The sequence below is a fragment of the Paraburkholderia megapolitana genome (genome assembly GCF_007556815.1).
In the GTDB taxonomy this organism is placed as follows: domain Bacteria; phylum Pseudomonadota; class Gammaproteobacteria; order Burkholderiales; family Burkholderiaceae; genus Paraburkholderia; species Paraburkholderia megapolitana.
The window spans coordinates 3,474,046-3,587,030 of sequence record NZ_CP041745.1 but is presented as its reverse complement, the minus strand read 5'-3'; the positions used below and the strand labels follow the sequence as shown (position 1 = coordinate 3,587,030).

Annotated in this window: 109 protein-coding genes, 1 tRNA gene and 1 pseudogene (2 of these 111 only partly in view); 65 read left to right on the top strand and 46 right to left on the bottom strand. The window is 62.0% G+C overall.

Annotated features, from left to right (window positions below):
* The 4 genes from nadB to radC all read right to left on the bottom strand — a co-directional run.
* Positions 1-428, bottom strand: partial view of an L-aspartate oxidase gene (gene nadB / locus FNZ07_RS29330; RefSeq protein WP_091011257.1) — the 5' portion only. It extends 1,171 nt beyond the left edge of the window; 428 of the gene's 1,599 nt are visible here — the first part of the coding sequence; it begins with the start codon at positions 426-428; the stop codon falls past the left edge of the window.
* A gap of 220 nt (positions 429-648) precedes the next feature.
* A complete protein-coding gene (gene rpmG, locus FNZ07_RS29325) occupies positions 649-816 on the bottom strand; it encodes a 50S ribosomal protein L33 (RefSeq protein ID WP_091011258.1) in 168 nt (55 codons plus the stop codon).
* 10 nt (positions 817-826) lie between these two features.
* Positions 827-1,060: a 50S ribosomal protein L28 gene (gene rpmB / locus FNZ07_RS29320; protein ID WP_091011259.1), complete on the bottom strand. Its 234-nt coding sequence runs from the start codon at positions 1,058-1,060 to the stop codon at positions 827-829.
* A 214-nt stretch (positions 1,061-1,274) separates the two neighbouring features.
* The gene (radC, locus tag FNZ07_RS29315; RefSeq protein WP_091011260.1) at positions 1,275-2,009 is read right to left on the bottom strand and encodes a RadC family protein; all 735 of its coding nucleotides are present in this window, start codon (positions 2,007-2,009) and stop codon (positions 1,275-1,277) included.
* A 161-nt stretch (positions 2,010-2,170) separates the two neighbouring features.
* Here radC and FNZ07_RS29310 point away from each other — a divergent pair, with 161 nt between their 5' ends.
* From FNZ07_RS29310 to FNZ07_RS29280, 7 genes are all read left to right on the top strand, one after another.
* Positions 2,171-2,626: an FKBP-type peptidyl-prolyl cis-trans isomerase gene (locus tag FNZ07_RS29310; RefSeq protein ID WP_091011261.1), complete on the top strand. Its 456-nt coding sequence runs from the start codon at positions 2,171-2,173 to the stop codon at positions 2,624-2,626.
* A 2-nt stretch (positions 2,627-2,628) separates the two neighbouring features.
* Positions 2,629-3,588 carry a 4-hydroxy-3-methylbut-2-enyl diphosphate reductase gene (gene ispH, locus FNZ07_RS29305; RefSeq protein ID WP_091011262.1) on the top strand — a complete coding sequence of 320 codons (960 nt, stop codon included), beginning with the start codon at positions 2,629-2,631 and terminating at the stop codon, positions 3,586-3,588.
* A 555-nt stretch (positions 3,589-4,143) separates the two neighbouring features.
* Entirely contained in the window at positions 4,144-4,713 is a 570-nt protein-coding gene (locus FNZ07_RS29300; protein WP_091011263.1) for a type 1 periplasmic-binding domain-containing protein, read from the top strand.
* Between the two features lie 227 nt (positions 4,714-4,940).
* Positions 4,941-5,891 (top strand): branched-chain amino acid ABC transporter permease, encoded by a 951-nt coding sequence (locus FNZ07_RS29295; protein ID WP_091011264.1) that lies wholly within the window; start codon positions 4,941-4,943, stop codon positions 5,889-5,891.
* 26 nt (positions 5,892-5,917) lie between these two features.
* Complete coding sequence (locus FNZ07_RS29290) at positions 5,918-7,087, top strand: ABC transporter permease subunit (protein ID WP_091011265.1); 1,170 nt, start codon at positions 5,918-5,920, stop codon at positions 7,085-7,087.
* Positions 7,088-7,103: 16 nt separating this feature from the next.
* The gene (locus tag FNZ07_RS29285) at positions 7,104-7,877 is read left to right on the top strand and encodes an ABC transporter ATP-binding protein (RefSeq protein ID WP_091011266.1); all 774 of its coding nucleotides are present in this window, start codon (positions 7,104-7,106) and stop codon (positions 7,875-7,877) included.
* Complete coding sequence (locus FNZ07_RS29280) at positions 7,877-8,593, top strand: ABC transporter ATP-binding protein (RefSeq protein ID WP_091011267.1); 717 nt, start codon at positions 7,877-7,879, stop codon at positions 8,591-8,593. The genes FNZ07_RS29285 and FNZ07_RS29280 overlap by 1 nt, the downstream gene beginning before the upstream one ends.
* Positions 8,594-8,687: 94 nt before the next feature.
* Here FNZ07_RS29280 and FNZ07_RS29275 read toward each other — a convergent pair whose 3' ends face one another.
* From FNZ07_RS29275 to FNZ07_RS29265, 3 genes are all read right to left on the bottom strand, one after another.
* Positions 8,688-9,149: a GNAT family acetyltransferase gene (locus FNZ07_RS29275; protein WP_091011268.1), complete on the bottom strand. Its 462-nt coding sequence runs from the start codon at positions 9,147-9,149 to the stop codon at positions 8,688-8,690.
* Between the two features lie 19 nt (positions 9,150-9,168).
* A complete protein-coding gene (locus FNZ07_RS29270) occupies positions 9,169-10,353 on the bottom strand; it encodes an acetylornithine transaminase (RefSeq protein ID WP_091011269.1) in 1,185 nt (394 codons plus the stop codon).
* A 264-nt stretch (positions 10,354-10,617) separates the two neighbouring features.
* Positions 10,618-11,649 (bottom strand): CDP-6-deoxy-delta-3,4-glucoseen reductase, encoded by a 1,032-nt coding sequence (locus tag FNZ07_RS29265; protein WP_091011270.1) that lies wholly within the window; start codon positions 11,647-11,649, stop codon positions 10,618-10,620.
* 78 nt (positions 11,650-11,727) lie between these two features.
* Between FNZ07_RS29265 and FNZ07_RS29260 the strand changes: the two genes are divergently transcribed.
* Positions 11,728-12,750 (top strand): NAD-dependent epimerase/dehydratase family protein, encoded by a 1,023-nt coding sequence (locus FNZ07_RS29260; RefSeq protein ID WP_091011271.1) that lies wholly within the window; start codon positions 11,728-11,730, stop codon positions 12,748-12,750.
* Between the two features lie 73 nt (positions 12,751-12,823).
* On the opposite strand, the gene FNZ07_RS29255 is transcribed toward FNZ07_RS29260, so the two are convergent.
* The 6 genes from FNZ07_RS29255 to FNZ07_RS29230 all read right to left on the bottom strand — a co-directional run bounded on the left by FNZ07_RS29255 (position 12,824) and on the right by FNZ07_RS29230 (position 18,245).
* On the bottom strand, positions 12,824-13,012 hold the full coding sequence (locus tag FNZ07_RS29255) for a hypothetical protein (protein WP_091011272.1): 189 nt from the start codon (positions 13,010-13,012) through the stop codon (positions 12,824-12,826).
* A gap of 227 nt (positions 13,013-13,239) precedes the next feature.
* Positions 13,240-13,944, bottom strand: coding sequence for a pseudouridine synthase (locus FNZ07_RS29250; RefSeq protein WP_091011628.1), 705 nt, complete (start codon positions 13,942-13,944; stop codon positions 13,240-13,242).
* Positions 13,945-14,121: 177 nt separating this feature from the next.
* On the bottom strand, positions 14,122-14,943 hold the full coding sequence (locus FNZ07_RS29245) for a quaternary amine ABC transporter ATP-binding protein (RefSeq protein WP_091011273.1): 822 nt from the start codon (positions 14,941-14,943) through the stop codon (positions 14,122-14,124).
* A 13-nt stretch (positions 14,944-14,956) separates the two neighbouring features.
* Complete coding sequence (locus FNZ07_RS29240) at positions 14,957-15,964, bottom strand: ABC transporter permease (RefSeq protein ID WP_091011274.1); 1,008 nt, start codon at positions 15,962-15,964, stop codon at positions 14,957-14,959.
* A gap of 34 nt (positions 15,965-15,998) precedes the next feature.
* On the bottom strand, positions 15,999-17,039 hold the full coding sequence (locus FNZ07_RS29235) for an ABC transporter substrate-binding protein (RefSeq protein WP_091011275.1): 1,041 nt from the start codon (positions 17,037-17,039) through the stop codon (positions 15,999-16,001).
* A 57-nt stretch (positions 17,040-17,096) separates the two neighbouring features.
* Positions 17,097-18,245, bottom strand: a complete 1,149-nt coding sequence (locus FNZ07_RS29230; RefSeq protein ID WP_091011276.1) for a mandelate racemase/muconate lactonizing enzyme family protein — start codon at positions 18,243-18,245, stop codon at positions 17,097-17,099.
* A gap of 208 nt (positions 18,246-18,453) precedes the next feature.
* Between FNZ07_RS29230 and FNZ07_RS29225 the strand changes: the two genes are divergently transcribed.
* The 3 genes from FNZ07_RS29225 to poxB all read left to right on the top strand — a co-directional run bounded on the left by FNZ07_RS29225 (position 18,454) and on the right by poxB (position 23,076).
* A complete protein-coding gene (locus FNZ07_RS29225; RefSeq protein ID WP_091011277.1) occupies positions 18,454-19,884 on the top strand; it encodes an aminotransferase-like domain-containing protein in 1,431 nt (476 codons plus the stop codon).
* A 104-nt stretch (positions 19,885-19,988) separates the two neighbouring features.
* On the top strand, positions 19,989-21,227 hold the full coding sequence (locus FNZ07_RS29220; protein ID WP_091011278.1) for an MFS transporter: 1,239 nt from the start codon (positions 19,989-19,991) through the stop codon (positions 21,225-21,227).
* 124 nt (positions 21,228-21,351) lie between these two features.
* Positions 21,352-23,076, top strand: coding sequence for a ubiquinone-dependent pyruvate dehydrogenase (poxB, locus tag FNZ07_RS29215; protein WP_091011279.1), 1,725 nt, complete (start codon positions 21,352-21,354; stop codon positions 23,074-23,076).
* 65 nt (positions 23,077-23,141) lie between these two features.
* Here poxB and FNZ07_RS29210 read toward each other — a convergent pair whose 3' ends face one another.
* Both FNZ07_RS29210 and FNZ07_RS29205 read right to left on the bottom strand, forming a co-directional pair.
* Positions 23,142-24,005, bottom strand: a complete 864-nt coding sequence (locus tag FNZ07_RS29210; RefSeq protein WP_091011280.1) for an alpha/beta fold hydrolase — start codon at positions 24,003-24,005, stop codon at positions 23,142-23,144.
* A 156-nt stretch (positions 24,006-24,161) separates the two neighbouring features.
* Positions 24,162-25,625: a mechanosensitive ion channel gene (locus FNZ07_RS29205; protein WP_091011281.1), complete on the bottom strand. Its 1,464-nt coding sequence runs from the start codon at positions 25,623-25,625 to the stop codon at positions 24,162-24,164.
* 375 nt (positions 25,626-26,000) lie between these two features.
* On the opposite strand from FNZ07_RS29205, the gene FNZ07_RS29200 reads away from it, so the two are divergent.
* A complete protein-coding gene (locus FNZ07_RS29200) occupies positions 26,001-27,368 on the top strand; it encodes an amino acid permease (protein WP_091011282.1) in 1,368 nt (455 codons plus the stop codon).
* Between the two features lie 64 nt (positions 27,369-27,432).
* On the opposite strand, the gene FNZ07_RS29195 is transcribed toward FNZ07_RS29200, so the two are convergent.
* Entirely contained in the window at positions 27,433-27,969 is a 537-nt protein-coding gene (locus tag FNZ07_RS29195) for a GNAT family N-acetyltransferase (protein ID WP_091011283.1), read from the bottom strand.
* Positions 27,970-27,975: 6 nt separating this feature from the next.
* Positions 27,976-28,560 carry a helix-turn-helix domain-containing protein gene (locus FNZ07_RS29190; RefSeq protein ID WP_091011284.1) on the bottom strand — a complete coding sequence of 195 codons (585 nt, stop codon included), beginning with the start codon at positions 28,558-28,560 and terminating at the stop codon, positions 27,976-27,978.
* A gap of 223 nt (positions 28,561-28,783) precedes the next feature.
* Here FNZ07_RS29190 and FNZ07_RS29185 point away from each other — a divergent pair, with 223 nt between their 5' ends.
* From FNZ07_RS29185 to FNZ07_RS29170, 4 genes are all read left to right on the top strand, one after another.
* Positions 28,784-29,263 carry a carboxymuconolactone decarboxylase family protein gene (locus tag FNZ07_RS29185; RefSeq protein ID WP_091011285.1) on the top strand — a complete coding sequence of 160 codons (480 nt, stop codon included), beginning with the start codon at positions 28,784-28,786 and terminating at the stop codon, positions 29,261-29,263.
* A gap of 46 nt (positions 29,264-29,309) precedes the next feature.
* Entirely contained in the window at positions 29,310-29,717 is a 408-nt protein-coding gene (locus FNZ07_RS29180) for a cupin domain-containing protein (protein ID WP_091011286.1), read from the top strand.
* A 96-nt stretch (positions 29,718-29,813) separates the two neighbouring features.
* Positions 29,814-30,806: a LysR family transcriptional regulator gene (locus tag FNZ07_RS29175; protein ID WP_091011287.1), complete on the top strand. Its 993-nt coding sequence runs from the start codon at positions 29,814-29,816 to the stop codon at positions 30,804-30,806.
* Positions 30,807-31,151: 345 nt separating this feature from the next.
* Complete coding sequence (locus FNZ07_RS29170; protein WP_091011288.1) at positions 31,152-32,018, top strand: RNA polymerase sigma-70 factor; 867 nt, start codon at positions 31,152-31,154, stop codon at positions 32,016-32,018.
* Position 32,019: 1 nt separating this feature from the next.
* Here FNZ07_RS29170 and FNZ07_RS29165 read toward each other — a convergent pair whose 3' ends face one another.
* Positions 32,020-32,289, bottom strand: a complete 270-nt coding sequence (locus FNZ07_RS29165) for a 3-phosphoglycerate dehydrogenase (RefSeq protein ID WP_091011289.1) — start codon at positions 32,287-32,289, stop codon at positions 32,020-32,022.
* Positions 32,290-32,338: 49 nt separating this feature from the next.
* Complete coding sequence (locus FNZ07_RS29160) at positions 32,339-33,310, bottom strand: D-2-hydroxyacid dehydrogenase family protein (protein ID WP_091011290.1); 972 nt, start codon at positions 33,308-33,310, stop codon at positions 32,339-32,341.
* 116 nt (positions 33,311-33,426) lie between these two features.
* Between FNZ07_RS29160 and FNZ07_RS29155 the strand changes: the two genes are divergently transcribed.
* Complete coding sequence (locus FNZ07_RS29155) at positions 33,427-34,323, top strand: LysR family transcriptional regulator (protein WP_091011291.1); 897 nt, start codon at positions 33,427-33,429, stop codon at positions 34,321-34,323.
* A 17-nt stretch (positions 34,324-34,340) separates the two neighbouring features.
* Here the strand turns inward: FNZ07_RS29155 and FNZ07_RS29150 are convergent, their stop codons facing one another.
* The gene (locus FNZ07_RS29150) at positions 34,341-34,793 is read right to left on the bottom strand and encodes a MarR family winged helix-turn-helix transcriptional regulator (protein WP_245811450.1); all 453 of its coding nucleotides are present in this window, start codon (positions 34,791-34,793) and stop codon (positions 34,341-34,343) included.
* 105 nt (positions 34,794-34,898) lie between these two features.
* On the opposite strand from FNZ07_RS29150, the gene FNZ07_RS29145 reads away from it, so the two are divergent.
* The 4 genes from FNZ07_RS29145 to FNZ07_RS29130 all read left to right on the top strand — a co-directional run bounded on the left by FNZ07_RS29145 (position 34,899) and on the right by FNZ07_RS29130 (position 41,288).
* Entirely contained in the window at positions 34,899-35,870 is a 972-nt protein-coding gene (locus tag FNZ07_RS29145) for a quinone oxidoreductase family protein (protein WP_091011293.1), read from the top strand.
* A gap of 169 nt (positions 35,871-36,039) precedes the next feature.
* Positions 36,040-38,163 (top strand): hydantoinase/oxoprolinase family protein, encoded by a 2,124-nt coding sequence (locus tag FNZ07_RS29140; protein ID WP_091011294.1) that lies wholly within the window; start codon positions 36,040-36,042, stop codon positions 38,161-38,163.
* Position 38,164: 1 nt separating this feature from the next.
* On the top strand, positions 38,165-39,847 hold the full coding sequence (locus tag FNZ07_RS29135) for a hydantoinase B/oxoprolinase family protein (protein ID WP_091011295.1): 1,683 nt from the start codon (positions 38,165-38,167) through the stop codon (positions 39,845-39,847).
* Between the two features lie 58 nt (positions 39,848-39,905).
* Positions 39,906-41,288 (top strand): MFS transporter, encoded by a 1,383-nt coding sequence (locus FNZ07_RS29130; protein WP_091011296.1) that lies wholly within the window; start codon positions 39,906-39,908, stop codon positions 41,286-41,288.
* A 35-nt stretch (positions 41,289-41,323) separates the two neighbouring features.
* On the opposite strand, the gene FNZ07_RS29125 is transcribed toward FNZ07_RS29130, so the two are convergent.
* From FNZ07_RS29125 to leuS, 5 genes are all read right to left on the bottom strand, one after another.
* A complete protein-coding gene (locus FNZ07_RS29125; protein ID WP_091011297.1) occupies positions 41,324-42,259 on the bottom strand; it encodes a LysR substrate-binding domain-containing protein in 936 nt (311 codons plus the stop codon).
* Between the two features lie 193 nt (positions 42,260-42,452).
* The gene (locus FNZ07_RS29120) at positions 42,453-42,899 is read right to left on the bottom strand and encodes an NlpC/P60 family protein (protein WP_245811451.1); all 447 of its coding nucleotides are present in this window, start codon (positions 42,897-42,899) and stop codon (positions 42,453-42,455) included.
* 136 nt (positions 42,900-43,035) lie between these two features.
* On the bottom strand, positions 43,036-43,422 hold the full coding sequence (locus FNZ07_RS29115) for a RidA family protein (RefSeq protein ID WP_170275857.1): 387 nt from the start codon (positions 43,420-43,422) through the stop codon (positions 43,036-43,038).
* A 131-nt stretch (positions 43,423-43,553) separates the two neighbouring features.
* Positions 43,554-44,255: a YwqG family protein gene (locus FNZ07_RS29110; RefSeq protein WP_091011299.1), complete on the bottom strand. Its 702-nt coding sequence runs from the start codon at positions 44,253-44,255 to the stop codon at positions 43,554-43,556.
* 155 nt (positions 44,256-44,410) lie between these two features.
* Positions 44,411-46,936, bottom strand: coding sequence for a leucine--tRNA ligase (gene leuS / locus FNZ07_RS29105; protein ID WP_091011300.1), 2,526 nt, complete (start codon positions 46,934-46,936; stop codon positions 44,411-44,413).
* A 596-nt stretch (positions 46,937-47,532) separates the two neighbouring features.
* Here leuS and FNZ07_RS29100 point away from each other — a divergent pair.
* Positions 47,533-48,450, top strand: coding sequence for a LysR family transcriptional regulator (locus FNZ07_RS29100; protein WP_091011301.1), 918 nt, complete (start codon positions 47,533-47,535; stop codon positions 48,448-48,450).
* A gap of 262 nt (positions 48,451-48,712) precedes the next feature.
* Positions 48,713-48,955, top strand: coding sequence for a helix-turn-helix domain-containing protein (locus FNZ07_RS29095; RefSeq protein WP_091011302.1), 243 nt, complete (start codon positions 48,713-48,715; stop codon positions 48,953-48,955).
* Positions 48,956-49,256: 301 nt separating this feature from the next.
* On the opposite strand, the gene FNZ07_RS29090 is transcribed toward FNZ07_RS29095, so the two are convergent.
* A complete protein-coding gene (locus FNZ07_RS29090) occupies positions 49,257-49,673 on the bottom strand; it encodes an acyl-CoA thioesterase (protein WP_091011303.1) in 417 nt (138 codons plus the stop codon).
* Between the two features lie 249 nt (positions 49,674-49,922).
* Between FNZ07_RS29090 and FNZ07_RS29085 the strand changes: the two genes are divergently transcribed.
* Genes FNZ07_RS29085 through FNZ07_RS29055 form a run of 7 tightly spaced genes read left to right on the top strand, consistent with a single transcriptional unit; the run spans position 49,923 to position 55,090 of the window.
* Positions 49,923-51,074, top strand: a complete 1,152-nt coding sequence (locus tag FNZ07_RS29085; protein ID WP_091011630.1) for a 3-deoxy-7-phosphoheptulonate synthase — start codon at positions 49,923-49,925, stop codon at positions 51,072-51,074.
* Between the two features lie 13 nt (positions 51,075-51,087).
* Positions 51,088-52,347 (top strand): Rieske 2Fe-2S domain-containing protein, encoded by a 1,260-nt coding sequence (locus FNZ07_RS29080; RefSeq protein WP_091011304.1) that lies wholly within the window; start codon positions 51,088-51,090, stop codon positions 52,345-52,347.
* Positions 52,348-52,884, top strand: a complete 537-nt coding sequence (locus FNZ07_RS29075; RefSeq protein ID WP_091011305.1) for an aromatic-ring-hydroxylating dioxygenase subunit beta — start codon at positions 52,348-52,350, stop codon at positions 52,882-52,884.
* Positions 52,885-52,895: 11 nt separating this feature from the next.
* Positions 52,896-53,255 carry a non-heme iron oxygenase ferredoxin subunit gene (locus tag FNZ07_RS29070; RefSeq protein WP_091011306.1) on the top strand — a complete coding sequence of 120 codons (360 nt, stop codon included), beginning with the start codon at positions 52,896-52,898 and terminating at the stop codon, positions 53,253-53,255.
* Positions 53,252-53,548 carry a DUF1330 domain-containing protein gene (locus FNZ07_RS29065; RefSeq protein ID WP_091011307.1) on the top strand — a complete coding sequence of 99 codons (297 nt, stop codon included), beginning with the start codon at positions 53,252-53,254 and terminating at the stop codon, positions 53,546-53,548. Before FNZ07_RS29070 ends, FNZ07_RS29065 begins: the two co-directional genes overlap by 4 nt.
* 16 nt (positions 53,549-53,564) lie before the next feature.
* Positions 53,565-53,852, top strand: a complete 288-nt coding sequence (locus FNZ07_RS29060; RefSeq protein WP_091011308.1) for a DUF1330 domain-containing protein — start codon at positions 53,565-53,567, stop codon at positions 53,850-53,852.
* A 29-nt stretch (positions 53,853-53,881) separates the two neighbouring features.
* Positions 53,882-55,090, top strand: a complete 1,209-nt coding sequence (locus FNZ07_RS29055; protein WP_091011309.1) for an FAD-dependent monooxygenase — start codon at positions 53,882-53,884, stop codon at positions 55,088-55,090.
* 46 nt (positions 55,091-55,136) lie between these two features.
* Here FNZ07_RS29055 and FNZ07_RS29050 read toward each other — a convergent pair whose 3' ends face one another.
* The 8 genes from FNZ07_RS29050 to FNZ07_RS29015 form a co-directional block, all read right to left on the bottom strand.
* Positions 55,137-56,675: a DHA2 family efflux MFS transporter permease subunit gene (locus tag FNZ07_RS29050; RefSeq protein WP_091011310.1), complete on the bottom strand. Its 1,539-nt coding sequence runs from the start codon at positions 56,673-56,675 to the stop codon at positions 55,137-55,139.
* 2 nt (positions 56,676-56,677) lie between these two features.
* Positions 56,678-57,985 (bottom strand): HlyD family secretion protein, encoded by a 1,308-nt coding sequence (locus tag FNZ07_RS29045; RefSeq protein WP_091011311.1) that lies wholly within the window; start codon positions 57,983-57,985, stop codon positions 56,678-56,680.
* Positions 57,982-59,442, bottom strand: coding sequence for an efflux transporter outer membrane subunit (locus FNZ07_RS29040; RefSeq protein ID WP_091011312.1), 1,461 nt, complete (start codon positions 59,440-59,442; stop codon positions 57,982-57,984). Before FNZ07_RS29040 ends, FNZ07_RS29045 begins: the two co-directional genes overlap by 4 nt.
* A gap of 184 nt (positions 59,443-59,626) precedes the next feature.
* Positions 59,627-60,394 carry a hypothetical protein gene (locus tag FNZ07_RS29035; protein ID WP_091011313.1) on the bottom strand — a complete coding sequence of 256 codons (768 nt, stop codon included), beginning with the start codon at positions 60,392-60,394 and terminating at the stop codon, positions 59,627-59,629.
* An 11-nt stretch (positions 60,395-60,405) separates the two neighbouring features.
* On the bottom strand, positions 60,406-61,542 hold the full coding sequence (gene pheA / locus FNZ07_RS29030; RefSeq protein ID WP_091011314.1) for a prephenate dehydratase: 1,137 nt from the start codon (positions 61,540-61,542) through the stop codon (positions 60,406-60,408).
* 41 nt (positions 61,543-61,583) lie between these two features.
* The gene (locus FNZ07_RS29025) at positions 61,584-62,591 is read right to left on the bottom strand and encodes an NAD(P)H-dependent flavin oxidoreductase (RefSeq protein ID WP_170275855.1); all 1,008 of its coding nucleotides are present in this window, start codon (positions 62,589-62,591) and stop codon (positions 61,584-61,586) included.
* A 23-nt stretch (positions 62,592-62,614) separates the two neighbouring features.
* A complete protein-coding gene (locus FNZ07_RS29020) occupies positions 62,615-63,019 on the bottom strand; it encodes a thioesterase family protein (protein ID WP_091011315.1) in 405 nt (134 codons plus the stop codon).
* A 33-nt stretch (positions 63,020-63,052) separates the two neighbouring features.
* Positions 63,053-64,261 carry an acyl-CoA dehydrogenase family protein gene (locus FNZ07_RS29015; RefSeq protein WP_091011316.1) on the bottom strand — a complete coding sequence of 403 codons (1,209 nt, stop codon included), beginning with the start codon at positions 64,259-64,261 and terminating at the stop codon, positions 63,053-63,055.
* Between the two features lie 275 nt (positions 64,262-64,536).
* Here FNZ07_RS29015 and FNZ07_RS29010 point away from each other — a divergent pair, with 275 nt between their 5' ends.
* Entirely contained in the window at positions 64,537-65,712 is a 1,176-nt protein-coding gene (locus tag FNZ07_RS29010; protein WP_091011317.1) for a serine hydrolase domain-containing protein, read from the top strand.
* 75 nt (positions 65,713-65,787) lie between these two features.
* Complete coding sequence (locus FNZ07_RS29005; RefSeq protein WP_407670660.1) at positions 65,788-66,297, top strand: hypothetical protein; 510 nt, start codon at positions 65,788-65,790, stop codon at positions 66,295-66,297.
* Positions 66,298-66,300: 3 nt separating this feature from the next.
* Here FNZ07_RS29005 and FNZ07_RS29000 read toward each other — a convergent pair whose 3' ends face one another.
* Positions 66,301-67,161, bottom strand: coding sequence for a LysR family transcriptional regulator (locus FNZ07_RS29000; protein WP_091011319.1), 861 nt, complete (start codon positions 67,159-67,161; stop codon positions 66,301-66,303).
* A 142-nt stretch (positions 67,162-67,303) separates the two neighbouring features.
* On the opposite strand from FNZ07_RS29000, the gene mdtD reads away from it, so the two are divergent.
* From mdtD to FNZ07_RS28965, 7 genes are all read left to right on the top strand, one after another.
* Complete coding sequence (gene mdtD / locus FNZ07_RS28995; protein ID WP_091011320.1) at positions 67,304-68,701, top strand: multidrug transporter subunit MdtD; 1,398 nt, start codon at positions 67,304-67,306, stop codon at positions 68,699-68,701.
* A 225-nt stretch (positions 68,702-68,926) separates the two neighbouring features.
* Complete coding sequence (locus tag FNZ07_RS28990) at positions 68,927-69,544, top strand: head GIN domain-containing protein (RefSeq protein ID WP_170275854.1); 618 nt, start codon at positions 68,927-68,929, stop codon at positions 69,542-69,544.
* Positions 69,545-69,615: 71 nt separating this feature from the next.
* Positions 69,616-70,494 carry an AraC family transcriptional regulator gene (locus FNZ07_RS28985; RefSeq protein WP_091011322.1) on the top strand — a complete coding sequence of 293 codons (879 nt, stop codon included), beginning with the start codon at positions 69,616-69,618 and terminating at the stop codon, positions 70,492-70,494.
* A 29-nt stretch (positions 70,495-70,523) separates the two neighbouring features.
* Positions 70,524-71,618 (top strand): alpha/beta hydrolase family protein, encoded by a 1,095-nt coding sequence (locus FNZ07_RS28980; protein ID WP_245811452.1) that lies wholly within the window; start codon positions 70,524-70,526, stop codon positions 71,616-71,618.
* A 230-nt stretch (positions 71,619-71,848) separates the two neighbouring features.
* Positions 71,849-72,940 (top strand): glycosyltransferase, encoded by a 1,092-nt coding sequence (locus tag FNZ07_RS28975; RefSeq protein WP_091011324.1) that lies wholly within the window; start codon positions 71,849-71,851, stop codon positions 72,938-72,940.
* A 77-nt stretch (positions 72,941-73,017) separates the two neighbouring features.
* A complete protein-coding gene (locus FNZ07_RS28970) occupies positions 73,018-73,377 on the top strand; it encodes a hypothetical protein (protein ID WP_143098053.1) in 360 nt (119 codons plus the stop codon).
* 186 nt (positions 73,378-73,563) lie between these two features.
* Positions 73,564-74,001 (top strand): GNAT family N-acetyltransferase, encoded by a 438-nt coding sequence (locus tag FNZ07_RS28965; RefSeq protein ID WP_170275853.1) that lies wholly within the window; start codon positions 73,564-73,566, stop codon positions 73,999-74,001.
* Positions 74,002-74,010: 9 nt separating this feature from the next.
* On the opposite strand, the pseudogene FNZ07_RS28960 reads toward FNZ07_RS28965, so the two are convergent.
* Positions 74,011-74,987 (bottom strand): annotated as a pseudogene (locus FNZ07_RS28960) (SDR family NAD(P)-dependent oxidoreductase).
* 121 nt (positions 74,988-75,108) lie between these two features.
* Here FNZ07_RS28960 and FNZ07_RS28955 point away from each other — a divergent pair.
* The gene (locus FNZ07_RS28955) at positions 75,109-75,687 is read left to right on the top strand and encodes a TetR/AcrR family transcriptional regulator (RefSeq protein ID WP_091011328.1); all 579 of its coding nucleotides are present in this window, start codon (positions 75,109-75,111) and stop codon (positions 75,685-75,687) included.
* Between the two features lie 65 nt (positions 75,688-75,752).
* On the opposite strand, the gene FNZ07_RS28950 is transcribed toward FNZ07_RS28955, so the two are convergent.
* On the bottom strand, positions 75,753-79,289 hold the full coding sequence (locus tag FNZ07_RS28950; protein ID WP_091011329.1) for an ABC transporter ATP-binding protein: 3,537 nt from the start codon (positions 79,287-79,289) through the stop codon (positions 75,753-75,755).
* 118 nt (positions 79,290-79,407) lie between these two features.
* Here FNZ07_RS28950 and FNZ07_RS28945 point away from each other — a divergent pair, with 118 nt between their 5' ends.
* The 4 genes from FNZ07_RS28945 to FNZ07_RS28930 all read left to right on the top strand — a co-directional run bounded on the left by FNZ07_RS28945 (position 79,408) and on the right by FNZ07_RS28930 (position 82,739).
* Positions 79,408-80,298, top strand: a complete 891-nt coding sequence (locus FNZ07_RS28945) for a LysR family transcriptional regulator (RefSeq protein WP_091011330.1) — start codon at positions 79,408-79,410, stop codon at positions 80,296-80,298.
* Between the two features lie 23 nt (positions 80,299-80,321).
* Positions 80,322-80,906 carry a GNAT family N-acetyltransferase gene (locus FNZ07_RS28940; RefSeq protein WP_170275852.1) on the top strand — a complete coding sequence of 195 codons (585 nt, stop codon included), beginning with the start codon at positions 80,322-80,324 and terminating at the stop codon, positions 80,904-80,906.
* A gap of 40 nt (positions 80,907-80,946) precedes the next feature.
* Complete coding sequence (locus tag FNZ07_RS28935; protein ID WP_091011332.1) at positions 80,947-81,456, top strand: GNAT family N-acetyltransferase; 510 nt, start codon at positions 80,947-80,949, stop codon at positions 81,454-81,456.
* A 131-nt stretch (positions 81,457-81,587) separates the two neighbouring features.
* Positions 81,588-82,739: a serine hydrolase domain-containing protein gene (locus tag FNZ07_RS28930; protein WP_091011333.1), complete on the top strand. Its 1,152-nt coding sequence runs from the start codon at positions 81,588-81,590 to the stop codon at positions 82,737-82,739.
* 32 nt (positions 82,740-82,771) lie between these two features.
* Here FNZ07_RS28930 and FNZ07_RS28925 read toward each other — a convergent pair whose 3' ends face one another.
* On the bottom strand, positions 82,772-83,680 hold the full coding sequence (locus tag FNZ07_RS28925) for a LysR family transcriptional regulator (protein WP_091011334.1): 909 nt from the start codon (positions 83,678-83,680) through the stop codon (positions 82,772-82,774).
* A 106-nt stretch (positions 83,681-83,786) separates the two neighbouring features.
* On the opposite strand from FNZ07_RS28925, the gene metE (FNZ07_RS28920) reads away from it, so the two are divergent.
* On the top strand, positions 83,787-86,066 hold the full coding sequence (gene metE, locus FNZ07_RS28920; protein WP_091011335.1) for a 5-methyltetrahydropteroyltriglutamate--homocysteine S-methyltransferase: 2,280 nt from the start codon (positions 83,787-83,789) through the stop codon (positions 86,064-86,066).
* A 97-nt stretch (positions 86,067-86,163) separates the two neighbouring features.
* Here the strand turns inward: metE (FNZ07_RS28920) and cobF are convergent, their stop codons facing one another.
* The gene (cobF, locus tag FNZ07_RS28915; protein WP_249040673.1) at positions 86,164-86,973 is read right to left on the bottom strand and encodes a precorrin-6A synthase (deacetylating); all 810 of its coding nucleotides are present in this window, start codon (positions 86,971-86,973) and stop codon (positions 86,164-86,166) included.
* 120 nt (positions 86,974-87,093) lie between these two features.
* Here cobF and metE (FNZ07_RS28910) point away from each other — a divergent pair, with 120 nt between their 5' ends.
* Positions 87,094-89,391, top strand: a complete 2,298-nt coding sequence (metE, locus tag FNZ07_RS28910) for a 5-methyltetrahydropteroyltriglutamate--homocysteine S-methyltransferase (RefSeq protein WP_091011337.1) — start codon at positions 87,094-87,096, stop codon at positions 89,389-89,391.
* 60 nt (positions 89,392-89,451) lie between these two features.
* Here metE (FNZ07_RS28910) and FNZ07_RS28905 read toward each other — a convergent pair whose 3' ends face one another.
* The 3 genes from FNZ07_RS28905 to FNZ07_RS28895 all read right to left on the bottom strand — a co-directional run bounded on the left by FNZ07_RS28905 (position 89,452) and on the right by FNZ07_RS28895 (position 90,876).
* Positions 89,452-90,030: a hypothetical protein gene (locus FNZ07_RS28905; RefSeq protein WP_091011338.1), complete on the bottom strand. Its 579-nt coding sequence runs from the start codon at positions 90,028-90,030 to the stop codon at positions 89,452-89,454.
* An 87-nt stretch (positions 90,031-90,117) separates the two neighbouring features.
* The gene (locus FNZ07_RS28900) at positions 90,118-90,414 is read right to left on the bottom strand and encodes a winged helix-turn-helix domain-containing protein (RefSeq protein ID WP_091011339.1); all 297 of its coding nucleotides are present in this window, start codon (positions 90,412-90,414) and stop codon (positions 90,118-90,120) included.
* Positions 90,415-90,876 (bottom strand): hypothetical protein, encoded by a 462-nt coding sequence (locus tag FNZ07_RS28895; RefSeq protein WP_091011340.1) that lies wholly within the window; start codon positions 90,874-90,876, stop codon positions 90,415-90,417.
* A gap of 257 nt (positions 90,877-91,133) precedes the next feature.
* Here FNZ07_RS28895 and FNZ07_RS28890 point away from each other — a divergent pair, with 257 nt between their 5' ends.
* The 7 genes from FNZ07_RS28890 (at position 91,134) to FNZ07_RS28860 (ending at position 99,104) form a co-directional block, all read left to right on the top strand.
* The gene (locus FNZ07_RS28890) at positions 91,134-91,949 is read left to right on the top strand and encodes a DeoR/GlpR family DNA-binding transcription regulator (protein WP_091011341.1); all 816 of its coding nucleotides are present in this window, start codon (positions 91,134-91,136) and stop codon (positions 91,947-91,949) included.
* 28 nt (positions 91,950-91,977) lie between these two features.
* A complete protein-coding gene (locus FNZ07_RS28885) occupies positions 91,978-92,880 on the top strand; it encodes a substrate-binding domain-containing protein (RefSeq protein ID WP_091011342.1) in 903 nt (300 codons plus the stop codon).
* Positions 92,877-94,439: a sugar ABC transporter ATP-binding protein gene (locus FNZ07_RS28880; RefSeq protein ID WP_245811453.1), complete on the top strand. Its 1,563-nt coding sequence runs from the start codon at positions 92,877-92,879 to the stop codon at positions 94,437-94,439. The genes FNZ07_RS28885 and FNZ07_RS28880 overlap by 4 nt, the downstream gene beginning before the upstream one ends.
* 41 nt (positions 94,440-94,480) lie before the next feature.
* Entirely contained in the window at positions 94,481-95,431 is a 951-nt protein-coding gene (locus FNZ07_RS28875; RefSeq protein ID WP_245811454.1) for an ABC transporter permease, read from the top strand.
* A complete protein-coding gene (locus tag FNZ07_RS28870) occupies positions 95,424-96,410 on the top strand; it encodes a tagatose kinase (protein WP_091011344.1) in 987 nt (328 codons plus the stop codon). The genes FNZ07_RS28875 and FNZ07_RS28870 overlap by 8 nt, the downstream gene beginning before the upstream one ends.
* The gene (locus tag FNZ07_RS28865) at positions 96,403-97,710 is read left to right on the top strand and encodes a D-tagatose-bisphosphate aldolase, class II, non-catalytic subunit (RefSeq protein WP_091011345.1); all 1,308 of its coding nucleotides are present in this window, start codon (positions 96,403-96,405) and stop codon (positions 97,708-97,710) included. Before FNZ07_RS28870 ends, FNZ07_RS28865 begins: the two co-directional genes overlap by 8 nt.
* A gap of 137 nt (positions 97,711-97,847) precedes the next feature.
* Entirely contained in the window at positions 97,848-99,104 is a 1,257-nt protein-coding gene (locus tag FNZ07_RS28860; RefSeq protein ID WP_245811468.1) for an ABC transporter substrate-binding protein, read from the top strand.
* Positions 99,105-99,147: 43 nt separating this feature from the next.
* Here the strand turns inward: FNZ07_RS28860 and FNZ07_RS28855 are convergent, their stop codons facing one another.
* Together FNZ07_RS28855 and FNZ07_RS28850 are read right to left on the bottom strand one after the other, a co-directional pair.
* On the bottom strand, positions 99,148-99,852 hold the full coding sequence (locus tag FNZ07_RS28855) for a TetR family transcriptional regulator (protein WP_091011347.1): 705 nt from the start codon (positions 99,850-99,852) through the stop codon (positions 99,148-99,150).
* A 124-nt stretch (positions 99,853-99,976) separates the two neighbouring features.
* Positions 99,977-101,149 (bottom strand): acyl-CoA dehydrogenase family protein, encoded by a 1,173-nt coding sequence (locus FNZ07_RS28850; RefSeq protein ID WP_091011348.1) that lies wholly within the window; start codon positions 101,147-101,149, stop codon positions 99,977-99,979.
* 146 nt (positions 101,150-101,295) lie between these two features.
* Between FNZ07_RS28850 and FNZ07_RS28845 the strand changes: the two genes are divergently transcribed.
* The 10 genes from FNZ07_RS28845 (at position 101,296) to FNZ07_RS28800 (ending at position 111,220) form a co-directional block, all read left to right on the top strand.
* A complete protein-coding gene (locus FNZ07_RS28845; RefSeq protein ID WP_091011349.1) occupies positions 101,296-102,132 on the top strand; it encodes an SDR family oxidoreductase in 837 nt (278 codons plus the stop codon).
* A gap of 4 nt (positions 102,133-102,136) precedes the next feature.
* The gene (locus FNZ07_RS28840; protein WP_091011350.1) at positions 102,137-102,997 is read left to right on the top strand and encodes an SDR family oxidoreductase; all 861 of its coding nucleotides are present in this window, start codon (positions 102,137-102,139) and stop codon (positions 102,995-102,997) included.
* A gap of 1 nt (position 102,998) precedes the next feature.
* A complete protein-coding gene (locus FNZ07_RS28835) occupies positions 102,999-104,615 on the top strand; it encodes an acyl-CoA carboxylase subunit beta (protein WP_091011351.1) in 1,617 nt (538 codons plus the stop codon).
* A 12-nt stretch (positions 104,616-104,627) separates the two neighbouring features.
* The gene (locus tag FNZ07_RS28830) at positions 104,628-105,779 is read left to right on the top strand and encodes an acyl-CoA dehydrogenase family protein (RefSeq protein WP_091011352.1); all 1,152 of its coding nucleotides are present in this window, start codon (positions 104,628-104,630) and stop codon (positions 105,777-105,779) included.
* 8 nt (positions 105,780-105,787) lie between these two features.
* Positions 105,788-106,636, top strand: a complete 849-nt coding sequence (locus tag FNZ07_RS28825; protein WP_091011353.1) for an enoyl-CoA hydratase/isomerase family protein — start codon at positions 105,788-105,790, stop codon at positions 106,634-106,636.
* The gene (locus tag FNZ07_RS28820) at positions 106,633-108,630 is read left to right on the top strand and encodes an acetyl-CoA carboxylase biotin carboxylase subunit (protein WP_091011354.1); all 1,998 of its coding nucleotides are present in this window, start codon (positions 106,633-106,635) and stop codon (positions 108,628-108,630) included. The genes FNZ07_RS28825 and FNZ07_RS28820 overlap by 4 nt, the downstream gene beginning before the upstream one ends.
* A gap of 35 nt (positions 108,631-108,665) precedes the next feature.
* The gene (locus tag FNZ07_RS28815) at positions 108,666-109,550 is read left to right on the top strand and encodes a beta-keto acid cleavage family enzyme (RefSeq protein WP_091011355.1); all 885 of its coding nucleotides are present in this window, start codon (positions 108,666-108,668) and stop codon (positions 109,548-109,550) included.
* A 119-nt stretch (positions 109,551-109,669) separates the two neighbouring features.
* Entirely contained in the window at positions 109,670-110,056 is a 387-nt protein-coding gene (locus tag FNZ07_RS28810; protein ID WP_091011356.1) for a hypothetical protein, read from the top strand.
* A 256-nt stretch (positions 110,057-110,312) separates the two neighbouring features.
* Positions 110,313-110,672, top strand: coding sequence for a DUF4148 domain-containing protein (locus FNZ07_RS28805; RefSeq protein WP_091011357.1), 360 nt, complete (start codon positions 110,313-110,315; stop codon positions 110,670-110,672).
* A gap of 149 nt (positions 110,673-110,821) precedes the next feature.
* A complete protein-coding gene (locus FNZ07_RS28800) occupies positions 110,822-111,220 on the top strand; it encodes a DUF4148 domain-containing protein (RefSeq protein ID WP_091011358.1) in 399 nt (132 codons plus the stop codon).
* Between the two features lie 169 nt (positions 111,221-111,389).
* Here FNZ07_RS28800 and FNZ07_RS28795 read toward each other — a convergent pair.
* A tRNA-Leu gene (locus FNZ07_RS28795) sits at positions 111,390-111,474 on the bottom strand.
* A 130-nt stretch (positions 111,475-111,604) separates the two neighbouring features.
* Positions 111,605-112,261 (bottom strand): TolB family protein, encoded by a 657-nt coding sequence (locus FNZ07_RS28790; protein ID WP_170275850.1) that lies wholly within the window; start codon positions 112,259-112,261, stop codon positions 111,605-111,607.
* Positions 112,262-112,462: 201 nt separating this feature from the next.
* Between FNZ07_RS28790 and FNZ07_RS28785 the strand changes: the two genes are divergently transcribed.
* The gene (locus tag FNZ07_RS28785) at positions 112,463-112,774 is read left to right on the top strand and encodes a YkgJ family cysteine cluster protein (RefSeq protein ID WP_091011360.1); all 312 of its coding nucleotides are present in this window, start codon (positions 112,463-112,465) and stop codon (positions 112,772-112,774) included.
* 13 nt (positions 112,775-112,787) lie between these two features.
* Positions 112,788-112,985 carry the beginning of a DUF1439 domain-containing protein gene (locus FNZ07_RS28780; protein ID WP_091011361.1) on the top strand. The gene runs 387 nt beyond the window's last position, so 198 of the gene's 585 nt are visible here — the first part of the coding sequence; it begins with the start codon at positions 112,788-112,790; its stop codon lies off the right edge, out of view.

Below are 112,985 nucleotides of genomic sequence, written 5' to 3'. Positions count from 1 at the left end.
TGCTGGCGCACGCGTTCGCTGAGCGTGGCGACGACCGCATGGCCGGTCGCATCGGCGGCGTGAATGATCCGGCGATGACTGTGGCCACCTTCGCGCGTCAGGTGAAAGCCTAGTTCGGCGGCATCGTCTTTCGTGAAGGGGACGCCCTGATCGATCAGCCATTCGATGGCGGCTCGACCGTTTTCGACGATGAAGCGCGTTGCAGCTTCGTCGCATAGCCCGCCGCCGGCGACCAGCGTGTCGCGCACATGATTCTCGACGCTATCCGCGGAATCCAGCACGGCGGCGATGCCGCCCTGGGCCCAGTCGCTGGCGCCCTCGGTCATCGAGCGTTTGGCCACGATCGCGACTCGTCGCGTTTCCGCCAGATTCAGCGCGACGCTCAGACCTGCCAGACCGCTGCCGACAATTGCCACATCGAAATTCATTCGCTGCCTCTCCGTGTCTTGCTTTGCTGTTGCGGCGCGCCTTCAGGCGCTTCCGGCCAAACGAGAGAGGATACGCGCCGCAGCCCGCAAGGAAAAGCTGGCTAGTCAGCCGATGGGCATGAAATGCGGCGACAGAAAGAGGTGCGCTGGAGCGAACAGGAGGGGAGAAAAACAAAAACCCCGCAGAGGCGGGGTTTTTTTGACAAGCTCGGAAACCAGCTTACTTGATCTTGGTTTCTTTGTACTCAACGTGCTTGCGGACGACGGGATCGAACTTCGAGATCGTCATCTTTTCCGGCATGTTGCGTTTGTTTTTCGTCGTGGTGTAGAAGTGACCCGTACCTGCGGTCGATTCCAGCTTGATCTTGTCGCGTGCGCCTTTTGCCATGATTTACTCCTTAGGCTTCACCGCGTGCGCGCAAATCTGCGAGCACGGTGTCGATACCGTTCTTGTCGATCAGGCGCAGACCGGCGTTCGAAACGCGCAGACGCACCCAGCGATTTTCGCTTTCGACCCAGAAACGGCGGTTTTGCAGATTCGGGAGAAAACGACGCTTGGTTCGGTTGTTCGCGTGGGAAACGTTGTTGCCGCTCATCGGCGCTTTCCCAGTTACTTGGCATACGCGTGCCATGAGAGCACTCCTAATACGCTTAAATTCTGAGTTCGAACGCCGGAAAGTTTCCTGAAAGCGGAAGGACCGGGTGGTCGCGGCTTCCAGAAAGGCCATTGGCGGCTTCAGAACAGGGTTGGAAAGAAGCAAACCGCGATTTTAGCAGGAAAAAAGCCGAAAAATCAAACCTTATTTGCGGATCGAGGAGCAGGCCCGATGCGCGTTCGGGCTGCCGTCACAACAGGCCGGCACGGGCGAACGAGAACGTTTCCTGCGCACCAACGATCAGGTGATCGATCAGTTGCACGTCGATCAGCGTTAGCGTGTCGCGCAGCATGCGTGTCAGCCGGCGGTCGCTGGCGCTCGGTTTGACGGCACCGGAGGGGTGATTATGCGCCACGATCAGGCTGGCCGCATTCAGCGCGAGCGTGCGCCGGACGATTTCCCGCGGATAGACCGCCATCCGGGTCAGCGAGCCGCGCGAGCTTTCCTCCGAGCGGATCAGACGGTGCCGCGCATCGAGAAACAGGCTGACGAAGACCTCATAGGGCCGGGTGCCGATCAGCAGCCGCAGGTAGTCTTCTACCGCTTCCGGTGAATCGATGACCGAGCGTTCGCGGATTTTTTCCGCGAGCGCGCGCCGCGCTATCTCCAGAATGGCGAGCAGTTGGGCCGTTTTGGCGGGGCCGATACCGCGAATTCCGCTGAAATCGGCGGGTGTTGCGTCGAGCATCGCCCGCAGGGAGCCGAAGCGCACCAACAACGACCGCGCGAGCTCGAAGACGTTCTGGCCCGGCAGTCCGGAGCCGAGCACGAGCGCGATCAGCTCGATATCGCTGAGCGTGCCAGGTCCCGAATCGAGCAGGCGTTCGCGCGGCATGTCCCGGGGGCGCTGCCGGGCGGGGCGCAAAACCGCAGCGGAAGGGGCTTCGCCCAGGGTGCCGGGCAAGGCAATGGGGGTGACGTCCATGCTAGGTCTCCAGAAGGGCGGTCCTGTGCCGCGCGCAGCCGCGGCGGGATATGTGGCTTACAATGGAGCCTTTGCGCAAGGCGTCGCGCATACGCGCCCTGTGCTGTAAATGGGTGAATGCGCCTCCGGCGCGTCCCGACTGAAGACTGAATGAGTACCGCATGAGCATCATCGATATTTCCGAAGTGAAACCCGGTTCGCACGTCACGCTTCACTACCGGCTTTCGCTCGCCGATGGCGCCGATGTCATCAACACCTTCACCGAGAAGCCCGCTACGCTGCTGCTGGGCGCCGGCCAGCTGGCGCCGCCGCTCGAAGACATTCTGCTGGGGTTGAAGGTGGGTCACCACTCCACCTTTCAGCTAACGCCAGGAGCGGCGTTCGGCCCGCGCAATCCGGAACTGATCCAGCGGGTGTCGCTGGCCACCTTGCGCGAAAACAGCATGATCGGTGAGGATTTTTCTCCGGGCGATCTCGTCGAATTCAACGCACCGGGCGGCGGACGCTACGCGGGCGTGCTGAAGGAAGTCGGCGAAACGTCCGCCCTGTTCGATTTCAATCACCCGCTTGCCGGCCAGGCGCTGGCGTTCGAAGTGAAAATCATCGGGATTCTGTAAACATGAGCACCACGGACACGACCCTCGCCGAAACTGAAATCCTGCTGGCCCAGCCGCGGGGATTTTGCGCCGGCGTCGACCGGGCCATCGAGATCGTCGAGCGCGCGATCAAGCTGCACGGCTCACCGATCTACGTGCGTCACGAGATCGTGCATAACGCTTACGTCGTCGAAGACCTGCGCAAGAAAGGCGCGATCTTCATCGAGCAGCTCGAGGAAGTGCCGGCCGGTAATACGGTTATTTTCAGCGCGCACGGCGTGTCGAAAGCGGTGCGCACGGAAGCCGAATCGCGCGGTCTGCGCGTGTACGACGCGACCTGCCCGCTCGTGACCAAGGTGCATATCGAAGTCGCGAAGATGCGCCAGGACGGCTTCGATATCGTCATGATCGGCCACAAGGGGCACCCCGAAGTGGAAGGCACAATGGGGCAGACGGGCGAGGGCATGCATCTCGTCGAAGATATCGAGGACGTGCAGGCGCTCGTGCTCGCGGACCCGGAACGGATTGCGTTCGTCACGCAGACCACGCTGTCCGTCGACGACGCCGCCGAGATCATCGCCGCGCTGAAGGCCAAATTCCCGGCGATCCGTGAACCGAAGAAGCAGGACATCTGCTACGCGACGCAGAACCGCCAGGACGCCGTGAAGTTCATGGCGCCGCAATGCGATGTGGTGATCGTGGTCGGTAGCCCGAACAGCTCGAATTCGAACCGGCTGCGCGAAGTGGCCGAGAAGCGCGGCATCCCGGCCTATATGGTGGACTCGCCGGATCAGATCGATCCGCAGTGGATTGTCGGCAAGCGGCGCATCGGTGTCACAGCGGGCGCGTCGGCCCCGGAAGTGCTGGCGCAGGCGGTGATCGCCCGGCTGCACGAACTCGGTGTGCGCAACGTGCGTGCGCTCGAAGGCATCGAGGAAAACATCGCTTTTCCGCTGCCGCGCGGGCTTGGATTGCCCGCCTGATCCAGCAACACCTCTAGATGAAAAAAAGCGCGCTTCGGCGCGTTTTTTATTGCCGTCTGCGTTTCTAGCGTGTCCCTGACTGGCCCAATACGGTCCGAAAATTTAGGGGGCGCATCAGGCGAAAGATCGGTTCGGCCCATCTGAAATCGACAGATTTTTCATCTCCCGACGATTATTTTTGGCACAGATTTCACGGTCATTCCCTATTTCCGGCCTATTCGGTCTATTCGGCGGATTTTTGACGCTTCAGACTGGCGCCGTGCGATCGGCTGACCTGCCAATCTCGCCGAACCCGATGAAAACGGGCTCCCGAAAGGGTCGTGCGCAACACTTGGTGCAGGTCGGGTTCGATGTGGTGCAACTGATGCGCTTCAAAGATGTGCAACCCGGTTGCGCCACACGCCGATTATTGGTCCTGAAATCAGGTTGCAATGCAGGAAAACCCTGCCGGTTCAATATATTGGCCGCCGCATAATTGGAGTTACAATGCGCGCGTTTCTGAAGCCCTGTGGGCCTTGGGACAGCGGATTTTGCAAGGCGCGGGAGACCTGTTTAATGCAAGCCAAGTTTGCTGACGCGGTGCCCGATGCGGCCGCGGTTGCGATGGTGACCGCGAGCAGCAGGAAGAGTGAGTGCAACGACAACGAAAATGGGGCGCGGTTGGCTGTAGAGGACATCAACACACAGGGTTTGACCATCGACGGCCATCGGATCGAGCTGCAGTTCGACGCCCGCGCCGCCGCAACCAGCCCGGAAACCGGCACGCAGGTGGCGAACGCCACGGCCTGCGGCATCCTCACGAAGATCAAACGTGTTCGGCCGGACGCCATCATGTCCGGCGGTGTGAACGCAACGGGCGAACTGTCTGCGAAGCGGGCAGTGCCTGGCAGCAGGGCAAAAATCCTTGGCGGCGACGGTGTGTGTACCGACAAGGTGGGCAAACTGGCGGGTAACGCCAGTTCGGCCGAGCCGCTCCTGCTGAGGGGTGCGATGCCGCCCACCGGATACCACCCGGTGATCGGCGAGATCGCATCCAGTGGCAAGGGCGATTTGCAAGAAGGCGCCATTACGTTTTACGACTTCAGGGACGGCAATCGTGCGGTCCTCGACGTCGTGAATATGTAACGACGGGACGTACAACGTGACGGCACCGAACCATCCGACGGTGCCGTTTTTGCATCCGCTTGCGGCAGCTCGACGACCGTATCACGGTCGAACGGGACATCGAAGGCGGATAACCCTGACCGGTTCTTAATATCAGTACCCGCAGTGCCGTTGCGATTCTCCGACCCATCGCCGCCCACCGGCCGATGAAGAACGTGAATCCAGTCGCACGCGCTAAGGAGCTTTAAATGGATATCTTCGTCCAGCAGATCCTCAACGGTCTGGTGCTTGGTAGCGTCTACGCCATCATTGCACTCGGCTATACGATGGTTTACGGGATTCTCGGCATCATCAACTTCGCACACGGCGATGTGTTGATGGTCGGTGCGATGGTTGCGCTGTCCGCGATCGGGGTCCTGCATAACCACTTCCCCGGGCTCGGCAATGTGCCGACGCTCATCATCGCGCTGATCATTGCGGCCGTAGTGTGCTCGCTGGTCGGTTATACGATCGAGCGGGTCGCCTACCGGCCGTTGCGCAAGGCACCGCGTCTCGCCCCGCTGATCACCGCGATCGGCGTGTCGATCCTGCTGCAAACGCTCGCGATGATGATCTGGTCGCGTAACCCGCTGCCGTTCCCGCAACTGCTGCCCACCGATCCGATCAACGTGATCAAGGCCACTGAATCGACGCCAGGTGCGGTGATCTCGATGACCGAAATCGTGATCATCGTGGTGGCGTTCCTCGTGATGGGCGGCCTGCTGCTGCTGGTCCACAAGACGAAGCTCGGCCGTGCGATGCGCGCGATCGCCGAGAACCCCGGCGTCGCGAGCCTGATGGGCGTGAACCCGAACTTCGTGATCTCGGCCACCTTCATGATCGGCTCGGCGCTCGCTGCGCTGGCCGGCGTGATGATCGCCTCCGAGTACGGCAATGCGCACTTCTATATGGGCTTCATTCCTGGCCTGAAAGCGTTTACCGCGGCGGTGCTCGGCGGGATCGGGAACCTGGGTGGCGCAATGGTGGGCGGGGTACTGCTCGGCCTGATCGAGCAGCTCGGTGCGGGCTATATCGGCAATCTCACAGGCGGTGTGTTCGGCAGTAACTATCAGGACGTGTTTGCGTTTGTCGTGCTGATCATCGTGCTCGTGTTCCGTCCGTCGGGGCTGCTGGGCGAACGTGTTGCGGATCGCGCCTGATCCCGGGCCATAAGGAGCAAACAGACATGACCTCAATTCAACCGATCGAGCCGTCCACGACGCTCGTCCCCGAGAAGAACGCGACTAAAACGCTGATCGTCGGTGTCGTTACCGCCGTGCTGGTGCTTGCCGCACCGATGCTGATCGGTGTCGTAGGCGGTAACTACTGGGTCCGCGTACTCGACTTCGCGATGCTGTACGTGATGCTCGCGCTGGGCCTCAACGTCGTGGTCGGCTTCGCTGGCCTGCTCGACCTGGGCTACATCGCGTTCTATGCGATTGGCGCGTACGTCGCGGCACTGCTGTCGTCGCCCCACCTGACCACGCAGTTCGCGTGGATCGCCGCAGTGTTCCCTGGCGGCCTGCATGCGCCGATCTGGCTCATCGTACCGGTCGCCATGGGGCTTGCCGCGCTGTTCGGCATCCTGCTCGGTGCGCCGACGCTGCGTCTGCGCGGCGACTACCTGGCCATCGTGACCCTGGGCTTCGGGGAAATCGTCCGGATTTTCATGAACAACCTCGACCGTCCGGTGAATATCACCAACGGGCCGCAGGGGATCACCGGTATCGATCCGATCCGCGTCGCGGGCTTCAACCTGTCGCAGACTCACACGCTGTTCGGCTTCCAGTTCACGACCGTGTACATGTACTACTACCTGTTCGTGCTGTGTGCGCTGCTGGTGATCTGGGTCTGTACGCGCCTGCAGCACTCGCGCATTGGCCGTGCATGGGCCGCGATCCGCGAAGACGAAGTCGCCGCCAAGGCGATGGGCATCAACACCCGTAACGTCAAGCTGCTGGCCTTCGCGATGGGCGCGTCGTTCGGCGGTCTGTCGGGTGCGATGTTCGCAGGCTTCCAGGGCTTCGTGTCGCCGGAATCGTTCACGTTCTGGGAATCGGTCGTGGTGCTCGCGTGCGTGGTGCTGGGCGGCATGGGCCACATCCCCGGTGTGATTCTCGGCGCGGTGCTGCTCTCCGTGTTCCCCGAATTCCTGCGCTCGACGATGGGTCCGCTGCAAAACTGGATCTTCGGTCACCAGATCGTGGATACCGAAGTGATCCGTCAGCTGCTGTACGGTCTCGCGATGGTGCTGATCATGCTGTACCGGTCCGAAGGCCTGTGGCCGTCGCCGAAGCACGAAGACAAGATCGCGAAATTTGCGAAGCGCAGCGGCAAGAAGCCGGTGCGCGCGTAAGGACAGGAGAAAACGCATGAGCAATGACATTCGACTGTCCGTCAAGGGCGTCAACAAGCGCTTCGGCGGCCTGCAGGCTCTGTCCGACGTCGGCATCGAGATCAAGGCAGGGCAGATCTACGGCCTGATCGGACCGAACGGCGCGGGCAAGACGACGTTCTTCAACGTGATCACGGGTCTGTACACGCCGGATTCCGGCGAGTTCAAGCTCGACGGCACGAACTACACGCCGACCGCGGTGTATCAGGTCGCGAAGGCCGGCATTGCGCGGACGTTCCAGAACATCCGTCTGTTCGGCGGCATGACCGCGCTGGAAAACGTGATGGTGGGGCGCCACGTGCGCACGCGCCACGGTCTGATCGGCGCGGTGTTCCAGACACCGTCCGAGCGCAAGGAAGAGCGCGAGATCAAGGAGCGTGCGATCGAGCTGCTCGACTACGTCGGCATCGCGCAGTACGCGGACTACACGTCGCGCAATCTGTCGTATGGGCACCAGCGGCGTCTTGAGATCGCGCGCGCACTTGCCACCGATCCGAAGCTGCTTGCCCTCGACGAGCCGGCTGCCGGTATGAACGCGACGGAGAAGGTCGAGCTGACCAAGCTACTCGACAAGATCCGCTCCGACGGCAAGACGATCCTGCTGATCGAGCACGACGTCAAACTGGTGATGGGCCTGTGCAATCAGATGACAGTGCTCGATTACGGCAAGGTGATCGCTCAGGGACTGCCGCAGGACGTGCAGAAAGACCCGAAGGTGATCGAGGCATATCTGGGCGCGGGAGTTCACTGATGGCTACGGCAATGTTGAAAATCAAGGGCCTGCAGGTCAACTACGGCGGCATCCAGGCGGTGAAGGGTGTGGACCTCGAAGTCGCGCAGGGCGAACTCGTTACGCTGATTGGCGCGAACGGTGCGGGCAAGACGACGACGATGAAGGCCATCACGGGGCTGAAGCCTTACTCAGCCGGCGACATCGAGTACATGGGCGAGTCGATCCGCGGTGTGCCCGCGCATGAACTGCTGCGTCGCGGACTCGCGATGGTGCCGGAAGGCCGCGGCATCTTCGCGCGTATGTCGATCGTCGAGAACATGCAGATGGGCGCGTATCTGCGCAACGACACGGACGGCATCAAGAAGGACGTCGAGCGCATGTTCGGCTTCTTTCCGCGTCTGAAGGAACGCGCTTCGCAATACGCGGGCACGTTGTCGGGCGGCGAACAGCAGATGCTGGCGATGGCGCGCGCGATCATCAGCAAGCCGAAGCTGCTGTTGCTCGACGAACCGTCGATGGGCCTGTCGCCGATCATGGTCGAGAAGATATTCGAAGTGGTGCGCGAGATCTCGAAGGAAGGCATCACGGTGCTGCTGGTCGAGCAGAACGCGCGGCTCGCATTGCAGGCTGCGAATCGCGCTTACGTGATGGACTCGGGTCTTGTCACGATGTCCGGCGACGCGAAGCAGATGCTTGATGATCCGAAGGTTCGGGCTGCTTATCTGGGTGAATAAGCGTTGTAGAAGCACAAAAAAGCCGCATGCCTCAGTTCAAAGAGGCATGCGGCTTTTTCTTTGCAGAACCCACCGGCCCAGGCTAAAAAAGACCTCAGCCAGCAACCGCTGCCGTAGCGCCGAGTCGTTTGCCCATGCTGATCACTTCGTCGGCGCGATAACCGAGCGCTTCGTAGAACGCCTGCACATCGCTACGCGTCGACAGCACCTGCAGGTTCACCTTCGGACAACCGCGCGCGGTGAGTGCAGCTTCCGCGTGCTCGACGAGCTGTGTGCCGATACCTAGCCTGCGATGCGTCGGGTCGACTGCGAGCGAGTAAATCCAGCCGCGGTGGCCGTCGTAGCCGGTCATCACGGTGCCGACCAGGCGGCCCGCACGTTCGGCAACGAAGAACAGCTCAGGCTGCGTCGCGAGCTTGTTCGCGATCGACAGGCGCGGGTCGCGCTGCGGCTTGTCCGGGTTCCGGTATTCGGGGAACACGTCCTGCCACAGCGCAATGACCGTGTCGGTGTCGCGCGCATCGAAGCAGCGGATCGAGAGCGTAGCGGATGTCATCGGCGTGGTCTCCCGTTGCTTACAGCGAGTCGAGCACCGTGCGCAGCATCGCGAGCATCTGGTCGATCTCGTCGTGCGTGACGTTCAGTGCGGGCATGAAGCGCAGCAGGTTGGGGCGCGCGGCATTCAGCAGCAGACCGTCCGGTTGCATCAGACGCGCTTTTTCAACGATCTGTGGGCCGATGTCCTTGCCGAGCAGCAGTGCGCGCAACAGACCCTCGCCGCGTTCACCCGCAAAGCCACGCTCTTCCGAAAGCTCGAGCAGCTTCGTGCGCAGATACTCGCTGCGCTCGCGCACGCCTTCGAGAAAACCGGGCGCGGTGAGCTGCGAAATCACCGAGTAACCGACGGCGGTCATCAACGGATTGCCGTTGTAGGTGCCGCCCTGGTCGCCCGCTTCGAACACTTCCACTTCCTTTTTCGCGAGCAATGCCGCGAGCGGCACACCGCCGCCGATGCCCTTGCCAAGCGTCATGATGTCCGGCTCGACTCCAGACAGCTCGTACGCGAACAGCGTACCCGCACGGCCGCAACCGCTTTGCACTTCATCGACGATCAGCAGGATGCCGTGCCGCTTCGTCAGGTCGCGCAGTTGCTGCATGAATTCGCGCGTAGCCGGAATCACGCCGCCTTCGCCCTGGATCGGTTCGAGCATCACCGCAACGGTCTTGCCGGTGATCAGTTTTTCCACCGACGCGATGTCGTTCAGATCGGCCTTCGGAAAACCCGGCACCTGCGGCGCGTAGATCGTGTCCCAGCCCGGTTTGCCGCTTGCCGACATGGTCGCGAGCGTGCGGCCGTGGAAGCTGTGATCGAACGTGATGATCTCGTACGCGCCGTCGCGGAATTTCTTGCCCCACTTGCGCGCGAGCTTGATCGCGCCTTCGTTTGCTTCCGCGCCGCTGTTCGCGAAGAACACCTTGTCGAAGCAGCTGTGCTGCGTGAGCAGGCTGGCCAGCTGCGCCATCGGTTGGTTGTAGAACGCGGGCGACGGGTTGATCAGCAGACGCGCCTGTTTTTCCAGCGCTTCGATCATGCCGTCGTTGCAGTGACCGAGGCTGTTCACGGCCCAGCCCTGGATGAAGTCGAGATAACGCTTGCCTTCGTTGTCGTAGATCCACGAGCCCTTGCCGTGCGTGAACACGATCTCGGGCCGGTTCGTGATGTACATCAACGACTCGATGGGATACTCATTGAAATTCATGGCAGCAGGCTCCAGGCGAAGCGGATAGAAGAAGGACCGAAAAAACAAAAAAGCCACGGCAGGCCGTGGCTTTCATGATTCGAACAACATGCGCCTGACGGCGCGAATCCGTGACGAAGCCAGCGGCGCCCCTAAGGGAGCGGCGAGCGGCGACGTCGAAGTTCGGACTGGATGCGGTTCATGGGCGAAAGAATACGACACCGCGCGCGTTCGTGTAAACCATCAATTTCGCCCATTTTGCCGCTGATCTGCCGCTCATCGTCGTCAGACCGGGTTCGCCAGATCGGCGGCACTGGTGAACGAATCCGCGTAGAACTCGCCTTCCGGCAGCCCGTGATGCTGGGTGAAATCGCGCTGTGCCGACTCGACCATGACCGGTGCGCCGCACGCATACACCTGATAAGCGGACAAGTCTGGCAGATCTTCGATGACGGCCCGATGAACGAAGCCGATGCGGCCGGTCCAGGCATCGCTCGCGTCGGGTTCGGACAGAACCGGCACGAAGCGGAAGTTCGGCAGGTCCTTCGCCCATTGTTCGGCGAGCTCGAGCAGGTACAGGTCTTTCTTGCGACGCGCGCCCCAGTAGAGCGTCATCGGGCGTTCGATATTCTGGAACGCCGCATGTTCGATGATCGCCTTCAGCGGCGCAAAACCGGTACCCGAACCGAGCAGCACGATCGGCCGCTCCGAGTCTTCGCGCAGGAAGAACGTGCCGAGCGGTGCTTCAAAGCGCAGGATGTCGCGCTCTTTCATCGTGTTGAACACGTGGTCGGTGAACGCGCCGCCGGGCATGTGGCGAATGTGCAGTTCGATCGGGCCTTCCTCGTGCGGTGCCGTCGCCATCGAATAACTGCGGCGCTTGCCGTCCTTCAGGATGAATTCGAGGTACTGGCCCGCGAGATACTGCAGGCGTTCGTTGGCCGGCAACTGCAGCTTCAGCACGACGACATCGTCGGCCTTGCGCTCGATCGCATTCACGCGGCACGGCAGCTTCTTCACCTGCACATCGCCGACGCCTGCTACTTCGCGGATATCGATCTCGAGATCGCTCTGCGGCGTGGCGCAGCAAAAGAGCGCCATGCCGCGGGTCTTTTCGTCGTTCGACAGTGCCGACGACGAATGCACGCGTTGTTCGACCTGGCCGCTCAGCACCGTGCCTTTGCACGAGCCGCATGCGCCGTTCTTGCAACCGTACGGCAGGCCGATGCCCTGGCGCAGGGCCGCGGTGAGGACGGGTTCGTCGGGTTCTACCTGAAACTGCCGGCCGCTTTGCCGGAGCGTTACGTTAAATGCCATAAAGTGATCGAAATCGAAGAGTCGGTAATCGGTGCGAGCCGCTTCTAGCAGCTACATCGCGGCTACAATGCGTCCACTATGAAAGCGACACGAAATCTGCGCCGCCCGCGCGTACTGATTGTGGGCTGCGGCGACGTCGGCATGCGCTGCATCGGACATCTGCTGCCGCACCTGCACGTCGTTGCATTGACGAGCCAGCCGGCCCGTTGCGCCGAGCTACGCGCTGCTGGCGCGACGCCACTGGTCGGGGACCTCGACGTGCGCCGCAGCCTCAGGCGGCTCGCGGGACTGGCGCCGACCGTGCTGCATCTGGCGCCGCCGCAGAAAACCGGCGACGACGATCGCCGCACGCGCGCGCTGCTTGCCGCGTTGAGCGCTCGCCGGGGCGGCCCGGCACGCAATGCAACCGTACCTGTGGCGCGCTTGCGCCGTCTGCGCCGTGGTTTGGCGGTGGAACGCGAAACAGGCGCTATTGTACCCGACGGGGTTGCGCGAACCGGCCGCTCGCGGGCCGTGCCGAAGATCGTCTACGCGAGCACGACCGGCGTATATGGCGATTGCGGCGGGGCGCTGATCGACGAGACACGCACACCCCGACCAGCGAATGCGCGTGCAAAGCGCCGTGTTTCCGCCGAGCAGCAGTTGCGGCGCGCGACCGCACGCGGCACGGTCAGCGCATCGATTGCGCGCATTCCCGGCATCTATGCGGCGAATCGCCTGCCGCTGGCACGGCTCGAGAAGCGCACCCCCGCGCTCGTCGATTCACACGACGTGTACACGAGCCACATCCACGCCGACGATCTCGCGGCGATTCTCGTACGGATGACGACGCATGGCCGGCCGGCTCGCGTGATCCACGCGTCGGACGACAGCGAAATGAAGATGGGGGAATACTTCGACCGTGTCGCGGATGCGTACGGCCTTGAGCGCGCGCCGCGCGTGACGCGCGAGGTCGCGGAACAGCAACTCGATCCGATGCTGCTGTCGTTCATGCGCGAATCGCGTCGACTCGATAATGCACGATTGAAGCGCGAGCTAAAGGTACGTCTGCGCTACCCGAGCGTCGACGATTTCCTGCGCACTACTCACGAGACAAACTGAAACGGCGTGGACCCCGGTCCACGCCTGTCGGCAATCTGTCACGGCGCGTCGATGGTTGTCGATGGCGTGAGCGTCAGGTCAGCGCCGGCAGTGCTTCGAGTACCAGGAAGCACAGTAGCGCGCCGATCAGCGCACCGATCAGATTCGGATGATATTGATGCCTCAGATGCATCGCGGTCAGCAATCCGCCGACCAGAACCGCGCCTAGACACGTGACCGCAATCATCACGTAGGTAACCCCAAAAGTTTCATTGATGACCATGGCGCTTCTCCCTGAATCCTTTGTAATGGTTGTTTAATCGAGTATAGGGCGGCCTGTCAGGAAGGGCATGCTGCGGCGCAACGCAAAAAGCCGGTGCGAATCGGGTCGACGGGCAGCCATTCACGCTCTGGCGGGGGTTTGCGGGGCAATGAGGGCGACGCTACCGGTTTACCCGCCTGGTAATCTTCCTGAAGGAAGATGTACCGGTTGAGCGGGTGGTTAGCCGGTCAGCGGCCTTGCAGGGAGGCGAGATCGGTGGCGTTGAGCCACTGCCATTTTCCTTCGACAAGCGTCTCCGGCAGAGTCAGTCCGCCGATCCGCTCGCGATGCAGCGCCTCCACCCGATTGCCCGCCGCGGCCACCATCCGTTTGACCTGGTGATACTTGCCTTCGAGCACTGTCAGCTCGAGCACGTTGGCACTGCGCGCGCGGGCATCGACGGCGACTACTGGCTGCGCTTCGCCGTGCAGCAGCACGCCGTCGCGCAACGCCGCGAGCTGCGTATCGTCGAGCGGATGGCGAGTGGTCGCGACATACGTCTTCGGCACCTTGCGGCGCGGTGCTGTCAGCGCGTGCACGAACTGGCCGTCGTCGGAGAGCAGCAGCAGGCCGGTCGTGTCCTGGTCGAGCCGGCCGACGCATTGCACGCCGCGTGCCGTGAACGGCGCCGGCAGCAGGCTGAATACGCTCAGGTGATGTTGCGGTTCGCGCGAGCACTCGTAGCCGGCCGGCTTGTTGAGCAGCAGGTACGCGCGCTCGTGATAGGCCCAGGGCGTACCGTCGACATAGAACGTGAGCGCATCGGTGGAGAACTCCGCGTTGGGCTCGTCGCATATGGCGCCGTCGATCTCGACGCGGCCTTCCGCGATCGTCGCGCGGCACTGGCGTCGGGAACCGAAACCCTGGGTGAAGAGAATGCTTTCGAGATTCATGGGCGAGGGTGAAGGGGAGCGGCGCACGCTGCTTGTCGCGGCAGCAACGCCGTGCGAGCGCATTTTACCCGCCGGCCGTCGTTGCGCAGAATGACCACGCCAGGCGGCCGCTTCGAACGACCATGCGGGACGGACCGCACGCATCCCTTCAACATCAATCTCGCTACAGCGTCGCTGCTACTGCACTCTCGCGCGTCGCTCGACAAACCGTCGCACGTATTCATCGGCGGGCCGGGTGAGAATTTCGTCCGGTGTGCCTTCCTGCACCAGCGTGCCGTCGCGCAGGATCGCGATGCGGTTGCCGATACGCAGCGCCTCGTCGAGATCGTGCGTGATGAAGACGATGGTCTTGTTCAACGTCGCCTGCAATTGCAGCAACTGGTCCTGCATCTCGGTGCGGATCAGCGGGTCGAGCGCGGAGAACGCTTCGTCCATCAGCAGCACGTCGGTGTCCGCTGCGAGCGCGCGAGCGAGTCCCACACGTTGCCGCATGCCACCCGACAACTCGTCGGGATAGTGATCCGCATAGCCGTCGAGCCCGACCTTGCCGAGCCACATACGTGCTTTCTCATGGGCCTGCTGCCGGCTCTCGCCGCGCGTACGCAACGCGTAGGCGGTGTTGTCGAGCACGCTCTGATGCGGCAGCAGTCCGAAATTCTGAAACACCATGCTGACCTTGAAGCGGCGCAACTCGCGCAGACCGCGCGCGTCGAGCCGGATCACATCCGATCCGTCGATCACGATCTCGCCCGCGGTCGGTTCGATCAGCCGGTTGAAGTGCCGCACGAGCGTCGACTTGCCCGAGCCCGACAATCCCATGATCACGTAGATTTCGCCCGAGCCGATATGCAGACTCACGTCGTTCAGACCGACGTTGCAGCCGGTCTGCGCGAGCACGTCGGCTTTCGACTTGCCGCCTTTGAGCAAATCGAGCACGCGCGTGTGGCTCGCTTCGGGGCCGAAGAGTTTGTAGACATGTCTGACTTCGATCGCTGCCATCGGAGGCTCCTGATTACTTCGCCGTGCGGGCTTCGAGGTTGGCGTCTTGCGCATCGGTTGTGGCGGGCGCGTTGTCGGTGGTTGCGCTGGCGGTGCCATTCGTGCCGTTCATGCCGTTCATACGATAAGGCACACGCGAAGCCGTGCGCGCCCGACGACGCAACGCGAGCAGACGTCGCTGGCGACGATCCTGGCCATAACCCTGGCTGATCCGGTCGATGACAATCGCCAGAATCACGATCGCGATACCGGCCTGCATGCCCTTGCCGACATCGAGCGTCTGGATGCCGGCGAGCACGTCTTCGCCAAGTCCGCGCGAGCCGATCATCGAAGCGATCACGACCATCGAGAGCGCCATCATCGTCGTCTGGTTGATACCGGCCATGATGCTCGGTCGCGCGAGCGGCAACTGCACATTGATCAGCAACTGCCAGCGCGTGGTGCCGAATGCGCGCGCTGCTTCGACGACATCGCTATCGACGTGACGGATGCCGAGATCGGTCAGGCGGATGAGCGGCGGCAGCGCATAGATGATAGTCGCGAAAATGGCCGGCACCTTGCCGAGCCCGAACAGCATCAGCACGGGGATCAGATACACGAAGCTCGGCAGCGTCTGCATGATGTCGAGCACCGGCAACAGAATGCGGCGCAGCCACGCACTGCGCGACGTGAGAATGCCGATCGGCACACCGAACGCCACCGACAACACCGTCGCAACGAGCATCAGCGCGAGCGTCTGCATCAGCTTGTCCCACAGCCCGAAGCAACCGATCGCGTAGAGCAGCAGGACGAAGAAGGCAGCTGCGCCGAGACGCCGTGTCGCATGCCACGCGAGCACGCCGACCGCGAGCAGGATCAGCCAAGGCGGCAGCGCGCGCAGCGCGCCTTCGAGCGGCACGAGCACGTAGCGCAGCACTGCGATGCTGAAGGTATGGAAGCTGTCGCCGTACGCGGCGACGAAAGTTTGCACGCGGTCGTTCACCCAGTCGGCGATCGACAGATGCAGGAAAATCGAACTCATGACGAATCCTCCACGTCATTCCACCTGACACTACTCAGCTACCCGCAAGCGCGGTCTGCATTTTCTGCGCGACGTCGGCCGGTACCCAGGCCTTCCACATCTCCGGATGCTCGCGCAGGAACTGCTTCGCCATCGTTTCGCCATCGATCTTCTTGCTGGTCATCTCCAGAATGGTCTTGTTCAGGAAGTCCATCGGAAAACTGACCTTCGAATACGCGGCCATCAGATCGGGCTCGGCCTGATAGAACGGCGTCGACACACCGACCTTCAGATGCGAAACCAGATACGACGATGCGCACTGCGACGCGCTGTTATCGGCGCGCAGCGTTTCCCAGCATTTCTGGTCGAACGGCGGCATCTTCAGCTGGACGAAGCGGTACTTCGCCATCAACGCAGCTGGCTGCCAGTAGTAGAAGAGGATAGGTTTGCCGCGCTCGTAGGCCGAGGTGATCGCTGCATCGAGCGCAGCGCCCGTGCCCGGACGGAAGTCGGTATACGAATCTTCGAGGTTGAGCACTTTCAGCAGGCGCCGGTTCACGCGCTCGCAATCCCAGCCGGCCGGGCAGTTCAGGAAGCGGCCCTTGCCAGGTTCTTCGTCGTCTTCGAAGAGGTCCTTGTATTTCGGCAGATCGGCCACCGATACGAGGTTCGGCGCGAGCGGTTTGATGTTGCGCTTCGCGTCGCCCTTTACGACGTACTCCGGCACGTACCAGCCTTCGTTGGTGCCGCCCGGCAGCGTATCGCCGATCAGCTTGACCTGACCGTCCTTCACCGCCTTGGCGATGATTTCCGAGCGGCCGGTCCATTGCTCGGACCAGACCTGCAGATCGTTGCGCGACATCGCGGTTTCGGTGGCTGCGGTGCTGCCCGGTACCGTGTCGGTCTTGCAGCCGTAACCCTTCTCGGCGATGAAGCGCAGCACTTCGGAGCTAAACGATCCGCTCTCCCACGTGACGCCCGCAAAGCGCACGGTCTTGCCCGCCGAACACCAGCTGCCCGCCTGTGCGGCAGCAGGCCAGCACACGGCGGCCGCGAATGCGACGCAGGTGGCGCGCATCCAGGGTTTGATCTGCATAACTGTCTCCTTCCTGTTGATATCGGGGGCTGGGCCGGCTGCGTGACACATCACTCGTCACGCGTACGTGCTGCGAGCGCTTTGCGTGGCATTCAATACGGCTTCGTCGAGCGTAAGACCGAGACCCGGCGCATCGGACAGCGTGAGCCAGCCTTGCGCGTCGATGTCGATCGGTTGCTGCAACATGAAATCGCGCCGCGCGATCGACCACTCCGGCGGGTCGTACGGAAACTCGATGAACGGTGCGGATGCGGCGCCGGCGGTCAGATGCAGGTTTGCTGCGAGACCGATGCCGTTGCCCCACGTGTGCGGCGTAAATACCTTGCCGTGCGCTTCGACGGCCTGCGCGAGCTGTCGCATCCCTTCCATGCCGAGCGTGCAGGCGACGTCGGGTTGAAAAACATCGAGGCATTCGCGCGCGAGCAGTTGATCGAACTCGTAACGCTCGCGTGTCAACTCGCCGCCCGCGACGCGCAGCGGCGTCATCCGGCGCAGCTGCGCATAGCCGTCGTAATCGCCGCGGTGCAGCGGCTCTTCGATCCAGTAGACGTTGTGCTTCTCGAGTTCGCGCGCGACTTCGAGCGCTTTGGCGACGGTCCATGGCGCGGCCGTGTCCCACGGCATACGCCAGCCTTGATTGCAATCCACCATCAATTCGAGTTGCGAGCCGACGGCGTCGCGTACGGCGGCGAGCGCGTCGAGATCGTCCGCGAGACGCGGTCTGCCGAAGCGGATTTTCAAGGCGGGGAAACCGCGCGTCACGATGTGCCGCGCCATCTCGGCCATCTCGTCGGGCCGCCGGTGCACACCGCTCGACGCATACGCGCGAACCCGCTGGCCACGGCCGCCTGCCATCTTCCAGCACGGCTCGCCACGAATCTTGCCGGCGAGGTCCCACAGCGCGATATCGAGCGGCCAGGGGCGGCCCGCGTGAAAGCCGATGTTGTCGAGCACCGCGCTGTGCCGCGCGAGATCGAGCGGATCGGTGCCGATAAACAGATGCTGGTAGTCGGCGAAACCGTACATCGCGTCGCCGGAACCGATGCCGACATGTCCCGCGTCGTCGTGGACGCGCACGATCGTCGCGGGAAACTTGCGGCGCGGCTGGCTATCCCACGACGCCGGAAACGGCGGATCGAGATCGAGCTGATGGTGCGTGATCTCGATGCGAACGATGCGCGTCGAGGCCGTTGCTGCGTGGCTCATCGGGTCTCCTCCCGGGGGCGCCGCGTTATTTCTTGTGGTGGCGGCAGAATCGATTGAATCAGGATGGGTGTCATGCTATGAAGTCAAATCATGCAATTCAATCGCTTCAATTAAAGTAAATGACTGCATGCAATCGGGTGCAATCCGGCCCGATTGTCTGCGTATCATTTAAATGACACCCTGACCCGACAATGGAGACGGTCGCATCATGGCGACGAATGCGTGGTTGCCGCGAATCGAGGCGGGTAGCGATCCGAAGTACCAGGTCATCGCGCGCGCGTTTGCGCAGGCGATCCTTAACGGCCAGTTGCCGGCCGGCGAAAAGCTGCCGCCGCATCGCTCGCTCGCAAACGAACTGCATGTGACGACGGGTACGATCAGTCGCGCTTATGCGGAGCTCGAACGCCAGGGGCTCGCCAACGCGCGTGTGGGCGACGGCACCTATGTGGCGCAAGCGCGCGCACGCGATGTACCGGGCGGCGGTGCACCGCCGCTCGAGACGCGCCCCGGCATGCCGGCGGCGCCGGCGCTGATCGATCTCGGCCAGAACGTGCCGCAATCCACGGCAGAAGCAGCGGCGTTGTCGACGACACTGCGCGAGATCGCAGCCGACGAACGCCTTGCCGCCGATCTGTTGCAGTACGCGCCCGAAGCGGGCTCGATGCGCCATCGCCAGGCCGGCGCTGCGTGGCTTGGACGTTCGGGCAGCCCGGCGAGCGCCGCACGCGTGCTCGTCACACAAGGCGCACAGCATGCGCTTGCATCAGTACTGCGCGCCGTCGCGCGGCCTGGCGATACGGTGCTCGCCGAAGTGGTCAGCTATCCGGGCATCATCGCGCTCGCGCGGCAACTGCGGTTGCATCTGGTCGGCGTCGAGATCGATCACGAAGGGCTCGTGCCGGCCGCACTCGAGCTTGCGTGCAAATCGCTGCATCCGCGCGCCATCTTCTGCGTGCCGACCATCCACAATCCGACCACCGCGACGATGTCCGTCGAGCGGCGCGAAGCCGTCGCGGACATCCTGCGCCGGCACGCCGTGCTGCTGATCGAAGATATCGTGCCGGCGATGCTGCTCGAGAATCCGCCCGCTCCGCTGTCGGTGTGGTTGCCCGAGCAGGCGTTCCTGATTGCAGGGTTGTCGAAATCCGTCGCGCCAGGGTTGCGCGTCGGTTATCTGCAGGCGCCGCAGGCGTGGTGCTCGAAGATTGCCGCGGTGATCCGCAGCGACTGCTGGATGACCGCGCCGCTGATGGCGGAGATCGTCGCGCGCTGGGTCGAGAACGGCGAGATGGAGCGACTGTACGGCTTGCAGCGCGCGCACATCGAGACGCAACACGTAGTGGCGCGCGAGGTGCTCGCGGGCATCGCGTACCGGCACGCGGCGACGAGTTCGCATCTGTGGCTGCCGCTGCCGGAGCCGTGGCGCGCGGCTGAATTCGCAGCGGCGCTGCGTCACGAAGGCGTGCTCGTAAAGACCGCCGATAGCTTCGTGATCGGCCGCAATGCCGCGCCGCACGCGGTGCGCATCTGCATGACCGGCGCGAGCTCGCGCGAGACGTTGACGCGTGGACTGTCGATCGTGCGCGCGACGCTCGAACATGGGCTCGAAAGCGGTGTAGCGTCGTCATACGCGCCCTGAGGCGTAGCGCGGCCGCGGTCCCATAGTCGAATAACAGAGCAAGAACCGGAGCGCCTCCGATAAGCACTCCGGTGACGATGGCGTCATCGTCACCGGAGATCACTATGGCTTCCTTGCATCCACACCTGCCGGTCGCGTTCCAGCGGCTCGCGTGGTCGAATCTCGTCGCACAGTCCGCAGAGCAGGTCAGTCTCGCCGCCGCGCCGCTCGTCGCCGTGTTCATGCTGGGCGCGTCCGCGCGTGAAACGGGTTTGCTGCAAACCGCGCAGACGCTGCCGTTTCTGTTGCTGTCGATACCACTCGGCGTATGGGCCGATCGTCGCTCGCGCCGCACGCTGATGACGGTTGCCGAAGCGGTGCGCGCTGTCGCGATGCTAGGCGTGTTGCTGCTGATCGGCATGCACACCTTGTCGTTGCCGCTGCTCGCCGCGCTCGGTTTTCTCGGCGCGACTGGCACAGTCGCGTACAGCGTCGCGGCACCCGCTCTCGTGCCTTCGCTCGTATCGCGCGCCGCGCTTGCAGCAGCGAACGGCCGTATGGAGCTGGCGCGCAGTGTTGCCTATTCGGCGGGGCCGGCGCTGGGCGGGTTGCTGGTCGGCTGGATCGGTGCAGGTTGGGCGTACGGCTGCGCGGCTGCGTTGTCGATGCTCGCAGTCGGCTTGCTGGCCGGCTTGCGCGAGCCGGCGCGAACGCCTGCAGCAGCGCGGCATTTCCTGCTCGAACTGCGCGATGGCGCGCGCTTCGTACTCGGCGATGCGTTGCTGCGGCCGATGCTCGCCACCGCAGTGTTTTTCAACCTAGGCTTCTTCACGCTGCAGTCGGTCTATGTGCCGTACGCAGTGCACCGGCTCGGGTTATCGGCGTCGGCGGTCGGCATGACGCTCGGCGCGTACGGCGTCGGCATGGTGTGCGGTGCGCTGGCCGCGCCGGCGATCGCGCGGCGTCTCATGTTCGGTCGTGTGCTGACGATCGGGCCGACGTGCGGATTGATCGCCTCGCTGGTGATGGTTGCGACGCTTTTGATGCCGTCGTTCTGGCTCGCCGCGTTGAGTTTCTTCCTGCTCGGCGCGGGGCCGATTCTGTGGACCGTCGGATCGACGACGCTGCGTCAGGCGATTACGCCGTCCGCCATGATGGGCCGCGTGTCGGCGATCAACAGCACCGCGACGTACGGTGCACGGCCGCTGGGCGCGCTGCTCGGTGCGACAATCAGCGGGCACTACGGCATGGACGCGTGCCTCGTCGTCGCGGCCGCCGCGTTTCTTGTGCAGGCGCTGATCATCTTCGTGTCGTCGGCTGCGCGGCTCACGGACATTCCTGCGCAGAGCGCGGTGACCTGCTGAAAAGCCGTCTGCGATGCACAGTGTTTTCACTCCGCTTACGATGGCTCCGCGGTGACACGTTTCGCGAGGAAGCGGTAACCTCTGGCATTCCCGAGGCACCGTTTTTTCACCGAAGGAGCACAGCATGGCGAAGCAAACCATCGCAGACTTTCTCGCAAAGACACTGGCCGCGGCTGGCGTCGAGCGGATCTGGGGCGTCACCGGCGACAGCCTCAACGGCCTGTCCGACAGCCTGCACCGGCTCGGCTCGATTCGCTGGATGCATACGCGTCATGAAGAAGTGGCGGCGTTCGCCGCGGGCGCCGATGCGGCCGCTACCGGCAAGCTCGCCGTATGCGCGGGCAGTTGTGGGCCGGGCAATCTGCATCTGATCAACGGGCTGTTCGACTGTCACCGCAACCATGTGCCGGTGCTGGCGATCGCGGCGCATATTCCATCTTCGGAGATCGGGCTCGGATACTTTCAGGAGACGCATCCGCAGGAACTGTTCAAGGAGTGCAGCCACTACGTCGAACTCGTGTCGAACCCGGCGCAGTTTCCGCGTGTGCTGGCGACAGCCATGCGCACGGCGATCGAGGAACGCGGTGTCGCGGTGATCGTGCTGCCCGGCGACGTTGCGCTCAGCGACGCGCCCGATGAAACACCGTCGTGGTCCGGCTCCGCCGGTGCGCCGGTACTGACTCCCGCCGCCGCCGATATCGATCGCCTCGCCGAGCTGCTGAATAATTCGGGTGGCGTCACGCTGCTGTGCGGCAGCGGCTGCGAAGGCGCGCACGACGAAGTGGTCGCGCTGGCCGATACGCTCGGCGCACCGACCGTGCACGCGCTGCGCGGCAAGCAGCACGTGGAATGGGACAACCCGTATGACGTCGGCATGACAGGGCTGATCGGCTTCAGCTCCGGCTATCACGCGATGATGTCGTGCGACACGCTCGTCATGCTCGGCACCGACTTCCCGTATCGCAACTTCTATCCGCCCGAGGCGGACATCGTGCAGATCGACCGGCGCGGCAGGGCGCTCGGACGTCGCGCGCCGCTCAAGCTGGGACTCGTCGGCGATGTGCGTGCGACATTGCAGGCGCTGCTGCCCAAACTCACACGCAAGACCGAACGGCATTTCATCGAGCGTGCACGCAAGCATTACGCGGCGGCGCGCAAAGGGCTCGACGATCTTGCGCGACCCTCCGATCTGGGGCGGCCAATCCATCCGCAGTACCTGACAAGCCTCGTCGACCAGATCGCCGCAGACGATGCGGTATTCACCGCCGACGTCGGCACACCGACGCTCTGGGCCGCGCGCTATCTGACGATGAACGGCCGTCGTTCGTTGCACGGATCGTTTAATCATGGGTCGATGGCGAACGCGATGCCGCAGGCGCTCGGCGCACAGGCGGCGGCGCCAGGCAGGCAGGTAGTGTCGCTATCCGGCGACGGCGGCCTGTCGATGTTGCTCGGCGATCTGCTCACCGCGCGTCAGTTGAATCTGCCGATCAAGATCGTCGTCTACAACAACAGCGTGCTCGGTTTCGTCGCGATGGAGATGAAGGCGGGCGGTTATCTCGACACGGGCACCGATCTCGCCACCACCGATTTCGCGGCGATTGCCAAGGGCGCCGGCATCTTCGGCGTGCGGGTCACCGAATCGGAGACGCTGGCCGAAGCATTGCGCGCGGCGTTTGCGCATCCGGGGCCGGCCGTGGTCGACGTCGTCACAGCGAAACACGAACTCGCGATGCCGCCGAAGATCCAGTGGGCGCAGGCGAAGGGCTTCAGCCTCTATATGCTGCGTGCGGTGCTGAGCGGCCGCGGCGATGAGGTGGTCGAACTCGCGAACACGAATCTGCGCTAGCGCAAGTGGCAAAGAAAACGCGCGGGTGACCTGCCAGGTCATCCGCGCGTTTTTGTTCGAGAAGCTTAAGGTTTGTTGAGATTCTGCGCGGCAAGGTCGATGGCCACTGCAACTTCCACTGCGTGCGAGACCGGTGCCAGATGGCTCGACGGAATGGAGATCACCGTTGCGCTGATCCGCTTGGCCATCCATTGTTCGAGATCGGGCGACACAGCGCGGTCTTTCGTCGCGACCATGTACCACGACGGCTTCGACTTCCACGCAGCCTTCGTGACCGGGTCGCTGAACGCCTTCGCGGCGATCGGCTGTTCGCCCGCGGACAGCACGCGTGTCTGGGTCTCGGGTACGTCCGCAGCGAAATCGTCGTGATACTTCGCCGGATCGAGCCACAGATAACCATCGGCGTCGGGCGCGATGCTCGCGTTGATCGGCATCGTCGGTCCGTGTTTCAGAACATCCGACGTCGATTCGCCGACATCCGGTGCGATGGCCGCGATGTAGACGAGGCCGACTACATTCGGCGCATCGGCTCCTGCTTCGGTGATCACCGTGCCGCCCCACGAATGACCGACGAGCAGCGTCGGCCCGGTTTGCCGCGCGAGCACCTGGCGGACCGCGTCGGCATCGTCGGCTAGCGACGTCAGCGGATTCTGCACGGCGCTCACGTTGTAGCCCTTCTTCTGCAGCTCGGCGATCACGCCGTTCCAGCTCGATCCGTCGACGAACGCGCCATGCACCAGCACGATGTTGCGTACCGGGCCGCTCATGGCGCCCGCACCGGGCGTGAGGGCAGCGACCACAGCGGGAACGAGAGACTCATTGGACGCAGCAGTGGGCGCAGCCGGTTCCGACGCGGTCTGCGCGCCGGCATGAACCGCGATCAGAGGAACGCATAAAGCGGCAGCGTAAAGCAGGCGTTTCGGCAACATGACGGACCTTTTAGCGGGAAGGGATACGGCAACATACCGAAGCGCAGCGCGGGTGGCAACTGGCATGCGCGCGTTGTGCCGCGCAGGGGTGGTCGACGTGCGTCGATGACACGCGGATCGCGCCGAAAGTGCAAACGACGCAATCCGCCTGTGCGATTACTCCTTGCTGGCGCCGCCGCTAAACCAGCGCTCGAGCAGCTTGCCTGCGGCCTCGCGTCCGCCGAGCCCGAACGACAGCGCCACCGCGACCGCAATCGCGCCGAGCACCAGTCCGAACGCGAGCTGCACGATCTCGTTGGCGATTCCCATCGCGCGCAATCCCATCGCGAACACGAGCCCGATGATCGCGAACTGCGCGATGCGTGCGAGCAGCACACTCTGCCCATTCTCGGCCTGTTCGATGACACGCCGCGCGAGGTTGGCGAGCCAGAAGCCGATGATCAGTATCACGCTGCCCATCAGGATGTGCGCACCGAACTCGATGAAGAGCGTGACGACGTCGCGGACCTGGGTGAAGCCGAGACGATTGGCGGCCTCCACCACGGCAAACAGCATCGCAAAGAAGATCACGAGCCGCCCAGCCAGTACCGACGGTTGCAGCGCGCCGGACAGCACCTTGCCGAGACCGAGCAGGGCGGGCAACCCGTCTACGCCGGCCGCGCCGAGCAGCTTTTGCACCAGCACCGCGACAAAGCGCGCGACGTAGTACGTGACGAGCACGATCACCACGGCCGCGACGATGTCCGGCACCGCAGCCAGAAACTGGTCGAGCATGTGCGTGGCCGGTTGCGATATCGCATCGATCTTCAATGCATCGAGTGCGGAGATCAGTGACGGCACGAACACGAAGATATAGACCACGGTTCCGACGAAGCTCGACAGCCGGACCGGCGTGGGGCTGTTGACGTTCTGGGTCAGCTTGTCCGCGCCCGCTGCATCGAGCAGATTGATGACAAGGCCGCGCAGGATTTTCGCGAGAATCCAGCCGACACCTCCAATCACTGCGGCGGCGAAAAGATTCGGCACGATCGCGAGCAGCTTGTCGATCATGCTTTGCACAGGCGCGAGCAGACCGTTCAGATCGAACGCGGCAAGCACCGCCGGAATGAACGTCAGGATGACGAGCCAGAACAGTACGTCGCCGAGATAGGCGCTCATTGGGCGCATGCCGGCCGACGCGGACAGCTTGTCGTCGAGCTTGCTCGAATGCAGCGCCTTCGAGGCCACATTGCGCAGCAGCGACGCAATCAGCCACGCGATCAGCGCGAGTATCGCGCCGCCGATCAGGTTCGGCAGATAGTTGATGATTCTGGTGACAAGGAGCGAAAACGGATTGGAAATCGCACTCAGGTTCAGGACGTTGAAGATGGCGACTGCGGTCACGAGCAGAATCAGCCAGAACAGACCGCCGGCGATGATGCTCTCGACCTGGGTTGCCTGTTGCGTGCTTTCGGCGATGCGCCGGTCGACCTTGAGCGCCGACAGTAGCCTGCGTACCCCGGCCCGGACAATCACGGCGACCAGCCAGCCGACGGCCAGGATGCCGAGCGCGCCTGCGATCTTCGGTAAATAGCTGCCTATGGTGTTTTCTAATGCAGCCAGAAAGGTTGTTATATCCATGCTTCTCTCCCGAACGCGTTGTGATGTGATTTGAGGAACGGCTTCCTGCTATCGACGACACCAACTGAACTGCGGAAAAAAACACGGAGGGCGACGGTCGATTCGATCGTTGTCGCTTCAGGTCTGATTTTTGCAGCTTATATCATTTGGCGCGGAGAAAAAGACCGGCTTTTGACCGCCACCGAGTCTATGCGCGTTGCATGCTGAATCTTCTTGTCGCCCGTCGTTCGGGCCGTCCGACTATGAGAGAAAGACAAACCGAGGGTTGACCCCAGGTAGGTGCACCGAAGCGGTGCGCAGTAAAATTTTTGGTTTTTCCGAAGCGGGTCATGAGCCTGCTCCGGTGCACGATATCCAACCATCGGGGCGCACAACTTGAATAGTCCACAGCAGCACGACGGCCTTAAACGTGGGCTGAAAAATCGCCACATCCAGTTGATCGCGCTAGGCGGCGCAATCGGCACCGGTCTGTTTCTCGGCTCCGCGAGCGTCCTGCAGGCGGCAGGCCCGTCGATGATCCTCGGCTACGCGATCGGCGGCTTCATCGCGTTCATGATCATGCGGCAACTGGGCGAGATGGTCGCGCAGGAACCGGTGGCCGGTTCGTTCAGCCATTTCGCGTACAAGTACTGGGGCGACTTTCCCGGCTTTCTGTCGGGCTGGAATTACTGGGTGCTGTATGTGCTCGTGAGCATGGCCGAACTGACGGCGGTCGGCACCTATGTGCATTACTGGTGGCCCGGCGTGCCCGCGTGGATCTCGGCACTGGTGTGCTTCGTCATCATCAACGCGATCAATCTCGCGAACGTCAAAGCCTACGGCGAAACCGAGTTCTGGTTTGCGATCATCAAGGTGGTCGCTGTGATCGGCATGATTGTGTTCGGCGGGTATCTGCTGATCAGCGGTAATGGTGGTCCGCAGGCTTCGATTACCAACCTGTGGAACGATGGCGGCTTCTTCCCGCATGGCTTTCATGGGCTCTTCATGATGCTCGCGGTGATCATGTTCTCGTTCGGCGGTCTGGAGTTGATCGGGATCACCGCCGCTGAAGCCGATCAGCCGCAAAAGAGCATTCCGAAGGCCGTGAATCAGGTGATCTACCGGATTCTGCTGTTCTACATCCTCTCGCTCGTCGTGCTGCTGTCGCTGTATCCGTGGAGTCGCGTCGCTGCGGGCGGTAGTCCGTTCGTGATGATCTTCTCGCAGATCGGTTCGACGTTGACCGCGAACGTGCTCAATGTGGTGGTGCTGACGGCTGCGCTGTCGGTGTACAACAGCGGCGTCTATGCGAACAGCCGGATGCTGTACGGCCTCGCGGAGCAGGGCAATGCGCCGCGCGTGCTGCTGAACGTGGATCGCCGCGGTGTGCCGTATATGGCGATCGGTTTGTCGGCGCTCGCGACGTTCGCCTGCGTGATCATCAACTATCTGATTCCAGCGCAGGCGCTCGGTGTGTTGATGGCGCTCGTCGTCGCTGCGCTCGTGCTGAACTGGGCGCTGATCAGCCTGACGCATCTGAAGTCGCGCAAGGCGATGATCGCTGCCGGCGAAACGCTGGTGTTCAAGTCGTTGTGGTTTCCGGTCGCGAACTGGGTTTGCCTCGCGTTCATGGCGATGGTGCTCGTGATTCTCGCGATGACGCCTGGGCTTGCGGTTTCTGTATGGCTCGTGCCGGCGTGGTTGATCGTGATGTGGATCGGCTATGTGGTGAAGCGGCGGCGTGCGGCGGTCGCGGTGGTTTGAGTGTCGACGCAGTTTCGAGGTACACGGCGCCGCTCGGCGTCGTGTGCAAATAGCTAGCGCGCAATCAGAGTGTCTTGTACATGACCGTCGTCGAATCGAGACGGTCTTCCACGGTGTCGAGGCAATACCCCGGGATCACGCCCACGATCCGGTAGCCCAGCGACGCATACAACGGTTCTGCCTGGTCGCCGGTTCGCGTGTCTAGCGTGAGCAGGCTACGACCGAGTTCTCTCGCGCTTCGTTCGAGTTCGGCCATCAGCGCACGCGCAATCCCCCGGCGACGCCACGCCGGATGCACGAGCAGCTTGCGTACTTCCGCGCGATGCGGCTGGTTCGGCATCGTGTCGTAATCGAGTTGCACCGAGCCCGCGATCTCTCCTTCCTGCCGCGCGACGAGCAGCATCCGCGTGCCGGCCTGTACAGCGGGCAACACGTTGCTGGTCCAGAACGCTTCGCTTTGATCCGCATTGAACGGCAGCACGAAGCCGATGCTGGCGCCATCGTGAACACACGCGTGCAGCAATGCACCGAGTTCCTGTAGATGCGTGGACAGATCGGTTGCGGCGAACGACGAGAGGGTGAGAGCAGGCGCGGTCGTCATGTCGGTTCACACGATGAAGAGAAAGTAGCGGGCGGAATTCTTCTGCGGCGTTTCGAACGCGCTCGGGCCGAACAACTGGTAGCGCAGGCAGTCGCCTGCTTGCAGATCGTGGGTCTGGCCATCGACGGTCACTGCGAGCTGTCCCTCGACCAGGATCAGATGATGTTCGAGTCCCGGGCGCGGCGTGTCGTCGTACTCGATGCGCGTGCCGGCTTCGAGTTCGCATGCGAGGGCTTCGCCGGACAGCGTTTGCGCAGGCGGAGAGACCGAGCGCCGGCGGAATCCATGTTCGGGATCGGTCCAGACGGTCTGCGCGCTGCGGCGCACGACCGGCGCGAAGTCTTCTTCGACCATGCGCATCAGGCGCGACATGGTCAGGCCATAGGCGGTGCACAGCTTGCCGAGCACGCTGGCAGTCGGGCTGACTTCGGCGTTTTCCAGACGGGAGAGAGTCGCGCGGCTAATTGCGCTGCGCGTGGCGAGCTCGTCCAGCGACCAGTTTTGCGCCGCGCGTAGCGACTTCAGGCGCTGGGCGATCTGGCGATCGAAGGAGGTTGTCGTGCTGGTGTCGGGAGTGTTGGTGTTTTCCATATATGGGAAAATATCCCTAATATGGAAAACGTGTCAAGCATTTGGACTGCGTGCGCGCATTTGCAGCGCACATTCTCGATTGGTGCGGAACGAGCAACACGGTGAGCGCATGCGCGTGCCTTCCGCGACACACCGTGTCTGCCTAACATGGCTCTACCCGACTCATCGCCAGCAACGGCAACCTCAAACCCCGGGTGCTCACCCATCGCCGCCAGGAAAGATCATGACGCAGCGTATCAACTACATTCAAAAATCACCGGAGCTGTTCAAGAAGTTTCTCGAACTCAGCAATTTGTTGAAGGACAGCGCAATCGAAGAGTCGCTTCGCCACCTTGTATCGATCCGGGCGTCGCAGATCAACGGTTGCGGATTCTGTGTCGACATGCATGTGAAGGAAGCGCGCATCCACGGCGAGCGGGAACTTCGCATCTATCATCTGCCGATCTGGCGCGAGTCGACACTCTTCGAGCCGCGCGAACGTGCTGCGCTTGCGTGGACCGAAGTGCTGACCAGACTGCCCGAACACGGCGTACCCGACGATCTCTACGAGCGCGTGCGCAGCCAGTTCTCCGAGAAGGAACTGTCGGACCTGACGTTCGAGGTGATGGCGATCAATGGATGGAACCGCGCGAACATCGCGTTCCAGACTGTGCCTGGTTCGTCCGACAAGGCGTTTGGCCTCGATAAGGCGAATCTGTCCTGATCGGCAGGGCAGGGTTGCACTATCTTCTTCACGGAACCTCCTTACCATGCGCCACTTGAAGAACACCGCACTGGCCATCGCGGCCGCACTATGCGCATTGACGGGCGAAGCGCACGCGGCCGCGCCCACGGCGATCGTCACGCCGTTAATGACCCGCGCACTGGACGACTACCCAGGCAAGGAAGCCACGATGATCACGGTCGAGTACCCGCCCGGTGCAGCCGATCCCGTTCATCGACACCATGCGTACGCGTTCGTCTATGTGCTGGAAGGATCGATCGTGATGCAGGTCAAGGGTGGCAAGGAGGTCACGCTGACGCCCGGGCAGACTTTCTACGAAAGCCCGAACGATATTCATACGGTCGGGCGCAACGCAAGCCAGACTAAACCGGCAAAGTTCGTCGTCGTACTGCTGAAGGACAAGGGCGCACCCGTCCTCACGCTGATGAAGTAAGCTCGCCCGCCGTTTTCATGGAAAGAATGGCGGACCCGTCACAAATGGCAGTGCGAATCCGTCTTGTTGTGCATGGACTCCACAACTTTCGCTTCCATGCCAGACGATCTGTTATGCCCGCCCCGGGAAACCGCCGGTGACCCGTTCGCATGCAACTTTGCGGCCAGTTACGCCGGCGTCGTTTCCTTTCTGGCTGTGGCCGACGAAGGCAGTTTCGCCCGCGCGGGCGATCGCCTGGGTATCGCTCGTTCATCGGTCAGCCGCAACGTGCAGAAGCTGGAGGCGTTGCTCGACGCGCGTCTCTTTCTGCGTACGACGCGCAGTACGTCGCTGACACGCGAAGGCGAACTCTTCTACGAAAACTGCCAGCCAGGGATAGAACGTATCGCCCAGGCGCTGGAAGACATGCGGGAGTTGCGCAACGGACCGCCCCGGGGCCATCTGCGTATCGGCTCGCCCCCCGCCTTCGGCCGCAAGATTGTCGCGCCGTTGCTGCAGGGGTTTCACACGCAATATCCCGAGATCGCACTCGAATTGCTGTTGAACGATCGCCCCGCCGATTTCATCACCGATCGCATCGACGTATCGTTTCGCGGTGGCCGCATGGAAGACAGCCAGATTGTTGCGCGCCAGCTGATGCCGATGCGGATGATCGTCTGTGCGTCACTGGCCTATGCAAAGATTCACGGTTTGCCGCGTCACATCGACGAGCTGCCGGGACATCGCTGTATCAACTACAGGGCGGCGTCGGGTCGTGTCAGCGAATGGGAGTTCGAGGTAGACGGCATTACCCGGCGTTGCCAACCCGTCGCGCAGCATACATTCAACGATGCCGATCTGATCTTGCAGGCCGTGCTCGACGGATTGGGCATCGCGCAGTTGCCGGCCTGGCAGGTGTCCGATCTGCTTGGGGAAGGGCGATTGATCAGTTGTCTCGCGCAGTACGCGCCTGATGACGGCGGTCATTACATCTGCTATCTCAGTCGCAAGCATCTTCCCGCCCGAATCCGCGTGTTCATCGACTACATGATCGAACACACAGGGGCTCTCGACCTGCAGTGTCCGACGACGTCGCCGACCTTGGGGTGAGGTGCTTGAATGACGAAACCTGAGCGATTTACGTCGTTTGCAAAGAACCGCCGCGAGTCTTGTGAACTCGCGGCGGTTTTCTGGCGATCGTCAGTCGAGCATCGATCAGTAATCCCACTGCGCGGGCACGAAACGGAAGCCGCCACCGTTCTTTGCGATGTGCTTTGCCTGGGCTACGTCAAGCGCGGAGCCGCGGCGTTGCCTTCGTTGCAACGTTGCTTGAAGGGCATTCTGTTCGACGATGTCGGAGCTTCTCGCTTGCGGTTTTCGCTTTGGGCTCCGCATACTCTGTTAGACGCGCACGCTGATCGAGTTGTGACAGACACATTTTTTTGCAGGCGCTTTATGGACATCGTGCAAACGTTTATCGAGCTAAAACCCCGGTTGTTCGGGATCGCGTATCGAATGCTGGGAACTCGCACCGACGCCGAGGACGTCGTCCAGGATGCATGGCTTCGCTGGCACGAAGCAGATCATTCAGCGATGCGCTCGATGGAGGCATGGCTAGTCACCGTAGTCACCCGTCTTTCCATCGACCGTCTGCGCAGCCGCAAGAGCGAGCAGCAGAGCTATATCGGGTGGTGGCTTCCGGAACCGCTGGTTGAACTGGACGAAAACACCCCTGAAGCGGCCGCCGAATTCTCAAGCGACCTCTCCGTAGCATTTCTTTGGGTGCTGGAGCGTCTTTCGCCGGATGAGCGCGCCGCTTTCCTCTTGCGGGAAGCCTTCGATCTCGACTACCGGGAGATAGCCTCGATCCTGGGAAAGACTGAGGCGGCGTGCCGTCAAATTGTGCGGCGAGCCGGTGAACGCATACGCGAAGGTCGACCGCGCTTCGAAATCTCTGCGCACGAACATAGGGACCTGCTGAGCCGCTTTTTGCAGGCAGCTAGCACCGGCGACCGGGAAGCCATGAAAACGATGCTCGCACCGGACGTGGAGCTCGTGAGCGATGGTGGAGGAAAGGTATCGTCATTCGGCCGGATCCTGAAGGGAGCGGCGCGCATCGCCGGAGTCTTCTGGTCGCTTGAGCACGCGTTTCCCGGGAAGGTCGCCTACCGGATGGCGTGGATCAACGGTGAACCTGGTTTGCTGCGATACATCGACGGGAAAATCGAATCCGCAAGCGCGTTCACGATCCACGCCGGTCGCATTTCCGACGTGTACATCGTGAGAAATCCCGACAAACTCGGGGCGGTTCCGCCTCTGTAGGCTATCTCTCTGGAGTAGAGGCTTCAGCCTCCAGGACAACAACACCACGACTCGCCCGCAAATGTGCCGCACCAGTCTCGCTGACGCTTACCTCGGCAATACCGCCGGCCGCATGAGTGCGCGCAAGATAGCCGCGCGAAGTCGCCTCTTCCCAGATCGGCAGGCGTGGGCACGAGGTACGCCAGACTTCAAGCACCTCGCTATAAGGCTGGGCGCCGGGACCGATCCATTCCAGCAAGTCCAGGATCAGGGGTTCGAGAAGATCGTCCATGCTTACCTCCGTGCGGACAGGACAGCGTGTGGCCGGATACCGCCAGGGCTCACGCAAGCACGTCCGGATTGACCACGTGAATCGGATGCCCGGTCGCATAGGAAACGATCTGGTCGAAGATGTCCGAGAACTGGATCTCGTACTCGTCTTCGGTGACGTAACCGATATGCGGGGTACACACGACATTGGGCAGGCGCAACAGCGGATGCTGCACGTCGAGTAGCGGTTCTTCGTCGTACACATCCACGGCCGCCATGCCGGGACGGCCAGCCTGCAGAGCGTGCTCCAGTGCACCCGGCACGATCAGCCCGGCGCGGCTCGTGTTGACCAGAAGCGCGGTGGGTTTCATCTTGCTTAGATCTTCCGCAGAGACGATGCCGCGCGTGTCCTTCACGAGGCGCATATGCAGCGAGATTACGTCGCAGGTTTCGAAGAAGGTGCGCTTGCCGGGCGCCACGTCCCAGCCGTCTTCGCTCGCTCGTTGTCGTGAGGCTTCTCTGGCCCAGACCAGCACCTTCATGCCGAAGGCTGCTCCGTAGCGCGCCACTTCGGCGCCGATACGACCATATCCGTAGATGCCCAGCGTGCGTCCACGCAGGCTGCGCCCCACGCCGATCTGCCAGCGACCTGTTTGCAGTGCCTGCATCTGTTGTGGAATCTGACGCATCGCCGCGATGACGAGACCCCAGGTGAGTTCGGCAGCGGCGTAGGAGGGACTACCGGCATGCTGATTCGATGAAACGATTACGCCGTGCGCGGTGCACGCGTCGATGTCGATATGCGGGAACACGCTGCGCTGACTGATCAGCCGCAGTTTCGGCAGCCTGGCGATGAGCGGCGCACGGATCTGGGTGCGTTCGCGGATCAGTACAAGCACCTCGGTGTCGCGCAGACGTTCGGCCAGTGCATCCACGTCCTGTACATGATCGTTCCATACGGTGACGTTATGACCGTCGAGTTTGCGGAAGCTGGGCAGGCCGCGCAGCGTGTCGAAATAGTCGTCGAGAATCGTGATGTTCATCGGGGACCTGTGGGGGATCGGGTTCTTTGAGTGAGATTCTTTGCCGTGCCCGCATTTTGAGCGCCGCGCAGCGAGCAGTAAAATGAAATTATTTACACGATTCATCAATTTATCTTATGAAAATCGACACGCTCGGTGTACAGGCATTTATCGCCGTTGCTGATCGGGGCAGCTTCCAGGGCGCCGCCGATGCGCTGCATGTCACCCAGACAGCGATCACGCAGCGTTTGCGCAAGCTCGAAGACTTTCTCGGCGTCACGCTGATCGAGCGCACGACGCGCTCGATCGCGCTGACGGAGATTGGTCGGGACTTTCTGCCGCAGGCGCGGCGGCTGCTCGGCGAACTCGCCGATGCGCTGGTCGAGATTCGCGAGACGGGCATCGTGCGGCGTGGCGATGTGTCGATTGCCTGCGTGCCGACTGTCGGCGTGCAGTACCTGCCGCGCATCCTGCAGGCGTACTCGGCGCGCTATCCGCACAATCGCATCAGGATTCTCGATCACGCGTCGTCTGCGGTTGTCGAAGCGGTGCTGCGTCGGGAGGCTGAATTCGGCATCAATATCGCAGGGGAGCGTCATCCGGAACTCGCCAGCGTGCCGCTGACCGAAGACCGCTACGTCCTGATCTGCCATGAAGATCATCCGCTGGCGAAGCGGCGACGCATCGCGTGGAAGCAGTTGCAACCCTATCCGCTGATCTTCGCCGGCGAGGTGAGCGGCAACCGCGTGTTGCTCGATCAGGCGCTGAAAGCGAGTCATCTCGCGTTGCGTTCGTTCTATGAAGTGCAGCGCAGTTCGACCGCGGTGGGACTGGTCGCGCAGGGCGTGGGTGCGGCAGTGGTGCCGCGGCTGGCGATCCAGAAGGGCGCCTATCCGACGGTGCGGATGATCGAACTGACCCATCCAGTTGTCTCGCGAACGCTCGCGCTGGTCGCACGCAAGACCGGCCATTTATCGCCGGCGGCGCAGGCGCTTTACGACATGATTCTCGAGCAGGCGACGCTCGCCCGCTGAAAACCGCGCAACGCGCGCTACAAGGTACCGACCCACTCCAGCGCATCGTCGGCAAACCTGCGAAGCAGACGCGTCAGAACTCGCACGTCTTCCTTTTCCCAATCGGCAAGCAGTTTCTCGATGATTTTCTGGCGCGCTGCATCGAGCGCCGCAGTCATCTCGCGACCCTCATCCGTCATGACGGCCGCACGCACCCGTTTGTCTTCCGGATCCGGGCAGCGCGAAACCAGTCCCAGGCTTTCGAGTTTGGCGACCTGCCGGCTCACGGTGCTGTAGTCGCGCCCAACCAGTTCTGCCAGTTCGACAATACCGAGTGGCCCTAGCCGGTCGATCCTGAGCAGCAGCGGAAAAAGCGCGCGATCCAGGTCTACGCCCGCCGCTTCGATGAGCGCGGAATCGGGTTGAGGGCGGTTGAGGACCCCGGTCAGATCCAGCAGCGCTCCACGCAATTCGCGGATTTCCTTCTTCATCGCAACCATTCCTTGTTAGTCAATATATGTGTATAGTACACACATATCGGGTTGTCTCGTCGCCGTCGATGACATTGTTCTGACACCCGGCAAAGGAGATTACATATGAAAGCAGCACTTGTTAAAGCATTGGGCGCAGCGCCCACTTACGCCGATTTCACCGAGCCTGCAGCAGCGACCGTCGAAGGCACGGTACGCGTTACCGTTGCTGCGTCGGCGCTCAGCCATGTCACGAAAAGCCGCGCATCGGGCAAGCACTATAGCGGTTCCGGCACGCTGCCTTTCGTGCCGGGCATCGATGGTACCGGCACGCTCGAAGATGGCACGCGCGTTTATTTCTTGATGCCCGAAGCGCCGTACGGCGGTATGGCAGAGCAGTGCATCGTCAAAAAGGCGCGTTGTATTCCGCTGCCCGCGGCGCTGGACGATATAACGGCCGCGGCCATCGCGATTCCAGGCATGTCGTCGTGGGCCGCTCTGACCGAGCGCGCGAAACTGGTAAGCGGAGAAACGGTATTGATCAACGGGGCGACCGGTGCATCGGGTCGTCTGGCGGTACAGATCGCGAAGTATCTCGGTGCGGCGAAGGTCATCGCGACCGGGCGTAACGAGGATGCGCTGCGGGCCTTGAGCGCGGTCGGCGCAGATGTAACGATCAGTCTTGCGCAAGACAAGGACACGCTCGAAAAAGTGTTCCAGGAACAGTTCCACGCAGGCGTCGATGTTGTTCTCGACTATCTGTGGGGACCGAGTGCGGAGTCGTTGCTCATAGCCGGCGCCAAAGCAGCGCGCGAGGCGGTCCCGGTGCGGTTCATCCAGATCGGCGCGATTAGCGGGCCCACGATCGCACTTCCCAGCGCCGTGCTGCGGTCGTCACCGATCGAACTGATGGGCAGCGGAATCGGCAGCATTCCGATGCCGCGTATCCACCACGCGATTGCACAATTGCTCAATGCCACAGTGCCGGGCAAGTTCGAGATCGCAGTGAAGCCGGTTCCTTTGGCTCAGGTCGAGGATTACTGGGCAAGCGACGACAGCCAGGTGCGTGTTGTGTTTACGACGGGGCACCGGTCGTAAGCTGAGTCGTCATCTCTAGAAGGGCAACTTCAGCTTGCCCTCCCTGAATTGTTTTCTTGTTTGTCCGCCGGAATCTGTCCGCCGAACATAGGCCAGATCAAGCGCAACGGGGTTCGCCTATCGGACCCGTTGTCAGCCCAGCCGGTCAACGACAGCAAGAGAACACCTGATGAGCCATGAACCACAGTCGACCCGGGCAGGCGTCGACATAGGCGGCACCTTCACCGACGTCGCACTGGAGTACGGCGGCGCGCTGTATTCTGCGAAGGTACTGACCGATTACGAAAAACCCGAACGCGCGATCGTCGAAGGGCTGCGGCTTGCAGCCGCCCGCGCATCGATCGGTCTTGCGCAGATCGGCGCCATCGTCCACGGCACGACGCTCGCTACCAATGCATTGATCGCCCGCCGCGGCGCACGTACCGCTTTCATCACGAGCGAGGGCTTCCGTGACGTCATCGAAATGCGCACGGAGAGTCGCTTCGAGCAGTACGACCTCAATATCGAATTGCCGCCGTCGCTGGTCCCGCGCTGCGACCGCTTTACTGTGGCCGGACGCATGGATGCGCGCGGCAACGAACTCGTCGCACTCGATCTCGACGATCTCGACCGTTCGATCGATGCGATACGTGCCGGTGCGTTCGAGAGCGTCGCGGTCGGGTTGATCCACAGCTATCGCAATCCCGCGCACGAGCGCGCGGTGCGCGAGCGCGTGCAGCGAGCGTTGCCCGGTGTGGCGATCTCGCTCTCAAGCGAAGTTTCTCCGCAGATTCGCGAGTACGAGCGTTTCAACACCGTCTGCGCGAACGCCTACGTCAAACCGCTGATGTCGTCGTATCTGAACCGGTTGGCTGCCGCGCTGAAGCACGAGGGGATCGTCTGTCCGCTGTACATGATTCACTCGGGCGGCGGTCTGATGTCGCTGAAAAGCGCCGCTGAGTTCCCTGTGCGTCTGCTGGAGTCGGGACCGGCAGGCGGTGCAATTTATGCGAGTCACGTCGCGAGCCGCTATCGGCTCGACGAAGTCCTGTCGTTCGACATGGGTGGCACGACCGCGAAAATCTGTCTGATCGAAAAACAGCATCCGCGAACCGCACGCACCTTCGAAGTCGCACGCACCTGGCGCTTCAAGAAGGGCAGCGGTATGCCGATCTCGATCCCGGTGATCGAGATGGTCGAGATCGGCGCGGGTGGTGGCTCCATTGCACATGTCGACGATCTGCGCCAGGTGCGTGTCGGTCCCGACAGCGCAGGCTCGGAACCGGGGCCCGCCTGCTACGGCCGCGGCGGATTGCACGCGACCGTCACCGATGCTGACTTGCTGCTCGGCAAGCTCGACGCCAGGCGTTTCGCCGGCGGCACGATCACGCTCGACGATGCGGCGTCAGTCGCGGCGCTCGAGCGCGACGTTGCGCAGCCGTTGCAAGGCGCAGCACTTGATGGCGCGTTTGCCGTCGCCGAAATGGTCGACGAAAACATGGCCAACGCAGCACGGGCGCACGCAGTCGAAAACGGCTGCGAGCTGGCGCGCTACACGATGATCGCCTACGGCGGCGCAGCGCCTTTGCACGCCGCGCGCCTGTGCGAAAAACTCGGTATCGACAGGTTGTTGGTGCCACCCGGTGCGGGCGTGGGGTCGGCGATCGGCTTTTTGCGCGCGCCCTTCGGGTACGAATCGCTGCGCAGTGCGGTGATGCGACTCGATCGCTTCGACAGCGGCGTGGTCAATGCGCTGGTAGACGACATGCATGCGGAGGCGAGCGGTTTTCTGCGCGAAACCGGCCATGCCGCGCAGACCGTGCGCGAGCTTCGCGCATACATGCGCTACGCCGGTCAGGGCTGGGAGATTCCGGTCGGCGTCGCAGCGGCGCGCTTTGACGAACACGTTGTCGACGAATTGCGACAAGGTTTTGTCGATGCATACACGCAGTTGTTCGGCCACGCAGTGGAGGGGCTCGATGTGGAGGTCGTTAGCTGGGCGCTTTCGCTGCGCACCGAAGCACCGCGACCGGAGGCGATCGAACTGAGCCGCGGACGCAATTCACACGATACGCAGCACGACCCAGCCGAATCAAAGCGCGCCGAACGCCGCCGCGTCTTCGACGCGAAGACCGCCCGCTTTCACGATTGCGCGGTTTACGAGCGCCAAGGTTTGCCACGCGACGTGAGGATTGCCGGCCCGCTCGTCGTCGTTGAAGACGAAACGTCGACCTACGTGACACCGGGCTACAGCATTGTGCTGCAGCAGGACGATTGCCTGCTGATCGAGCGGCGCACAGACGGAGAACAATGAAATGGATACAACGATTCAGGTTCGTGCGCAGATCATGTGGAACCGCTTGATCTCGGTTGTCGAAGAACAGGCCATCACGTTGATCCGCACCGCGTTCTGCACCAGCGTCCGCGAGGCCGGCGATCTGTCGGCGGGGGTGTTCGACAGCCAGGGGCGCATGATGGCGCAGGCCGTGACCGGTACGCCGGGGCACGTCAATTCGATGGCCGAGTCGGTCGGGCATTTCATCGAACGCTTCGATCCCAACCAGCTCGATCCCGGCGATGTACTTGTCACGAACGACCCGTGGCTTGGCACCGGTCACCTGCACGACATCACGGTCGTGACGCCGGTGTTTCGCAACACTACTGGCGAGTCGCGCCCGATCGGATTTTTTGCGGCGACCGCGCACGTCGTCGATATCGGCGGTCGCGGTTTCGGTCCGGATGCGCTCGATGTCTACGAAGAAGGGCTCTGCATTCCACCGATGAAGCTCTTCCGCCGCGGCGAGCTGAACGCCGATCTGATCGCGCTGTTGCGCGTCAACGTGCGCGAACAGCAGCAGGTGGTCGGCGACTTCCATTCGCTCGCGGCCTGCAACGAAACCGGCAGGAAGCGGCTCGACGCGATGATGGACGAGTTCGCGCTGGACGATCTGACGGAACTGGCGGACTACATCTTCGAGCACAGCGAGCGTGCAACGCGCGAGCGTATCGCCGCACTGCCGCGCGGCATGCATCGCTATGCGATGACCATCGACGGCTACGAGCAACCGGTCAAACTCGCCGTTACGCTCGAAGCGAAAGACGGCACGATGCGCGCCGATTTCGCGGGCACGTCGGGGCCGAGCGCGCACGGCATCAACGTGCCGCTGACCTACACGAAAGCCTACGCGTGCTACGCGCTCAAATGCGCGATTGCTCCCGAGATTCCAAACAACTGGGCCTCGCTGCGGCCGTTCGAGATCGATGCGCCGGCGGGCTGCATCCTCAATGCACCGCGTCCCGCGCCGGTTGCCGTGCGTCATGTGATCGGCCATCTGATTCCCGATGTCGTACTGGGCGCGATGCAGGATCTGTGTCCGGGCGCGATTCCCGCCGAAGGCGCGAGTGCACTGTGGAATCTGCAGATGAAGTTCCAGGGTTTGCGCGACGATAACCGCGACGCCCGCTTCGAAATGTTGATCTTCAACAGCGGCGGTACGGGCGCACGGCCGGCCAGCGACGGCCTGAACGCCACCGCGTTTCCGAGCGGCGTGCACACGATGTCCGTCGAAGTGACCGAGAGCATCGGACCGATCGTCGTGTGGCGCAAGGAGCTGCGACCCGACTCGGGCGGTGCCGGTACCTGGCGCGGGGGGCTCGGGCAGCGCATCGAGATCGGCGCCACCGAGGGCTACCACTTCAGCCTGAACGCGATGTTCGACCGCGTGATGTTTCCGGCGCGTGGCCATCACGGCGGCGGCAACGGTGCGGCCGGCAAGGTGCGGCTCGACGACGGCACGGTGTTGCGCACCAAGGGCCGTCAGGCGATTCCACCGGGGCAGCGGCTCGTGCTCGATCTGCCGGGCGGCGGCGGCTATGGCCGGGCGTCGGGCCGTTCGCCGGAGCGGGTCGCAAGCGACGTCGCCAATGGCTATCTGAGCCGGGAGCAGGCGCAGCGCGACTATCCGCACGCATTCGATCCACCGGACGATATTTCGTAACCAGCCGATAGCCAGCCGGCGTTCACAGCCCGATCACCTTTTAACGCGAGCGACACTCATGAACATCGACGCACTCAACCCGGCCGACGAACTACAACGCGTGGTCTCCCAACCCGATAGCGATAGTGGCGCCACTGTCTACGCACGGCGGCGCGTCGGCGATCGCGAGCTCAAGCGCGTGGTGCTGGCTTCCGTGCTAGGGAGTTTTGTCGAGTGGTTCGAGTTTTCCGTGTACGGCTATCTCGCGTCGATCATGGGCCGTGTCTTCTTTCCGGCCAGCACGCCGGGCGTTCAACTGATCGCATCGCTGGCCGCATTCGCGATTGCGTTTTTCGCGCGGCCGTTCGGTGGGCTCATCTTCGGACCGATGGGCGATCGCTATGGGCGCAAAAAAGTGCTGACCGCCACGATCATCCTGATGGCCGTCGCAACGTTTTGCATCGGCCTGATTCCCGATCACGCGACGATCGGTGTTGCCGCGCCGGCTCTGCTCATCATATTTCGTCTGCTGCAAGGTGTGTCCGCGGGCGGCGAGGCGAGTGGTGCAGCGATTTTCGTGGCCGAGTATTGTCCGGACCGCAACCGGACGGCGATCACAAGCTGGATCGAGGTTGGCTGCATGAGCGGTTTTTGCTTCGGTGCAGTGGTCGTCGCTGCCTTGACGCATTTCTTCTCGGTCGCGCAGATCGATGCGTGGGCATGGCGCCTGCCGTTTCTGCTCGCGCTGCCGCTCGGCGGGATCGGTTTGTATATCCGCTATCGGCTGGAGGAGACGCCTGCGTTCGAGGCCGCCCAACACCGCACCGGTCAGCGTGCCGGCTGGCGCTATCTGTTCAGGACGCATGCCGGTCCGCTGCTGCAATCGAGCGGCCTGATCATCGTGACGAACGTGACGCTCTTCACCGTCGTCACCTATACGCCGACCTATCTGGTCAGCACGTTGAAGCTCGACGCGTCGACGGGGCTCACGATCTCGCTTGTCTCGCAGATTTTCCTGGTTGCAATGATCCCGCTGCTCGGCGCACTTGCCGATCGCATCGGCCGCAAGACTGTGATGCTGAGCGGCGTGCTTGCCGTCGCAGTCCTCGTGGTACCGTGTTTTCATCTGCTGATGACTGGCAGCTTCGCCACGCGGCTAGCGGCACTCGCGCTGCTGAACCTCTGCCTCGCGGCGATGCTGTCGTGCATCTTTTCGAAGGTGCCATCGCTGTTCGAAACGAGCGTGCGGTTCACGGGGATGGCGATCAGTTACAACGTGTCGGTGGCGCTGTTTGCAGGCACCGCACCAATGATCAATGCATGGTTGATCCAGGCCACCGGTAGCCGGATGATTCCGGCGTACTACCTGATCGCCGCCGCGGCGGTCGGCGTCGTCGCGCTGCTGTTCTGCCATGACCGGACCGGCAAGCCGATGCACGGCGACGCGCCGGTTGCCGGTTAGCTTCTACAAAGCGATGGCCTGCATCAGCGGCCGTGTCAGCGACAACGCGACGGATAGCCGACGATATCCTCGCGGCACACATAGTCGACCAGCCAGCGACTGAAGTTCGTCAGCACCTCGGAATCCTTACGCTCGGGTCTGGTCAGCAGAAAAAACTTCGGCGTTTTCTCGACCGGCAGGCGACTCAGCAGATCGACACCGAACGGTGCGACCAGTCGCCCGGAGCGGATCTCCACCAGCGCGTCGAGCCAGGAGATGAAACCCACACCGAGACCGGCAAGCGTTGCTTCGAGCATGGCGCTATGCGTATCCAGCATCAACATCGAATGACTGGCCGGTTCCTCGACACCTAGTAGCGCAAGCACATCGCGCCACAGGCTGTTGGCGCCGAGCGGCGAAATCAGCTTGTGGCGCAGCAGATCTGCCGGCGTTTTGAGCGGTTTCTGCTCGAGCAGGGCGGGCGTACATGCGAGCACCTTGAGATCTTCGATCAGCGGCGTTTCGACGAACTCGTGATGACCGCCATACCCCCAATGGATCGCCGCATCCAGACCGGACGCATCGAAGTCCACCAGTTCAACGCCGATCGACATCCTGAAGTCGAGTTCGGGAAACGGCTGCGTGAAGTTGCCGAGGTGGCGGATCAGATAGGCGGTCGCGAAGTACGGACTCACGCGCAGGAACAGTTTCGGGGTAGCCCGTGCGCGCTTGATCAGCGACACGCCCTCGGCGATCTGGTCGAGCCCGCGGCGCACATACTCCGCCAGCATTTCGGCGGACTCGGTTGGCGTGACGCTGCGTACATGGCGATCGAGCAGTTGTCGGCCGAGCGATTCTTCGAGCAGTTTCAGTTGATGACTGACCGCCTGGGGCGTAATGCACAGCTCGTCCGCGGCCTGTCGTATCGAGCCGCGCCGCATGACCGCTTCGAAGATTCTGAGCGTGTTCAATGGCGGGAGTTTGTAGCGCATCGGGGCATCGTTCCGCAACGTTCAGTGTTCGAAGGGGCATCGGCATGCCGGTCGAAGGTTGCACGCGACAGGGCGGAAACCGACGCTGAGGCGGGTGCTATCGCAGTGTACGCGGAAAGAAAAAGCGCAGCGTGTCGGCGCTGTCGTTAGGTTTTTACCAGTCCGCTGATGCACCGAATGGACGCGAACGGTCTCAGAACGACTCCGGCCACCTGTAACTGAGAACCGAGGCGAGCGGATACGCCAACTCGCGGACCTCATCGAGCTGGTTTCCGCCAAAGAGGAAAACATCCTGGGCATCGTGGCGAAGATAGAAACCGACATGCCCTTTCCAGCTTGTGGGATCGTCGCGTGTCAGCACTACGATGCAGCCATAGACCGGGCGCTCGAGAGCGATTCCCCAATCGAGCCAGGACCGCGCCACCGCCGACCCCGTCCCGCGAATTCCGGCGTTTATCAGGCACCAGTTAGCGAACGAGGAACACCAGGAGACCTTGTCGTCGTAACCAGCGAGGTTGGTCTGGTTGTTGTATTCGACTATCCGCGGGTTCGTATCGCCGGCCGGAAAACGTTTGACACCGCGTTCGGCGATTGCGATACGCATCCAGGCGGGTTCGGTGGTGATGTCTCGGGTATCCATAATCGTGCGTGCTGGCGGGTTCCTTATGTGCTTCTCGCGAATCTGCGGTTTACCTCACGGGCCGCCGGAGCGTGTGAAGTGAACAGGTCTCTGACGGGCGGCGCTTGCTCGCGTGGACCGTTGCTCTTCTGCCATCCTACTTCGCCGCGACAGCCTGAATCTCGACGTGAAGCGTCGGCACGACGAGACCCGCGACGATCACCAGAGTAGAGGCAGTCGCATGCCCGGCCAGGCGTCGCTCGCGCACCGTGCGGTAGAGCGGTACGAGATCCGCGCGGGTAATGAAGCCGTCGACTTTGACCAGGTCCGTCACGGCCATGCCGGCATCGGCCAGCACCGCGAACAGGTTGTCCCAGGCCAGTTCCATCTGCTTCTCCACGTCTTCTGGAACGGCGCCGTCGGGGGTGACACCGACCTGACCGGAGATGTGCAACCAGCGCGCAGTGGCAGGGGCCGATGCGCCATGGCTGTAACGGGAGAACGGTGTAACGATGTTGGCTGGGTTATGCAACTGAATGGTCATGTGCTCTCTTCCATAGTCAGTCATGCGATACCGGTGTGGAGCCCCTAAGCGTGGCGCTCTGCTGCAATTGTCGACGAACCGAGCGGCCATGTCGAACGGCTGAACCGGGCCGCTCGACGCGAGATCGACGCTCAGCGGTTGATGATCATCGAGTAGATCAATGGCGTCCGCGAGCGATCGACAAAGACGAACGCCGTTCCGTCCGAACAGAAGTTTGCAACCTCTCTGAAACTGCCATCGTCCATCTGAACCCAGTTGTCGATCTGTAGCAATAGTCGACCTGGTGGCACCTGCTGTGCCCCGTTTGCTGTCCAGTATGGTGCACCGCAGAACTTGGTTCGCCACTCGCCAGCCCAATCATGAGGATGTGCCATTTCACTCGGTAGAACGAAGTGTCGACCGTAGTCGTAGAAAGCGTCTTCCAGTTCGGCGGGTACACCATCGTCTTCGACGCGCCACCTGGCTACTCCGAGTTCCGGAAGAATCTCCGGCGCACCGTCCTTCGCGTGAACGGGAGCCTCAGTCGAACAGTCGCCCAGCTCCCCGCGCGGAATGCTGAAGATCGCGTTGGCTCCACCATCGCTCTCCCAGAAACTGCATACGCTGTCCCACTCGCACTTGAAAATGAACAGGACTTCATCAGCGGGTATCAGTAGAGAGGGGGAGTGTTCGTCGAGCGACTGCCCGGGAAATTGCGCGAGATGGCTCATTGGTCGGCCACATTCTTCGCACACCGGCCAACGCCCGGTGGGGAATCCCCAAGGCAAACCGCCGAGCTTATGCACGAGACCACGCGCCGCGCCGTTACGAAACTGAGGGTAGTGGCTAATCATGGATTGACGCAGGCTCCTGGTTCAGTTTTCGGATTTTGCCGCACAGCGGGTGGTCGTATACCGCCCGGACGCCCCAAAAGTAACGCACTCCTTGCTCGCGGAAAGCGAGCAAGGAGTGCCAAGCCTGCCGCGTCAACCATGATCGTAGAATAACGCTACTCCCGAACAACAAAATTCACCAGTCGACCAGGAATCGCGATTTCCTTCATCACGTCGCGACCTTTCAGCAGCGCGCCGACTTCCGGCTCGGCCTTCGCCGCGACGATGAGGCCATGAGCGTCGAGTCCGGTTTCACCGCGAAACCGATGACGCACCTTGCCGTTAACCTGCACGACATATTCATGGCTTTCGTCGACACACAGATCAGGATCGAAGCCCGGCCACGAAGCATAGGCAAGCGTGCCGTCGTACCCCAGCTTGCCCCACAACTCTTCTGCCACATGCGGTGCGAACGGTGCCAGCAACTTGACGAAGGTCTCAACGATCTCGCGCGGCCGAACCGGCGAGTGTGTGAGAACGTTAGCCATCTCCATCAACCGCGCGATGCCGGTGTTGAAACGCAACCCTTCGATGTCCTCCGTCACGGCGCGTACCGTCTTGTGGCGTAAGCGCAGCAACTCCTGCGGGTAGCTCGAGGCATCCTGTATCAACGGATGCAGCATGTCGTTGTCGTCGCAAACGATACGCCACGCGCGTTCGAGAAAACGGCGAACGCCGATCAAGCCCGACGTTTGCCAGGGCTTGGCGACGTCCAGCGGCCCCATGAACATTTCATAGAGTCGCAACGAGTCCGCGCCGTACTCTTCCACGACATCGTCCGGGTTCACTACGTTGTAGCGCGACTTCGACATCTTTTCGACCTGGCTGCTCAGCTCCTCGCCTGCGCTGAAATACTTGCCATCGCGCTCGGTCACCTGATCGGGTTCGTAGTAACGACCCGATGCATCCTTGTACGAAAAGGCCAGCACCATGCCCTGATTGAAGAGCTTGCGGAACGGTTCTTTAGTCGAGACCACACCGATGTCGTACAACACCTTGTGCCAGAAGCGGGCGTACAACAAATGCAGCACTGTCTGCTCGGTACCGCCGACATAGACGTCCACCGGCATCCAGTACTTCTCGGCTTCCGTGCTAACAAACTCGCGATCGTTGTGCGGGTCGAGGAAGCGCAGGAAGTACCAGCTCGAGCCGGCCCATTGCGGCATCGTGTTCGTCTCGCGCACTGCGGCGATATCGGTGCCCGGCACGGTGGTCCGAACCCAGTCCACTGCGCGTGCGAGCGGCGGCTCCCCGCCTGCGGCAGGCTTGTAATCGTCGAGTTCGGGTGGCAGCAGAGGCAGCGAGTCCTCGGGTAACGGCACGATCGATCCATCCGCGAGGTGCAGGACTGGAATGGGTTCGCCCCAATAACGCTGACGCGAGAACAGCCAGTCGCGCAAACGATAAGTCGTCTTCGCGTGCCCCGCGCCGTGCTGCTCCAGCCACTGCAACATCGCCTGTTTAGCCTGCGCGGTCGGCAGCCCATTCAGGAAGCCGGAATTGACCATCGGGCCATCGCCTTCGTAAGCAGCATCGGCGATATCGCCGCCGGTACCGTCATCGACGACCTTGATAATCGGCAAGCTGAAGGTCTGCGCAAACTCGTAGTCCCGCCGGTCGTGTGCCGGCACTGCCATGATCGCGCCCGTGCCATAGCCGCTCAACACGTAGTCGGCGACCCAGACCGGCAAGCGCTTCCCGTTCGCGGGGTTAATGGCGTATGCACCGGTAAACACCCCGGTCTTCTTGCGCCCGGTGTCGCTGCGCACTGTTTCGTCCAACGCTTTTGCCTGGTCGATGTACGTGTCGACAGCAGCGCGCGCGTCGGACGTAACGATACTGGCGAGCAACTCGTGCTCAGGCGCGAGAATGCAAAAGGTCGCACCGAACAGGGTGTCCGGTCGTGTCGTGAAGACGGTTATCGAATGGTTGCTGTTCGCAATCGGCAAGTCGATATCGGCGCCTTCCGATCGGCCGACCCAGTTGCGCTGCATGGCCTTCACGCTTTCCGGCCAGCCCAGTTCCTCCAGATCGTCGATGAGGCGATCGGCGTAGCGGGTGATACGCAACATCCATTGCCGCATCGGACGACGTACAACCGGGTCACCTGTCTCGACGTATTTGCCGTCTTTCACCTCTTCATTGGCGAGCACGGTGTTTTGCGCGGGACACCAGTTCACCGCCATCTCGGCTTGATAGGCGAGGCCGCGTTCGAACAGCTTCAGGAAGATCCATTGTGTCCAGCGCACATAGCCTGGATCGGTGGTGGCCAGCTCGCGGCTCCAGTCGTACGAAAACCCCAATCGCTTGACCTGGCCGCGAAAGGTTTCGATGTTGCGTTTCGTCGTGATGGCCGGATGAACGCCGGTGCGCATCGCGTAGCGCTCCGCAGGCAAGCCGTAGCTGTCCCAGCCCATTGGATGCAGCACGTTGAAACCGCGCATACGCTTATACCGGCACAGGATGTCGGTCGCGGTATATCCCTCTGGATGTCCGACATGTAACCCGGCTCCCGATGGGTAGGGAAACATGTCCAGTACGTAGAACTTCTCTTTCGCTGGATCGATCTCTGCCCGGAACGTCGAATGCTCGTCCCAATAGGCTTGCCACCTGGGTTCGATCGTCTTTGGATCGTATGCCATCTGTTACCCCTTGCCGGCGAAACGGTTTCAACCGGCTGCTTTAATCCGTATTTAATCCGTATGCATCCGCGAATGCGGTCGTGGAACGGCTACGGCCGCCAAGACGTCATGGCTCAGCGGCCGGGCGGTAGTCGGCGGACAGGGAGGGAGACAGATAGGGACGTGACCGGGCGAGGATTGCAAAGTCCGTTCGTATTGGCCCAGAACACGATATTGAACGCCATAGGACAGTAGGGTCCGGATAGATGGAGATAGAGATGCGGTCAGTGGAGTTTGCACGAGTTGTGGCTGGGTGTAAATCTGGGGCCGGCTGGCGGCGACCCGATTGTTCCGTTTCAGTCGAAGCCTTCGCATCGGCAAATGAAATAATCCGCTGCGCATAACGCGTGGGGACTGAATCCCGGACGCGTCTCGCGAAGTCATTCAGGCAACCGGCCTGAATCGAATTTAAACCGATGCAGGTTTAATTTTCTCTGCCATAGTCCATCACACCCGTCTCTCTTACTCAACGTCGAACGTCAACCGTTTACGTTACAGAGGCACCTTGTTTAGCGACACAAACCAATCTCTCGAACGCCACATGGATGGGATAGCCGATGGCTTATGTCGATCTCAATCTGCTGGTCGTACTGGATGCGTTGCTGGCGGAAAATAGCGTTGCGCGCGCCGCGCAACGCCTCGAACTCAGTCCGTCCGCATTGAGCCGCTCGCTCGCCAAGCTCCGGGCGACCACGGGGGACCCGCTGCTGGTACGCGCGGGCCGTGAGCTTGTGCCGACGCCGCTCGCGTTAGAGCTGCGCACGCGAGTTCGTGCGGTGGTCGAGGATGCGCATTCGGTGCTCTATCCCTGCACCGACTTCGACGTGGCCACCCTGGAGCGAACCTTCACGATTCGCGCCAATGACGGTTTTCTCGATACCTTCGCGGCAAACCTGATCAGCTACATCGACGAGGCCGCACCCGGCGTGCACGTCAGATTCGCGCCCAAACCCGACAAGAATGTCGCCGCGTTGCGCGATGGTCTCGTCGACGTCGAGATCGGCGTCGTCGGCGACACCGGGCCGGAATTGCGCATCCAGGCCTTGTTTCGCGATCGTTTCATCGGTGTCGTGCGAGCGGATCACGTGCTCGCGCAAGGCGAAGTGACGGCGCAGCGATATGTCGGGTTCAAGCACATCAGCGTATCGCGTCGCGGTTACCAGAGCGGACCGATCGATTCGGCGCTCGCAGGCATTGGTCTGCAACGCACAGTCAGTGTCGTCGTGCCGGGTTTTCCTGCTGCGCTGTCGCTTGCGCGTCAATCGGACATGATCGCGAATGTGCCCGAGCGGCAAACGGAGAAATCGCGCGTAGGGATGTTCAGTTTTGCGTTACCGGTAACCACAGGTGAGCTGACCGTTTCGCAGATATGGCACCCGCGTTTCGACAAGGACCGGCCGCATCGCTGGTTGCGCGGATGCCTGCGCCATGTTTGCGCGATCGAGGGTAGTTCCTCGCGCGACGATATCGAATGAACGCGCAAGTTTAGCGGCGCTGCCGCACGTTTCAGACCGTGCGTGGGAGTCATGGAGACATTGCGCGGCGCGCGTCTTCCGCAGCAATTTGACACTCAGTATGCTAGGGACAATCGGTAGCGATACCGCGCGCTCTACCTTTGCATGTCGCTATCCACCCGACGACAGCACCTCGCTTACATAAAAATTATTGGAAGCATTTGAAAATACCCGCGATTCGCGCGTCGATTGAGTACCTGCACTTTCCGCTATGGAGCATCTCATGAACGAGTTAGCTGAGCGCCCCCTTTTCCTGAATCTCAGTTCGCCGTTAAGCCTGCGCGAACGTGAGGTATTGCGCTGGTCGGCACAGGGAAAAACATCATACGAAATCGGAATAATATTGGGCCTTACCGAGCGCACGATTAATTTTCACATCGCAAAGTCGATCATGAAGCTGGATGCTTCCAATAAGACCCATGCGGTAGTGAAAGCGGTGCTGCTCGGTTTGATTGTATTTGCGTAAAGGCAGGGTAGCATCCGGGCGCGTCGGCTTTGTCGCCCCGGAGGCTTTCCAGGAAGAAGATGCAGGATCGTATGGAATGAGTGTTACGCGAGGGGTAGCACGATAGTGCCGGAGCGGACGTAACCTGCGGCAGCGCACAGGGCGGGCGCCATCATCAGCAGCAGCAGCGGCTGGCATCGAGCGGACAACCGCTACCCTGCCGCCATCCCGATCGACAACGCGCTCGCTGCGCGATAGCGGCAATCCTTTGCCGCACGGAGGCGCGCACAGTAAGAGCCTCCGCATCTTGGTAAACGAACGATCAAAGCACGCCTTGAAATTCCAGCACGCGATTCTTGAATGCTTCGGGAACCGGGATCGTCGCGTTGCTTGAGTAGTCGTACATCACATGTGTGGATGAAGCCTTCGCCACGACCGCGTCGGCGCCGTCGCCACGCACCATCAGATGCTCGAGCTCGAAGCTCTTCGAGCCGAAGCGCGTCACGCTGCTGCACACCTTGATCGTGTCGCCGTACTGCGCAGGCTTCACGTACTCGCACGCGGTCTTCACCATGATGTGCGGCAGCTTCTCCGAGAACGGCATCTCCAGAAGACGATGCATGAAGGTCAGATACGCGTGCTGCAAATAGTCGTAATACACCTGGCTGCTCACGTGTCCCATCGAATCGGTGTCGCGATACTTGACTTCAATTGAGGTTTCGAAATGCTTCTTTTCCATGATCGGTCTCCGTGGAAATGTTAGGTAATTTCACAATCGAATTGATTTGCCACGACACAACGGTAGTGGAATAAAAACGGCCACGATACTGAGAAAAATATCAGTGAATCGCGTTGGGAAATTTTTAAGTGCAAGTTCTGACAGTATCGACGTCGCTTTCGATCCGCTCTAATTGGTCAAATGAAAAAGCAGGTGTGATTAGCCGAAACATTTGTCCAAGGCGGGATTCTCATGGAGCAGTTCACTCAGATGCCGTTCGTGCCCAGCCGTGTTTGCGCGGGCGCCGTTTCAACGGCTGCGCAATTGCGCGCATCGCTACCGGTGACGGGCGAAGCGGCAGCGCTCGTGCGTCGTACCCAGGAGTCGCTGGCACGCATACTCGCAGGCCACGACGATCGCCTCGCGCTGATCGTCGGACCTTGTTCGATCCATGACGCGAACGCCGCGCTCGACTATGCAGCGCGTCTCGCCAGACTGCGCGGCAAGCACACCGACGCGCTCGAGATCGTCATGCGCGTGTACTTCGAAAAGCCGCGTACGACAGTGGGCTGGAAAGGCTGGATCAACGACCCGATGCTCGACGGCACGTTTCGTATCGAGACCGGTTTGCGTGTAGCCCGTCGTCTGCTCGTCGACATTCATGCGCTTGGCGTGCCCGCTGCCACCGAGTTCCTCGATCTGATGACCGTGCCGTATCTCGACGACCTCGTGTCGTGGTGCGCGATCGGCGCGCGCACTACCGAATCGCAAACGCATCGTCAGACAGCGTCGGGCCTTGCCGCGCCGGTCGGCTTCAAGAACAGCACCGACGGCAACGTCCGCATCGCGATCGATGCAGTCGAGGCGGCACGCGGCGCGCATCACTACCTTGCACCGTCCGACGACGGCGCACTCGAAATCGTGGCGACGCGCGGCAATCGCAGCGCGCATGTCGTCTTGCGCGGCGGCAAGGTGCCCAACTACGACGCGCCGAGCGTCGCGTCCGCCTGCGCCGAATTGCGTCGGGCCGGCTTGCCGGCACACGTGGTTGTCGACGCGAGCCACGGCAATAGCGGCAAGCGCGCGCAGGCGCAGATCGGCGTGTGCGAGGACATTGCGAAACGCCTCGCTCATGGCGAGTCGCATGTCGCTGGCCTGATGCTGGAGTCGCATCTGGTCGAGGGACGTCAGGACATCGGGCCGGGCGCATCGCTCGTGTACGGACAGAGCATTACCGACGCGTGTCTCGGCTGGAGCGATACGGTCGAACTCGTCGAGCGCCTCGCCGATGCCGTGCGCGAACGACGCCGGCTGACAGGCGGGCTGACGAGCGGGCTCACAAGCGGGCTCACAAGCGGCGAACTTCAGGCGGCCCGCGAGGCACGCAGCGAGATGCATGCGGCGCAAGCCATTACCCACTGACAAGGAGTTTTTCTTGAACGCACCCAATGAATTCCCCATCGCACTCGACTGGAAAGGCGATGGCGCGAGCAGAACGCCTTTCGAGGCCTATACCAGCGAAGCGGTTTATCAGCGCGAACTGGAGCGGCTTTTCTATGCGGGGCACTGGTGCTACATCGGCCTCGAAGCAGAGATTCCGGCACCCGGCGATTTTCAGCGCACCGAAGTCGGCGAGCGCTCGGTCATCATGACACGCACCGCGGACGGCGAAGTCGTCGTGCTCGAAAACGCCTGCGCCCATCGCGGCATGCAGTTCTGCCGCGAGCGCTCCGGCAACGCCCAGGACTTCCACTGTCCTTATCACCAATGGAATTACGATTTGCAGGGCAATCTGATCGGCGTGCCGTTCCGGCGCGGCGTCAGACAGGGTGGGCGTATCAATGGCGGCATGCCGCCGGACTTCGATCCAAAGAACCACGGGCTGCGGCGTTTGCGCGTATCGACCCGGGGCGGGGCGGTGTTCGCTTCATTCGATCAGAACGTCGAGTCGTTCGAGGACTTCCTCGGACCGAAGATTCTCGGCTACTACGACCGGCTGTTTCACGGTCCGAAGCTGACGGTGCTCGGCTATACGCGCCAACGCGTGCCGAGTAACTGGAAGCTGATGGTCGAGAACATCAAGGACCCCTATCACGCAGGTCTGCTGCACACATGGTTCGTCAACTTCGGCTTGTGGCGGGCGGACAATCCGGCCGAGCTCGTCACCGATGCACACCACCGGCACGGCGCAATGATCTCGATTCGCAGCGGCGGTGGCGGCGGCGAGGTCACGCAGAACGTGACGAGTTTCAAGGAGCGCATGACGCTGAACGACGATCGCTTCCTCGACGTGGTGCACGAGCCGTGGTGGGGAGAGCCCACCGTCGTGATGCTGACGTTGATGCCGAGCGTGATCATCCAGCAGCAGGTCAATGCGCTGTCCACGCGCCGTATCCGGCCCGTTAGCCCCGGCGTGTTCGATTACGTCTGGACGCACTTCGGCTTTGAAACCGACGACGAAGCGATGACCCGCCGCCGCCTGCGGCAGGCCAATCTGTTCGGTCCTGCCGGTTTCGTTTCCGCGGACGACGGCGAAGTCATCGAATGCGTTCAGCAAAGCTTCGAACAGATCCAGCACGGACATGTCTTCAACGAACTCGGCGGCCGCCAGGTCGACGATCACACCGATCACATGGTGAGCGAGACACTCGTGCGCGGCATGTATCAATACTGGCGTCAGGTCATGGAGGCTTGAATGACGGCGATCACAACAGCACTCGAAAGCGCCCGTCCGCGCGTGACAGGCGGCACACGGCCACAGGTCGATTTCGACGATTTCTATGCGCTCGTCGCGTTGAATGCGCGTTACGCGGCCGTCCTCGACGCGGGGGACTGGGACGCGTGGCCCGAGTTCTTCGTGGAGGACTGCGTCTATCAGGTCCTGCCGCGCGAAAACCACGAACGTGGGCGGCCGCTAGCCGTGCTCGCGTTCGAGAGCAAGGGCATGTTGAAGGACCGGGTGTACGGCATCAAGGAGACGTTGTTCTTCGACCCGTACTACCAGCGGCATCTGATCGGCACGCCGTTGATCCACGCCTGCGACGGCGAACTCATCGAAGCGGAAACGAACTACGCGGTCCTGCGCACGAAATGCGAACAGATGAGCGATGTCTACAACACCGGTCGTTATCTGGACCGCATTCGCAAGACGCCGGCCGGTTTGCGCTTCGAGTCGCGCATCTGCGTGTTCGACAGCGAGATGATTCCCAACTCCCTTATCTATCCGATCTGACAGGTGCTTCGATGAGCATGGACTGGAAATTTGCAATCGATGTCGACGCCGTGCGCGCGGAGGGACTCGCGGGCATTGTCGTCGACGGACACGATGTGGCGCTGTATGCGGTCAACGATGCGATCTTCGCTACCGAGAACCAGTGTACCCACGGTGCGGCCCGACTCAGTGACGGGTTCCTGCTCGATGACGAGATCGAGTGTCCACTGCACCAGGGGCGCTTTAGCGTTCGCACCGGCGAGGCGCTGTGCGCGCCGCTGCAAACCTGCGTGCGGACCTATCCGGTGAAGATCGAGGAGGGACGTGTGTTCGTGCTGCTGGACGAACCCGCGCTTGCGGACCCCGCCACCTCGTGCAAGGAGCGAGCATGAGTGCATATGTACTAGTCGATGTCGACGTGCACGATCCGGTTGCCTTTGCGCGCTATCGCGAGCTGGGCGTGCCGACCATCGCGGCGCATGGCGGCCGCGTCCTTGCCCGCAGCGACGACGTCGTGACACTGGAAGGCAACTGGTCGCCGCGGCGCATCGTCGTGCTCGAGTTCGACGATCTGGAGGCGGCGCGCCGCTGGCATGCATCGTCCGAATATCAGGCCGCGCGCGAACTGCGTTTGTCGGCGGCGCATACGCAGAGCATCGCGCTTGCCGCGCTCCCAGCGTCCTGATAGCGAGGAATCCGCCATGCCAGCCTATATCGTCTTCGACATCGACATACACGATCCGCACGCCTACGAGGAATACCGCAGGCTCGGCGCACCAACGCTCGCATCTTATGGCGGACGTTTCCTCGTGCGCGGCGGCGCTGCGCAAACACTCGAAGGGGACTGGAGCCCGAAGCGGGTCGTCGTGCTCGAGTTCGATTCGACTGAACAGGCGCAGGCCTGGTACCAGTCCACCGAGTATCAGACTGCGAAAGCATTCCGCGACCGAAGCGCGCACAGCATCGGCATCATGGTCGAGGGATTGTGAACGATTGAACCGTCAACAGGAGTCGTTCGATGATCAGCAGACAAGCGGGCGCGCGCATCGCAATCGTGGGGGCTGGGCTTGGCGGCAGCGCACTCGGTGCGCTCCTGCAGCGCGAGGGGTTCGATGTAGCGATCTATGAGCAGGCGCCGCGTTTCATGCGGGTCGGCGCAGGCATTCATCTGAGCCCGAACCTGATGCGGGTGCTGCAACTGCTTGGCGTACACCGCCAGGCGCTGCTGGCGGGCCAGGAGCCCGCTGCATTCGTCAATCGTCGCGCGAGCGACGGCGAATTGCTGTACCGGCTCACGCTCGGCAACACCGCAAGCGAGCGCTTCGGTGCGACCTTCGTCGCGCTGAAGCGCGGCGACCTGCATGCGGCGCTGATGTCGGCCGTGACACCCGGGTCGGTGACGTGGGGTAAGCGGCTCGCCGGGCTCGACTGGCGCGGCGAGACCGTCGAGCTCGCTTTCGAGGACGGTTCCCGTGCGCACGCCGATGTCGTGATCGGCGCCGACGGACTCCGGTCGCGGGTTCGCGAGGTGCTGCGCGGCTTCGAGAAGCCAGTGTATTCCGGCCAGGTCGCGTTTCGCGGCTCGTACCCGCGTGCATTGCTGGAGAATCTGCCGGTCGAGGACCTGACGAAATGGTGGGGCGAGCACACCTTCGTGCTCTCCTACTGGCTCGACCGTGCGCGCGAAGAATTCTATTTCGCGGCGATGACACCACAGGCCGAGTGGCCGACCGATGCATCGTCGATGCCCGGCGATGTCGACGAGATGCGCAGTCTCTTCGACGATTTTCATCCCGATGTGCGTCACATGCTTGCCAGGGCGCCGCGCGATTCGGTGGCCAAATGGGCGTTGTTCGAACGTGCACCGCAGTTCGAATTCGGCAACGATCGCGTCGTGTTGATCGGCGACGCGTGTCATCCGATGCGCCCGTTCATGTCGCAGGGCGCAGCGATGGCGCTCGAGGACGCCACGATCCTGCTGCGAGCGATCAAGGGCTCGACGGAATTTGGCGCGGCGTTTGCGACCTATGCGCAGCACCGCATCGACCGGCTTGGCCGGGTGCATCGCGTGTCGTCCGCCAATACGTTCATGCGCGGACCCACCGAGCCCGACTGGGTATTCGGTTACGACGCGTTGTCGGTCGGCGCTTCGACGGTGTTGCCGCCGTTGCATCGCACCGATCGTGCGCGGGCGGCTTATCAGCTTGCCGGTCGCGAGTTCGCCTGATCCCCACACCTGTCCGAACGCCCGGCTCGCCCGGGCGCTACCCCCATCACGGCCGTCTGTAGCGAATAAACCAGACCGTCAGCAAGGTTGCGCCGAACAGCAGCAGGCAGCCGAATGAGAAATCGTTCAGCGCCAGCATGTGAGCCTGCACGTCGATCGAGCGCGAAACCGAGGCGAGTGCGCCTCGCGTGGACATGCCTGCATGTTCGAGCGAATTGATCCAGTCGGTTGCGGCGGGATCGAACGGTGTGATGCGATCGACCAGATAGGTGGTGTGGACGCGCGAGCGGCGCTCGAAGTAGGTCGGCGCGATCGAGGTCGCGACGCTGGTACCGATCCGGCGCAACGCGTTCTGGACACCGGACGCAGCGGGCAACCGTTCGCGCGGCAATCCGGCAATCGAAAGCGAGACGAGCGGCGTGATGAAGAACGCGGTCGCGGCGCCCATCAGCAACGAATTGCCAGCGATGTCGCCGATCGGCACGTCGGTGTTGAAACCCATCCGCCAGAACGATGCGGCGCCCCAGCCGACCAGTGCGACCGTCGCAAGCCGGCGCGGATCGATGCGACCTTGTATGCGGCCAATGAGCGGCGCAATGACGATGCCCGCGAGTCCGAGCGGCGCCGTTGCGATACCGGCCCAGGTCGCGGTGTAGCCCTGCTCGGTCTGCAGCCACAGCGGCACGAGCACGAGCGCGCCGTAATAGACGCCGAAGCCGAGCGTGACGGCGATCGTGCCGGCCGTGAAATTGCGATCGGCAAAGAGCCGCAGGTCGACGATCGGATGAGCGTCGGTCAATTCCCACAGGATCAGTGCGACAAATGAAACGGCGGCGATTGCGGCCAGCACGCGAATCGGCGTGGCGCTGAACCAGTCGAGATTTTGTCCGCGATCGAGCAGCAACTGCAGCGAACCGAACGATGCGGCGAGCAGCAACAGACCGACCACATCGACGGGAAGCTTGCGGGTCGGATTGTCTCGACCCGCGAGGCAGCGCGTCAGGACCAGCAGCACGATCGCGCCGGTCGGCGCGTTGACATAGAAGATACAGGGCCATGTCAGGTTGTCGGTGATCCAGCCGCCCGCGATCGGGCCGAGCACCGGCGCGACGAACGTGGTCGTCTGCCAGACCGACAGCGCGACATTGCGCTTTTTCGCGGGGAACACCGCGACCAGCAGCGCTTGCGATAGCGCCGTGATCGGTCCCGACGCCGCGCCCTGCAGCGCGCGGAATACCAGCAGCGATTCGAAATTCGGCGCGAGTCCGCAAAGAATCGAGGTCAGCACGAACAGCACGACCGCGATGCGAAAGAGCCGCACCTGACCGAAGCGCTGCGCGAGCCAGCCGGTCAACGGCAGGGTGATCGCGAGCGGTGTCGCAAACGATGTCAGCATCCACGTGCCCATATCGGGCGCCACGCCGAGATCGCCGGCGATGGTCGGGACCGCGACATTCGCAATGGTGAGATCGAGCGTCTGCATGAAGTTCGCGACGCTGATGGCGATGGCGACGAAGACGAGCGCGGGGCCCGACATCGGTTCGAGCGGGCGCATGGGGGCTGCCGTGGCGGCGAACAGGCGCATCGTCATGCTCCGGGTTTGCGCGCACTGAGCGCCGCCTGCGGGACGGGACTGTTCGCGCGGATGGTCTGCGCGACGAGTTTGTCGCCGATGTTTTCGTCGCCGCGGAAGATCTCCGTGATGTCGACCGGGTGGGCTGTCGCGGCCGCTACCAGCGGCATGGCAACGGCGGTACCGGCGTGTGCGCTGCTACCGCCGTTGCCACTGCTCTCGCCGACCGACACGGCGGCGTTCATCGACAGACCGATGCGCAGCGGATGCGCGCGCAGTTCTCGCGGATCGAGCGCGATGCGCACCGGTACCCGTTGCACGACCTTGATCCAGTTGCCGGTGGCGTTTTGCGCGGGGACCGACGCGAAGGCTGCACCGGTGCCTGCCTCGAAGCCTTCGATCCGGCCGTGATAAACGATGCTGCTGCCGTAGAGATCCGCCTGCAATTCGACCGGCTGGCCCGCGTGCATCTCGCGCAGTTGCGACTCCTTGAAGTTGGCCTCGACCCAGACCCGGTCGAGCGGCACGATGGCCATCACGGCGCCGCCCGGCGTCACGCGCTCGCCGACCTGGACGACCCGGCGCGTGACGAGGCCGGCGAGGGGCGCGCGGATCTCCGTGCGGTGCAGCGCCAACGCGGCGCTGCGGACCTGCGCGGCCGCGGCGCGCACGAGCGGGTTCGAATCGATTGTCGTGCCGTCAGTGCGCGCGGCGCTCGACATATAGGCCGCGCGCTGCGCATCGAGCGACGCGGCGGCCGCGCTGACCGAATCGCGCGCGTGGCGGATGTCCTCGAGTGCGACGCCGCCATCGCGGGCCAGGCTCAGGCGCCGCTGTAGATCGTCGGCCGCGCGTGCCGCATCGGTTTCGCGCAGCCGGGTTTGCGCGTTTTCGCGTTCCGCGTCGGCATGCGCGGCGCGATATTCGCGCACCGCATGCGCCAGTTGTTCGACCGCGCTGTCGAGCGACAGTCGGGCGTCAGCCTGATCGAGTTCGACGAGAGGCGCGCCGGCATCGACCCAGTCGGTGTTCTGCGCGATCACGGCGACCGCGGTACCCGGTATTTGCGAGGACACCTGCACGACGTCGCCGGCGACGTAGGCATCGTCAGTCGATTCTGTGCCGCGTCCGGTGAGCCAGGAGAAGGCGCCACTCGCCAGCGCGAACAGCACCAGCACCGCACCGAAGCAGCGGAAATAGCGGCGCCGGCGTGCGGCCTGGCTGGCTGGCTCCGTAGCCGGGCTGCCCGGTGCTGCGGTGGGCGTGGCGGATTTGCCGTCGCCGGCGCTGGCTGCCGCGGCGGCCGTATCGGGTTGGGTCATGGCGATGCTCCATCGGTGGGGGCGCCGCCCAGCGCCGCGATTAGCTGGACGTGTTCGATCAGCAGCGCGGTGCCGGCCTGCGCATGCGCGGCTTCGTCCTCGTAGAGTCGGCCCTGCGCGAGCAGCACGTCGAGGTAGCCCGACATGCCCTGCCGATAGCGGCGCGTCTCGAGGTCGTAGGCCTGCTGCGCACGCGCCAGCGCTTCCTGCGTCAACGCCTGCTGCTGGCCGAGCGCCTTGATCTGGACGAGCGCATCGCTGACCTGCGCGAGCGCGTTGACGACGGTGTCGTCGTAGTCGGCGACCGCTGCGTTGTAGGCGGCGGTTTGCGCACGCAAACCGGCACGCAGCCGGCCGCCTTCGAAAATCGGCAGCGAGATTGCTGGGCCGGCGCCGAACGAGCCGCTGTTGCCGTTGAAGAGCGCATGGAATCCGAGGCTCTGCACACCGGCGAAGGCCAGCAGATTGATATCCGGGTAAAACGCGGCGCGCGCCGCGTCGATACCCGCCGATTCCGCCTCGACCCGATAGCGTGCGGCGAGGATGTCGGGTCGTCGTCCCACCAGACCGGCGGGCAGGGTGGCCGGCAGCGTCGGGCGAGCGTCGAGCATCGACGGCGCGGGGACCAGAGTGTCCGCGTAACCGGGGCCGCGGCCGGCAAGCGCAGCGAGCCGGTGCCGTAGCAGTGCGACGTCGGCAGTGCGTTTTGCCACCTCGCTCTCGGCAAGCGGAATCGGCTCGCTCGCGCGCAGCGAGGCGAGCCGCATGTCGAGGCCGGCTGTCACGCGCTGGTTGGTGAGCCGCAGCAGATAGTTGTGCTGTGCAAGCGTGTCCTGGGCGATGCCGAGCAGCCGGCAGGCGAGGTCGAGCTGCAGGTAGGTCGTGACGATTGCGCTTTGCAAGGCAATCGTCGTGGCCTGTGCGAGCGCCTGTTGCTGCCCGGCACGCAGCGTCGCGGAGCGCGTCAGCGCGCGTAGGCGGCCGGCCAGATCGAGATCGAACGACGCGTTCAGCAATGCCTGCGCGTCGATCTGCCAGTGACCGGCCGCGGGCGGCGGGACCGTGTAGCTGGCGGGGAAGCGGGTCGGCGCGGCACTGATCGCGCCGTCGAGTTGCGGCAACGTATCGGCGGCGCGCACATCGGCTTGCGCCAGGGCTTCGCTGACGCGCGCTTGCGCGGCTTTTAGCGTCGGCGCGTCGCTCAGCGCATCCTGCATCAACCGGTCGAGAGAGGGGTCGCCAAAGGCTTTCCACCACTCTTTTGCAATGTCGCCGCTTGCCGTCGCGGCGCGGATGTCGTTGCCCGGATCGTATTGCTGCGGCGGCGTGATCCGCTCGAGCGCCGCCGTGCCGCCGAAGCTCGCACAGCCGGCCAGCGCGAGCGTACCGAGCAGCGCCGCGAGGCGGCTGCCCGGATGCGCGGCTGGGCGCCATCTGTTGAGTTTGCGGTGGAACATGTCCGGTTCCTGAAAGTAGATGCGATACTCAAGGAGTATCTAGAAATGTATCTTTAGATATTTATAGGCGAGCGGCAACTGACAGAAATGACAGCGGCCGATCCGCTACTTCCGCGCTTGTCGGGCTTGTAGTGACGATTTGCTAGCCGTGCCGGCGGCAGTATGCGGGTGCCCATGAGCGGCATTACAGGCACTGCCGGATCGAGCCCGGACGGCGCGTAGTCCGCGTGATGCGGCGCTGGAGCACGGCGTTGGCCAGGAGATCGAGTGCATCGGTGAGAGCGGGGCGAAAGACGGACTCGTCCGTGCCGCAGGCGTCGGGAAATGTCAGCCGACCGTCGAGCGCGATGCCGCCGACGCTCAGGCCATGTACGAGCAGCGCGTCCGCGAGTTCGGCGACGCAGGCGGTTTGATGTGCGAACCCTTGCGTGGCAGACCGCGCATCGAGAATCACGCTGCGTGCCGTGCCCGCTTCACGCAGGTGCCTTGCGGTCAACGTACAGGCGTGCCATGGCAGCAACATGCCGCCGGGCGCGTTCTCGCCGTGCGTTGCCGGTTCGAGCAATCTCCAGGCGCCAGGCGGTACCCCGCCCGGTGCCGCGCGCCACGCCGCGGGCAACGGCGTGGCGACTTCGATTGCCAGCATGGGCGGTAGCCGCAAGCGGGCGAGGCGTCTTAGCAGCGCGTCATGGGCGAGGGCGCCCGGCGGCTGCGACTGTGTGTCGGACGCAACGCAGCGCAATGACGACCGGTGCGGCCGACGCAGCAGCATCAGCAGTTCGAGCTCGTCCTCGTACATGGCCCGCAGCGAGCGTAACCAGCGTCCTGTGCCGCGCGGCAACGCCCACGGGGACTGCGCACCGAGGAAGACCATCAGGCGGTCGTCGCGATTCGCGCAGATGGCTCGCAAGCGCGAGTGGACGAGGGGCGCGGTAGCGGGTGCGGTGTTCATCGTCAGGATACCTATGCATCGGGAGAGGGCAGCGCGGGATCGGCATCCGGCGCACAGGGATACGAGCCGAGTACGCGTGCGTGCTCGGCGATCGACCGGATTTCTTCGATGGCCGCAGCGACGTTCCGGTCGCCGTGATGTCCGAGCAGATCGACGATGAAGTGGTAAGCCCAGCGTGCGGTTTTCCGCGGCCGCGTTTCGAGCCAGAGTACCGAGATGCGGTGGCGCGCGATCGCATCGAAGATCTGCGCAAGCGAGCCGACCTGATTGCTCAGTTCGACGACAAGGCTCGTGCGGTCGTAGCCGGTCGGTTCGGGTGGCGATCCACCGAGCACGAGGAAGCGCGTGCGATTATCGGGCTGATCCTGGATCGCCCGCGCGACGATCTGCAGGCCGTACTGGTGCGCCGCCTGTTCGCTTGCGATCGCCGCGCAGGCCGGCGTGTCGACTGCCTGACGCGCCGCGGCCGCGTTGCTCGCGCGGGCCTCGCGCCGCACGCCGGGCAGATGCGTATCGAGCCAGTCGCGACATTGCGCGAGCGCCTGTTCATGCCCGAGCACACCGTCGACATCCTGCAGCGATCCGCTTGCACTGAGCAGGCAGTGCGACACGGGCAGTACGACTTCTCCGCTCACCTGCACCTCGGCGTCGATCAACAGATCCACCGTGTGCATGACCGTGCCTTCGGTGGAGTTCTCGATAGGTACGACGGCGCGTTCGGCGCGACCGTCGGCGAGCGATGCGAACACGGCGTCGAGCGTGTCGCAGGCGACGGGCTGCGCGGTCGTGCCGAAGTATCGCTGCATTGCCTGTTCGGTGTAGGTGCCGCGCGGCCCCAGAAACGCGACCCGAGGCGTTTGCTGCACCTCGCGGTTAGCCTGGAACAGCGCGCGCCAGATCGACGCGATGTGCTGCTCGCGCAGCGTCCCGCCAGATTGCGCGCAAAGCTTTCTGAGGATGGCGGCTTCCCGGCCCGGCTGATAAACCGGCTGCCCGAGATGCCGTTTCAGCTGGCCGATTTCGCGTGCCTCCTGCACTCGCGCGTGGATCAGCGCGAGCAGCTCGTTATCGATGGTGTCGATGTTTGCGCGGTGGCGCTCGAGTTCGTCGTCGAGCGAAGCCGCGACGCTAACGTCGGTGTGGCTCATGGCGAGGCTCCCCGTAAACGCGATGTGCGTGCCGCAGACAGTCAGCCGGCCAGTGCGACTTCGCCTGCCCGGTTCGTATGGTGTCCGAGCCTCGCGCGAGCCCGTTCGTATTCGTCTTCGAGACGCGCGACGATCTGCTCGACGCTCAGCACCGCATCCATCGATCCAACGCCCTGGCCAGCTCCCCAGATGTCGCGCCACTGTCGCGCGTCGGAATTTCCGGAGAAATCCATCGTGACGCCTTCAGCGCGCGGCAGGTTGCGCACGTCGAGTCCGGCTGCCTCGATGCTTTGCCGCAGATAGTTGCCAGGGATGCCGCTGAACGCGTCCGTGTACACGATGTCGGCGGCGCGCGCCTCGACGATCGTGTCCTTGTAGCGCTGCGTGACATTGGCCTCGCGCGAGGCGAGAAACCGCGTGCCGATATACGCGCAGTCGGCGCCGAGCGCCTGCGCGGCGGCGATCGCATCGCCGGTCGCAATCGCGCCGGATAGCACGACGAGGCCGTCGAAAAAGCGCCGCACTTCGGACACGAGCGCGAACGGCGACAGCGTGCCCGCGTGGCCGCCCGCGCCGGCGGCCACGAGGATCAATCCGTCCACGCCAGCTTCGAGCGCCTTTTCCGCGTGGCGAATGGTCGTCACGTCGTGCAGGATCAGACCGCCATAGTCGTGCACGGCCGCCACGATGTCGGGTGCCGGCGCCCGCAGGCTGGTGATCAGGATCGGTACCCGATGCTCGATGCAGATGCGCAGGTCGGCGTCGAGCCGCGCGTTCGATTGATGGCAGATTTGGTTCACCGCGTACGGTCCCACCGGCACACCCGGGTGCGCTGCGCGGAACGCGTCGAGCTCGGCGTCCATATACGCGAGCCAGTCGGCGAGCTGCGCGCTCGGTCGCGCGTTCAGCGCGGGAAACGCCCCGACAATCCCCGCCTTGCATTGCGCGAGCACCAGTTCGGGATAGCTGGCGATGAGCATCGGCGACGCGATGACCGGCAGACGCAGCGACTTCAGCGACTTCAACGATTTCAGCGGATGGGAAAGCATCGTCGATTCTCCTCGCAACGGTGTCATTGCGGCTGCGCGACGCGGTCGCGCCGTTCGGCGAGGCGTTCGTGAAACGTATCGCGGCTGACGATGCAACGTGTGTGCTGTCCTTCGCCGACTACGCCGACCGCATCGCGCACCGTGACCTTGTAGGTCATCATCCGGCCTTCGACGGTGACGAGTTCGGAATCGACGGTAACGTCCCATTCCGGCGGCGTCGGTGCAAGGTGTTTGATCTCGAAGTTGTAGCCGACGGTCATCTGGTTAGCGTCGAGCAGATGATCGGTGGCTTTCATGCAGGTCTGCTCGATGAAGATGATCATGATCGGACTGGCGAGCGCGTGCGCTTCGCCGCCCCATTGATCTGCGAGCGAAATGGTGTCGACGCGATGCGTCGCGCGAGCGGTGAGACCGGGTTTGATTGACAAGATGAACTCCTTGGGAATTGAGCGACGATCGGATCAGGCGGGTTGGCGCTCCGGTGCGGGCGATGCGGTTATTGCGGTTGTTGCGCTTGGGGCGGTCGCTGCGGGGACGCGGATCGTTGCGTGCCGCTGCATCTGCGCGAAGATATTGCGCCGGTGCATTTCTTCGGTGCCGCCGGCGGAACCCATTGCGAGCGCGTCGGCGACGAAACTGGCGAGCCGGCCGCAGCGGTAGCCATCGCTACCGTGGAGCGCGAGCAGATCGAGGGCGGCCTGCGATAGATCGCGCGCCGCCCCCAGTTTGGCAATCGAGCAGTTGGCGAGCGCCGACGGATGACCGGCAAGCAACTGGTCGAGTGCGGCAAGCGCCATCCATCGCGAGCGCTCAGCACCGACGCGGATGTCGACGAGCCGCCGTTGTACGTACTGATGCGAGTCGAGCGCGACGTCGAGGGTTTTGCGCGAGCGCATGTACTGCAGCGCATCCGCGAGAAACGGCTGCACGACATCGGCGCATAACAGGCCGAAGTAAGCGCGATTCATCGAGGCGATGTCCATCAACCGCGCCAGTCCGTCGGCGGGCGAACCGAGTACCGACTCGCGCTCGATCGTCACGTTGTCGAATTCGAGGTCGCCGACCGGCAGATCGCGCACGCCCATGGTTGCCTGGGGCGGTGTGCGCGTCACGCCGGCAGTCAGCGGATCGAGCAGCGCCAGCGCGGTGCGGGCCTTCCCGTCGTCGATGCAATGCGCTGCGACGAGGATCAGTGCCGCGTCGGGCGCATGACTGATGTTGTACTTGTGGCCATCGAGCCGGTAGCCATTCGCGTGCGTGCGTAGTGTGGTTTGCAGTGCGCGGACCTCGGTTCCCGTGCCTCGCTCGGAAATGGCGGTTGCGCCGGGCGCGCCGGCGAGCAGGCGAGGCAGGAAGGTGTCCCGTTGTGCGACCGTGCCGTGTGCGAGCAAGGCCCTGATCAGCGTCGCCTGATTGGCCAGCGCCATCGCAAAGCCGATCGATCCGAGCGTCGATACGATCGCTTCGAACGCCGCGGTGAATGCGCTCCAGCCTTTGCCTGCGCCGCCCAGCGCGACCGGCACGGGCAAGCGCCATAAACCAGCGTCGGTCAACGCGCGCCATGCATGCCAATGAAACGTATCGGCTGCGTCGGGGCGCACGTGACTTGATGCAATATCGCGAAAGAGGCTCGCGATGTCATGCTGGTCGGTGGTCGTGTCGAAGGTCATAGCGGGGCTTCAAACCTGGATCGGGTCGAAGCCAATGTAGCGAACTGCCTGGGCGCGCGATACTGTCAGAATTAGCAAACGCCGCCTGGCCGCGATTGGCGCGGCTAAGGCGCGTTGAGCGCAAAAAGCGCTTTAAAAATAGCGAATCTGAATCGTTGGAGGCAGGTTGGTTCTTGTGCGGCTTTCCGCATGACTCCGACAAGTGAGTCGCGGTGATTTGCGTTGCGCGAGCTTTCGCGCGTTACTTGAGATCACGCAAAAGGAGAAAAAAGATCATGCCGGACAACACTGTTCACGGCTTCGTGGCAGACAGATTCGACGCGGTCCGCGAGGCCTTCAGCGAGAACCTTGCAAGCGGCGCGGACGTGGGTGCTTCGTGCTGCGCCACGGTCGCCGGCGAGACCGTGGTCGACATCTGGGGCGGTTTCGCAGACGAAGCGAAGACCCGGCCATGGGAAAAAGACACCATCGTCAACGTCTTTTCCACGACCAAGACCATGACAGCACTTACCGTGCTGCTACTTGCCGATCGCGGCGAGCTGGATTTCGATGCGCCGGTGGCCAGGTACTGGCCGGAATTTGCCGCAAACGGCAAAGGCGCAATTCGCGTCAGTCACCTGATGAGCCATAGCTCCGGGCTTTCCGGCTGGAAGGAACCACTCGCGCCCGACGATCTTTACGACTGGGAGAAGGCGACCTCCCTGCTTGCTGCGCAAGCCCCGCTGTGGGAACCGGGGACTGCGTCGGGATATCACGTGACGACGTTTGGGTTTCTGCTCGGCGAAGTGGTGCGACGTATCACCGGCAAGTCTCTCGGGACGGTGTTCCGCGAGGAAATCGCGGCACCTCTAGGCGCCGACTTTCACATCGGCCTGCCCGCCTCAGAAGACCACCGCGTTGCCGAGATCGTTCCATGGGCTACGACGCAGAGCACGGTTAAACCCACGCTCAGCGAACTCCATACGATCACGTTTCTCAACGCGCTATTCGATGCGAAGACGACAACGCGCACGCGAGCCTGGCGCGCCGCCGAAATTCCCGCTGTGAACGGACATGGCAACGCGCGCTCGGTTGCTGAGATCCACTGCATCCTCGCCAATGCAGGCGTAGCGAAGGGCAAGCGAATCATGTCGGAAGCGGGATGCCGCAAAGCGCTCGAACAGCAGATAGAAGGACCCGATCTGATCATGAGCCACTTGCCGCCCGCGCGATTCGGCCTTGGCTTCGCGCTGCCTGGCCCCTTGCTCGCGCTGGAGTTGCCTAACCCCAACACGATTCATTGGGGCGGCGGCGGTTGCTCATGGATTTTCATCGATATGGATGCACGTACAACGTTCGCGTACGTAGCAAACAAAATGGATAGACTGCCGTTAGGCGATCCTCGACCGTTCCGAACGATGCAGGCCATGTGGCAATCGCTTGGCATTCGTAGCGGGGAAGCACGTAAGTAGCAGCACACCAACTAGAACGACGACCACGGAGAAGACCAACAGATGAAACATCTGGCTCGATATGGCGTATGGGCAATGCTGATGTCGATCGCGAGTCACGCGGTGTTTGCCGACGAGCAACGCGTGAACCGCGGCAACGATCCTTTCTTCCAGATTTCAAAGGCCGTTCCCGGTTGCCCGGTGCCGTTAGGGCCGCTCGAAACCGAACAGGAATGGCTGGACGATGCGCATTACCGGATCGAGCGCGGCAACAGCTGCTGGATCGAAGGGCGCTGCCGGCTCTCCAACGGTTATCTGTACGACAAGGAAATCGCCGAAGCGGTGCAACGCAGGCTTACGAATATCAACTATGCGACCCAGTGGCGCGATCACACCACGCTGTGGCTGATATTGCAGCGGCGCTTTATCTATGTGCAAGGCTGCGTCGCGCCGGATTTCGACAAGCAAACGTTCCTGTCCGAACTCGGTAAGACGGCCGACGTGGACCGCGTGATCGACGATACGACAAGCGACCCGGCATCCACGTCGTTACCCTATCGAACGCTTGCTCAGCCCAACAAGTTGCCGGCGCACCCCACCGAATAAGCGCTATTCGCCGATCCACGAGCCACGCAGATCGCTGTCATGCAGCAAGCGCAGCAGCGTTCCGGCAGGACGGCTAAGCCGCTTCGCAGCAAGCGCGATAAATTCGACGTCGGGCAGCACCGGCAGACTCGCGCCGTTCACGGGCGGCGCGAGGCCGCGTGCCGTCAGGTATTGCGGGCGCACCGTAATGCCGAGTCCGCCGCGCGCTGCTGCAATACAGCCTGCATGACTGCTGCTCGTGCACACCACCTGCCATCTGAAGTCGGTTTGCGCGAGCGCATCGAGCACGACCGCGCGCGTCACGCTCGGCTCGGCGACGAGGATCAGCGGTAACGGTTGGGTGACATCGACCAGCGTGCCGGTGCGCGCGAGCCATTCCAGCCGACCGGTAAACAGCGCGACACCGCGCTTGTCGCCAAGCCGCCGTTTGCCGACCAGCAGATCGATCGATCCGGCGTCCAGCAACTCGTAAAGCTTGCCCGTCATCCCGATGGTGATTTCCAGTTCGACATCGGGATGGGCGTTGCGGAATGCCGCGAGCACGGTTGGTAGTGGACCGAGCGCGATGTCGTCGGAGGAACCGAGACGCACGCGTCCTTTCAGGCGCGGTGTGCGGAATTGCGATTCCGCACGGTGGATCGATTGCAGGATCACGCTGGCATGCGCGAGCATCGCCTCGCCGTCGGGTGTCATCGCGAGTGAATGCGTGTCGCGCACGAACAGGCGTCGCCCGATTGCCTGTTCGAGGCGGCGGATATGTTCGCTGACGCTCGATTGCGTCAGGTCGAGCTGACGACCCGCCTCGGTGAAGCTATGACAGGCCGCAACCGTCGCGAACGTCTTGAGCCAGATGGGATTGAGCATGGTGTTTGCTTATCGGCAATGCCGATGACAGTCAGCGCCGTTAGTGGGGTTCCCGATTGACGATGATGGCCATATCATGTGGAAATTGCAAATCAATGCGCCCAACGTGTCCGCCCCACACGGCCGCGCTGCCCCAAAATCAATGAGTAAGGATTCGAACCAGACAGCGTTGCTGTGGATCGTCGCCGCAGGTTTTTTCATGCAGGCGCTCGACACGACGATCGTCAATACCGCGCTGCCATCGATGGCGCACAGCCTGGGCGTCAAACCGTTGGTCATGCAGCCCGTCATCGTTGCCTACACGCTGACGATGGCCATGCTGACACCCGCATCCGGCTGGCTTGCCGATCGCTTCGGCACACGCCGCGTCTACTTCGCTGCCATCTTGATCTTCGTGCTTGGCTCGCTGTGCTGCGCCAGCGCGCATACGCTCGGGCAACTGGTGGTTGCGCGGGTTTTGCAGGGCATCGGCGGATCGATGCTGCTGCCTATCGGTCGGCTTGCAGTATTGCGCAGCGTTAGCGGCGAACAATACGTGTCGGCGCTGGCGATGATTTCGGTCGCGGGGCAGATCGGCCCGATTGTCGGACCGACGCTCGGCGGCTGGTTTGTCGAGGCTTTTACCTGGCACTGGATTTTTCTGATCAACGTACCGATCGGTGCGGTTGGGATGTTTGCGGTCTACCGCTATCTACCGCGTGCGACGGGTGCCACGGCGGCGCCGTTCGACCTGGCAGGGTGCGCGCTGCTGTCGCTATGCATGATTGCGTTTTCGCTTGCCGTCGATGCGCCGGTTCAATCGCATCGCGCTGTGTGGTCCAGCACGCTCTTCGTGGTTGGGCTCGTCGCCGCGCTCTCGTATGTGCCGTATGCGCGTCGTCGGCAGAATCCGCTGTTCAAGCTCGCGCTGTTTCGCGAGCCGAATTTCAGTGTTGGTTTGATCGGCAATCTGGTGTGCCGGATTGGATCGAGCGCAGTGCCGTTTCTCGTCCCGCTGTTGATGCAACTCGAACTCGGCTACACGCCGTTGCATTCCGGTTTGATGATGCTGCCTGCCGCGCTCGCGGGAACGGTCGCTAAACGCTGGATCGCGCCGCTGATTCGTCGCTTCGGTTACGACACGTTCTTGCTCGTGAATACGTTGATTGTCGGTGGGGCGATCGTTGCGTTTGCACTGATTTCTCGCGGCACGCCGATCGTCGTCGAGATCGCGGTGCTGGCGATATTCGGCGCCGCCAATTCGATGCAGTTTGCCGCGATGAACAGCGTCACGCTGAAAGGGCTGTCGCATGAAGACGCGGGCAGCGGCAACAGTTTGTTCTCGATGGTGCAGATGCTGGCGATGGGATTGGGCGTGTCGATCAGCGGTGGACTGGTCGGCGTGTTCTCCGATCAATGGGGCTCGGCAACGCTGGGTTTCCGGATGAGCTTTGTGTGTGTCGGCGCGATTACGCTGGTGTCCGCGTTGATCTTCCGGCGCATCGAAGAGACGCCGGCAGTAGCGTCTTCGGTGAAACCGGCGACTGTAGGGAGCCAGTAAGTATGGCTCGGTACAGTGGCTGACGCGTTGTGACAGCGGTCGCCGTGAATGGCGGAGAAAGTCCATCGCGGTGATATGGGAGGGGGTGTACGCGCTCGATGCGCAGCCGTATCGGCCGGTAGCCGGGACGAAAAGAGAGAAAACATGCGAGTCCAGCGAATTCGATTCAGCCTTGCGGCACTGTGCTGCGTAGTGAGCAGCCTTGCCGTGGGCCAGGAGAACGTCGTGGTTCACAGCGATGGAAGTGCCGCGTCGTCAGGGTTGATCGTCGCGTCGGATACAGACATGGTCGAAACTCGTCGCCCAGGAAAATTCTCCGGAATCGAGGTGGACACTTCCGCGGATGTGTCGTTTGCCGTTGGCTCCGATTCGTTAGTCACGGTTACAGGCCCGGCCAACGTCGTGCCGCTGGTGAAGACCCAGGTGCAGGACGGTGTGTTGAGGGTGCGACTGGAACATTCGGTGACGATGTCGAGACCGCTGAAAGTAGTCATCGTGGGTCCTACTCTGCAGGCCGTGAGTATTCGCGGTTCTGCGACCATGAAAGCGTCTAACCTGAACGAAGACGCTTTGAGTATCGGCATTTCCGGATCGGGAACAGTTTCGGCTTCAGGTAGCGTCAAGGAAGTGCGTGTCGCCATTTCCGGGTCGGGCGACGTACACGTTAGCGATATCCACGCAAAAACGCTGGTCGCGTCGATCAAGGGATCGGGGAATATTCAAGCATATGCAGCGGATTCCGCGGTCGTTGAACTGAGCGGTTCGGGCGATATAAAGGTTCGCGGGAATCCGGCACATCGGATTGTGAACCGGTCTGGGTCGGGTGACGTGCAGTTCGACTGACTGCTAGCGGACACAAACTCAGCAAGCTCTGCACCATACATCGGCGGCGATGGCGCTAAGCTAGCGCCATCATGAAAGCCACTACCGAAAGCGATTACCACCACCGGATCGCCCGCGTTATCGAGGCGATTCTCGTTGATCCAGGTGCACCGCACACGCTGGAAAGCCTCGCTTCGATCGCGCATTTCTCGCCGTTTCATTTTCACCGTATCTATCGTGCGCTGACCGGTGAAAGCGTCGCTGAGACCGTTCAGCGCGTGCGACTCGCCCAGGCGGCGCGTCATCTTACGGACGCGAGCGGCCCGGTGAGTACGGTGGCATCCGATGTCGGCTACGACAGTCCGCAGGCCTTCGCCAGAGCATTTCGCGAATTTACCGGCATCAGTCCGAGCACGTTTCAGACGCGGCAACAACGTCTGGGCACTCCGCAATTGGATAACGAAACGTCCATCGCGCACAGCGATGAGCAATCGGCTGGCCTCGACTGGCCATCGGTCGAACTCACCGAGTTACCTCCAATCGACGTCCTTTGTCTTCGTCACACAGGCCCGATCGCGACTATCGGCCAGACTTTCCGGTCGCTATTACGAGTGCTGAAGTGCGACGGCGAGACCGCGAAAGACCAGCGCATGATCGGTATCTGCACCGGCGATCCGGAACTGGACGACAGCTTTTGCTACCTCGCCGGTATCGTGCTGGCTACGCCGCTTGAGCCGGTCGGCGCGGTCGAACCTGTACGACTCGATGGCGGTCTTTATGCGACTCATCGTCTCGTTGGCCCTTATGCGCTGATCAATCCAACCTTTAGGGTGCTGATCGGCGGCTGGCTGCCGCAAAGCGGATACGAACCCGACGACCGCCCCGTGCTCGAGGTTTATCGCAATCCACCGTTATCCGGCCTGCGGCACGGGCGCGTCACCGATCTCATGATTCCCATTCGAAAGGGTTGACCATGTCTTCTCGTAGATTGGCTGTCGTCGTGTCTCTGGCGTTGCTGTGGACAGGTGCTGTTTCAAATGCTGCTTTAGCCGCGGACAACGACGACCCCTATCACGTTGGAGAAACCTCACGGCTGTTTCATCCCGAGGTAGCGCGCAACTGGCGCGGTGCGGCGACCGAGGGACTCGTTACGCAGATCTGGTATCCGGTATATAGAGGCACACCGGAGTCGCGACGTGATATCGGCTTGGCGGACCGCCAGTTTTTCCGCGCGCATCCGGCTGCCGATGACGCGCCGCTATCGGCTAGTCACGCAAAATATCCGCTGCTGCTTTTATCGCACGGTACCGGTGGTAGCGCGGGTAGTCTCGACTGGTTAGCATCTGCGCTTGCCGCGAACGGCTACATCGTCGCGGCGGTGAATCATCCCGGCAACAATGCGCTAGAGCCGTTGACGCAAGATGGTTTCATGCTGTGGTGGGAGCGTGCTACGGACGTCAGCGAAGTGCTCGATGGAGTACTCGCCGATCCTGTGCTCGGTGCGCATATCGATCGTGACCGGATCGGTGCCGTGGGGTTCTCGCTGGGCGGCTATACGATTCTTGAACTGGCGGGCGCGCGAACCAATCTCCCTGCATTCCGGAATTTTTGCAGCTCACCTGTTGCAGATGCAACCTGTCGTCCGCCCGAAAGGAAGCGTCTCAACGACGATCACGTACCGGTTAGCTTTACACCAGAGGCGACCGCATCCATGGCGCGCGCCGGAGCTTCCTATCGGGACGAGCGCATCAAGGCCGTTGTCGCGATCGCTCCGGCTCTTGGCGAGGCATTCGACAACGCATCGTTCGCTAACGTAGATATTCCTGTGTTGCTGCTTGGTGGTACCGCCGACGTAACGGTGCCGGTTCAAACCAACATTCACCGTATAGCCGGGCTGATGCCCAACGCGCAGGTGATCATGGTACCCGGGGCATCACACTACACATTTGTCGACACATGCTTGCCTGCTATGGCCAAGCGCTTTGCGAACCTTTGCGAAGACGGTCCAGGTGTCGATCGCGATGCAGTCCATGCACTGGCAATAGAAAGATCGTTACATTTTTTTATGACGACACTACTTGCAAGGTCGTCGTAACCCAACGCTTCGTCGTGCGCAGGCCTGTTGAGATGCATACCGACGTCATACCCAGCGCAGGCTAGGGCTACAGCCGCAGCACATCACACACGGCATCTACGCCAAAGCCCCGCGTATTCAATCCGAAAGCGTAACGACAGGGAACGTCCCTTGCTCAGATCACGTGGCAGTGTTCGTCGTGTGAGTGCAAGTCAGTACGACTACGAGATCCCTTATGCATCGAGTTGCCAATGCACTGTTACGATAAATTTCGCGCTCGCACACATTTTCGATTCGACCCCTACGACACGAGTTCTATGGATATATCGATAGCGATGGCCGCCTATAAGGGCGAACGTTTTCTTCGCGAGCAACTGGATAGCATCGCCCGGCAAACTCTTCTGCCATCCGAACTGATCATCACCGACGACAGCCCGGATAGCGGAACGCACGACATAGCAGTCGAATTTGCACGCAGCGTTCCCTTTCCTGTCCGCATAGTGCGCAACGAACGTCGCCTTGGATTCCACGAGAATTTTTTCAAGGCTATTTCGCTGTGTCGCGGCGAGTTCGTTGCATTCTGCGATCAGGACGATGTGTGGACCAACGACAAGCTCGAGCGCATAGCAAAAGAATTCGCGGACCCCGACGTGATGCTGGTGGTGCACGGAGTCAAGGTGGTCGATGCCGATCTCAACGTTCGACCTGACAACACCGCGGCGCATTGGTCTTATCGGGGCGTCCATGAACCATTGACGACGAACCCCTGGTACGTTCTGTTCGGTATGTCGACGGTCGTTCGACGCTCCATTTACGACTATATCGACTGGCACGATCGACCGGAGCATCCTGTCGACCCCGGCTATCCGACCTCGCACGATACATGGGCGTGGTTTGTCGCGACATCGCTGGGAAAAATCTTCGCGATCACCGACGAACTCGCGCTTTACCGCCAGCACGAAAACAATAGCTGCGGTGTTTCCGCCGATCGTGACATGGGGGAAACCGTCAAAAGAAGTCGATCCGCAGGCGCTGCGCACTATCGCAGGATGGCGATGGCTGCGTCAGGCCGTGCGGAAAAGCTGCGGCAGGTTTCGCCGCGCGCGCCGGCCCAGATCCAGCAACGCGCCGTTACTGCGGCGAAATACTATCGAAAGCTTGGTGAGCGCTTGCGCCGGCGCGCCAATCTTTATAGCGCCGCCACGGCCACGCTCAAGCGCGTGAATACGGTGTTCCGGTTGTTAGCGTCAGGCGCTTATCAGCCGATCGACAAGGGTGGCCTTGGGCACCGGGCCTTGTTGAAGGATGTGCATGCAACCGTTTTTCACGTCAGTATCGAGTGACGTGCGTTTGAGGAACGCGTGCCGGCTAGTTCGTGTTCCGGTTGCAATCAAGAACCGGCCTCGCTGCGTGACGAATTGTGACTTACACCAGCGTGGACTGGATCAAGGACGCTTCGGCCGGTGATGCCATCTCGACGCTGCGCCAGTACAAGCTCGTCGTGATCGGCGGCTGCGACATGCTTCAACTGTCGACGTACTGTTCGGCGGATTCCAGCGAATTTACGAACCGGCAGCAAAACGGCCTGATGAAGCGCCTCGACGATCCGTTTCTCGTTCTCGACGATCCCGAGCGTGTCCGCAAGACATCGTCGACACGTGCGGGACGCTCGACAACCTCGCGTATGTCGACGTCAATGCCGTTACGCGCATCGACTGGCTGTTTGACGACGGCTTTCATATGCGGCGGGAGGGCTATTACGAACTGGCCCAGGCCGTGACCCGGGTTTTCGACGATTCGAGCGAGGAAGGTCAACCGGTTGTCGCGCGGGCTGTCGCTGTTTGAGCGAAAGGGAGTGTGTCAAGGTCGACACGACGACGGTACTATTGTCGTCCAGACCAGCCAATGAGCCGACGTTCCGAACGACATGAACTCTCGCGAGACCAGTGCAATCCAGTTGATCCCAATGTCCGAAGCTACAGTCGACCGGCAAACGCTGTTCGCGCTTTACAAGCTCTCGCTATACGAATACATCGACCAGACATTCGGCTGGGACGAAGATTTCCAGCAAGATCGCTTCAGCAAGTCGTATCCAGATCCGGAAATTTCATTGATCGTCTTGGGCTCAGCAACGGTAGGGTACTTCGCGTTAAGGAATGAGCCGGACTCGCTCCACCTATCGCTGTTGCTTCTACAACCAGAATCCAGAAACCGAGGGATCGGCCGGACGGTGATGCACACATTGATGTCGCGAGCAGCAGCGTCCGGCCAGCCATTGTCCCTCTCATGTTTCTTAAGCAACCGGGCAGCGATCAGCTTCTATCAGAAGCTCGGTTTCCGCGCCGTGACGGAAGACGAGCACTTCATAACGTACCGATCTCCCATCCCTGGTCAAGCAACGTGAACCGCGGTATCAGAACGATTCACCCACCAGCTCTTCACTCTTGCGCCAGAGCGCTTCGGCGTTAGCAGCATCGAGCGCATAGCGTTTAACGCCTTCGCTGACGGGTGTAATGACCACATCGTCGGCAACCGCGTGACTCACGTGGCAGTTCTCGCAATATTTCCCGCCGACGTCTTCGGCTGACGCGACCACCGCAGCCCACACCGACGTTGCCGCACCCTGCGGGACGGTCTTGAACTGGAACGGCCCTTTGCCCTCGGATGCAAGCTGACTGTTGATCGTATCCACGAGCTTCGTCATCTGCTCCGGGTCCATATGGCGGCCAAGTTCCGTTTGAATCCCGCCAGGATGGACGGCAGTTGCCCGCACGCCGCGCGCCCGATGTCGCTGGTCGAAGGCAACCGCGAAGAGGATGTTCGCGGTCTTGGCGCGCCCATAGGCGACGAATGGCTCGTAAGGCGTGCGCTCGAAGCCTGGATCGTCGAGGTCCACGTTCGCGTAACGGTGTCCCGAGGACGCCAGCAAGACCACCCGGCCGCCAGCCGGAATCAGCGAGGCGACGCGATTCACGAACACAAAATGCCCCAGATGATTCGTGCCGAACTGCGTCTCGAAGCCATCCGCTGTTTTGCCGAACGGCGTCGCCATCACGCCTGCATTCGCGATGATGATGTCGATGGGTTTGCCTTCCGCCTGGAGCTTGTCGGCGCAAGCGCGGATGCTCTCGAGGCTGGCGAGATCGAGTGCAATCAGATCGATGCGGCCGCCCGCGGCTTCGGCGCCGCGCCGCGCTTCGGCAATCGCCTGCTGCGCTTTCGCCAGGTCTCTGGCCGTGCCGATGACACTCGCCCGCGCGCGGCTAGCGCCCGGGCCGTTTCCACTCCGAGCCCCGCCGAAACGCCCGTGACAAGAATTCGCTTGCCGCGAAGATCGACGCCTGAAAGCACGTCGTCGGTTGTTGAAGTCGCACCAAATAGGTCCGCCATGTTCGCTGCTCCATCGCAATAAAGTTGACGTTATTGCCCAATCCGGATAAAACGGAGCTTCCCTCCGCTTTGATTGCATCATAAACGGAGACAGCCTCCATTTGCAAGCACCCAGATATAGATGAACGACTCGACGCCAAAAGAACGAAAACCGAGAGCAGATGCGCTGCGCAATCGCGAGCGCATCCTCGAAGAAGCGAAGAAGGCATTTACGCGAGAAGGGGACGACATCAGTCTCGAGGACGTTGCCCGCCAGGCGGGCGTAGGGCCGGGCACGCTCTACCGGCACTTCCCGACTCGCGATGCGTTGCTGGAGAGCGTCTATCGCGCCGAGGTGACGAAGCTCGCGGAAGAACAGCAGCGCTTGTCCGATTCGCTGCCCGCGCTCGAGGCGCTGCGGTCGTGGATGCGGCTTTTCGTCGACTACATCGCCACGAAGAAGATCATCGCGCCCGCGTTGAATTCGATCGTCGGGGGGCCGGCGGAAGTGTACAAAGCGTCCGGAGCGCAGATCACGGAAGCGATCCAGTCGCTCGTCGCGCGTGCTGTTGCCAGCGGCGACATTCGTCCCGATCTCGAGCCACTGGATCTTCTGCGCGCGCTGGTCGGCGTTTCGAATGTCGCGTCGGCGCCGGATTGGCAGGAAAGTGCGAAACGGCTAGTGGATATCCTGTTGCTCGGGTCGCGGCCGCCGGAGTAATTTCCGTGGCCGAACCCGAGCTGTCGCTGACGTGAGCGGATCACCGTACGATAACCACGCATACGCTACGCAGCCAGCGCCCCAGACTGATGCGCAACGAGCCGCGCATACGCACCGCGCGCCGCCAGCAACTCGGCATGCGAACCCGCTTCGATGACTTGCCCGTCACCCATGACGAGAATCGTGTCGGCGTTCTGGATCGTCGATAGCCGGTGCGCGATGATGATCGAGGTGCGCTCCGCCATCAAATCGTCGAGCGCGGCCCGGATCTGCTGCTCGCTGATCGTGTCCAGATGCGAGGTCGCTTCATCCATGATCAGGATCGGCGCGTCCTTGAGGAAGGCACGGGCGATCGCGACCCGCTGACGTTGCCCGCCCGACAACTGCACACCACGCTCGCCCACGCGGGTCGCCAGACCTTCCGGCAGACGATCGACAAATTCGCTTAGCGCGGCCCGCTCCAGTGCGCGACGGACATCCGCATCGGACACGTCGCGTCCCGCGAGGCGGATGTTGGCTTCGAGCGTGTCGTTGAACAGGTAAGTATCTTGCGCGACCAGCGCGATATGGTCGCGCAGATCGGCGAGGCGCAGCCGGCGCAGGTCGGTGCCGCCCAGCGTGATCGTGCCTTGCTGCGGGTCCCAGAAACGCAACAGCAGATTGGCCACCGTCGATTTGCCCGCGCCCGACGCGCCGACCAGCGCCACGGTGCTGCCGGGGCGCACCGCAAAGCTCACGCGATTCAGCGCCGGTGTGCCGCGGCCAGGGTATGCGAAGCTCACCGCATCGACCTGCACTTGCGGGTTGGCGGGTACCGGTTGATCGCCGTCGGTCACCGCTTCGGTCTCCGACTCGACGACATGCAGCCGGCGCGTGGCGGCGATCGTGTCCGCGAGCTGACGCGCGACCTGGCCGATCTCCGCGACCGGCATGAAGGCCGCGACGGCGACGAGCACGAGCAGCGGCAACCATTCGTGCGCAAACCAGCCGTGCGACGCGAGCACCGTGCCGACCAACGCCACAGCAAGGCCACCGAGGCCAGTCGCTACTTCGAGCGCGGCGCTTTGACGCGAGAGGTCGTCCAGCAGCGCCGATCGATGTTGCTGATAGGACGCGAGATCGTTGAGGAAAACGCTGCGGCGGCGGCCCGTTGCCTGGAACGCTGCCAGTTCGGCGAGACCCTGAATCGTCTCCGTGAGATGCGCACCGAGCTGTCCCAACGCAGCGCGCGCCTCGCCGCCAAGACGATCGATCTTGCTGCGCGCAAAGACAGGCGTCAGGCCAGCCCACGCGAGAAACGGCAACAGCACCAGCGCAAGCGGCCACGCTGCCCATGCGAGCAGCGCCAGCACGCTGGCCGGAATCAGCACGGCGACGAAGGCCGGCGCCACCGTATGGGCGTAGAAATATTCGACCATCTCCACGTCCTGGGTTGCGAGCGTTACCAGATCGCCGGAGCGACGGTACAGCAGATAGGCGGGTGCGAGACGCTCCAGTTTGGCGAACAGGGCGATACGCATTTCGGCGAGCATGCGATAGGCCATGTCATGCGCCATGCCGGATTCGAGCCAGTGCAGCGTCGCTGCGATCGGCGCTGCGATCAGCAGTCCGATGGTCAGCCCCACGACGGGTCGACCCGACGCAACGCCTGCAACCACGAGCGCGCCCAGCACACCGACGCCGATAAAACTCAGCACCCGGCCGACGCCGCACAGCACGGTCAACGTGAGCTTCACTCTCCATGGCCACACGAAGCGCAACAACGTACGCAAGGTCGCAGCCCAGCCGATTGCGGCGGCATCTTCGGAAAGCGGTCGCACTTGCGGCCCCGACGACGTCGCAGTGGCGCGTACTGTTTCGATGATCACCGGACGTTCGCCGGCCGCTGCGACCTGCGGTCCCATCAGGCGGCGATACGCGCCCGGACGGCCGATCAGTTCGGCATGCGTGCCGCTCTCGACCACACGCCCCTGATCGAGCACGAGAATCCGGTCCGCGCCGATCACGCTGGACAGACGGTGCGCGAGGATCAAGGTCGTGCGGCCTCGCATCAGCCGGTCGAGTGCCTGCTGGATGACCGCTTCGTTCTCGGCATCGACGGCGGATAGCGCTTCGTCCAGCACGAGGATGGGTGCGTCGCGCAGCAACGCGCGCGCAATCGCAATGCGCTGGCGTTGGCCGCCGGACAGCGTCGCGCCGCGTTCGCCGATACGCGTCGCGTAGCCGTCGGGTAGCGCGGCGATGAAGTCGTGAATGTTGGCGGCTTTCGCTGCGGCGATCATGTCGGGCTCGCTGGCATCGTGCCGGCCGAGCCGCAGGTTGTCGGCGATCGTGCCGTCGAAGAGCGTGGTGTCCTGCGCGACGATCGCGATCATGCCGCGCACCTGATCGGGATCGAGGCTGCGAATGTCGTGACCGCCAATGCGGATCGTCCCGGCCTGTGCATCGTGCTGTCTTAGCAGCAGTCGCAGGATCGTGGATTTCCCCGCACCGCTCGGCCCGACGATACCGACTGTCTCCCCGGCGGCGATTTCGAAGCTCAGTCCGGCATGCGCATCGGCGCGTCGCCCAGGATAAGCAAAGCCGACGCTGTCGAACGCAATACGCGGTGTCAGTCCGGGCACATGCGCGGCGCCTCCGGTCGGCGCATCGCTGCGCGCTTCCAGCAGCGCATGCACCGCGCTCGCCGCCGACTGCCCGATCATCCCTTGATGCAGAACCGAGCGCAGATCGCGCAACGGACGAAAGATCTCGGTGCCGGCCATCAGGATGATCAGCAGCGCTTCCAGACTCATCTCGCCGTGATGCACGCGCCAGGCGCCCACCGCGATAGCGGCGGCTGCGCCGAGGCCGGTGCCGAGATCGGTGAAGAAGCGGGTCATCAGACCCAACGTGAGTACCCAAGTCGTGCTGTTGGACAACTCGCGCGCGCGTCCGGCAAGCTTCTTCGCGAAGGCTGCGCTCTGGCCGAATGCCTTGAGCGTCGGCAGGCCTTGCACGGCATCGAGGAACTCTTCGCCGAATGACTTGAACGCAGCGGCGCGAGCGATGGCTGCGCGCTTGTCGGCGTTATGGACCAGCATCGGCAGCGCGAGTGTCGCCAGAGCGGCAACCAGCAGCACTGCCGCGGTCGGCACGTCCCACCAGGCGAGAACGGCGAAGATCACGACCGGCGCGCAGGCTGCGATGATGAGCTGCGGCAGGTAGGCGCCGAAGAAAGTCTGCAACTGCTCGACACCGTCGATCACCGCGAGCATCACACCGCCGGTGCGTTCTGCACCGAACCACGCCGGGCCAAGTTCGGCAATGCGATCGAAGAGACGCGCGCGCAGCACCGATTGCACGCGCCCGGCGGTAGCCTGAGCCAGCACGGCCCGCCGATGATCGAGCCACGCGCGCAGCAACATGCAGGCCACGGTGGCGGCTGCGGCGAGCGCGATCTGCTGCAACGGCGCGCCGCCGAACGCGAGCGCGAGGACGCGGCCGAGAAAAACGAAACGCAGGACGCCAAAGCCCATGGCGATCAGGCCAAGGCCCGCCGCGCCGGCCACGCGCAGTCGCAACCCCGCCATCATCATCCATAGCTTGCTATCGAAATACATCCCTACCTCCGGTCGGTTCAGTGCGATTTACTTTTGGTCTTGCGACGTTACCTTGCGCCGGACAGGCAGGCAAAAGATGGTTTTTCATCGGGTGTTGAATATCCTACAATACCCGCCTATGTCCACGATCCCGCCACTGCCAGCGTTGCGCGCGTTCGAGGCCGCTGTGCGGCTCGGCGGCTTTGCGCGCGCGGCCGCCGAGTTGAATGTGTCGACCAGCGCTGTCAGTCATCAGATCCGCAACCTCGAAGAGACGCTGGGGGTTCGGCTGCTCGAGCGCAGTACTGGAGTAGGGGGGATTCGCCTGACGTCGGCGGGATCGGATCTGCTGCCCTCGGTGAGTAGTGCGCTGTCGCTGCTGGAAGATGCGTGCTCGCAGATCAAGGGTGTCGTAAGGCGACTGACCGTTTCCGCCAACGCATCGTTTTCGACGATGTGGCTCGCTCGCCGTCTCGCTGAGTTTTCGTCGAGCTATCCCGACACGCCGCTGAACGCCATCACACAGGATGGCGAGCCCGATATTGCCAGGCACGGCATCGATCTCGCTATCGAGCACATATCCGAACGCGCGGTACGTCCCGATGACATCGTGTTGTTCCGCGAGGAAGTGTTTCCCGTGTGCAGCCCCGAGCTGCATGCGTTCGCGTCCACAGCGGTTTGCCGATGCCGCCTGCTTCAGGAAACGCACGACGATTTCCCCGAGATCGATTGGCGTAACTGGTCGTCGGAGTTCGGCCTGCCTGACGACTTCGAAACCAAGATCGTGCGCTACAGCAGTTTTAGCCAGGTGATCGGCGCGGCAGTGGGCGGCGCGGGACTCGCACTCGGCCGCTCGGCGCTGGTGGATGCGGAACTGCGCAGCGGACGTCTGGTGCGTGTGTTTCCCACGCTGTCCCGGCCGGCTTCGTGGTGTTTCGTGCTGCGCCACGGGTCGACTCGCCGGCATCGGATGCTGGATACCTTGATCGAGTTTCTGCGCGCGGAAGCGGCGGAGCGTTGCGGCGTTTGAGCGGACAATCGATGCATTTCGAAATGAATCAAATGCTGTTCGAGACGGACGGCTATCGCGCCATCAAACTCGTTCGCAGTGACATCCCCGTCATTCAGACCTTCCTGGAAAAAAATCCCGGGTACTTCCTGTTAGCCGAGGGTCACCCACCGACAGAAACTCAAGCCGCCGAAGAGTTCGAAAGCGAACTGCCTGAAGAATGGCCATTTACCGAGCAGATCGCGATTGGATTCATCGATGTAAGCAACGAGTTGACCGCCTATGCCTTCGTTATTTCGGATCTCTTTGCCAAGGATGTCTGGCATCTGGGATTGTTTATCGTGTCGACTGAACAGCACGGCCAAGGTGTAGCGCGGCACCTGTACAACGCGCTTGAGAAATGGTTCAAGGCGTCGGGTGCGAAGTGGGTGCGCCTCGGTGTCATCGACGGCAATAAGCGCGCGGAACGCTTCTGGGAGCGCAACGGTTACGTCGAAGTGCGGCGCCTCGACGACTACGTGATGGACAACGCCACGCATACCATTCGCGTGATGAACAAGCCTTTGGGTGAAGCAGGACTGAGTGAATACCTGAGTCTGGTGAGTCGGGATCGTCCTGACGAATACTGACACTTCCTGATAATCCTCTACCACTATCCCATGGAGAAGCATGAGTCTCGTTCGACTAAGCCGCGCGACCCGCGCCGATGCCGCCGATCTGATCGCCGCAAACTCGGCGAGTCGGGAATACCACCTGCCGTGGGTCACGTCGTTCAACGATCAGTCAGGCTTTGATAACTGGTTTGCACGCGGACTCACTGGACCCAACGTCGGTCTCGTCGCACGCGAAGCCGCATCGAATCGCGTCGTCGGTGTGATCAATCTGAACGAGATCGTAGCGGGCGCATTTCAAAGCGCGTATCTCGGCTACTACGGCATGGCGGACTTCAGTCGCACCGGACTCATGACCGAGGCCCTGCGAATGGCAATCGATTTTGCGTTCGGCGAACTGGGCCTGCATCGACTGGCGGCCAACATTCAGCCGGAGAATGTTGCATCGATTGCGCTCGTGCGACGGGTGGGTTTCAGGCAGGAAGGTTTTTCGCCGCGCTATCTGCGCATCGATGGTGAATGGCGGGACCATGAGCGTTGGGCGTTACTTGCCGACGCGTCCAGATAGCTCCCGAATCACGATGTGAAATGCAGTGCCCGGGTTCACGAGCCGATTCTCGTTCCTGACGCACAATGGTTCGGTTCGTCCCAGTGACGATTTCGCGTACCCATTCCCCATCATGAATGCAGGAGATCACCATGGCTTTTGACGGTTCGGCTATCAAGGCTTTGCTGGACAACGCTGTATCGAAGGGAGCCGTTCACGGCATTGCGGCAGTGGTCGTCGACCGCAGCGGCACGCTGTTCCATCACGCGGTCGGCGAGGCTGGCCCGCACGCGATGTTCCGCAACGCATCGATGACGAAAGCCGTGGCCACCACGGCGGCGCTGCAGTTCGTCGAGAAAGGATTGCTGAGCCTCGACGCGACCGTCGAATCGATTCTGCCGGAATTCGGTCAGCTGCAAGTGCTGGAGGGTTTCGACGGCGACACGCCGCGCCTGCGTCCGCCTGCCAGCAAGGCCACCGTACGCCAGTTGATGACTCACTCGGCCGGCCTCGGGTATTTCTTTCTCAGTGAGAAGTTGTCGCGCTACCACGAGCTGACCGGTGAGCCTCAACCGCTGACAGGGCTAAAGCGCAGTCTTTTAATGCCACTCGTGAACGATCCCGGCACCACCTGGGAGTACGGCACCAACACCGACTGGCTCGGGCTCGTGGTCGAGAAGCTGTCGGGGCAGAGTCTGGGCGACTACCTCAAGCAGCATGTGTACGGGCCGCTCGACATGAACGACTCGACCTTTGAACCCACTGCCGAGCAGCGCAGCCGTTTGGTTCGCGTGATGCAGCGCCAGGCCGACGGCACGCTCAAGCCTTCGAGGCTCGACTTGCCTCCCACCTCGGAATGGGACGCGGCGGGCCACGGGTCCTACGGTACGGCGCAGGACTACGGCCGTTTCCTGCGGGCATGGCTCAACGACGGAGCCGGCGTTCTCGAACCGGCAACCGCACGGATGGCGCTGCAAGATCATCTCGCGCCGATCAAGGTCCCGACGTTCCTCAAGTCCGCGATGCCCGAACTGACGAACGACGTGTCCGCACCGCCGGTGCCGCAAAGCTGGGGTCTCGGCTTCCATCTCACGCTCGACAACGTGCCGGGCATGCGCAGCAAAGGCACCGCCGACTGGTCCGGGGTCTTCAATACGTACTACTGGATCGACCGGGAGAAAGGCATCGCCGCGGTGCTCATGACGCAATTGCTGCCGTTCTTCGATATGCCTGTTGTGCACACACTCATTGGCTTCGAGAATGCCGTGTACCGGCAGGTGGGAGCGGCTGTTCCGGCTGCATGACGATAAAGCGGAGCGCAGGCGGCGAGTGTGGTTCAAACCGTACTCGCCGCAGCATTCCAGTCGGACTCACGCGCGAGCGCAACGAACGCCTGAAGATAATCGATCGATATATCGGTCTCGCGTACACCGAGAAAGATCTGCTTGGCGATGCCTTTCTTGCCGAGCCGAACCGGCTTGATCGCGACCTTGCTCGCGTACTCTTCCACGAGCCAGCGCGGTAACGCAGCGACACCGCGGCCGCTCGCGACCATCTGCAACATGATGTCGGTCGTTTCGATGACCTTGTGCCGCTTCGGCGAGATGTTTGCGGGCATCAGAAACTGGTTGTAGATATCGAGCCGATCGATTTCGACCGGATACATAATCAGCACTTCGTCGGCTAGCGCTTCGGGTGGAATGAAGGGTAAATGTGCGAGCGGATGCTTGCATCCCACCACGAGCACCTGCTCGTAATCGAAGACCGGTTCGAATAGCAGCCCAGGTCTTCTTAGCGGGTCCGGCGTGACCAGAATGTCGATGTCGTAGCCGAACAGCGCGCCAATCCCGCCGAACTGGAATTTCTGTTTGACGTCGACATCGACGTCGGGCCAGCGCGCCAGATACGGCGAGACGACCTTGAGCAACCATTGGTAGCAGGGGTGGCACTCCATACCGATGCGCAAAGTACCGCGCTGTCCCTGCGCGTATTGCTTCATCCGCTCTTCCGCGTGTTCCATCTGCGGCAACACGCGGTTGGCCAGCGCGAGCAGGTATTGACCGGCCTGCGTGAGGCGCAGATTGCGCCCCTCGCGATCCCACACAGCCGTACCGAGCTGCTGCTCCATCTTCTTGACCGTGTGACTGAGCGCCGATTGCGTGAGGCACAGCACATTGGCCGCTGCAGTCAGGGAGCCTTGGCGGTCCACTTCCCGGATGATGGCCAGATGGGTTCGTTCAAGCATCGTTGCTCCATGAACAAATCTAATCGATCGATGAAATAACACCATTATATTTCATGGATCATTCACCCTATGATCGAGCGGTTCACTTCTGGAGCGGCTCATCATCATGGTTACGACGCACAATCTCGGCTTCCCTCGCATCGGTGCAAAGCGCGAACTGAAATTCGCGCAGGAGAGTTACTGGAAGGGCAAATCATCGCTTGAAGAATTGACCGGTCTTGGCGCGCAACTGCGTCAACGGCACTGGGAAAATCAGGCGGGCCTCGATCAGGTGCCGGTCGGCGACTTCTCGTTCTACGACCAGGTGCTCGATACGAGCTTTACGCTCGGCAATATTCCGGAGCGGGTGCGCGGCTTCGACGGCGACCAGCTCGACAATTACTTTCGCGTCGCCCGCGGTCGATCGGCGCACGATGCGTCGTGCAACTGCGGCGTTCAGGCCGGCGAGATGACCAAGTGGTTCGATACGAACTATCACTACATCGTGCCGGAGTTCAGCGCAGCGACTGAGTTTTCTCTCGATGCATCGCGCCTGCTCGAGCAGCTCGCGCAAGCGCGTGCGCTGGGTGTGAAGGCGAAGCCGGTCATCATCGGACCGGTGACGTATCTGTGGCTTGGAAAGGCGAAAGACGATTCGGACAAACTCGCGCTGTTGCCGCGCCTGTTGCCGGTGTACGCGGCGTTGCTGGAACAACTGGTTGCGCAGGGTGTGGAGTGGGTGCAGATCGACGAGCCGGCGTTGGTGACGGAACTCGATGCGGTCTGGCAGCAAGCGTTCGTCACCGCTTACGATGCGCTTAAGAACACCCGGGTCAAGCTGTTGCTGGCCACCTACTTCGGTCAGTTGCAAAGCAATCTCGCGCTGGCGTGCAAACTGCCCGTGCACGGCCTGCATATCGATGCGATCAACGCGCGCGCCGAAGTCGAGCAGGTGGTTGCGCAATTGCCGGCTGACAAGGTGTTGTCGCTCGGTGTGATCAACGGTCGCAACATCTGGAAGACGGATCTCAATGCAGTGCTCGAATGGTTGACGCCGATTCATCAGGTGTTGCAGGCTCGTTTGTGGATCGCACCGTCGTGCTCGCTGCTGCACGTGCCGGTCGACCTCGATAGCGAACAGAAGCTCGATCACGAAATCAAATCCTGGCTCGCCTTTGCGCTGCAAAAGCTCGATGAGCTGAAGGTGCTTGCGAGAGCGCTCAACGAAGGGCGTGCATCCGTGCAGGCCGAGCTTGCGCAGAATCAGACTGCGACCCAGAGCCGTCGTGCTTCACCGCGCGTGAACAACCCTGCGGTCAAGGCCGCGATCGCGAAGATCGATGCCGCACTGGGCCGGCGTCACAGCGCCTATCCGCAGCGGGCGACGAAGCAGTCTGCGTTGCTGAACCTGCCGACTTTCCCAACCACGACGATCGGTTCGTTCCCGCAGACCGCCGAGATTCGCCAGGCACGTAGCCAGTTCAAGAGCGGCGAGCTGGACGAAGCCGGCTACAAGACGGTGATGCAGAAGGAGATCGTGCGCAGTGTGCGGGAACAGGAAGCGCTGGGCCTTGACGTGCTCGTGCATGGCGAAGCGGAACGCAACGACATGGTCGAATACTTCGGCGAACAACTCGACGGTTATACGTTCAGCCAGTTCGGCTGGGTGCAGTCGTACGGTTCGCGTTGCGTGAAGCCGCCCATTTTGTTCGGCGACATCAGCCGTCCGAAGGCGATGACGGTCGAGTGGATCAAGTATGCGCAGGCGCAAACGGCCAGGCCGATGAAGGGCATGCTGACCGGTCCCGTTACGATCCTGAACTGGTCGTTCGTGCGCGACGACCAGCCGCGCTCGGTGTCGTGCTACCAGCTGGCGCTGGCGATCCGCGAGGAAGTGCTGGATCTGGAAAAGGCCGGCGTGCGCGTGATCCAGATCGATGAAGCCGCACTGCGCGAAGGATTGCCGCTGCGCAAGTCGCAATGGAACGAATACCTGCAATGGGCCGTCGAGTCGTTCCGCATCACCGCCAATGGCGTGCAGGACGAAACGCAGATTCACACGCATATGTGCTATTCGGAGTTCAACGACATCATTGCGTCGATCGCCGATATGGACGCGGACGTCATCACGATCGAGACATCGCGCTCGGATATGGAGTTGCTCGACGCGTTCGACAATTTCAACTATCCGAACGAGATCGGCCCGGGCGTGTACGACATCCACTCGCCGAACATCCCTAGCCAGGAGCACATTGTGCAATTGATGCGCAAGGCGGCCGAGCGGATTCCGGCCGGGCGGTTGTGGGTGAATCCGGACTGCGGGTTGAAGACGCGGGCGTGGGAAGAGGTGATTCCGGCACTGACGAACATGGTCGCAGCGGCTAAAACCTTGCGTGCGGGTGTCTGATCGCGAGCATGCGCGGCGGCGAGTGAAACCGTAAGCGACATGTACGACGGCCACCCGAGGGTGGCCGTTGGCTTATGTTGCTGTGCGTGTTGCGCCGTCAGGTTTCATCGCCGGGCTTGCGCAGCAGATAGGTGTCCATGATCCACCCATGCTTATTGCGGGCTTCTGCACGGACACGCACGATCTCCTCCGCGACGTCGTGCAGCTTTCCCGAGATCAGGATCTCATCGGGCGTTCCAACATAGGCACCCCAGTAGATATCCAGATTCTGATCGACAAGCTTGCGGTAGGTATCCTGCGAGTCGAGCATGACGACGACGCTGTCCACGTTATTCGGGAAGCCTTCGGCGATGCCACGGCCGTTGGTGATCTCGATAGAGCGGCCGATCTGATTGAGCGGGACCCTGTGCCGCGCAGCGAGCGCCTGGACGCTGCTGATGCCTGGAATGACCTCGTAGTCGAACGTATGGTTGCCGGCTTTCCCGATCGCTTCGACGATGCGTATCGTGCTGTCGTATAACGACGGATCGCCCCAGACCAGAAACGCTCCGCATTCTCCGTCGGCCAATTCGTCCGAGATCAGGCGTTCAAATACATGCTGTTTGTCGCGGTTTAGTTCGTCGACAGCGACCCTGTAGTCGCGATCGCCCTCGTCGCGTCGACGTTCGGGGCTCGTCGCCTCGACAACACGATAGCGGTCGTTATTCACAAACCGCTCGATGATGTCCTTACGCAACGCAACGAGTTTTTCCTTCGCAACACCTTTGTCCATCACGAAGAACACGTCGACCTGATTGAGCGCGTTGATCGCCTGAACAGTCATGTAGTCGGGGTTTCCCGCGCCGATGCCGATGATCAGAATTCTTTTCGTCATGCCAGTTCCTGGTGAATGCAGCGACGCGTGCATTCAATGAATCGATGGTGAAAAGCAGTGATATGAACATGGCTCATATAACAATGAAAACATGTCGCTTGATGAATCATAGCGTGACTTCCAGACTGTGAGCCATTCAGTCAAGGATCCGCTATGGCTCGCACCCACATACATGGTTTTCCGCGCATCGGCGCACATCGCGAACTCAAGTTTGCCCAGGAGTCGTTCTGGCGCGGCGAGTCCGACGATGCCTATTTGCGCGGCGTTGCGAAGGAATTGCGCGCGCGCCATTGGGAACAGCAGCGGGCGGCGAAACTGGACTTCGTGACGGTCGGCGACTTCGCTTACTACGACCAGATGCTCAATCTGACTGCGCTGCTGGGCGCGTTGCCCGAACGTTTCGAGTTCGAGCCGGCGGCGCTGTCGCTGGCCCAGTATTACGAACTGGCGCGCGGCAACAAGGCGCAGCCGGCGCTGGAAATGACCAAGTGGTTCGATACCAATTACCACTACCTCGTGCCGGAACTGGGACCGGAGACGACGTTCAATGGCGGTGTCGAGTGGTTCTTCGATGAAGTCGATGAAGCGCTTGCGCTGAATCACACGGTCAAGCCCGTGTTGATTGGGCCGATTACGTATCTGTGGTTGTCGAAGAGTCACGTGGCTGGCTTTGACCGGTTGTCGCTGCTGCCGCGGCTCGTGATCCGCTATATGCGTATTCTCGAGACGTTGCAGCAGCGCGGTATCGAGTGGGTTCAGCTCGACGAGCCGGCGTTGTGCCTCGACCTCGAAGGCGAGTGGCTCGAAGCGTTTGCTGCGGTGTACGAGGTGCTCGGCGCATCGGACGTCAAGATATTGCTCGCGACGTATTTCGACACCGCTGCCGATCACGCGCCGCTCGTCGCGAAGCTGCCGGTGCACGGCGTGCATATCGATCTGGTCAGGGCGCCGCAGCAACTCGATGTGTGGCACCGGGCGTTGCCGGTGGACAGGGTGTTGTCGGCGGGTGTTATCGACGGGCGAAATATCTGGCGTGCCGATCTCGGCAAGATTGTTGGATCGCTGCAGCAGTTTCATGCGGAACGTGGCGACCGGCTCTGGATTGCACCGTCGTGCTCGCTACTGCACGTACCGATCTCGCTTGCTGCGGAAAAACGCCTCGATGCGGATCTGAAGTCGTGGCTCGCCTTTGCTACCGAGAAGCTCGATGAAATCGGCACGATTGCGCTTGCGTTACGCGATCCGGCTGCTGCCGCGCCGGCGCTCGCGGCCGCTGCGAATGCACTCGACGCGCGACGCAGTTCGCGCGCGGTCCAGAACGTGTTGGTGCAAAGAAAGGTTGCAGCGGTTACCGATGCGATGGCGAGTCGTAAGAGTCCGTTTAAAGATCGTAGTCGCGTGCAACGGCATTCGCTGAAGCTGCCGCTTCTGCCAACCACTACGATCGGCTCGTTTCCGCAGACACCCGCGATCCGGCAGGCGCGTGCCGCTTACAAGCGCGGCGAACTGCGCGCACTCGATTACCTCGAGCGCATGCGCGCGGAAACCGCCAGCGTGTTGCGCAAGCAGGAGGAACTCGGGCTCGATGTGCTTGTGCACGGCGAGGTCGAGCGCAACGATCTGGTTGAGTTTTTTGCAGAAAAACTCTGGGGATATGCGCTCACTGAGAATGGCTGGGTGCAGAACTACGGCGCGCAGTGCGTCAAGCCACCGATCATTTACGGCGACATTTATCGCCCGGAGCCGATGATCGTGGATGCCGCGTGTTATGCGCAGTCTTTGACGGACCGACTGATAAAAGGTGTGCTCACCGGGCCGGTGACGATGCTCGAATGGTCGTTTGTGCGCGACGATCAACCGCGTTCGACGACGGCCTTGCAACTGGCGCTGGTGATGCGCGACGAGGTGAACGATCTCGAGAAGGCCGGCATTCGCATCATCCAGATCGATGAGCCGGCGTTTCGCGAAGGCTTGCCGCTACGCAAGAGCGATTGGGCGGTGTATCTGGATTGGGCGGCACGGGCGTTCCGTATCTCTTCCAGCGGCGTGTCGGATGCGACGCAGATCCATACGCACATGTGTTATTCGGAGTTCAACGACATTCTTCCATCGATCGCCGCGCTCGATGCAGACGTTATTACGATCGAGACGTCGCGATCTTCGATGGAATTGCTCGATGGCTTCGGTGCGTTTTCGTACCCTAATGGCATTGGCCCGGGGGTGTATGACACTCACTCGCCGCGCGTGCCGAGTGTCGAGACGATGCAACGCCTGCTCGAACGAGCCTGCGAAGTGATTCCTGCGGAACGCCTGTGGGTCAATCCTGATTGCGGGTTGAAGACGCGTGCCTGGCCGGAGACAGAAGCGGCGTTGAGCAACATGATTCTGGCTGCGAAGGCGTTGAGGCAGAAGATTGAAGCCGAACGTAGTAGTGCGGTTGAGCTGGTGTGACGGTTTTGCGAGACGCTTTAAACCGCTCGTTGAGTTATCGCGAGCGGGCCTGGCTTCTCATCACGTGAGCCGATTGCGCTCGACTAATCGCGCGGTGATCCCGCCGGAACGATTTCGCAAGAACCCGTATAGGGCACTGATCCAGAGGATGCTGCCTGTTGCGAATGCGCCGGTCGGGTAACTCGATCCACTATTTGCAATCCATGGGTATCCCAACGCAACGACGATCAGCGCGGCTCCGGTTGCGTAGTGCCGCCGTGCGTGAAAGACCCGGGCGAGTGGTATGAAATGGACGCCGACAATCAGAATGACCGTGGGCATGACCCACTCTGCGTGACCCGTAGCATTCAAAGCGATGTTTGCAACCAGTACCGCTAGCCATTGCGTCGCGTTCACCCATCGGAACGCGCGCTGCGATGCACGGTAGCGCGACGACTCCACGCGCACTTCGGCTTCGGTTTTGCCTTGCCGGAACTCGCACCACGCCCACAAGAAAATCGTGCTGCCGGCGAGCGCAATCAGAGTCAGTGTCGGCAGATCTGCGCCGTGTCGCTGCAGACACCAGTCGATCATCCACAGTGTGCCGAATCCCGCGAAGAACATCTGTCCGACTGCCGCGCCTGCTTTCGGGCTATACATTGAGTATTCCAAGGCACTTCCTCGATCAGGTTTCGTAGAAACAGCATCGCTGCACGACTACAACGATCCGCTGCAAACAAAGGTACCTCACGCCGCACCGTCAAGAATCCCACGCAAATGACTGACATAGCGCTCAAACGCGAGGCGTCCCGACGGCGTCATCGCGATACTGGTTCGCGGCTTCTTGCCAACGAAACCCTTCTCCATCTCGATGTAACCGGATTTCTCCAACGTCGCGAGATGAGCGCCGAGATTGCCTTCGGTTGCTTCGACGATGGCACGCAGTCGAACAAAATCGATTGACTCGCGACTGGGCAGTGCGTTGAGCGCGGCCATGATCTTGAGCCGCACCGGCTGGTGAATGATGTCGTCCAGCTGATCCATTTACGCTCTCCGCAGCCACAAGCCAGCGAGCATCAACGCACCGCCACCGGCCACGGCCATCCACAGAGCAAAATGCGCGGGCAGCACGAAATAGCCGACTAGCGTCAGCGCCGCCAGCAACGTACCGGCAATGGCGAATCGCGCGCCAAGCCAAAGACCGGCCAGTACATAAAACAGCGCGACGATCAGCGCGATGAACGCCGCCGACTGCATGCCTGTGGCCGGCTGAAAAATAACGAGCGCCAGGATGTAGAACGCAAAAATGCTGAGTATCGAGGCCAGCCAGCGCCAGCTCGTTGCGGACCGATCTTCGTGCCTACCTCGCTGGCCGAGATAGATGCATCCAAGCACGCCTACGACGTTCAGCGCTATCCAGATGAAGTTGGCATACGCAGGCGCAATGTCAGTCAAACCAAAGCCGATCAGCCAGATCACCCCCCACAGCATGAACATCGGCGCCATCCGTCGATATCGATAGAGCTGGCCGCTGCGCTGACTAACTGATTCAACTTCACGTAAGGCCGTAGCCGCTTGCTCGGAGGAGAGTGACATGGCAGTAAGAGGAGGGTTAAGTTCAGAGTACTCTATACGGCAGAGTTAAAAATGCAAGATAACAAGGGAAAACCCTATCCAAAAAGCCTAAAAATCGCTTTGCGCTTCTTTCGTTTCGAAACTAAACTCTTTCGAAACAAAAGCATCTACTTTCGAGATCCGGAGACATGCTAGTCAGCAAGAGTTCACTGAGGCGACGGCTGCAAATCGTCGAACTGGTCCGCAAGCGCGGCGAGGTATCGGTCGAGGAGCTCAGTCAGGTATTCGACGTGTCGAGCGTCACCATTCGGACGGACCTGACCTATCTGGAGCAGCAGCGTTACCTTGTCCGGTCGTTCGGCAAGGCCCGCTATCTCTCGCAGCGACCCGGGGACAACGTTCTCGCGCCGATTGCGGATAGCGCGACCCGCAAGGCATCGGAAACGACGATTGCGCGTTTCGCCGCAGAGGCGGTCGACGATCACGAGTCGCTGATGATGGGCGCCGGCGAAGTCGTCCACCGAATCCTGCCGTTCCTGTCCGACCGTTCGAACCTTGCCCTGCTCGTGCAGGACATTGGGATGGCGCAAACGGCACAGCGTTTTCTGCACTGTGAACTACAGCTCACGGGCGGCCAGCTCGAACAGGGCAGCTCGACGATGACTGGCCCCGATGCGGAAGCATCGGTGGCGCGGCGCTCGATCGACCTCTGCTTTCTCGAAGCCTCGGGGCTCGACCGCGAAGGCAACCTGCTGTGCGCCGATCCGGCACTGGCACGCGTGTTTCAGGCTGCACGGCAGGCGGCCACGCGAACCATCGTCGTTGCGTACCAGCCGCAGCTAAACGAGCGCGACGGCGAGGTATTCGCAAACCTCGCGGACATCGATGCGTTGCTTATCGATGACGGCATCGACCCACCCACCATGGATTTGATGCCGCGCAAGGGTCTGCAGCTCCACAGAAGGGAAAGCGGAATTCTCGAATTCCGCCAATCCACTTACTAGACCATCAAAGGAAGAAAGGAAGAGACACATGAAGTTGACGCTCAAAAGCATGGCGGCCATCCTCGCCGCGACCACGACGTTTGCCGTCGCCCCGCTGGCGCACGCCGACCAGGTCAAGATCGGCGCGTCTCTGCTGACGCAGCAACATCCGTTCTACGTCGCGCTCGCCGATGCGATGAAACAGGAAGCGCTGAAGGACAACGCGAAGCTCGACATATCGATCGCGAATCAGGATCTGAGCAAACAGATCGCCGATGTACAGGACTTCGTGACCCGCAAGGTCGACGTGATCGTGCTTTCACCGGTCGATTCGAAAGGTGTCAAGGCGGCGGTCATGATCGCGCAACGAGCCGGCATCCCCGTCATCACCGTCGACATCAGCGCGCAGGGCGTCGAGGTCGCTTCCCACATCGCTACCGACAACTACGCCGGCGGCCAGATGGCCGGGCAACTGATGTGCAAGGTCCTCGGCGGCAAGGGCAAGGTCGGTGTGATCGACTATCCGACGGTGCAGTCCGTGATCGATCGCGTGACGGGTTTCAAGAAGGCTCTCGATGCGTGTCCGGGTGTGCAGATCGTTGCAGTCCAGCCCGGCATCACGCGCGCTGAAGCGTTGACGACTGCGCAGAACATGCTTCAGGCCCATCCGGATCTCGACGGAATCTTTGGGTTTGGCGATGACGCCGCGATGGCGGCAGCCGTTGCCGGTAAATCAGCTGGCAATCACGTCAAGGTGATCGGCTTCGACGGCATGCCGGAAGCGCGCGCAGCCGTAGACAAGAATCCGAATTTCGTCGGCGTGATCCGCCAATACCCCGAAAAAATGGGCGCCATCGCTGTCGACACAGCGGTGAAGGTTGCCGCAAAGCAGCCGGTCGCGAAGCTGATCCCCGTGACACCCGGCGTCTATCTGCACGGGACCGCAAAGTGAATGCGAGCCCGAACCGCCTGTGCGCTCAGGCATCGGGCGCGAGCTTTAGCGATGGCGCGGATGTTCCTTTTGCCGAGTTGAGGTCCATCGCTAAATCGTTCGGTACGGTCGAGGCGATCAAGAACGTTTCGCTCGCGTTGCGAAGCGGGCGGGTCCACACGATTCTCGGCGAGAACGGCGCAGGCAAGTCGACCTTGATGAAGATTCTGGCGGGCGTCCATCAACCGACGAAAGGCGACCTGCTCGTGCGTGGTCAGCCTGTCGTATTTGCCACCCCGTCCGAATCCCAGGCGGCCGGCATCTCGATCATCTATCAGGAGCTGAGTCTCGCGGCGAATCTGACTGTGGCGGAGAACATCTTCGCGGGCCACGAGCCGCAGCGATTCGGCATCGTCGATTTCAAATCGTTGTTCCGGCAAGCGCAGGATCTGCTCGACGATCTAGCGATCGATATCGACGCACACGTCGCCGTTGCGCGCCTGTCGATGGCGCAGCGGCAACTGGTCGAAATTGCGAAGGGACTGAGTCGCCGTGCCGAGCTGGTCATCATGGACGAACCTACGTCGTCCCTGAGCGACCGGGAGGCCGAAGTGCTGTTCGGCATCGTGGCGAAACTCAAGTCGCGTGGCATCGCCGTCGTCTACATCTCACACCGCATGGACGAGATCATGCGGATCTCGGACGACATCTCGGTGATGCGCGACGGGCAATACATCTGCACGCACGACCGGAACGAGACGACGATCGGGGCGCTGATCAATCTCATGGTCGGACGCGAGATGAGCGATGTCTATCCGCCGCGCGCCACGCCGCTCAATATGAATCGCGCACCGTTGCTCGAAGTGCGGAACCTCACCATTAACGGCAAGTTTCACGACATCAGTTTCGGTGTCCGACCTGGCGAAATCTTCGGTTTCTTTGGCCTGATCGGCGCGGGTCGCTCGGATGTGATGAAGGCGCTGTTTGGAATCGGACGTCCGACGGGACAGATCCTGATGGATGGCAAGGCAGTGCGGTTACGTTCGCCGGAGCGCGCAATCTCGGCAGGCATCGCGTTCGTCACCGAAGACCGAAAGCACGAGGGCCTGGTGCTCATGCATTCGATTGCGCAAAACATCACGATGGCCAGCTTCGAGCGCAAGGGTTCTCGATTTGGCATCGTGAGCAGCCGCTACGAACAACGCGAAACGCAGGACGCGATCGCTCGCATGAAGATCAGAACAGCGGGGCCGCAGCAGGCGGTCGGCGATCTGAGCGGCGGCAACCAGCAGAAAGTCGTCTTCTCCAAATGGCTTTCGCTCAAGCCCAAAGTGCTGATTCTCGATGAGCCGACCCGCGGTGTCGATGTCGGCGCGAAGTTCGAGATCTACCGCGTGATGCGTGAACTCGCCGATGCCGGCACCGCCATTGTTCTGGTCTCTTCGGAATTGCCCGAAGCGCTGGCCATGAGCGACCGCCTCGCGGTGATGCGCGAGAAGCGCCTTGTCAGGGAATTCGCAACGGCGGGGCTGACTCAGGAGACCGTCATGTCGTACGCAACAGGAGCAGCACCAGCATGAAATCATCGGAGCTTACTAGACAGGCCGATCGGGGCGGACACATGAGCAGCTTGACCGGGCGGTTCCCATGGATACGTCACTACGGCGGCATCGTCTGCGGGCTCGCGTTGCTCTGCGTACTTTTCGCGGTTCTGTCGAGCAACTTTCTGACGCTCGGCAACCTGCTGAACATCGTCATGCAGGTATCGATCATCGCGATTCTCGGCTTCGGGATGACCTATGTCCTGTTGCTCGGCGATATCGATCTTTCTGTCGGCGCAGTGATGGCGCTCGTCGGCACGGTCGCCGCTTTCTCGATGCAGCATGGACTGCATCCCGCGCTGGCTATCGTGATCGCCATGGGTGCGGGACTGGTTCTCGGGTTCATCAACGGTACGCTGACCGCGATGCTGACCATTCCCTCGTTCATCGTGACAGTCGCAACGATGGGCGTTTTCCGGGGGCTCGCGTACATCACGTCGGCAGGTGTACCGATCTCGATCGACGACGACCGCTTTGCGGCACTCGGCAACGCGACTTTTCTTGGCATTGCGATACCCATCTGGCTTCTGGTGGTTCTGCTGGCCATCAACCATTTCGTCCTGTCGAAAACGGTGTTTGGACGCAAGGCATATCTGGCGGGCGGGAATCGCGAGGCCGCGCTGTATTCGGGCATCAACGTCAGGCGTCTGCGGATCGGCATCTTCATGATCTCCGGGCTGATGGCGAGCATCGGCGGCGTGCTGATGACCTCGCGTCTGTATTCGGCGCAGCCCAATGCGGGTCTCGGTTACGAGCTGGACGCGATCGCGGCTGCCGTGCTTGGCGGGACCAGTCTGAGTGGCGGCTACGGCACGATTATCGGCACGTTGATCGGTGCGCTGATCATCGGGGTCATCAACAACGGCATGAATCTGTTGAGCGTTCCGTACTTCTATCAACTGATCGTAAAGGGCGTCGTCATCCTCGTCGCCGTTTGCATCGATGTTCAAACGAAAAAGCGTCATGGCTAACACTGAACTGCAGAAGTCCCGCGACGTCGGCTACATCCTGACGATGGGCGAAATCCTGGTCGAAATAATGGCTACCGAGCGCGGCCAGTCGTTCCGCCAGCCGGGCACATTGATCGGCCCCTACGCGAGCGGCGCGCCGGCCATTTTCATCGATCAGGTTGCGAAGGCCGGCAGCCGGTGCGCGATGATCGGTTGCGTCGGCGACGACGATTTCGGCGCCCTCAATGTCGAGCGATTGCGCGCGGATGGCGTCGACGTCTCCGGTATCTCCGTCATCAAGACCGCGACGACAGGTAGCGCGTTCGTGACTTACCGCGAGGACGGCGACCGCGACTTTATCTACAACATCGCCAACAGCGCTTCCGGCCACCTGTCGGTCGGCAACATCCGCGACGATCTACTCAAGCAGTGCCGCCACTTTCACGTGATGGGCTCGTCGCTCTTTTCATTTCGCATCATCGAAGCGATGAAAAAGGTCATCGAAACCGTCAAGGAACACGGCGGGACGGTGAGCTTCGATCCGAACATCCGCAAGGAGATGCTGCGTATTCCCGAAATGCGCGAAGCGCTCGATTTCATCCTTGACTACACCGATGTTTTCCTGCCGAGCGGCCACGAGGTGATGCTGCTCGCGAGCGCAAGCAGCGAAGAGGGCGCTATCGACGAGCTTTTGAAGCGTGGCGTACGCGAAGTCGTGATCAAGCGCGGCAAGCATGGATGCAGCTACTACGATGGAAAAACCGTGCTGAACTTTCCCGCGCTGCCGGTTCAGGAAGTCGATCCGACGGGCGCGGGCGACTGCTTCGGCGGAACCTACATCGCCTGCCGTGCGCAAGGCTTCGGCGTTGAAAGAGCGTTGACCTATGCCTGTGCGGCCGGCGCACGGGCAGTGACGTTTCGCGGGCCGATGGAGGGAACGGCGACGTTGGCGCAGCTCGACGACTTCATCGCGAACCCGATGGAGCAGCGTCATGACTAACGTCGTCTTTCGTCTCTCGGGCGACGAGCGCGCGGCACAGAAACTCAAGGGGATGTACTCGATCTGCTCGGCTCACCCATGGGTGCTTGGTGCGGCAATGAAGCAGGCGCTCGACGACGACACGCCGCTGCTGATCGAATCGACTTCAAACCAGGTCGATCAGTTCGGCGGATACACGGGAATGAAGCCGGCGGATTTCGTGCGCTTCGTGCATCTGATCGCCGATCGTGTTGGTTTGCCGCGCTCGCGGCTGATTCTCGGTGGCGACCATCTTGGCCCTAACGCATGGCGCGACCTGCCCGCGGAGGAAGCCATGCAACACGCGGAAGCGCTCATCGATGCATACGTGTCGGCGGGTTTCGCGAAAATTCACCTCGATACGAGCATGAGTTGCGCCGGCGATCCGGAGCGACTCTCGGATCATGTCGTGGCCGGGCGTGCCTCGCGACTGTGTGCAATCGCCGAGGCCGCTGCCGCGCGCGCAGGCAGAAACGGAAAACCGGTGTATGTGATCGGCACGGAGGTTCCGGTACCGGGTGGTGCCGCCGAGGAACTGGAGGCGGTAGAAGTCACGCATCCGGAGGCAGCGTTCGCGACGGTTGCAGTTCATCGCCAGGCGTGGCGCGATCGTGGCCTCGACGACGTGTGGGAGCGCGTGATCGCCCTCGTCGTTCAGCCGGGCGTCGAGTTCGATCATACGAAGGTCGTGGACTATCAACCGAGGCTTGCCAGGAAGCTTGCGGGAGTTCTTGAACAGTTGCCCGGAATGGTCTTCGAGGCACACTCCACCGACTATCAGAGACCGGAATCGCTCGCCACGCTGGTGTGGGACGGGTTTGCCATTCTGAAAGTCGGCCCGGGTGTGACGTTTGCCCTGCGCGAAGCGCTGTATGCGCTTGCCGACATCGAGACTGAACTCGTCTCTCCAGAAACGACATCGAACCTGCGTGAAGTCGTGGAGCGCGTCATGCTTTCGCGCCCCGGCAACTGGGAGAAGTATTACCACGGCGACGAGCAGAAAAAGCGGCTGTTGCGCACCTACAGCTATAGCGACCGTGTCCGGTATTACTGGGCCGATCCGGAGATCGACGCGGCGGTGCAAACGCTGATGAGCAACCTCGCAGGCATCGCCATCCCGGAGAACCTGCTGAGCCGCCATCTACCCGAACAGTACTGGCAGTTCAGGCGCGAGATGATCGATGCATCGCCGATGAGCCTGATCGAGAGCAAGGTTCGCGAAGTCATTGGCTCGTATGCCGCCGCGTGCAGGATATGCGATGCGGCATCCGAAGAAACGTAATCGTTTTTTTAACCCCCTGATTCAGGAGCAAGACATCCACCGAAAGGGAAGTTTCTAGCAGAGAGGAGACAGACGTGAAGACGAAAACTGTGACCCGCAGGGCGTTAGTCGCTGGAGTAATTTTCAGTGCGGCGCAAATGGCAAGCGCAGCGAGCGTGACGATTGCAACGCTCAACAACCCGGACATGATCGAGCTCAAGAAGCTCTCGGCCACGTTCGAGAAAGCAAATCCGGATATCACGCTGAACTGGGTGATTCTCGAAGAGAACGTATTGCGCCAGCGGGCAACGACGGACATCACCACGAACAGCGGTCAGTTCGACGTGGTCGCGATCGGAACGTACGAAGCGCCGCAGTGGGGCAAGCGCGGATGGCTCGCGCCGATGAACAACCTGCCGGCCGGTTACGATCTCGACGACGTCGTCAAGACAGCGCGTGACGGTCTGTCTTCGAATGGCCAGTTGTGGGCGTTACCGTTCTACGTCGAGAGTTCGATGACCTTTTACCGCAAAGACCTGTTTGCGGCGAAGGGCCTCAAGATGCCGGACCAGCCCACTTACGATCAGATCAAGGAATTCGCCGACAAGCTGACCGACAAGGCCAGTGGCGTATATGGCATCTGTCTGCGCGGCAAGGCGGGTTGGGGCGAGAACATGGCGTACGTATCGACGGTCGTCAACACGTACGGCGGACGATGGTTCGACGAGCACTGGAAAGCCCAGATCGATACGCTCGAATGGAACAAAGCCATCACGTTCTATTCGGATCTGCTGAAGAAAGACGGTCCTCCGGGCGCCAGTTCAAACGGCTTTAACGAGAATCTCACGTTGATGTCGTCGGGCAAGTGCGCGATGTGGATCGATGCGACGGTTGCGGCCGGCATGCTCTATAACAAGGCGCAGTCGCAGGTCGCGGACAAGATCGGTTTTGCCGCAGCGCCGGTCGCGGTGACGCCGAAGGGATCGCACTGGTTGTGGTCGTGGTCGTTCGCCGTTCCCAAAACCTCGAAGTCGCAGGATGCCGCGAAGAAGTTTGCCGAGTGGGCAACGTCGAAGCAGTACATCGAACTGGTGGCGAAAGACGAGGGCTGGGCATCGGTTCCGCCGGGCACACGCAAGTCGACTTACGCGCGCCCGGAATACCGGCAGGCGGCACCGTTCGGCGACTTCGTTCTGAAGGCAATCGAAACGGCGAACCCCGATGATTCGACGCTCCAGAAGGTCCCGTATTCCGGCGTCCAGTTCGTGGGTATCCCCGAGTTCCAGTCGTTTGGGACGGTCGTGGGGCAGGCTATTGCAGGCGTGGTGGCCGGACAGACCGACGTGGCATCGGCGCTGAAGGCGGGCAATGCCGCGGCGGATCGTGCGGTGCGGCAGGCGGGCTACCAGAAGTAGAGCTGGGATGTTTCGATGCGAGCCGGTTGAGGTCGGGTTGGCCTCAACCGGCCTTTGTCTTGCGCGGCCGCTTTGCTGCGGGTACTGACGCGGGGGTCGACTCGGGTGCCGACGCAGGTGCCGAAGTAGCGGTCGGTACGCTCCTCAACAGAAACTGCACCGCGTTGTCCGTCAGTTCGTCCAGATTGAGCGGCCCACCTGGTCTGTACCATTGCACCGCCCAGTTCAATGCGCCGAATGTCATCAACCGGTCGATCGGCGTTGGTGCAAGCCATTCTCCAGATGCATGCAGACGGGCAATTACGCTATCCCACAGGGCCTCGTAACGGTCCTTCAATTTCAGCACCGCGACCTTCCGGTCTTTGTCGAGTGAACCCCATTCATAGAGCAGGACGGGGATGAAATCGTGATCCGGCGAAACCATCGTCTTGAGATGCGTGCGAACCAACGCGTGAAAGGCGTCGCGCGCAGACAGGTTGTCGACGTCGAGTGCCTCGATGCGCGCGAGCGAGCTCGCCATGCCCTGTTCCATCACGGCGACGAGAATGTCCTGCTTGGTCTTGAAGTGATAGAACCAGCTGCCCGCCTGAATGCCCGCCGCGGCTGCGATATCGCGGACAGTCGTGCGCTCGTACCCTTGCGTGCGGAACAGTTTGGCGGAGGTGAGAATCAGGTCGTCGCGCAACGACGCGCCTTCGCCCTTGAGTGGACGTCCGCGTTTGCGTGGAACTAGAGGAATGGCGCTCATACAATCAATTCGATGTCCCGTTCAGGCGAGGGCCGTAACAGCCGGCCATCGATTGGCACATTATCGATGACTTTCCCGCACCTGAACAGGGATGCACCCCCCGAGGCGCCCTGCGCCGCTTCGGTCAAAATTCGAGCTGGCGTGCGACCAGATCTTTCATGATCTCTTCGGTGCCGCCACCGATCATGTTCACTTTCACCTCCCGATAGATGCGCTCCGGCCGCGTGCCACGCATATATCCCATACCTCCGAGTATCTGCACGGCGCTATCGGCACAGAACTGCATGGTCTGCGTCGCGAAGTTCTTCAGCATGCAGATCGTGGAGATTAAAGCGGGGTCGCGTTTGTCCGCATGGTCCATCTGCCATGCGCATTGCTCGAGCCAGGCTCTCGTCGCCGTGATGCGCGTGGCCATGTCGACGAGCTTGTGGCGAATGACCTGATGATCGGCGACGCGTTGACCGAACGTCTTGCGCTGCCGCGCCCATTCGAGCGCATCCTCGTAGCAGACTTCCGAAAACCCTAGCGCAGAAGCGGCCACGCTGAAGCGCTCCAGATTGAAGTTCTGCATGATCAGCGGAAAGCCACTGCCTTCCTGACCGATCAGGTTCGCGACCGGAACGCGGCACTGATCGAAGTGTAGATGTGCGGTATCGGATGCCCACCAGCCCATCTTTTTGAGTAGCGTCTTCGACAGCCCGGGTGTGTTTCCCTCTACCACCAGCAGCGACAGTCCTTTGGCGCCGCGTGCTTCCGGGTCTGTTCGAACCGCAACCGTGTAGTAGTCCGCCCTCATGCCGGACGTGATGAACACCTTCTCGCCGCTCACGATGTAGTGATCGCCATCGCGAATCGCGGTTGTGCGCAACGCAGCGACGTCTGAGCCACCGCCCGGTTCGGTAATCGCGAGCGCCGAAATTTTCTCGCCGGACAGGATGCCCGGCAGCACGCGCGACTTCAGCTCGTCGCTGCCTGCGTGTGCGATCGGCGGCGCGCCGATTGTGTGCGACATCAGCGAACTCGCGACACCGCCCGAGCCGCAGCGGGCGAGTTCGACGGTGCAGAGCAACCGGTGAAATGCGTCGATGTCTTCAATACCCCCGTAAGCGTCGGGAAAGCCAAGCCCAAGCAAACCGATGTCCGCGGCCTTGCGATAAAGCTCACGGGGAAACTCGCCGGCTTCGTCCCAGTCGTTGACGAACGGCGAGATCTCTTTTGCAACGAAGCGGCGAACCGTGTCCTGCAGCTCGATATGTTCCGGGGTGTAGTACGCGGGATTCGCGTGGGTGGGTTGCATCGACGTCTCCTGGTTGATGTCCGTAGATCTGACTGATGCGAATTCTAGATGTGTGCCTCAGGTAAATCAATCAAATGATTGATTTAATAAATTAGCGGCGCTAGGATGCGTCTACACACTCGCACAACAACATTCGGGACACTCCCATGACAACCTTGCAGGGCAAGACCGTCTTCATCACCGGCGGCTCACGCGGCATCGGGCTGGAGATAGGAAAGAAGGCTGCGAGCCAGGGCGCGAACGTCGTGATCGCAGCCAAGACGGCAGAGGTTAACCCCAAGCTGCCTGGCACCATTTACAGCGCCGCGGCTGAAATCGAGGCGGCGGGCGGCGCCTGTCTGCCGCTCCAGGTCGATATCCGCGACGAAGCGCAGATCGCGGCCGCGATGGCGCAGGCGGCGCAGCGCTTCGGTGGCATCGATGTGCTGATCAACAACGCAAGCGCAATCGGCCTGACCCGCACACCGGACACGCCGATGAAGCGCTTCGACTTGATGTTCGGTGTCAACGTGCGCGGTACTTATGCCTGCACGCAGGCCGCGCTTCCGTATCTCCGGCAATCAGCGCAGCGCAACGGCAATCCGCACGTGCTGACCTTGTCACCGCCGCTCAACATGAACGCAAAGTGGTTTGCGCCGCATGTCGCCTACACGATGGCGAAATACGGCATGAGCCTGTGCGTGCTGGGACATGCCGAAGAATTCAAGCCTGAAGGTATTGCGGTCAATGCGCTATGGCCGCGTACCGTGATCCAGACCGCGGCACTGCAAATGATCCCCGGTGTTCCGCCGGAAATCTGCAGATCACCGGCAATCATGGCCGACGCAGCCGCGCAGATCCTGTCGCTCGATGCACGGGCCCATACCGGCAACTTCTATATCGACGAACAGGTTCTCGCCGACGCCGGCATCACCGACCTTTCTAAATACGCGATCGTGCCAGGCACGAAATCTTTCCCCAACGACCTGTTTCTGGACGACTGACACCATGCCTTATCGCTCATCGCTTCGCGCCGGTAGTTTCGACGACCGGATCGTCCTCGTCACAGGAGGCGGCAGTGGCATTGGCCGCTGCTGTGCGCACGAACTCGCATCGCTCGGTGCAACCGTTGTAGTGCTCGGACGTAATGCGGAAAAGTTGCAGCGTGTCGTTGGCGAGATTCACGACGATGGGGGCCGCGCCGATTCAGTCGTTTGCGATATTCGTGACGAAGAGCAGGTTCGGCTCGCGGTCGTGCAAACGGTCGAGCGTTACGGCCGCATCGATCTGCTCGTCAACAACGCCGGCGGACAGTTCCCGGCCCCTCTGGAGCACATCAACTCGAAGGGTTGGCAGACGGTGCTGAATACCAATCTGCTAGGCGGCTTCCTGGTCTCGCGCGAGTGCTATACGCAATCGATGAAACCGCGCAAGTCGGGCGCCATCGTCAACATCATCGCAGACATGTGGCAAGGCATGCCCGGCATGGGTCATAGCGGCGCCGCGCGCGCCGGCATGCTCAATTTCACCGAAACCGCCGCTGCGGAATGGGCCGGCATCAGAGTGAATGCCGTGGCTCCGGGATGGATCGCATCGAGCGGGATGGACACTTACCCCGAAGCTGCGAAACCACTGATCCGCAGTTTGCCGAAGCATGTACCGCTCGGCCGCATCGGCAACGAAGCGGAAGTGTCGGCGGCGATCGCGTTCCTGTTGTCGGAGGGCGCTTCGTTTATCAACGGAACCTGCCTGCGTGTCGATGGCGGCGCACCCAATGCGCGGCGCCACTACCCACTGATGCCCGCCGAACCCGCCGGTGGGTTCGACGGTTTCCACCGCGCCACCACGCCAGACATCTTCAAGAGCTGACATGCCCGTCTTCCAGTCTCGTCTTAATACTGCCAGTGCCGTGGTCCGGGACAACACGGAGCACACGACCGCGCTGATTGCTCAATTGCACACGTTGCAGGCGCGCGCCGCGCAGGAATCGGCGAAGGCGCGCCCGCGGTTCGCGAAGCGCGGCCAGTTGCTGCCGCGCGAACGCCTGGCGTTACTTCTCGATGCCGGTGCGCCCTTTCTCGAACTCGCTTCGCTTGCGGGCTATCTTGTCGGCGAAAGCGATCCGGAGAAGTCGGTGCCGGGCGCGGGCATGATCGCCGGCATCGGCTACGTGAGCGGCACCCGCTGCATGATCGTGGTCGCCGATTCCGGTATCGATGCCGGCGCGCTGCAGCCGATGGGGCTCGAAAAGTTTCAACGCCTGCAGAAGATCGCACTCGATAACCGCCTGCCGTTCGTCCACCTCGTCGAGTCGGCGGGCGCGAATCTGATGCAATACCGCGTCGAGGAATTCGTCAACGGCGGCGGCAATTTTTATCAGCTTGCAAGACTGTCTGCGGCGGGCATTCCGGTGCTCACACTCGTGCACGGTTCGTCGACTGCGGGCGGTGCCTACATGCCAGGTCTGTCGGACTATGTCGTGATGGTGCGCGACCGGGCAAAGGCATTTCTCGCCGGGCCGCCGTTGCTAAAAGCCGCGACCGGCGAGATCGCCACCGACGAAGAACTCGGCGGCGCCATGCTGCACGCGAGCGTCTCCGGGCTTGCCGAATATCTCGCGGACGACGATGCCGACGGCATCCGCATCCTGCGCGAACTCGTCGACAAGCTCGGCTGGAACGCACGCGAGAGCGCATTGCCGGTCGGCGCCGAACCCACGCTCGACGCCAATGAACTGCTCGGCATCATGTCGCGCGACGGCAAGAAGCCTGCGGACATGCGCGAGGTGATCGCGCGCATCGTCGATGCATCTGACCTGCTCGAGTTCCAGCCGCTCTACGGACCCGCGACGGTCTGCGCGCACGCCCGCATTCACGGCATCCCGGTGGGCGTCATCACGAACAACGGGCCACTCGATCCAGCGGGCGCAACCAAGGCGACGCACTTCATCCAGAGCTGCTGCCAGAGCGACATCCCGATTGTCTATTTGCAGAACACCACCGGCTTTATCGTCGGTAAGGATTCCGAGCGCGCCGGCATGATCAAGCACGGTTCGAAAATGATTCAGGCGGTCTCGAACGCGACCGTGCCGCAGATCACCATTCTGTGCGGCTCCGCGTTCGGGGCTGGCAATTTCGGCATGTGCGGACGGGGCTTCAATCCGTCCTTTCTTTTCTCGTGGCCGAACGCACGCACAGCAGTGATGGGTGCGGAGCAGGCCGCGCTGACCATGTCGATCGTGATGGAGAGCGCGGCGCGCGCGAAAGGCCTCGAACCCGACGCCGAGCGCATCGAAGCATTGCGCCAGAAGATCGTTGCGAACTTCGAGCGCCAGACGCACGCGTTTTATACCTCGGGCCGCATGCTCGACGACGGCGTCATCGATCCGCGCGACACGCGCCGGGTGATCGCAATGACGCTGTCGGTATGCCGCGACGGCCGCAACAAGACTGTTTACCCCCTTACATTCGGCGTCGCCCGTCCCTGATCCGGAGACATCATGCTATTCACTCAAGAACACGAAGAAATTGTCCGTACCGTCAAGCGTTTCATCGAACAGGAAATCAATCCGCACGTCGATGAGTGGGAAGAGGCGGGCATCTTCCCTGCGCACGAAGTTTTTCGCGAACTGGGCAAGCTCGGCGTGCTCGGTCTCAGCAAGCCCGAGGCTTACGGTGGCGGCGGCCTCGACTACAGCTATGAAACGGCATTCGCCGAGGCGCTGGGCGTTTGCAACGCGGGTGGCGTACCGCTCGCGATCGGTGTGCAAACCAACATGGCGACACCCGCGCTCGCACGCTTCGGCTCCGATGCGTTGCGTGCAGAATTTCTCGCTCCCGCCATTGCCGGTGAGCAGGTTGCGTGTATCGGCGTTTCGGAGCCGGGCGCGGGCTCCGACGTCGCCGCGATCCGGACGACCGCGCGCAAGGACGGCGACGACTACGTGATCAGCGGCACGAAGCTGTGGATCACCAACGGCACGCAGGCCGACTGGATGTGCTGCCTCGCCAATACATCGGATGATCCGGCGCATCGCAACAAGTCGCTGATCGTCGTGCCGTTGAAATCGAAGGGTGTGCAGATCGAGAAGAAGATTCGCAAGATCGGTATGCACTCGTCGGACACCGCGCAGATTTTTCTCGATGAAGTGCGCGTGCCGCGGCGCAATCTGATCGGCGAGGAAGGCAAGGGCTTCACCTATCAGATGCTGCAGTTCCAGGAAGAGCGTCTGTATGGCGCTGCGGGCGCGTTGCTCGTGCTCGATCGCGCGATCGACCAGACGATCGACTATACGCGGCAGCGCAAGATTTTCGGCCGGTCGGTGCTGGACAATCAGGTCGTCCATTATCGGCTCGCCGAACTCAAGACCGAGGTCGAAGCGGTGCGCGCACTGACTTATCGCGCGACGGAACTCTACGTAGGTGGCGGCGATGTGACCGCGCTTGCATCGATGGCGAAACTGAAAGCGGGGCGTCTCGCGAGAGAAGTTACCGACAGTTGCCTGCAGTTCTGGGGCGGCATGGGCTTCGCCTGGGAATCGAGTATTTCGCGCACCTATCGCGACAGCCGCCTGTTCTCGATCGGCGCCGGGGCCGACGAAGTGATGCTCAGCATCATCTGCAAGAAGCTCGGCACGTTGCCCCGGGAGTGATGCGAGACATGACCTCATCACTTCAACTGGCGACCGGTGAGGCGCCGCTGCACGTGGCGCAGATCAGCGGTGTGCTGTTCGCGACGCTGAACCGGCCCGACCGGCGCAATGCGTTGACCGACGATATCGTCGCGGCGCTCGATGCCGAATGCGATCGCGTCAAGAACGACCACAGCGTGCGTGCCTTCGTGTTGCGCGGCGCGGGCGGCACGTTCTGCGCGGGCGGCGATTTCGGCGGCTTCAAGGCGTTGATGCGCGAACCTGCGCCCTCAACCGGTCGCGATCCGATCGCGCTCTACAACCGCCGGTTCGGTGCGCTGCTCGAGAAGCTTGCCGCACTGCCTGTGCCGACACTGGCCGTGATCGAAGGCGCGGCGATAGGCGGGGGCTGTGGTCTCGCAGCGGCATGCGACCGCGTCATCATGGCCGCCGACGCTCATCTGTCGATGCCTGAAACAACGCTCGGCCTGCCGCCTGCGCAGATCGCTCCGTTCATCGTTGCGCGCGCTGGCGTCTCGCGTGGCCGATGGCTGATGCTCACCGGCCAGCGGTTATCCGCGGCAGAAGCGCTGTATGCAGGCCTCGTCGACGAAACGTCGTCGCCCGGGGGCATCGATGCCCTGCTGCAAAGCGAGCTTGCGCGCGTACTCGCCGGCGAGCCAGCGGCCCAGCGCGCGACCAAGCGCATCGTCGCGGACGCGGGCATTCGCGAACGTTCGCTCGTGCTCGATGCAGCCGCCGACGACTTCGCGATCGCACTGCGCTCCGGCAACGTCACCGAAGGATTAGCCGCACTGGCTGCGAAACGCGCTCCGACCTGGCAGATCGCCCAACCCGCTCTGCCGGAGACACCATGAAGGAACAACGCTTCACCCGCCTGCTGATCGCGAATCGCGGTGAAATCGCGGTACGGGTCTCACGCACCGCGCAACGGCTCGGCATCGCGACCGTCGCGGTTCATTCGGACGCTGACCGGAACAACCCGCATGTTCGCGCCTGCGATACGGCCGTTTCAATCGGTGGTGCAACGCCGGCGGAATCGTATCTCGTCATCGACAAGCTGATCGACGCGGCACTGCGCAGCGGCGCAGAGGCGATTCATCCGGGCTACGGGTTCCTGTCCGAGAACGCCGGGTTCGCTCGACGTGTGACCGAAGCAGGACTTGTATTCGTCGGCCCACCCGCCGATGCAATCGACGCGATGGGCGACAAGGCCCGCGCGCGGCGCCGGATGGCGGCGGCGGGCATTCCAGTCGTGCCGGGTTATGACGGTGACGACCAGTCCGAGGCACTGCTGTTGTCGGAAGCGGCGCGCATCGGTTTTCCGATCATGGTCAAGGCCTCGGCGGGTGGCGGTGGGCGCGGCATGCGGCGCGTCGACGCGCCGGAAGCGCTGGCCGAATCGCTGAAGCTTGCTGTGTCGGAAGCACAGAAGGCATTCGGCGATGGGCGTGTGATTCTCGAGCGCGCGGTCATCGAGCCACGTCACGTCGAAATCCAGGTCTTCGCCGATGCGCACGGCAACGTCGTCTACCTCGGTGAGCGCGACTGCTCGATTCAGCGCCGGCATCAGAAGATCGTCGAAGAAGCCCCGTCGCCCGCCGTCGATGAAGCGTTGCGTCGGCGTATGGGTGAAACGGCCGCTGCGGTCGCCCGGGAAATTGGTTACGTCGGCGCAGGCACGATCGAGTTTCTGCTCGACCGCACCGGACATTTCTATTTCATGGAGATGAATACCCGCCTGCAGGTCGAGCATCCGGTCACCGAATTCATCACAGGTCAGGATCTGGTCGAATGGCAGTTGCGTGTCGCGCAAGGCGAGCCGTTGCCGCTGAAGCAGGAAGAGATCCGCATCGAAGGTCATGCGATCGAAGTCCGGCTATGCGCGGAAGACCCCGCCGACGATTTCCTGCCGCGCACGGGCAATGTGCTGCTCTGGCGTCCGGGTCGTCACGTGCGCTGCGATCACGCGCTCGAAGACGGCATGACCATCAGCCCGTTCTACGACTCGATGCTAGGCAAGGTGATTGCACACGGCCGCACGCGCAGCGAAGCGATCGAGCGGCTTGCGAGTGCCCTCGACGATACGGTGCTGCTCGGTGTGTCGACGAATCGCGCCTTTCTTGCCCGCGTGCTGCGGCATCCCGCATTCGTGGATGGGCAATCGGTATCGACCGCGTTCATCGGTCAGCATTTCGCCAGCAACGAAAGTCGTGCGTCGGAGCCGACGCGGCACGCGTGGGCGATCGCCGCCTGGCTGTCCACGACGGCAGCCGATCGCGCCGACCAGCAACCTGCAGTGTGGCGCGGCTGGCATAACGGTGCGCCGCTGCCGGTGCCTTACCGGCTGGCTAGCCGGGCGAATCATGCCGACGTGCGACGTGGCACCGTGGCGCACGCGGAACGCGATGCGTTCGAGCTTCTGGATAGCGATGGCAACGCGATGGTCTTGCATGCACAGCCAGGTCATGCCGGCGAGCCTGCCGTCGTCGCCATCGACGGACAGATCTACCACTACCGCTATGTGTGGGAAAGCCGCGTGCTATGGCTGCAGCTCGACGGCATCGACTATGCGTTCGTGTCGCACAACCTCGACAGCGCACGCGCCAGCGAGGAGAGCGAAAGCGATGGTGTGTTGCGCGCGCCAATGAACGGCCGTGTGATCGCGGTCAATGTCGACGAAGGCGCCATCGTCGAAGCAGGGCAGACCGTGATGGTGCTCGAAGCGATGAAGATGGAGCACGCCATCTCCGCACCGTTCGCCGGCAAGGTCGCCTCGCTCGGCGCGACCGCTGGCGATCAGGTCGCGCCAGGACATGTACTCGCGCAGCTGGAACCGCAAGCCAGCTGAGCCCAATCGATATTCATGATGCAAGGAGACAACCCATGAGCACCCCCGTCGTCATCACCTGTGCGCTGAACGGCATCTTCACCGATCCGAAGCAGTTCAATATTCCCGTCACACCTGAGCAGATGGCTCGTGAAGCGAAAGGCGCGTACGACGCCGGTGCGGCGTGCATGCACGTCCATTTCCGTCGCCAGGAAGCGGACAAGGGTCATCTGCCTTCGTGGGACCCCACGCTCGCAACCGAGATCAGCCAGGCGATTCGCGAAGCCTGCCCCGGCGTGATCTTCAACCAGTCGACGGGGGTCGTCGGTCCGGACGTCGACGGACCGCTCGCCTGCATCTATGCGATCCGCCCGGAAATCGCCGCATGCAACGCCGGTTCGCTCAACTACCTGAAGGTGAAGGCAGACGGGACCTGGGCCTGGCCGCCGCTGATGTTCGACAACCCGGTCAAGAAGGTGCAGTCGTTCCTCGACATGATGGCCGAGACGGGATCGGTGCCAGAGTTCGAATGCTTCGATGTGGGTATTGTCCGCTGCGTCGACATGTACGCGCGCGCGGGGCTGTTCAAGGGCAAGGCCGATTACAACTTCGTGATGGGTGTCGAGTCGGGCATGCCGGCCGACCCGGACTTGCTGCCGATCCTGATTCGCCTGTTGCGCGAAGACTCGACCTGGCAGGTGACCGCTATCGGCCGGACGAACATCTGGGCTTTGCATCGTCGCACCGCGGAACTCGGTGGGCAGTTGCGCACAGGACTCGAGGACACGTTCTATCTGCCCGATGGCACGCGCGCGGCATCCAACGCCCACCTGATCGAAGCGATGGCGAAAATCGCCCGCGAATCCGGACGCGAGATCGCGTCGCCGGAAGAAGCACGCAAGATTCTCGGCGTGCGCATTCCTGCGCAGTCTCATGCGTGATAACGTCTCGCGGCGGAAGCGTCGCGAAAATTTTGCTTTGGTAGTTGACATTCCTACGGTGGGAATGTCTAAAGTTCATCCCGTTGACTTCCTGAAACGGGTCGAGCTGAATTGTCACCATGAGCCGCATCAAACTGTTCGCTATCGTTACCGTACTCTTCACGCTGATCTTCAGTCAGCTGTGGGTATCGGCATACGCGTGCGCAACGGCCGGCCGGACGATTCCGACCGATGCAGGCGCAGTAGCGGTGGTGCTCACAGGAAGTCACGCCGACCTGCAAGATCCGCATACCGCTGCAAGTTGTCATCTCCATTGCAACAACTCCGCGCAGCCGGATCATGCCAATCTGCCGACCGTGTCTCCAGCGGTATGGCTGCCGCTGATCTGGGGACATTCTTCCACCGTTGCGCTCGCCGTCCGTCCGGATCGGCCCACTCACCCCGAGCCGATTCTCCTGTCGGCGCCGCCTCCAAGCCGCATCCTCTTCCAGGTGTTCCGAACCTAGCCCCTCGCGGCTGAACGTGGGTCGTGCCTGCATATCCGGCACGTGATCGAACTCGTCAGTGCGCCGCTTACGCGGTAGCCGTCGGGCCACCGGTCATGCGTCCCACCTCCACCTGGTAATCAAAGTTTTCGTTGACGCCGAAAGGTCGCTTTGTGCGCCCGCGTGCGCCGCCTGGCGGCTTGCCGCGTCGGTTATTGCCGTCGCTGCGCGTCGATTCGCGCAGGACGATGTCGTCACCACTTTTGAGGAAAAAATCATGAAGGCCATTGCCTTGCTGAACCGTACCGTTCTCACCACCCTGCTCGTTTCCGCTTCCATTTCGGCGTTTGCCGGCGGCGGTTCGCGTGGCCCTGAACCACGTCCTTATGCACACGTCACCGCGAAGACAGTGGTTGCGGTCGCTGGCGATACGACCACGACCGATATCACCACGCCGGGCAAGACTCGCGAACAGGTACGCGCGGAACTGTTGCAGGCCGAAGAGGCTGGGCTGATTCCGACCCACCGCAACGACTACCCGCCGAGCGCCGAGACGATCGCCCGCAACCGGGTGCGCTTCCAGCAGATCGAGCAGGCGTGGCAGGGCGGTAGCTCGATCGCCCTGACGCAAAAGTAAACGCGTAGTCGCGATCGCGGCAGAAGTCTCGCCGTGTACGTGTACGTGTACGCGAACACGAACACGAACACGAACACGAAGCAACGGAGGCGGCACAGCGCCGTCTCCCTCTTTCAGACATACCCGACATACCCATTGAGGAACCCATCATGAAACACAATTCACTTCTGAATCGCTCGGTCTTCGGCACGCTGCTTTTGTCGGCGTTCGCACTGGTGTTTGCCAGCGCGCCGGCGTCGGCGCAATCCGGTCCGCAACCGGTCGCCGTTATAGCGTCTTCTTCAGATCTGCTGCTGGCGGCAGTCGAACACCCGGGCGTTCAGGCGCAGAGCGCTTCGGTGGACGCGGCGGATTCGGCAGGCAATCAGGGCAAGACTCGCGCACAGGTCCGCGCCGAACTGATCGAGGCCGAACGGGCCGGTGTGATTCCGGTCAGAAACGCCGAATACCCGGCTGAGCCTGAGACGATCGCGCGCAACAAGATCCGGTTCGAGAAGGCGGAAAGCTGGTGGCTTGCGCATGGCGGGCAGCAGGTGTCGGCGAACTGAGGACGGCGTATGCCAACCGTGGATGACCCTGAAGGCTGGCATTCACGGTCGCCGTCGACGTCGGCGGTTCGACATCGATTCGGAGGACAGCCAGAAACAAAAACCCCCGCGGAACACATCTCTTGCGGGGGTTTTGGGGAATGTCGTGAGGCCGTACGAAACGACTTGCTGGTGCCCAGGGCCGGACTCGAACCGGCACGCCTTGCGGCGGGGGATTTTGAGTCCCCTGCGTCTACCTGTTTCACCACCTGGGCTTGTCTGACGATGTGCGCCGGGCGCACACGTAGTGAGACGCGGATTATGTCCGAAATCGGCCGACCAGGCAAGGTGCTCCCGCTCCGGACAGCATGTACAGCGCGCCGCAGGCCCGTCGGTCGGAGGAATTCACTTCACAAACAAGGACCTGAATTCCTCGACGCTTTCGTCGTCGGGACCGATCGGCGCAATCTCCTTGCCTGCTGGCGAAACGAGCCAGTACCAGTCGTAGGAACCGCTCGCCAGCCAGTACTTGTGCTTGTTCACAATGAGATCGCCTCGATACTTGCCCGCGGGGATGACTTCCAGAGAATTCCCGTCAGTGACAAACCGCTCCTTGCCGCTCGACAGCTCGACCGAGTGAATCGCGCCGGAGGTGACCCACGCGGCGCTCGTGAAGTAAATGGTCTGTCCGTCGGGAGAGAAAGACGGCGAACTGAGGGCGGCGAGCGTGCGCTTCGGATCTTCCGCGCCGGCGCCTTCGACCAGTCGACGCTGCGCCGTTCCATCGATATGCGTCACCCATACCTCGTCGGCGCTTTGCGCCCCGGATGCGGTGTCGACCATGCGATGGGGCGTTCGACGAACGAAGACGATCGACAGATGGTCGGGGGACAGCACGGGATCGGAATCAAGGCCGCCGGTGGTCAGCGGTCGCGCGGAGCCCGCATCGTCGATCATGATGATGTTGCCCCCGTCGACCTTGACCGACGTGGCGTCTGCATGCGGCGCCGCACACATGGCCAGCAAGAGAACCGCTCCCAGCAGCGTGGTCTGATGTTTCATTCGTCGGGCTCGAATGCCGGTCAGAACGGCGGATTGGTTATCATCGTGCTCTCGCATCGAGCGAGCGCAACCTCATGAAGGTCCTGGCCCCGTAATCGTGGCATACCCCGAAGCCTCCCGGTAGCCACGGTAACGGAATTTCTTCTGCTCCGCGAACGCACAGAGCGGACCGAACCCGGACCCTCCCAGACAAAGGGAAATATGCATTGCCGCCCTGACTGCGGTGCCTGTTGTATTGCACCTTCCATCTCGAGCGCCATCCCCGGTATGCCCGACGGCAAACCCGCGGGCATACGCTGTGTGCAGCTCGGCGACGATCTGCGCTGCGCGATCTTCGGCCAGCCCGAGCGGCCCGCGTGCTGTTCGGGCCTGCAGCCGCAGATGGAAATGTGCGGCACTACGCGCGGCGAAGCGCTCGCGTGGCTTACGCAACTCGAATCGCACACCCGGCCCGATAGTAAAGCGACGATGTCGGCGCGCGGTGTGCCAACCCAACCGCTGTGTCAGCTTTAACCGGAGAACCCGCATGACTCGATTCCCGTCGCCTGCCCGGCGTCGTTTCCTGCTTACCGCGTGGGCGGCCACGGCGGTTTCTGTCTCGCTCGCGGCCTGCGCGTCGTCGACGTTTCCGTTCATCCCCTCGCACTACACGTTTTCGCAACAGCAGGTGCAGGACGCGGTGCAACGGAAGTTTCCGTATCAGCACACGATGTCGCAGCTCTTC

Bases quoted from the DNA above. Each gene is read 5' to 3' on its own strand.
- rpmG (WP_091011258.1), bottom strand. From the start codon at position 816: ATGGCAAAAGGCGCACGCGACAAGATCAAGCTGGAATCGACCGCAGGT.
- rpmB (WP_091011259.1), bottom strand. From the start codon at position 1,060: ATGGCACGCGTATGCCAAGTAACTGGGAAAGCGCCGATGAGCGGCAAC.
- radC (WP_091011260.1), bottom strand. From the start codon at position 2,009: ATGGACGTCACCCCCATTGCCTTGCCCGGCACCCTGGGCGAAGCCCCT.
- FNZ07_RS29310 (WP_091011261.1), top strand. From the start codon at position 2,171: ATGAGCATCATCGATATTTCCGAAGTGAAACCCGGTTCGCACGTCACG.
- ispH (WP_091011262.1), top strand. From the start codon at position 2,629: ATGAGCACCACGGACACGACCCTCGCCGAAACTGAAATCCTGCTGGCC.
- FNZ07_RS29300 (WP_091011263.1), top strand. From the start codon at position 4,144: ATGCAAGCCAAGTTTGCTGACGCGGTGCCCGATGCGGCCGCGGTTGCG.
- FNZ07_RS29295 (WP_091011264.1), top strand. From the start codon at position 4,941: ATGGATATCTTCGTCCAGCAGATCCTCAACGGTCTGGTGCTTGGTAGC.
- FNZ07_RS29290 (WP_091011265.1), top strand. From the start codon at position 5,918: ATGACCTCAATTCAACCGATCGAGCCGTCCACGACGCTCGTCCCCGAG.
- FNZ07_RS29285 (WP_091011266.1), top strand. From the start codon at position 7,104: ATGAGCAATGACATTCGACTGTCCGTCAAGGGCGTCAACAAGCGCTTC.
- FNZ07_RS29280 (WP_091011267.1), top strand. From the start codon at position 7,877: ATGGCTACGGCAATGTTGAAAATCAAGGGCCTGCAGGTCAACTACGGC.
- FNZ07_RS29275 (WP_091011268.1), bottom strand. From the start codon at position 9,149: ATGACATCCGCTACGCTCTCGATCCGCTGCTTCGATGCGCGCGACACC.
- FNZ07_RS29270 (WP_091011269.1), bottom strand. From the start codon at position 10,353: ATGAATTTCAATGAGTATCCCATCGAGTCGTTGATGTACATCACGAAC.
- FNZ07_RS29265 (WP_091011270.1), bottom strand. From the start codon at position 11,649: ATGGCATTTAACGTAACGCTCCGGCAAAGCGGCCGGCAGTTTCAGGTA.
- FNZ07_RS29260 (WP_091011271.1), top strand. From the start codon at position 11,728: ATGAAAGCGACACGAAATCTGCGCCGCCCGCGCGTACTGATTGTGGGC.
- FNZ07_RS29255 (WP_091011272.1), bottom strand. From the start codon at position 13,012: ATGGTCATCAATGAAACTTTTGGGGTTACCTACGTGATGATTGCGGTC.
- FNZ07_RS29250 (WP_091011628.1), bottom strand. From the start codon at position 13,944: ATGAATCTCGAAAGCATTCTCTTCACCCAGGGTTTCGGTTCCCGACGC.
- FNZ07_RS29245 (WP_091011273.1), bottom strand. From the start codon at position 14,943: ATGGCAGCGATCGAAGTCAGACATGTCTACAAACTCTTCGGCCCCGAA.
- FNZ07_RS29240 (WP_091011274.1), bottom strand. From the start codon at position 15,964: ATGAGTTCGATTTTCCTGCATCTGTCGATCGCCGACTGGGTGAACGAC.
- FNZ07_RS29235 (WP_091011275.1), bottom strand. From the start codon at position 17,039: ATGCAGATCAAACCCTGGATGCGCGCCACCTGCGTCGCATTCGCGGCC.
- FNZ07_RS29230 (WP_091011276.1), bottom strand. From the start codon at position 18,245: ATGAGCCACGCAGCAACGGCCTCGACGCGCATCGTTCGCATCGAGATC.
- FNZ07_RS29225 (WP_091011277.1), top strand. From the start codon at position 18,454: ATGGCGACGAATGCGTGGTTGCCGCGAATCGAGGCGGGTAGCGATCCG.
- FNZ07_RS29220 (WP_091011278.1), top strand. From the start codon at position 19,989: ATGGCTTCCTTGCATCCACACCTGCCGGTCGCGTTCCAGCGGCTCGCG.
- poxB (WP_091011279.1), top strand. From the start codon at position 21,352: ATGGCGAAGCAAACCATCGCAGACTTTCTCGCAAAGACACTGGCCGCG.
- FNZ07_RS29210 (WP_091011280.1), bottom strand. From the start codon at position 24,005: ATGTTGCCGAAACGCCTGCTTTACGCTGCCGCTTTATGCGTTCCTCTG.
- FNZ07_RS29205 (WP_091011281.1), bottom strand. From the start codon at position 25,625: ATGGATATAACAACCTTTCTGGCTGCATTAGAAAACACCATAGGCAGC.
- FNZ07_RS29195 (WP_091011283.1), bottom strand. From the start codon at position 27,969: ATGACGACCGCGCCTGCTCTCACCCTCTCGTCGTTCGCCGCAACCGAT.
- FNZ07_RS29190 (WP_091011284.1), bottom strand. From the start codon at position 28,560: ATGGAAAACACCAACACTCCCGACACCAGCACGACAACCTCCTTCGAT.
- FNZ07_RS29185 (WP_091011285.1), top strand. From the start codon at position 28,784: ATGACGCAGCGTATCAACTACATTCAAAAATCACCGGAGCTGTTCAAG.
- FNZ07_RS29180 (WP_091011286.1), top strand. From the start codon at position 29,310: ATGCGCCACTTGAAGAACACCGCACTGGCCATCGCGGCCGCACTATGC.
- FNZ07_RS29175 (WP_091011287.1), top strand. From the start codon at position 29,814: ATGCCAGACGATCTGTTATGCCCGCCCCGGGAAACCGCCGGTGACCCG.
- FNZ07_RS29170 (WP_091011288.1), top strand. From the start codon at position 31,152: ATGGACATCGTGCAAACGTTTATCGAGCTAAAACCCCGGTTGTTCGGG.
- FNZ07_RS29165 (WP_091011289.1), bottom strand. From the start codon at position 32,289: ATGGACGATCTTCTCGAACCCCTGATCCTGGACTTGCTGGAATGGATC.
- FNZ07_RS29160 (WP_091011290.1), bottom strand. From the start codon at position 33,310: ATGAACATCACGATTCTCGACGACTATTTCGACACGCTGCGCGGCCTG.
- FNZ07_RS29155 (WP_091011291.1), top strand. From the start codon at position 33,427: ATGAAAATCGACACGCTCGGTGTACAGGCATTTATCGCCGTTGCTGAT.
- FNZ07_RS29150 (WP_245811450.1), bottom strand. From the start codon at position 34,793: ATGAAGAAGGAAATCCGCGAATTGCGTGGAGCGCTGCTGGATCTGACC.
- FNZ07_RS29145 (WP_091011293.1), top strand. From the start codon at position 34,899: ATGAAAGCAGCACTTGTTAAAGCATTGGGCGCAGCGCCCACTTACGCC.
- FNZ07_RS29140 (WP_091011294.1), top strand. From the start codon at position 36,040: ATGAGCCATGAACCACAGTCGACCCGGGCAGGCGTCGACATAGGCGGC.
- FNZ07_RS29135 (WP_091011295.1), top strand. From the start codon at position 38,165: ATGGATACAACGATTCAGGTTCGTGCGCAGATCATGTGGAACCGCTTG.
- FNZ07_RS29130 (WP_091011296.1), top strand. From the start codon at position 39,906: ATGAACATCGACGCACTCAACCCGGCCGACGAACTACAACGCGTGGTC.
- FNZ07_RS29125 (WP_091011297.1), bottom strand. From the start codon at position 42,259: ATGCGCTACAAACTCCCGCCATTGAACACGCTCAGAATCTTCGAAGCG.
- FNZ07_RS29120 (WP_245811451.1), bottom strand. From the start codon at position 42,899: ATGGATACCCGAGACATCACCACCGAACCCGCCTGGATGCGTATCGCA.
- FNZ07_RS29115 (WP_170275857.1), bottom strand. From the start codon at position 43,422: ATGACCATTCAGTTGCATAACCCAGCCAACATCGTTACACCGTTCTCC.
- FNZ07_RS29110 (WP_091011299.1), bottom strand. From the start codon at position 44,255: ATGATTAGCCACTACCCTCAGTTTCGTAACGGCGCGGCGCGTGGTCTC.
- leuS (WP_091011300.1), bottom strand. From the start codon at position 46,936: ATGGCATACGATCCAAAGACGATCGAACCCAGGTGGCAAGCCTATTGG.
- FNZ07_RS29100 (WP_091011301.1), top strand. From the start codon at position 47,533: ATGGCTTATGTCGATCTCAATCTGCTGGTCGTACTGGATGCGTTGCTG.
- FNZ07_RS29095 (WP_091011302.1), top strand. From the start codon at position 48,713: ATGAACGAGTTAGCTGAGCGCCCCCTTTTCCTGAATCTCAGTTCGCCG.
- FNZ07_RS29090 (WP_091011303.1), bottom strand. From the start codon at position 49,673: ATGGAAAAGAAGCATTTCGAAACCTCAATTGAAGTCAAGTATCGCGAC.
- FNZ07_RS29085 (WP_091011630.1), top strand. From the start codon at position 49,923: ATGCCGTTCGTGCCCAGCCGTGTTTGCGCGGGCGCCGTTTCAACGGCT.
- FNZ07_RS29075 (WP_091011305.1), top strand. From the start codon at position 52,348: ATGACGGCGATCACAACAGCACTCGAAAGCGCCCGTCCGCGCGTGACA.
- FNZ07_RS29070 (WP_091011306.1), top strand. From the start codon at position 52,896: ATGAGCATGGACTGGAAATTTGCAATCGATGTCGACGCCGTGCGCGCG.
- FNZ07_RS29065 (WP_091011307.1), top strand. From the start codon at position 53,252: ATGAGTGCATATGTACTAGTCGATGTCGACGTGCACGATCCGGTTGCC.
- FNZ07_RS29060 (WP_091011308.1), top strand. From the start codon at position 53,565: ATGCCAGCCTATATCGTCTTCGACATCGACATACACGATCCGCACGCC.
- FNZ07_RS29055 (WP_091011309.1), top strand. From the start codon at position 53,882: ATGATCAGCAGACAAGCGGGCGCGCGCATCGCAATCGTGGGGGCTGGG.
- FNZ07_RS29050 (WP_091011310.1), bottom strand. From the start codon at position 56,675: ATGCGCCTGTTCGCCGCCACGGCAGCCCCCATGCGCCCGCTCGAACCG.
- FNZ07_RS29045 (WP_091011311.1), bottom strand. From the start codon at position 57,985: ATGACCCAACCCGATACGGCCGCCGCGGCAGCCAGCGCCGGCGACGGC.
- FNZ07_RS29040 (WP_091011312.1), bottom strand. From the start codon at position 59,442: ATGTTCCACCGCAAACTCAACAGATGGCGCCCAGCCGCGCATCCGGGC.
- FNZ07_RS29035 (WP_091011313.1), bottom strand. From the start codon at position 60,394: ATGAACACCGCACCCGCTACCGCGCCCCTCGTCCACTCGCGCTTGCGA.
- pheA (WP_091011314.1), bottom strand. From the start codon at position 61,542: ATGAGCCACACCGACGTTAGCGTCGCGGCTTCGCTCGACGACGAACTC.
- FNZ07_RS29025 (WP_170275855.1), bottom strand. From the start codon at position 62,591: ATGCTTTCCCATCCGCTGAAATCGTTGAAGTCGCTGAAGTCGCTGCGT.
- FNZ07_RS29015 (WP_091011316.1), bottom strand. From the start codon at position 64,261: ATGACCTTCGACACGACCACCGACCAGCATGACATCGCGAGCCTCTTT.
- FNZ07_RS29010 (WP_091011317.1), top strand. From the start codon at position 64,537: ATGCCGGACAACACTGTTCACGGCTTCGTGGCAGACAGATTCGACGCG.
- FNZ07_RS29005 (WP_407670660.1), top strand. From the start codon at position 65,788: ATGCTGATGTCGATCGCGAGTCACGCGGTGTTTGCCGACGAGCAACGC.
- FNZ07_RS29000 (WP_091011319.1), bottom strand. From the start codon at position 67,161: ATGCTCAATCCCATCTGGCTCAAGACGTTCGCGACGGTTGCGGCCTGT.
- mdtD (WP_091011320.1), top strand. From the start codon at position 67,304: ATGAGTAAGGATTCGAACCAGACAGCGTTGCTGTGGATCGTCGCCGCA.
- FNZ07_RS28985 (WP_091011322.1), top strand. From the start codon at position 69,616: ATGAAAGCCACTACCGAAAGCGATTACCACCACCGGATCGCCCGCGTT.
- FNZ07_RS28975 (WP_091011324.1), top strand. From the start codon at position 71,849: ATGCACTGTTACGATAAATTTCGCGCTCGCACACATTTTCGATTCGAC.
- FNZ07_RS28965 (WP_170275853.1), top strand. From the start codon at position 73,564: ATGTCCGAAGCTACAGTCGACCGGCAAACGCTGTTCGCGCTTTACAAG.
- FNZ07_RS28955 (WP_091011328.1), top strand. From the start codon at position 75,109: ATGAACGACTCGACGCCAAAAGAACGAAAACCGAGAGCAGATGCGCTG.
- FNZ07_RS28950 (WP_091011329.1), bottom strand. From the start codon at position 79,289: ATGTATTTCGATAGCAAGCTATGGATGATGATGGCGGGGTTGCGACTG.
- FNZ07_RS28945 (WP_091011330.1), top strand. From the start codon at position 79,408: ATGTCCACGATCCCGCCACTGCCAGCGTTGCGCGCGTTCGAGGCCGCT.
- FNZ07_RS28940 (WP_170275852.1), top strand. From the start codon at position 80,322: ATGAATCAAATGCTGTTCGAGACGGACGGCTATCGCGCCATCAAACTC.
- FNZ07_RS28935 (WP_091011332.1), top strand. From the start codon at position 80,947: ATGAGTCTCGTTCGACTAAGCCGCGCGACCCGCGCCGATGCCGCCGAT.
- FNZ07_RS28930 (WP_091011333.1), top strand. From the start codon at position 81,588: ATGGCTTTTGACGGTTCGGCTATCAAGGCTTTGCTGGACAACGCTGTA.
- FNZ07_RS28925 (WP_091011334.1), bottom strand. From the start codon at position 83,680: ATGCTTGAACGAACCCATCTGGCCATCATCCGGGAAGTGGACCGCCAA.
- metE (WP_091011335.1), top strand. From the start codon at position 83,787: ATGGTTACGACGCACAATCTCGGCTTCCCTCGCATCGGTGCAAAGCGC.
- cobF (WP_249040673.1), bottom strand. From the start codon at position 86,973: ATGCACGCGTCGCTGCATTCACCAGGAACTGGCATGACGAAAAGAATT.
- metE (WP_091011337.1), top strand. From the start codon at position 87,094: ATGGCTCGCACCCACATACATGGTTTTCCGCGCATCGGCGCACATCGC.
- FNZ07_RS28905 (WP_091011338.1), bottom strand. From the start codon at position 90,030: ATGTATAGCCCGAAAGCAGGCGCGGCAGTCGGACAGATGTTCTTCGCG.
- FNZ07_RS28900 (WP_091011339.1), bottom strand. From the start codon at position 90,414: ATGGATCAGCTGGACGACATCATTCACCAGCCGGTGCGGCTCAAGATC.
- FNZ07_RS28895 (WP_091011340.1), bottom strand. From the start codon at position 90,876: ATGGCGCCGATGTTCATGCTGTGGGGGGTGATCTGGCTGATCGGCTTT.
- FNZ07_RS28890 (WP_091011341.1), top strand. From the start codon at position 91,134: ATGCTAGTCAGCAAGAGTTCACTGAGGCGACGGCTGCAAATCGTCGAA.
- FNZ07_RS28885 (WP_091011342.1), top strand. From the start codon at position 91,978: ATGAAGTTGACGCTCAAAAGCATGGCGGCCATCCTCGCCGCGACCACG.
- FNZ07_RS28875 (WP_245811454.1), top strand. From the start codon at position 94,481: ATGAGCAGCTTGACCGGGCGGTTCCCATGGATACGTCACTACGGCGGC.
- FNZ07_RS28870 (WP_091011344.1), top strand. From the start codon at position 95,424: ATGGCTAACACTGAACTGCAGAAGTCCCGCGACGTCGGCTACATCCTG.
- FNZ07_RS28865 (WP_091011345.1), top strand. From the start codon at position 96,403: ATGACTAACGTCGTCTTTCGTCTCTCGGGCGACGAGCGCGCGGCACAG.
- FNZ07_RS28860 (WP_245811468.1), top strand. From the start codon at position 97,848: ATGGCAAGCGCAGCGAGCGTGACGATTGCAACGCTCAACAACCCGGAC.
- FNZ07_RS28855 (WP_091011347.1), bottom strand. From the start codon at position 99,852: ATGAGCGCCATTCCTCTAGTTCCACGCAAACGCGGACGTCCACTCAAG.
- FNZ07_RS28850 (WP_091011348.1), bottom strand. From the start codon at position 101,149: ATGCAACCCACCCACGCGAATCCCGCGTACTACACCCCGGAACATATC.
- FNZ07_RS28845 (WP_091011349.1), top strand. From the start codon at position 101,296: ATGACAACCTTGCAGGGCAAGACCGTCTTCATCACCGGCGGCTCACGC.
- FNZ07_RS28840 (WP_091011350.1), top strand. From the start codon at position 102,137: ATGCCTTATCGCTCATCGCTTCGCGCCGGTAGTTTCGACGACCGGATC.
- FNZ07_RS28835 (WP_091011351.1), top strand. From the start codon at position 102,999: ATGCCCGTCTTCCAGTCTCGTCTTAATACTGCCAGTGCCGTGGTCCGG.
- FNZ07_RS28830 (WP_091011352.1), top strand. From the start codon at position 104,628: ATGCTATTCACTCAAGAACACGAAGAAATTGTCCGTACCGTCAAGCGT.
- FNZ07_RS28825 (WP_091011353.1), top strand. From the start codon at position 105,788: ATGACCTCATCACTTCAACTGGCGACCGGTGAGGCGCCGCTGCACGTG.
- FNZ07_RS28820 (WP_091011354.1), top strand. From the start codon at position 106,633: ATGAAGGAACAACGCTTCACCCGCCTGCTGATCGCGAATCGCGGTGAA.
- FNZ07_RS28815 (WP_091011355.1), top strand. From the start codon at position 108,666: ATGAGCACCCCCGTCGTCATCACCTGTGCGCTGAACGGCATCTTCACC.
- FNZ07_RS28810 (WP_091011356.1), top strand. From the start codon at position 109,670: ATGAGCCGCATCAAACTGTTCGCTATCGTTACCGTACTCTTCACGCTG.
- FNZ07_RS28805 (WP_091011357.1), top strand. From the start codon at position 110,313: ATGAAGGCCATTGCCTTGCTGAACCGTACCGTTCTCACCACCCTGCTC.
- FNZ07_RS28800 (WP_091011358.1), top strand. From the start codon at position 110,822: ATGAAACACAATTCACTTCTGAATCGCTCGGTCTTCGGCACGCTGCTT.
- FNZ07_RS28790 (WP_170275850.1), bottom strand. From the start codon at position 112,261: ATGAAACATCAGACCACGCTGCTGGGAGCGGTTCTCTTGCTGGCCATG.
- FNZ07_RS28785 (WP_091011360.1), top strand. From the start codon at position 112,463: ATGCATTGCCGCCCTGACTGCGGTGCCTGTTGTATTGCACCTTCCATC.